General features: G+C 70.4%; 88 protein-coding genes and 1 pseudogene (1 of these 89 running past the window's edge). 42 read left to right on the top strand and 47 right to left on the bottom strand.

Annotated features, from left to right (window positions below):
- The 14 genes in view from ACE3SG_RS16720 to ACE3SG_RS16655 are tightly spaced (at most 14 nt apart) and all read right to left on the bottom strand, a layout consistent with a single transcriptional unit that may run on beyond the window.
- Positions 1-237, bottom strand: partial view of an NAD(P)-binding domain-containing protein gene (locus ACE3SG_RS16720; RefSeq protein WP_374566844.1) — the 5' end (the start) only. Its footprint begins 1074 nt before the window's first position; 237 of the gene's 1311 nt are visible here — the first part of the coding sequence; the start codon lies at positions 235-237; its stop codon lies beyond the left edge, outside the window.
- A 12-nt stretch (positions 238-249) separates the two neighbouring features.
- On the bottom strand, positions 250-1440 hold the full coding sequence (ccmI, locus tag ACE3SG_RS16715; RefSeq protein ID WP_374566842.1) for a c-type cytochrome biogenesis protein CcmI: 1191 nt from the start codon (positions 1438-1440) through the stop codon (positions 250-252).
- Positions 1437-1916, bottom strand: coding sequence for a cytochrome c-type biogenesis protein (locus ACE3SG_RS16710; protein ID WP_374566840.1), 480 nt, complete (start codon positions 1914-1916; stop codon positions 1437-1439). Before ACE3SG_RS16710 ends, ccmI begins: the two co-directional genes overlap by 4 nt.
- A gap of 14 nt (positions 1917-1930) precedes the next feature.
- Positions 1931-2455, bottom strand: a complete 525-nt coding sequence (locus ACE3SG_RS16705) for a DsbE family thiol:disulfide interchange protein (protein ID WP_374566838.1) — start codon at positions 2453-2455, stop codon at positions 1931-1933.
- Positions 2452-4410 carry a heme lyase CcmF/NrfE family subunit gene (locus tag ACE3SG_RS16700; RefSeq protein ID WP_374566836.1) on the bottom strand — a complete coding sequence of 653 codons (1959 nt, stop codon included), beginning with the start codon at positions 4408-4410 and terminating at the stop codon, positions 2452-2454. The genes ACE3SG_RS16705 and ACE3SG_RS16700 overlap by 4 nt, the downstream gene beginning before the upstream one ends.
- Positions 4407-4865 carry a cytochrome c maturation protein CcmE gene (gene ccmE / locus ACE3SG_RS16695; protein WP_374566833.1) on the bottom strand — a complete coding sequence of 153 codons (459 nt, stop codon included), beginning with the start codon at positions 4863-4865 and terminating at the stop codon, positions 4407-4409. Before ccmE ends, ACE3SG_RS16700 begins: the two co-directional genes overlap by 4 nt.
- Positions 4862-5041 (bottom strand): heme exporter protein CcmD, encoded by a 180-nt coding sequence (gene ccmD / locus ACE3SG_RS16690; protein ID WP_374566831.1) that lies wholly within the window; start codon positions 5039-5041, stop codon positions 4862-4864. Before ccmD ends, ccmE begins: the two co-directional genes overlap by 4 nt.
- 2 nt (positions 5042-5043) lie before the next feature.
- Positions 5044-5817: a heme ABC transporter permease CcmC gene (ccmC, locus tag ACE3SG_RS16685; RefSeq protein WP_374566829.1), complete on the bottom strand. Its 774-nt coding sequence runs from the start codon at positions 5815-5817 to the stop codon at positions 5044-5046.
- A gap of 7 nt (positions 5818-5824) precedes the next feature.
- Positions 5825-6589: a heme exporter protein CcmB gene (ccmB, locus tag ACE3SG_RS16680; protein WP_374566827.1), complete on the bottom strand. Its 765-nt coding sequence runs from the start codon at positions 6587-6589 to the stop codon at positions 5825-5827.
- On the bottom strand, positions 6586-7296 hold the full coding sequence (gene ccmA / locus ACE3SG_RS16675) for a cytochrome c biogenesis heme-transporting ATPase CcmA (RefSeq protein ID WP_374566826.1): 711 nt from the start codon (positions 7294-7296) through the stop codon (positions 6586-6588). The genes ccmB and ccmA overlap by 4 nt, the downstream gene beginning before the upstream one ends.
- Positions 7286-9493, bottom strand: coding sequence for a tol-pal system YbgF family protein (locus tag ACE3SG_RS16670; protein ID WP_374566824.1), 2208 nt, complete (start codon positions 9491-9493; stop codon positions 7286-7288). The genes ccmA and ACE3SG_RS16670 overlap by 11 nt, the downstream gene beginning before the upstream one ends.
- An 8-nt stretch (positions 9494-9501) precedes the next feature.
- Positions 9502-12915: a hypothetical protein gene (locus ACE3SG_RS16665; RefSeq protein WP_374566822.1), complete on the bottom strand. Its 3414-nt coding sequence runs from the start codon at positions 12913-12915 to the stop codon at positions 9502-9504.
- A complete protein-coding gene (locus tag ACE3SG_RS16660; RefSeq protein WP_374566820.1) occupies positions 12912-14786 on the bottom strand; it encodes a cytochrome c3 family protein in 1875 nt (624 codons plus the stop codon). Before ACE3SG_RS16660 ends, ACE3SG_RS16665 begins: the two co-directional genes overlap by 4 nt.
- Positions 14787-14792: 6 nt before the next feature.
- Positions 14793-15686, bottom strand: coding sequence for a hypothetical protein (locus ACE3SG_RS16655; RefSeq protein ID WP_374566818.1), 894 nt, complete (start codon positions 15684-15686; stop codon positions 14793-14795).
- 167 nt (positions 15687-15853) lie between these two features.
- On the opposite strand from ACE3SG_RS16655, the gene nudB reads away from it, so the two are divergent.
- The 8 genes and pseudogenes from nudB (at position 15854) to ACE3SG_RS16615 (ending at position 24688) form a co-directional block, all read left to right on the top strand.
- Positions 15854-16354 carry a dihydroneopterin triphosphate diphosphatase gene (gene nudB / locus ACE3SG_RS16650; protein ID WP_374566817.1) on the top strand — a complete coding sequence of 167 codons (501 nt, stop codon included), beginning with the start codon at positions 15854-15856 and terminating at the stop codon, positions 16352-16354.
- Positions 16351-17163 carry an endonuclease/exonuclease/phosphatase family protein gene (locus ACE3SG_RS16645; RefSeq protein WP_374566815.1) on the top strand — a complete coding sequence of 271 codons (813 nt, stop codon included), beginning with the start codon at positions 16351-16353 and terminating at the stop codon, positions 17161-17163. Before nudB ends, ACE3SG_RS16645 begins: the two co-directional genes overlap by 4 nt.
- A gap of 81 nt (positions 17164-17244) precedes the next feature.
- Positions 17245-18528 (top strand): cardiolipin synthase ClsB, encoded by a 1284-nt coding sequence (gene clsB / locus ACE3SG_RS16640; RefSeq protein WP_374566813.1) that lies wholly within the window; start codon positions 17245-17247, stop codon positions 18526-18528.
- 77 nt (positions 18529-18605) lie between these two features.
- Positions 18606-19064 carry an MOSC domain-containing protein gene (locus ACE3SG_RS16635; RefSeq protein ID WP_374566811.1) on the top strand — a complete coding sequence of 153 codons (459 nt, stop codon included), beginning with the start codon at positions 18606-18608 and terminating at the stop codon, positions 19062-19064.
- Positions 19065-19071: 7 nt separating this feature from the next.
- Positions 19072-19578 (top strand): annotated as a pseudogene (locus tag ACE3SG_RS16630) (class IV adenylate cyclase); the annotation flags it as partial.
- 15 nt (positions 19579-19593) lie between these two features.
- Positions 19594-20133, top strand: coding sequence for a GNAT family N-acetyltransferase (locus tag ACE3SG_RS16625; RefSeq protein ID WP_374567033.1), 540 nt, complete (start codon positions 19594-19596; stop codon positions 20131-20133).
- A 115-nt stretch (positions 20134-20248) separates the two neighbouring features.
- Positions 20249-20962 carry an MgtC/SapB family protein gene (locus tag ACE3SG_RS16620; RefSeq protein WP_374566809.1) on the top strand — a complete coding sequence of 238 codons (714 nt, stop codon included), beginning with the start codon at positions 20249-20251 and terminating at the stop codon, positions 20960-20962.
- Between the two features lie 120 nt (positions 20963-21082).
- The gene (locus tag ACE3SG_RS16615; protein ID WP_374566807.1) at positions 21083-24688 is read left to right on the top strand and encodes an SUMF1/EgtB/PvdO family nonheme iron enzyme; all 3606 of its coding nucleotides are present in this window, start codon (positions 21083-21085) and stop codon (positions 24686-24688) included.
- A 1-nt stretch (position 24689) separates the two neighbouring features.
- Here ACE3SG_RS16615 and ACE3SG_RS16610 read toward each other — a convergent pair whose 3' ends face one another.
- From ACE3SG_RS16610 to hutI, 4 genes are all read right to left on the bottom strand, one after another.
- Positions 24690-25079 (bottom strand): DUF805 domain-containing protein, encoded by a 390-nt coding sequence (locus ACE3SG_RS16610; RefSeq protein WP_374566805.1) that lies wholly within the window; start codon positions 25077-25079, stop codon positions 24690-24692.
- Positions 25080-25140: 61 nt separating this feature from the next.
- Positions 25141-26529, bottom strand: a complete 1389-nt coding sequence (locus ACE3SG_RS16605) for a formimidoylglutamate deiminase (RefSeq protein ID WP_374566803.1) — start codon at positions 26527-26529, stop codon at positions 25141-25143.
- Positions 26530-26584: 55 nt separating this feature from the next.
- Positions 26585-27397: an N-formylglutamate deformylase gene (gene hutG / locus ACE3SG_RS16600; RefSeq protein WP_374566801.1), complete on the bottom strand. Its 813-nt coding sequence runs from the start codon at positions 27395-27397 to the stop codon at positions 26585-26587.
- 14 nt (positions 27398-27411) lie between these two features.
- Complete coding sequence (hutI, locus tag ACE3SG_RS16595) at positions 27412-28710, bottom strand: imidazolonepropionase (RefSeq protein ID WP_374566799.1); 1299 nt, start codon at positions 28708-28710, stop codon at positions 27412-27414.
- A 267-nt stretch (positions 28711-28977) separates the two neighbouring features.
- On the opposite strand from hutI, the gene ACE3SG_RS16590 reads away from it, so the two are divergent.
- Positions 28978-29979: a hypothetical protein gene (locus ACE3SG_RS16590; protein ID WP_374566798.1), complete on the top strand. Its 1002-nt coding sequence runs from the start codon at positions 28978-28980 to the stop codon at positions 29977-29979.
- Positions 29980-29996: 17 nt separating this feature from the next.
- Here the strand turns inward: ACE3SG_RS16590 and ACE3SG_RS16585 are convergent, their stop codons facing one another.
- Both ACE3SG_RS16585 and hutC read right to left on the bottom strand, forming a co-directional pair.
- Positions 29997-30590 (bottom strand): HutD family protein, encoded by a 594-nt coding sequence (locus tag ACE3SG_RS16585; RefSeq protein ID WP_374566796.1) that lies wholly within the window; start codon positions 30588-30590, stop codon positions 29997-29999.
- Complete coding sequence (hutC, locus tag ACE3SG_RS16580; protein ID WP_374566794.1) at positions 30587-31312, bottom strand: histidine utilization repressor; 726 nt, start codon at positions 31310-31312, stop codon at positions 30587-30589. The genes ACE3SG_RS16585 and hutC overlap by 4 nt, the downstream gene beginning before the upstream one ends.
- Positions 31313-31409: 97 nt before the next feature.
- Here hutC and hutU point away from each other — a divergent pair, with 97 nt between their 5' ends.
- Complete coding sequence (gene hutU / locus ACE3SG_RS16575; RefSeq protein WP_374566792.1) at positions 31410-33113, top strand: urocanate hydratase; 1704 nt, start codon at positions 31410-31412, stop codon at positions 33111-33113.
- 47 nt (positions 33114-33160) lie between these two features.
- On the opposite strand, the gene ACE3SG_RS16570 is transcribed toward hutU, so the two are convergent.
- Entirely contained in the window at positions 33161-34333 is a 1173-nt protein-coding gene (locus tag ACE3SG_RS16570; protein WP_374566790.1) for a DUF4185 domain-containing protein, read from the bottom strand.
- A gap of 35 nt (positions 34334-34368) precedes the next feature.
- Between ACE3SG_RS16570 and hutH the strand changes: the two genes are divergently transcribed.
- Positions 34369-35919 carry a histidine ammonia-lyase gene (gene hutH, locus ACE3SG_RS16565; protein WP_374566788.1) on the top strand — a complete coding sequence of 517 codons (1551 nt, stop codon included), beginning with the start codon at positions 34369-34371 and terminating at the stop codon, positions 35917-35919.
- A 147-nt stretch (positions 35920-36066) separates the two neighbouring features.
- Positions 36067-36996: an alpha/beta hydrolase gene (locus ACE3SG_RS16560; protein WP_374566786.1), complete on the top strand. Its 930-nt coding sequence runs from the start codon at positions 36067-36069 to the stop codon at positions 36994-36996.
- 155 nt (positions 36997-37151) lie between these two features.
- On the opposite strand, the gene ACE3SG_RS16555 is transcribed toward ACE3SG_RS16560, so the two are convergent.
- From ACE3SG_RS16555 to ACE3SG_RS16545, 3 genes are read right to left on the bottom strand one after another with little or no spacing between them, the layout of a single operon-like run.
- Positions 37152-37493: a hypothetical protein gene (locus tag ACE3SG_RS16555; protein WP_374566785.1), complete on the bottom strand. Its 342-nt coding sequence runs from the start codon at positions 37491-37493 to the stop codon at positions 37152-37154.
- An 18-nt stretch (positions 37494-37511) separates the two neighbouring features.
- Complete coding sequence (locus ACE3SG_RS16550) at positions 37512-40232, bottom strand: protein kinase (RefSeq protein WP_374566783.1); 2721 nt, start codon at positions 40230-40232, stop codon at positions 37512-37514.
- A 10-nt stretch (positions 40233-40242) separates the two neighbouring features.
- Complete coding sequence (locus ACE3SG_RS16545) at positions 40243-40797, bottom strand: ECF-type sigma factor (protein ID WP_374566781.1); 555 nt, start codon at positions 40795-40797, stop codon at positions 40243-40245.
- Positions 40798-40939: 142 nt separating this feature from the next.
- On the opposite strand from ACE3SG_RS16545, the gene ACE3SG_RS16540 reads away from it, so the two are divergent.
- A complete protein-coding gene (locus ACE3SG_RS16540; RefSeq protein WP_374566779.1) occupies positions 40940-41536 on the top strand; it encodes a hypothetical protein in 597 nt (198 codons plus the stop codon).
- Between the two features lie 118 nt (positions 41537-41654).
- Here the strand turns inward: ACE3SG_RS16540 and ACE3SG_RS16535 are convergent, their stop codons facing one another.
- Positions 41655-42950: a winged helix-turn-helix domain-containing protein gene (locus ACE3SG_RS16535; protein WP_374566778.1), complete on the bottom strand. Its 1296-nt coding sequence runs from the start codon at positions 42948-42950 to the stop codon at positions 41655-41657.
- A 90-nt stretch (positions 42951-43040) separates the two neighbouring features.
- On the opposite strand from ACE3SG_RS16535, the gene ACE3SG_RS16530 reads away from it, so the two are divergent.
- The 3 genes from ACE3SG_RS16530 to ACE3SG_RS16520 all read left to right on the top strand — a co-directional run bounded on the left by ACE3SG_RS16530 (position 43041) and on the right by ACE3SG_RS16520 (position 48893).
- On the top strand, positions 43041-43655 hold the full coding sequence (locus ACE3SG_RS16530) for a hypothetical protein (protein WP_374566776.1): 615 nt from the start codon (positions 43041-43043) through the stop codon (positions 43653-43655).
- 133 nt (positions 43656-43788) lie between these two features.
- A complete protein-coding gene (locus tag ACE3SG_RS16525; protein WP_374566774.1) occupies positions 43789-47499 on the top strand; it encodes a DUF2339 domain-containing protein in 3711 nt (1236 codons plus the stop codon).
- Positions 47496-48893, top strand: coding sequence for a DUF3999 family protein (locus ACE3SG_RS16520; protein WP_374566772.1), 1398 nt, complete (start codon positions 47496-47498; stop codon positions 48891-48893). Before ACE3SG_RS16525 ends, ACE3SG_RS16520 begins: the two co-directional genes overlap by 4 nt.
- A 19-nt stretch (positions 48894-48912) precedes the next feature.
- Here ACE3SG_RS16520 and ACE3SG_RS16515 read toward each other — a convergent pair whose 3' ends face one another.
- Together ACE3SG_RS16515 and ACE3SG_RS16510 are read right to left on the bottom strand one after the other, a co-directional pair.
- Complete coding sequence (locus ACE3SG_RS16515; protein WP_374566770.1) at positions 48913-49950, bottom strand: asparaginase; 1038 nt, start codon at positions 49948-49950, stop codon at positions 48913-48915.
- A 31-nt stretch (positions 49951-49981) separates the two neighbouring features.
- Positions 49982-50383, bottom strand: a complete 402-nt coding sequence (locus ACE3SG_RS16510; protein ID WP_374566768.1) for a hypothetical protein — start codon at positions 50381-50383, stop codon at positions 49982-49984.
- A gap of 60 nt (positions 50384-50443) precedes the next feature.
- Here ACE3SG_RS16510 and ACE3SG_RS16505 point away from each other — a divergent pair, with 60 nt between their 5' ends.
- Positions 50444-51334: an EamA family transporter gene (locus tag ACE3SG_RS16505; protein WP_374566766.1), complete on the top strand. Its 891-nt coding sequence runs from the start codon at positions 50444-50446 to the stop codon at positions 51332-51334.
- Positions 51335-51338: 4 nt separating this feature from the next.
- Here the strand turns inward: ACE3SG_RS16505 and ACE3SG_RS16500 are convergent, their stop codons facing one another.
- A complete protein-coding gene (locus tag ACE3SG_RS16500) occupies positions 51339-51686 on the bottom strand; it encodes a DUF1304 domain-containing protein (protein ID WP_374566764.1) in 348 nt (115 codons plus the stop codon).
- A gap of 147 nt (positions 51687-51833) precedes the next feature.
- Between ACE3SG_RS16500 and ACE3SG_RS16495 the strand changes: the two genes are divergently transcribed.
- Both ACE3SG_RS16495 and ACE3SG_RS16490 read left to right on the top strand, forming a co-directional pair.
- Positions 51834-53051, top strand: a complete 1218-nt coding sequence (locus tag ACE3SG_RS16495; RefSeq protein WP_374566762.1) for a 6-phosphofructokinase — start codon at positions 51834-51836, stop codon at positions 53049-53051.
- A 61-nt stretch (positions 53052-53112) separates the two neighbouring features.
- A complete protein-coding gene (locus tag ACE3SG_RS16490; protein WP_374566760.1) occupies positions 53113-54006 on the top strand; it encodes an SPFH domain-containing protein in 894 nt (297 codons plus the stop codon).
- Positions 54007-54021: 15 nt separating this feature from the next.
- Here ACE3SG_RS16490 and ACE3SG_RS16485 read toward each other — a convergent pair whose 3' ends face one another.
- Both ACE3SG_RS16485 and ACE3SG_RS16480 read right to left on the bottom strand, forming a co-directional pair.
- On the bottom strand, positions 54022-54267 hold the full coding sequence (locus ACE3SG_RS16485) for a hypothetical protein (protein WP_374566758.1): 246 nt from the start codon (positions 54265-54267) through the stop codon (positions 54022-54024).
- A gap of 76 nt (positions 54268-54343) precedes the next feature.
- Positions 54344-54556: a cold-shock protein gene (locus tag ACE3SG_RS16480; protein ID WP_374567031.1), complete on the bottom strand. Its 213-nt coding sequence runs from the start codon at positions 54554-54556 to the stop codon at positions 54344-54346.
- 239 nt (positions 54557-54795) lie between these two features.
- On the opposite strand from ACE3SG_RS16480, the gene ACE3SG_RS16475 reads away from it, so the two are divergent.
- Positions 54796-55413, top strand: a complete 618-nt coding sequence (locus tag ACE3SG_RS16475) for a hypothetical protein (RefSeq protein ID WP_374566756.1) — start codon at positions 54796-54798, stop codon at positions 55411-55413.
- Positions 55414-55435: 22 nt separating this feature from the next.
- On the opposite strand, the gene ACE3SG_RS16470 is transcribed toward ACE3SG_RS16475, so the two are convergent.
- The gene (locus tag ACE3SG_RS16470) at positions 55436-55876 is read right to left on the bottom strand and encodes a nuclear transport factor 2 family protein (protein ID WP_374566755.1); all 441 of its coding nucleotides are present in this window, start codon (positions 55874-55876) and stop codon (positions 55436-55438) included.
- Between the two features lie 22 nt (positions 55877-55898).
- On the bottom strand, positions 55899-57920 hold the full coding sequence (locus tag ACE3SG_RS16465; RefSeq protein ID WP_374566753.1) for an FAD-dependent oxidoreductase: 2022 nt from the start codon (positions 57918-57920) through the stop codon (positions 55899-55901).
- A 117-nt stretch (positions 57921-58037) separates the two neighbouring features.
- On the opposite strand from ACE3SG_RS16465, the gene ACE3SG_RS16460 reads away from it, so the two are divergent.
- Positions 58038-58583: a PadR family transcriptional regulator gene (locus ACE3SG_RS16460; RefSeq protein WP_374566751.1), complete on the top strand. Its 546-nt coding sequence runs from the start codon at positions 58038-58040 to the stop codon at positions 58581-58583.
- A gap of 18 nt (positions 58584-58601) precedes the next feature.
- Here the strand turns inward: ACE3SG_RS16460 and ACE3SG_RS16455 are convergent, their stop codons facing one another.
- Complete coding sequence (locus ACE3SG_RS16455) at positions 58602-59639, bottom strand: hypothetical protein (RefSeq protein WP_374566749.1); 1038 nt, start codon at positions 59637-59639, stop codon at positions 58602-58604.
- 141 nt (positions 59640-59780) lie between these two features.
- On the opposite strand from ACE3SG_RS16455, the gene ACE3SG_RS16450 reads away from it, so the two are divergent.
- A complete protein-coding gene (locus ACE3SG_RS16450; RefSeq protein ID WP_374566747.1) occupies positions 59781-61031 on the top strand; it encodes an amidohydrolase family protein in 1251 nt (416 codons plus the stop codon).
- Between the two features lie 4 nt (positions 61032-61035).
- Here ACE3SG_RS16450 and ACE3SG_RS16445 read toward each other — a convergent pair whose 3' ends face one another.
- The gene (locus ACE3SG_RS16445) at positions 61036-62055 is read right to left on the bottom strand and encodes a right-handed parallel beta-helix repeat-containing protein (protein WP_374566745.1); all 1020 of its coding nucleotides are present in this window, start codon (positions 62053-62055) and stop codon (positions 61036-61038) included.
- A 596-nt stretch (positions 62056-62651) separates the two neighbouring features.
- On the opposite strand from ACE3SG_RS16445, the gene ACE3SG_RS16440 reads away from it, so the two are divergent.
- Together ACE3SG_RS16440 and ACE3SG_RS16435 are read left to right on the top strand one after the other, a co-directional pair.
- Entirely contained in the window at positions 62652-63290 is a 639-nt protein-coding gene (locus tag ACE3SG_RS16440; protein ID WP_374566744.1) for a glutathione S-transferase, read from the top strand.
- A 135-nt stretch (positions 63291-63425) separates the two neighbouring features.
- Positions 63426-64223: a DUF5694 domain-containing protein gene (locus ACE3SG_RS16435; RefSeq protein WP_374566742.1), complete on the top strand. Its 798-nt coding sequence runs from the start codon at positions 63426-63428 to the stop codon at positions 64221-64223.
- Here the strand turns inward: ACE3SG_RS16435 and gcvA are convergent, their stop codons facing one another.
- Positions 64224-65159 (bottom strand): transcriptional regulator GcvA, encoded by a 936-nt coding sequence (gcvA, locus tag ACE3SG_RS16430; protein WP_374566740.1) that lies wholly within the window; start codon positions 65157-65159, stop codon positions 64224-64226.
- Positions 65160-65302: 143 nt separating this feature from the next.
- Here gcvA and ACE3SG_RS16425 point away from each other — a divergent pair, with 143 nt between their 5' ends.
- The 3 genes from ACE3SG_RS16425 to ACE3SG_RS16415 all read left to right on the top strand — a co-directional run bounded on the left by ACE3SG_RS16425 (position 65303) and on the right by ACE3SG_RS16415 (position 67900).
- On the top strand, positions 65303-65566 hold the full coding sequence (locus ACE3SG_RS16425; protein WP_374566738.1) for a DUF2917 domain-containing protein: 264 nt from the start codon (positions 65303-65305) through the stop codon (positions 65564-65566).
- Positions 65566-66168 carry an N-acetyltransferase family protein gene (locus ACE3SG_RS16420; protein WP_374566736.1) on the top strand — a complete coding sequence of 201 codons (603 nt, stop codon included), beginning with the start codon at positions 65566-65568 and terminating at the stop codon, positions 66166-66168. Before ACE3SG_RS16425 ends, ACE3SG_RS16420 begins: the two co-directional genes overlap by 1 nt.
- Before the next feature lie 70 nt (positions 66169-66238).
- Complete coding sequence (locus ACE3SG_RS16415) at positions 66239-67900, top strand: S10 family peptidase (protein ID WP_374566734.1); 1662 nt, start codon at positions 66239-66241, stop codon at positions 67898-67900.
- A gap of 101 nt (positions 67901-68001) precedes the next feature.
- Here the strand turns inward: ACE3SG_RS16415 and ACE3SG_RS16410 are convergent, their stop codons facing one another.
- Complete coding sequence (locus ACE3SG_RS16410) at positions 68002-68448, bottom strand: rhodanese-like domain-containing protein (protein WP_374566732.1); 447 nt, start codon at positions 68446-68448, stop codon at positions 68002-68004.
- Between the two features lie 96 nt (positions 68449-68544).
- Here ACE3SG_RS16410 and ftrA point away from each other — a divergent pair, with 96 nt between their 5' ends.
- Positions 68545-69504, top strand: a complete 960-nt coding sequence (gene ftrA / locus ACE3SG_RS16405) for a transcriptional regulator FtrA (RefSeq protein WP_374566730.1) — start codon at positions 68545-68547, stop codon at positions 69502-69504.
- A gap of 12 nt (positions 69505-69516) precedes the next feature.
- On the opposite strand, the gene ACE3SG_RS16400 is transcribed toward ftrA, so the two are convergent.
- Both ACE3SG_RS16400 and ACE3SG_RS16395 read right to left on the bottom strand, forming a co-directional pair.
- Entirely contained in the window at positions 69517-71925 is a 2409-nt protein-coding gene (locus tag ACE3SG_RS16400) for a YgiQ family radical SAM protein (protein ID WP_374566728.1), read from the bottom strand.
- Positions 71926-72113: 188 nt separating this feature from the next.
- Complete coding sequence (locus ACE3SG_RS16395) at positions 72114-73409, bottom strand: M20/M25/M40 family metallo-hydrolase (RefSeq protein WP_374566726.1); 1296 nt, start codon at positions 73407-73409, stop codon at positions 72114-72116.
- Positions 73410-73708: 299 nt separating this feature from the next.
- On the opposite strand from ACE3SG_RS16395, the gene ACE3SG_RS16390 reads away from it, so the two are divergent.
- A complete protein-coding gene (locus tag ACE3SG_RS16390) occupies positions 73709-75595 on the top strand; it encodes a PAS domain S-box protein (RefSeq protein ID WP_374566724.1) in 1887 nt (628 codons plus the stop codon).
- 25 nt (positions 75596-75620) lie between these two features.
- Here the strand turns inward: ACE3SG_RS16390 and ACE3SG_RS16385 are convergent, their stop codons facing one another.
- Positions 75621-75968, bottom strand: a complete 348-nt coding sequence (locus ACE3SG_RS16385; protein WP_374566722.1) for a darcynin family protein — start codon at positions 75966-75968, stop codon at positions 75621-75623.
- Between the two features lie 109 nt (positions 75969-76077).
- Between ACE3SG_RS16385 and ACE3SG_RS16380 the strand changes: the two genes are divergently transcribed.
- Positions 76078-76698: a TetR/AcrR family transcriptional regulator gene (locus ACE3SG_RS16380; RefSeq protein WP_374566720.1), complete on the top strand. Its 621-nt coding sequence runs from the start codon at positions 76078-76080 to the stop codon at positions 76696-76698.
- 21 nt (positions 76699-76719) lie between these two features.
- Here the strand turns inward: ACE3SG_RS16380 and ACE3SG_RS16375 are convergent, their stop codons facing one another.
- Complete coding sequence (locus ACE3SG_RS16375) at positions 76720-77811, bottom strand: DUF748 domain-containing protein (protein WP_374566718.1); 1092 nt, start codon at positions 77809-77811, stop codon at positions 76720-76722.
- Between the two features lie 71 nt (positions 77812-77882).
- Here ACE3SG_RS16375 and ACE3SG_RS16370 point away from each other — a divergent pair, with 71 nt between their 5' ends.
- From ACE3SG_RS16370 to ACE3SG_RS16355, 4 genes are read left to right on the top strand one after another with little or no spacing between them, the layout of a single operon-like run.
- Positions 77883-78740, top strand: coding sequence for a DUF429 domain-containing protein (locus ACE3SG_RS16370; protein WP_374566716.1), 858 nt, complete (start codon positions 77883-77885; stop codon positions 78738-78740).
- Positions 78733-81348, top strand: a complete 2616-nt coding sequence (locus tag ACE3SG_RS16365) for a ligase-associated DNA damage response DEXH box helicase (protein ID WP_374566714.1) — start codon at positions 78733-78735, stop codon at positions 81346-81348. The genes ACE3SG_RS16370 and ACE3SG_RS16365 overlap by 8 nt, the downstream gene beginning before the upstream one ends.
- Positions 81349-81367: 19 nt before the next feature.
- Positions 81368-81769 carry a YkvA family protein gene (locus tag ACE3SG_RS16360; RefSeq protein WP_374566712.1) on the top strand — a complete coding sequence of 134 codons (402 nt, stop codon included), beginning with the start codon at positions 81368-81370 and terminating at the stop codon, positions 81767-81769.
- On the top strand, positions 81766-82266 hold the full coding sequence (locus ACE3SG_RS16355) for a thermonuclease family protein (RefSeq protein WP_374566710.1): 501 nt from the start codon (positions 81766-81768) through the stop codon (positions 82264-82266). Before ACE3SG_RS16360 ends, ACE3SG_RS16355 begins: the two co-directional genes overlap by 4 nt.
- Here ACE3SG_RS16355 and ACE3SG_RS16350 read toward each other — a convergent pair.
- The 7 genes from ACE3SG_RS16350 to ACE3SG_RS16320 form a co-directional block, all read right to left on the bottom strand.
- Positions 82253-83749: an ABC transporter substrate-binding protein gene (locus ACE3SG_RS16350; protein ID WP_374567029.1), complete on the bottom strand. Its 1497-nt coding sequence runs from the start codon at positions 83747-83749 to the stop codon at positions 82253-82255. The genes ACE3SG_RS16355 and ACE3SG_RS16350 overlap by 14 nt on opposite strands.
- A gap of 92 nt (positions 83750-83841) precedes the next feature.
- A complete protein-coding gene (locus ACE3SG_RS16345; RefSeq protein ID WP_374566708.1) occupies positions 83842-84768 on the bottom strand; it encodes an alpha/beta hydrolase fold domain-containing protein in 927 nt (308 codons plus the stop codon).
- 206 nt (positions 84769-84974) lie between these two features.
- Entirely contained in the window at positions 84975-85889 is a 915-nt protein-coding gene (gene rocF, locus ACE3SG_RS16340) for an arginase (RefSeq protein ID WP_374566707.1), read from the bottom strand.
- A gap of 82 nt (positions 85890-85971) precedes the next feature.
- A complete protein-coding gene (locus ACE3SG_RS16335; protein ID WP_374566705.1) occupies positions 85972-86874 on the bottom strand; it encodes an LOG family protein in 903 nt (300 codons plus the stop codon).
- A 124-nt stretch (positions 86875-86998) separates the two neighbouring features.
- Positions 86999-87760 carry a ThiF family adenylyltransferase gene (locus tag ACE3SG_RS16330; RefSeq protein WP_374566703.1) on the bottom strand — a complete coding sequence of 254 codons (762 nt, stop codon included), beginning with the start codon at positions 87758-87760 and terminating at the stop codon, positions 86999-87001.
- Positions 87761-87867: 107 nt separating this feature from the next.
- Complete coding sequence (locus ACE3SG_RS16325) at positions 87868-89304, bottom strand: S41 family peptidase (RefSeq protein WP_374566701.1); 1437 nt, start codon at positions 89302-89304, stop codon at positions 87868-87870.
- Between the two features lie 192 nt (positions 89305-89496).
- A complete protein-coding gene (locus ACE3SG_RS16320; protein WP_374566699.1) occupies positions 89497-90576 on the bottom strand; it encodes an ABC transporter ATP-binding protein in 1080 nt (359 codons plus the stop codon).
- Between the two features lie 104 nt (positions 90577-90680).
- Here ACE3SG_RS16320 and ACE3SG_RS16315 point away from each other — a divergent pair, with 104 nt between their 5' ends.
- The 8 genes from ACE3SG_RS16315 (at position 90681) to ACE3SG_RS16280 (ending at position 114553) form a co-directional block, all read left to right on the top strand.
- Complete coding sequence (locus ACE3SG_RS16315) at positions 90681-92324, top strand: ABC transporter permease (protein ID WP_374566697.1); 1644 nt, start codon at positions 90681-90683, stop codon at positions 92322-92324.
- A 291-nt stretch (positions 92325-92615) separates the two neighbouring features.
- Positions 92616-92765, top strand: a complete 150-nt coding sequence (locus ACE3SG_RS16310) for a hypothetical protein (protein ID WP_374566695.1) — start codon at positions 92616-92618, stop codon at positions 92763-92765.
- 17 nt (positions 92766-92782) lie between these two features.
- Entirely contained in the window at positions 92783-93394 is a 612-nt protein-coding gene (locus ACE3SG_RS16305) for a hypothetical protein (protein ID WP_374566694.1), read from the top strand.
- A gap of 184 nt (positions 93395-93578) precedes the next feature.
- Positions 93579-103466, top strand: a complete 9888-nt coding sequence (locus tag ACE3SG_RS16300) for a DUF6603 domain-containing protein (RefSeq protein WP_374566692.1) — start codon at positions 93579-93581, stop codon at positions 103464-103466.
- On the top strand, positions 103466-105523 hold the full coding sequence (locus ACE3SG_RS16295; RefSeq protein WP_374566690.1) for a hypothetical protein: 2058 nt from the start codon (positions 103466-103468) through the stop codon (positions 105521-105523). The genes ACE3SG_RS16300 and ACE3SG_RS16295 overlap by 1 nt, the downstream gene beginning before the upstream one ends.
- A 366-nt stretch (positions 105524-105889) precedes the next feature.
- The gene (locus ACE3SG_RS16290) at positions 105890-106933 is read left to right on the top strand and encodes a hypothetical protein (RefSeq protein ID WP_374566689.1); all 1044 of its coding nucleotides are present in this window, start codon (positions 105890-105892) and stop codon (positions 106931-106933) included.
- Complete coding sequence (locus ACE3SG_RS16285; protein WP_374566687.1) at positions 106930-111018, top strand: hypothetical protein; 4089 nt, start codon at positions 106930-106932, stop codon at positions 111016-111018. The genes ACE3SG_RS16290 and ACE3SG_RS16285 overlap by 4 nt, the downstream gene beginning before the upstream one ends.
- A gap of 1 nt (position 111019) precedes the next feature.
- The gene (locus tag ACE3SG_RS16280; protein WP_374566685.1) at positions 111020-114553 is read left to right on the top strand and encodes a hypothetical protein; all 3534 of its coding nucleotides are present in this window, start codon (positions 111020-111022) and stop codon (positions 114551-114553) included.
- Positions 114554-114644: the final 91 nt, after the last annotated feature.

Below are 114644 nucleotides of genomic sequence, written 5' to 3'. Positions count from 1 at the left end.
CTTGCCGTTGACCATGCCCAGCGCCTGCTCGGGGCAGGCCTTGACGCAGGAGCCCGAGCCGATGCAGCGGGCCGGGTCGACGACCGGGTGCAGCGTCGGCGGCTCGTTCAGGCCCGCGGCCACCGTCTCGGCCAACTGCTGCGAGTGCTGGCGCTCGCGCCGGGCGCGCCACCACAGGTGCCAGGCCACCGCCACCAGCGGCAGCAGCAGGTAGGGCCAGGCGACCGACCAGTTCATGCCGCGGCCCCCTTAGCGAACCACCTCGCCGATGACCAGCTTCAGGCCACTGGCGCCGGGGGCGACAGGCGCCGACAGGCCTTCGAGGTCACCGGGCTGTGGCATCGCCTGGCCCGATTTCGAGACCCGGGCGCCGACCACCACGCGCGAGGCCTGGCTCAGCCGCGCCTGCGGGCTCATCGCCAGGCTGTCGTCGAGCGTGAAGGCCAGTGGCAGGTCACGCACGCGCTTCTTCAAGATCGCCAGCGGCATGCGTGAACCTTCGGCGGGGCGGGCGAAGACGAACACCGTGTCGTCCGGGCCGGCTTGGGCGGCGAGCGCCGGCGCCAGCTCGACGCGGCCGCTGATCGCCGGCCCCGAGGCCACCGCCGATGCAGCGGCCTCGGCGGGCAGCGGCGGCAAGCCGGCCAGTTGGCGCGCTTCGGCCAGGTTTTCGCGTGCCTGCTTGACGAGGTCGCTGTCCGGCGGGCCGGCCTTGCGGGCCAGGTCCCAGTGGCGGATCGCGGTCGGATAGTCTTTCTTGTCGAAGGCGATCGTGCCGGCCAGCAGCAGGGCCTTCAGGTTGTTGCCGTCGGCGGCCAGCGCCTGCTCGACCAGGCGCGCCGATTCACCGTCGAAGCTGCCGTTGTGTGTTGTCGCCAGCGCGTCGGCCAGGTCGGCCAGCGCCTGGGCGTTTTTCGGCTGCAAGGTCAGCACGCGGCGATAGGCCGCGATCGCCGGCTCGAACTGGCCGAGCACCGCGTACGAGCGGCCCAGCATCAGCCAGCCGTCGGCGTTGTCGGGCTCGTTCTTCAACCGTGCAGCCAGGCCGTCGACCATGCCCTGGATCTGCGCGGTGGTCATCGAATGGGCGGCACCGGACGCGGCCGACTCGGGCGCATCGGGGGCGGCTGCGCCGGTGGCCGGCACCGCGGCCGGGGCGGTGGCCCAGCCGTCGCGGTTGCCGAGCCACGCATAGCCGACCGCACCGAACACCACGACGAAGGCCACCAGGCCCCAGACCAGGCGCCGCGGCACCGGTGGTGTCGCCGCGGCGGCCGCAACGCTGGGCGCGCCGGCGGGGGCGGCCATCACCGCGGCCAGCAGGCGCTTTTCGAGCGCCTCGCGGGCACTGGCGGCCGCGGCGTCGGGCAGCGCGCCGCTGGCCCGCAGCGCCTCGAGTTGCTGCAGCTGGGCTTTCAGGTCGTCGATCGAATCGGTCATGGGGCTGGGGGGGCGGTGTCCGGGGGGATGTCAGAGGCGGTGTCGGGTTCTTCAAAGGCGTCGGCGGGCAGCCGGCTGCGGCGGCGCAGCGCCACCACCAGCGCACCCAGGCCAGCGGCCAGCAACAGGCCGGGGCCGAACCACAGCAGCGCGGTGCGGGCGGTCATCGGTGGCCGGTACAGCACGAAGTCGCCGTAGCGGTCGGTCATGAAGGCGCGGATCTGGTCTTCGCTGCGGCCGGCGCGCAGCTGGTCGCGGATCTGCTGGCGCAGGTCGCCCGCGAGTTCGGCGTGCGAGTCGGCGATGGTCTGGTTCTGGCACACCACGCAGCGCAGCTCACCGGCGATGGCCATCATGCGGGCCTCCAGCGCCGGGTCGTCGGCGGCAGGGCGGGCTTCGTCGGCATGGGCCAGCGCGGTGGCCGCGGCCAGCAGCGCCACGGCGAGCCAGCGCAGGGCAGGGGAGAAGGGGTGCATCACGTCGCGGCCTCTCATGCCGCCAGGCGCTTGAGCAGCGGCTCGACCCGCTCGCGCAGCACCTCGGGCGTCAGCGGGCCGATGTGCTTGTAGCGCACCACGCCCTGGCGGTCGATGATGAAGGTTTCCGGCACGCCGTAGACGCCGTAGTCCAGGCCGATGCGGCCATCGGGGTCGAACAGCGAGTCGGTGTACGGGTTGCCGAAGCGCTGCAGCCACGCGGCGCCGGCTTCGCGCTCGTCCTTGTAGTTCAGGCCGATCAGTGTCAGCTGCCGGCCGCGCGCAAAGTCCACCAGCACCGGGTGTTCTTCGCGGCAGGCGCCGCACCACGAGGCCCAGACGTTGAGGATCCAGACCTTGCCGAGCAGGTCGTCGCGCGCCAGCCGGCGCGCCGGCTCGGCCACCGTCGGGGCGACGAAGGCCGGCGCGGGCTTGTCGATCAGCGGCGACGGCACCTCGCGCGGGTCGAGCGTGAGCCCCACGGCCAGAAAGATGACCAGTGCCAGGAACAGCACCAGCGGGATCAAGGCTTTCTTCATGCGCGGGCCCCTGTGGCCGAGGCTGCCAGACTGCTGGATTGCGTGGCCGGTGCGCGGCGCCGGTAGCGCCGGTCGCTCGCGGCCAAGGCGCCGCCGGCGGCCATGATCAGGCAGCCGAGCCAGATCCAGATCACCATCGGCTTGTGCTGCACACGCAGCGTCCATGCGCCGTCGGCCAGCGGCTCGCCGAGCGACACGTAGAGATCACGCGCCAGGTTGCTGTCGATCGCCGCCTCGGTCATCGGGTTCTGCTGCACGCGGTACACGCGCTTCTCGGGCGTCAACACGGTGACCGGTGCGCCGTTGCGCGTCACCTCGACCCGCGCCTGCATCGCCGCGTAGTTCGGCCCCATCACTTGCCGGGCGCCCATGAAGCGGAACACATAACCACCCACCTGGGTGCTGTCGCCGTCGCGCATGCGCACGTCGCTTTCGGTCTCGTGCGTGCGCACGGTGGTCACGCCCAGGATGAACGCCGCCACGCCCAAGTGCGCGAGCCACATGCCGGCTTGGGCTCGGGTGACCTGGCGCCAGGTGCGGCGCCAGCCCAGCATGTCGATCACCACGCCGGCCACCACCCAGGTGGCCAGTGCGTAGCCGGCCACCGACCAGGGCGACGCGTGGCCCGCCAGCGCCGCCACCAGCACCGGCACCAGCACGGTCACCACCCCGGCCACCCGCATGCGGCGGGCCAGCGAAGGCAGCTCGTCGCCCTTCCAGCGCGCCAGCGGGCCCACGCCCACCAGCACCACCAAGGGCGCCATCAACCAGCGGAACACGGTGTCGAAGTAGGGCGGGCCGACCGAGATCTTGCCCAGGCCCAGGGCATCGAGGAACAGCGGGTACATCGTGCCCAGCAGCACCGCGCCGGTGGCGCTGAGCAGCAGCACGTTGTTGAGCAGCAGCGCTGTTTCGCGCGACACCAGGCCGAAGCGCTGGCCCAGGCCCACCGCGCCGGCGCGCCAGGCATACAGCGCGAGCGAGCTGCCGACCACGACCACCAGGAAGACCAGGATGAACAGGCCGCGCCGCGGGTCGCTGGCGAACGCATGCACCGACGACAGCACGCCCGAGCGGACGAGGAACGTGCCGAGCAGCGACAGCGAGAACGCGAGGATCGCCAGCAGCACCGTCCAGGCCTTGAAGCTGCCGCGCTTTTCGCTCACCGCCAGCGAGTGGATGAGCGCAGTGCCGACCAGCCAAGGCATGAACGACGCGTTTTCGACCGGGTCCCAGAACCACCAGCCGCCCCAGCCCAGCTCGTAGTAGGCCCAGGCGCTGCCCAGGGCGATGCCGATGGTCAGGCAGATCCACGCGGCGATCGTCCACGGCCGCGACCAGCGGGCCCAGGCGGCGTCCAGCTGGCCGCCCAGCAGCGCGGCGATCGCGAATGCGAAGGCGACCGAGAAACCCACGTAGCCCATGTAGAGCATCGGCGGGTGGAAGACCATGCCGGGGTCTTGCAGCAGCGGGTTCAGGTCACGCCCGTCGAGCACCGGTGGCAGCAGCCGCTCGAACGGGTTCGAGGTGGTCAGCATGAACAGCAGGAAGCCGGCCGACACCAGCGACATCACCGCCAGCACGCGGGTCACGAAGACCGCCGGCAGCGAACGGCTGAACACCGCCACCGCCTGCATCCAGCCCACCAGCATCGTCACCCACAGCAGCAGCGAGCCTTCATGGCCCCCCCAGACACCGGCGATGCGGTAGGGCAGCGGCAAGCGGCTGTTCGAGTTGGCGGCCACGTACAGCACCGAAAAATCGTGCCGCACGAAGCTGGCCACCAGCGCCGCCAGTGCCGCCGCCACCAGCAGGCCCTGGGCCAGCGTCAACGGGCGCGACAGCGCCATCCAGTCGGCCCGGCCCTTGGCCGCGGCGGCCAGGCCGATCGTGCCCTGCGCCAGCGCCACCGCCAGCGCCAGGATCAGCATCAAGTGGCCGAGTTCGGGGATCATCGTTTCGCCTCCACCAGCGTGGGCGCCGCCTGGGGACTGCCTTGCGCGCGCTTCAGCGCCTCGGCGGCCTCGGGCGGCATGTAGTTCTCGTCGTGCTTGGCCAGCACCTCGCGGGCGACGAACACGCCGTCGGCCCCCAGGCTGCCTTGCGCGACCACGCCCTTGCCCTCTTTGAACAGGTCGGGCAGCGAGCCGGTATAGGCCACGGTGACTTCCTTCTGCGTGTCGGTGACGACGAAGCGCACCTGCACGCCGTCGCGTGCGACGCTGCCGGCGCGCACCAGGCCACCCAGCCTGAACGGCCGCTGCACCGGCGCTTCTCCTGTCGCCACCTGGGTCGGCGTGAAGAAGAACACCAGGTTGCTGCGAAAGGCGTTCAGCACCAGCGCGGTGGCCGCGGCCAGCGACAGCAGCACGGCGCCGACGATGGCCAGGCGCTTGCGGCGCGGCGTCATCGGCCATCCCCCTGCGCGGCCATCTGCGCCTGCACCTGCGCCTGCGTGCGGGCCCGGCGCAGCCGCGCCCGCACCAGCCACGCCTCGGCGACCAGCAACACCAGGGCCGGCGCGTAGGCACCCCAGACGAACAGGCCGTGGCCTTCGAGATGCAGCAGTTGAGAAAGCGTGTCCATCGTCATTCCGATCGGTTGTCGTCGGTCAGCCAGGAGGCATCGGCCTCCTGCTCGTAGCTCAGCGCCCGGGCGCGGGTCAGCGTGGCGGCAATCGCGTGGGCCCAGAAGGCCACGGTCATCAGTGCCAGCGCGATCAGCATCGTCTTGGCCATCGACGGCGCGGCGGTCATCGTGATAGAGGCGCCCTGGTGCAGGGTGTTCCACCAGCGCACGGAAAAATAGATGATCGGCACGTTCAGCGCACCCACCAGCGCCAGCAGCGCGCCGGCCTGCGCCGCGCGCCGGTCGTCGTCGATTGACTCGACCAGTGCGATGTAGCCGAGGTAGAGCAGCAGCAGGATCAGCTCGGAGGTCAGCCGCGCGTCCCACACCCACCAGGTGCCCCAGGTCGGCTGGCCCCACAGCGCGCCGGTCCACAGCGCCAGCGCGGTGTACAGCGCGCCCGACGGCGCCAGCGCCCGCGCCAGCCGCGACGCCATGCGCACCTTCAGCACCCAGCCGATCACGGCCCAGAAGGCGATCGCCAGGTAACACACCATCGACAGCCACGCGGCCGGCACATGGATGAACAGGATGCGGTAGGCCTCGCCCTGCACCGCGTCGGTCGGCGCGACGAAGAAGCCCACGTAGAGCCCCGCCAGGCCGGTCAGCAAGGCGATCGCCCAGCACAGCGGCGCCAACCGGGCCGCCAGGTGCTCGAAGCGCGCCGGCGAGGCGTACATGGTCCAGCGCCGCGGCGGGGCGCTGCGGGCGGGGGCGGTGGTGCTCACGGTCATCGACAGCTCATTCCATGGCAATGCGCAGCGCCGCGGCCGTCAGCGGCGGCAAGGTCAACGCGGTCAGGATCAGCAGCGCACCTTGCAACGACAAGGCCGCATCGGCCGGCTCGCCGTTCAGCGCGGCCAGCACGGCACCGCTGCCGAACACCAAGGTCGGCATCGTCAGCGGCAGCACGAGCAGGAACACCAGCGCACTGCCGTGGCGCAGGCCCAGCGCCAACGCAGCGCCCAGCCCGCCCAGCAGCGCCATCACCGGCGTGCCCAGCAACAGGCTGAGCATCAGCACGCCGACCGCCGGCCACGGCAGCCCGAAGGCCAGGCCGGCCAGCGGCGACAGCAGCACCAGCGGGGCACCCCCGAGCAGCCACTGCGCCAGCACGCGCTCGGCCACCAGCCGGGTCAACGGGCGCTGGCCGATCAGCATCTGTTCGAGCGAGCCGTCGGCATGGTCGGCCGAGAACATGCCGTGCAGCGACAACAGCATCGACAGCAGCGCACAGACCCACACGACACCCGGCGCCACGCGCCGCAGCAGCGACGGTTCGGCGCCGATCCCGAGCGGGAACAGGCTCAGCGCCGCCAAAAAAAACGCCAGCGGCAACAACCAGCCGATGCGTTGGCGCGCGGCCAGGCGCAGGTCGCGCGCCAGCAGGCCCAGGCGTGCGTCGGTGCCGGCGTGGGCCGGCACGGCGCGTGGGCCGGCGCCGGGCAGCGCGCCATCCACCACGCCATTGGCCGGCAGCTTGGTCGCGACCGTGGGTGGCGTCATGGCGAGGCCACGGCCGCGGCGTGCAGCGGCCCCGAGGGGGCGAGTTCGAATTGGGTCAGCACGGCCGAGTGCAGCGGCGCGTGGCTGGTCATCAGCACCGCGCCGCCGCGGGCGGCATGGGCGTCGAGCCAGGCTTCGAAGCGCGACACGCCGTCGGCGTCCAGCGCGTCCAGCGGCTCGTCGAGCAGCCAGGTGCGCGGTTCGTCGTCGAGCATCAGGCGCGCTAGCGTGGCCTTGCGGCGCTGGCCTTGCGACAAGGTGCCGACGAAGCTGTCGAGCCGGCCGACCAGGCCCACCTGCTCCAGCGCCTGGGCGATGCGCTCGCGCGTGATGGCGGGCAGGCCGGCGCCGTCGCTCAGGCCGGCCAGAAAGCCCAGTGCTTCGCCGACCCGCAATTCGCTCTTCAACGCATTGGCGTGGCCGACGAAGCGCAGGCGGCCGCGCTGGTCGGCGGTCAGCGCGTGCACCGGCGTGCCGTCGAACCGCACCTCGCCTTCGGCCGGGCGCACCAGCCCCGCCAGGATGCGCAGCAGGCTGGTCTTGCCGCAGCCGTTGGGGCCCCGCAGCCAGATCGCCTGGCCCGGCGCCAGGCGCAGGTCCAGCCCATTGAACAGGCGGCGGTGGCCACGCCGGCAGGCCAGGCCCTGGGCCTGCAGCACACCGGTGGTCGCCATCGTCGCCACGGGGGCGGCGGCTTCAGAAATCAAGTCGGTACCCCAACGAGTAGTACAGCCGGGTTGAATTCTCGTTCTGTTGGGCACTGCGGGTGCGACTTGACTCCACATTCAGGTCCGATTCGAGCACCCACTTCTCGCCGCCGCGCCAGGTCACGCGCAGGCCGGGCGACCAGCGCGACGTGTTCACGCCGTTCGGCCCGTCCTGCTGGTAGAAGCGCAGCGCGGGCTCGAGCTGCCAGCGCTCGGCCAGCACCATCAGGTGGTTGTACGAGGCCAGCCAGCCGTTGTAGGCCGGGCCCTTGATCGCGGTCAGGTTGAAGACGTGCGTGTCGCGCTCGGAGTACAGGTTGGTGCCGATGGCCTGCAGCCCGGCCGACCAGATGTCTCCGGTGGCCGGGATGCCGTCGGGCAGGATGCCCGGCACCGGGGCGATCGCGCCGACGTTGGTCAGCCGCAGGTCGGCGCCCACCTGCCAGTGCGGGTTCAGCGGCGTGGTCACGCCGAGCAGGCCTTGCGTGGCGTAGGCGGTGGTGTCGACCACCTGCTGGCGCAGCACGGCCAGCGTCTTGCCCTGCGCCAGCAGGTCGGCCAGGGTGCGCAGCGGCACGGTCACGTTGGGGTCGGGGAAGAACAGCGCGTTGCCCAGCATCAGCATCGGCGTCGCCCGGCGGTCGTACAGCACGTTGACGACGGTGTTGCCCTCGCTGGTCCAGGTGCCCTGTACCGAGGCGATGTTCATGCCCTTGAGCGTGGTGTCGTATTCGAACTGCGAGAACACCGAGGCGTTGGGCTGGAAGTAGCGCAGGTCGGCCCCGACCGCGCGGCGGTCGATCTCGCCGTCGATGTTCTGCTGGATCGCGTAGGCGCTGGCGCCGAAGCCGGGGGCCAGCGCCTCGGCATCGAGCGACAGGCCGTAGAAGTCGCGCTTGGTGTCGAGCAGCTTCTCGGTCGGCAGGCCCCCCACCAGGTTGAGCTTCCACTTCGGCATGAAGCTCCAGCCCAGCAGGGCCCCGTCGAAGCGGCCCAGCACGCCGCCGCCCAGGCCCGACTGCCGGCCGAGCCGGGCCGACAGGCCTGGCCCCGTTTCCTTCCAGTCCAGGTACAGCGACGAGAGCTTGTTCTCGTCGGCCTGGCCCGGCATGCCGTTGGCGGTGAAGCTGTCGCGAAAGACGAAGCGCAGGTCGCGGTTCTCGTCCTTCATGCGCCAGTTGACGTCCAGGTTGGACAGCAGCTGCTTCTGGTCGACCGCGGCCAGCGTCTCGTCCGAGATCACGACCGGCAGCTGGCCGTCCAGCGGCGTGTCCTTCAGCTGAGTCTGGGTCTTCGAGTTGCCGCCGTAGTAGTACTGCGACCAGGCGCCGACCAGCGTGGTGGTGTCCTTCTTGCGCGCGGGCGCGGTGTCGGCACCGGGCGCGGTGGCCATGCCGGGCGCCGTGTCGGTCGGCAGGTTGGCCAGCGTCACGCGGGCCTGGTCGGCGTCGGGGCCCTCGGGGTAGAGCTGCAGGAACAGCGCCAGCTCGCGCCGCGCCCCGGCCGTGTCGCCTTCGGCCAGGCGGGCCTGGGCTACCAGGGCCTGGGCCTCACGGGTGTGGCTGTTGGGCGGCAGGTTCAGCGCCTCGTTCAGGGTCTCGATCGCGAGGGTGTTCTGGCCCTTGGTGATCGCCGCCTTGGCTTGTGCCAGCAGCTCGGCGCCACGCGCTTCGACCTGCGCATCGAGCGAGGCCGGGGCGGCCACCGCGATCGGGGTCACCGCGGCGGGGGCGGGCGGTGCGGCCGGCTTGGCGCCGCCACCAAAGGCCTGCGCGCCCAGCCCTTCGAGCACCACCTCGATGTGGCGCCGGTCGCTGCCGCCACGCACGCGGAACTTCGCCGGCGGGTCGAACCGCACGACCAGGCGGCGCTCGGTCTCGCCGGTTCCGCCGTCTTCGCTGATCGAGACCCGCGGGATGCCGTCGCCGCCGATCGTGCGGCGCTCGCCGTCGATGAAGCGCGGCTGGTCGCGGCTGGGCACCACGTCGTAGACGATCTGCACCAGGTCGTTCGACGCCGAAGCCACCGCGCGGCGAAACTGCACCGGCACGTTGAAGCGCACCATCACCACCGCGTCGTTGCCGTCGCGGCGCAACTCCACGTCTTCGATCACCTGGGCCTGCGCGTTGAACGCGGCCACCGCCATCGCCACCGGTGCCAGCCGCGCGGCCCAGCCACTGCAGGTCGTCGTTCTCATGATCCCTCTCAATCCCATTCGACGTAGGTCTTGCCTTTGGTGCCCAGCGGGCGGTGGCAGCCGGACTCCGAGCAGTCCAGCGGCGTGCGGCCATGGGCCTCATGGGTGAGCGACTTGCGCTCCATGTTGCCCAGGTAGTTGGTGCCGCTGGCGTGGCAGCTCTTGCACCAGCCGGCGCCGCCGCCGAGGCTGCCGTTGTGGTTCATGCGCATCGAGCCCCAACTGGTGGTGGTCGTGTGGCAGGCCTTGCAGTCCAGCGTGGCGCCGTTCAGCAGCTGCGCTTCGGGGATGTGCGCGGTGGGCTTGGCCTGCAGGCCCTGGCTGGTGTAGGTCGGGATGTGGCAGCTCTTGCATGGCTGCGCGGTCAGCAGTGAGTGGTTGGTGGTCACCGCGGCGGCGAACGACACCTGCGACTTGTGGCAGCCGTCGCACTTGACCGTGGCGACCTGGATCGGGATGTGCCCGGGCTGCTTGCCCGGCGCGAGCGAGCCGTTGTGGCAGGTGTCGCAGGTGCCCGAGCCGACCTGGTTGTTCGGCGCGTGCTGGTACTGCACCTGTGTCCAGCTGCTGGTCGATTTGTGGCAACTCTCGCAGGTCGTCACACCGACGTGGATCGCGTCCGCCGGCTTGCCGCGCGCGGCCAGGTAGCTGCCGGTGTGGCAGGTGGCGCATTGCGTGCTGGTCGAGAAGTAGGCGTGGAAGCGGCCCGGGTTCCACGAGGCATAACCGCTCTTGTGGCAGGCATCGCAGTTGGCGCTGGCCGAGACGGTGACCAGCGCATACGGGATGTGGTTGCCGGGCTTGCCGTCGGCCGGCGGGTAGGTGCCGGTGTGGCAGCTGGCGCACTGCGCGGTGACGACGACCTGGGTGTGGTTCCACTTGGTCGGCTTCCACGCGTTCACGCCGTGGCAGCTGTAGCAGTTGGTCGTGCCCACCGGGATGTGGTTGGACGGCTTGCCCGGCGCGCTGACGCCGTTGTGGCAGCTGGCGCAGTTGGTGTTCTGGTTGTAGCCGCTGTGGTCGACGTTGGCGTTGGTCCAGCTGGTGGTGTTGTGGCACTGCTCGCAGGCCGTCACCCCGGCGTGGATGGGCGTGGCCGGCTTGCCGCGCGCCGCCAGGTAGCTGCCGGTGTGGCAGGTGGCGCACTGCGTGCTGACGGTGAAGTAGGCGTGGTAGCGGCCGGGGTTCCACGACGCGTAGCCGCTCTTGTGGCAGGCATCGCAATTGGCCGAGCCCGACACCGGGATCAGCGCATACGGGATGTGGTTGCCCGGCTTGCCGTCGGCCGGCGGGTAGGTGCCGGTGTGGCAGCTGGCGCACTGCGCGGTGACGACGACCTGGGTGTGGTTCCACTTGGTCGGCTTCCACGCGTTCACGCCATGGCAGGCGTAGCAGTTGGTCAGCCCGACGGGGATGTGCGTGGCCGGCTTGCCGGGGGCGTTGCTGCCGTTGTGGCAGCTGGCGCAGTTGGTGCTCTGGTTGAAGGTCGAGTGGTCGACCTGGGCGCCGGTCCAGCTGTTGGTGTTGTGGCAGTTCTCGCAGGTGGTGGCGGTGGCGTGGGTGGCGTCGGCCGGCTTGCCGCGCGCGGCCAGGTAGCTGCCGGTGTGGCACGAGGCGCACTGGGTGCTGACGGCGAAGCTGGCGTGGAAGCGGCCGGGCACCCAGCTGTTGAAACCGGCCTTGTGGCAGGCGTCGCAATTGGCCGATGCGGCGACCGGGATCTGGCTGTACGGGATGTGGTTGCTCGGCTTGCCGTCGGCCGGCGGGAAGGCACCGGTGTGGCAGCTGGCGCACTGCGCGGTGACGACGACCTGGGTGTGGTTCCACTTGGTCGGCTTCCACGCGTTCACGCCATGGCAGGCGTAGCAGTTGGTCAGCCCGACGGGGATGTGCGTGGCCGGCTTGCCGGGGGCGTTGCTGCCGTTGTGGCAGCTGGCGCAGTTGGTGCTCTGGTTGAAGGTCGAGTGGTCGACCTGGGCGCCGGTCCAGCTGTTGGTGTTGTGGCAGTTCTCGCAGGTGGTGGCGGTGGCGTGGGTGGCGTCGGCCGGCTTGCCGCGCGCGGCCAGGTAGCTGCCGGTGTGGCACGAGGCGCACTGGGTGCTGACGGCGAAGCTGGCGTGGAAGCGGCCGGGCACCCAGCTGTTGAAACCGGCCTTGTGGCAGGCGTCGCAATTGGCCGATGCGGCGACCGGGATCTGGCTGTACGGGATGTGGTTGCTCGGCTTGCCGTCGGCCGGCGGGAAAGCGCCGGTGTGGCAGCTGGCGCACTGTGCGGTGACGATGACCTGGGTGTGGTTCCACTTGGTCGGCTTCCACGCGGTCACGCCGTGGCAGGCATAGCAGTTGGTCGCACCGACCGGCACGTGCGTGGCCGGCTTGCCCGGCGCGCTGCTGCCGTTGTGGCAGCTGGCGCAGTTGGTGCTTTGGTTGAAGCGGCTGTGGTCGACCTCGGCGCCGGCCCAGCCCGACGTGGTGTGGCAGCTTTCGCAGGCGGTGGCGCCAGCGTGGATCGCATCGCCCGGCTTGCCGCGCGCGGCCAGGAAGTTGCCGTTGTGGCAGCTGGCGCAGTTGGTGCTGACCGAGAAGTTGGCGTGGAACAGCCCCGGGTTCCAGGTGCTGAAACCGGCCTTGTGGCAGGCGTCGCAGTTGGCGCTGGCGGCCACCGGCACCTGGGCGTAGGGGATGTGGTTGCCCGGCTTGCCCTCGGCCGGCGGGAAGCTGCCGTTGTGGCAGCTGGCGCACTGCGCGGAGACGGCCAGCTGGGTGTGGTTCCAGCTGCTGGGCTTCCAGCGCGTGGTGGTGTGGCAACTGATGCAGTTGGCCGCGCCGACAGGGATGTGCGCCGCCGGCTTGCCGCTGGCGCTGCTGCCGTTGTGGCAGCTGGCGCAGTTGGTGGCCACCGTGAAGCCCGAGTGATCGGGCTTGGCGCCCAGCCAGGTGCTGGTGCTGTGGCAGCTGTCGCACGACGCGGTCGTCGGCAGGTGGTCGCGCGGCTTGCCGCTGGCGAGGTTGCCGTTGTGGCAGCTGACGCAGCTGCCCGGTGCGATGCCGGCATGGCTGAACTTCGCCCCGGCAAAGCGGCGCGTGTCGTGGCAGCTGTCGCAGGCGGCGCTGGTGGGCACGTGTTGGGTCGGCATCACCGTGTTGTTGGCGGCCAGGCGCGCTCCGGCGGTGTGGCAACTGGCGCAGTCCTTGGGGGTGCCCTTGAAGACACCCTTGACGTGGCAGGACTCGCAGCGCTCGTTGGCGTGCGCGCCGGTCAGCGGGTAACCGGTGCTGACGTGGTCGAACTGGCGCGTGCCGGCGCTGGGGGTGTTCGTGCCCTGGGCCTGCACCGGCAGGGCCAGCCACAGGCCGAGCCACAGCGCGAGCAAGACACACCAGGCGGTCGAGCCGAGCAGCATGAAGCGGCGCGTCGTCATGGGCGTTCCTCCGGGCGGGGCGAGGGCGATGCCGTGGCGGCGCCGGGCCGGCGTGCACGCAGCGTCTTCCAGTCGGTCACGAGATGGCAGGTGTCGCAGCGCGGGCCGAACGCGCCGTCGTGCGCGTCGTCGCCGCGGTGGCAGGCCACGCACTCGCGCCCGGTCGGCGCGACGGCCTGGCCGGCCGGTGCGGGGGTGCGGTGGCAGTCGGCACAGCGGGCGCGGGCGTGGGCGCCCTCGAGCCGCCACTTGGCCTGGCGCTCGTGGTCGTAGCGCACCAGCGGCCAGGCGCGGGCGTTGTGGCAGCTGTCGCAACGCGCGCCCAGGCCACCCTTGTGCACGTCGTCCTTGCGGTGGCAGGCCTGGCAGTCGCTGGGTGCGTCGCGAAAGCGCAGCGTCTGCGGGCCCGCCTGGGTCGGCCCGGCGTGGCAGCTCTTGCACTCGACCTTCAGGTGCGCACCAACGAGCACGAAGCGCGCCCGCCCGTGGTCGAAGCGGGTCTCGCGCCAACGGTTTTCGTTGTGGCAGCTGTCACAGCGGGCGTCGAGCTGGCCTTCGTGCTTGTCGTCCTTGCGGTGGCAGGCCAGGCAGTCGGTCGGCGTGTGGCGGTAGTGCGTCAGGTCGGCATGGCAGCTCTGGCAAGTGGCCTGCAGGTGGCCGCCGCGCAGTGGGTAACGGGTCACGCCGTGGTCGAAGCGCGGGATCTTCCAGCTGCGCTCGCCGTGGCAGCTGGCGCAGGCTTCGCCCAGCGTGCTGCGGTGCTTGTCGTCGTTCCGGTGGCAGCCGATGCAGGTGCCGGGCACCTCGCGGTAGGCGCTGCTCTTGTGGCAGGCCTTGCACTCGGCGTCGGCATGCTTGCCCAGCAGCGGGAACCGGCTGCGGTCGTGGTCGAAGCGGCCGACGTTCTTCCAGCCCGTTTCTTGGTGGCAGGCGCCGCATTCGCTGCCGAGGTTGCCTTTGTGCGTGTCGTCCTTGCGGTGGCAGGCCTGGCAATCCGTGCCGAGCTTGTCGCGGTACAGCGCACCGGTGTGGCAGCTGTCGCACTTGGCGGCGCGGTGCTTGCCGCGCAGCGCGTACTTGGTATCCGCGTCATGGTTGAACGATGACGGGCGCCAGGCCTTGGCGTCGTGGCAGCTGTCGCAGCGCTCGCCGTAGCGGCCCTTGTGGCCTTTGCGGAAGTCGTCGTCGCGGTGGCAACCGATGCAGGCCTCGGGCGCGTCGGTGTAGGGCTGGCCGGCGCGGTGGCAGGCGCTGCACTTGGCGTCCACGTGCTTGCCGGCGAGCGCGAAGCGGGTCGTCGAGTGGTCGAAGCGGGTGTCGGCCCAGCGGGTGTCGTTGTGGCAGTCCGCGCATTTCGCGCCGAGGCTGCCCTTGTGCACGTCGTCTTTCTTGTGACAGGCCACGCAGTCCTGCGGCGCCTCGCGCCAGCGCTTGCCGGCGACGTGGCACTTGGCGCAGTCGGCCACCTTGGCGTGCGCGGCACGCAGCGGCCAGTCGGTGGCGCGGTGGTCGAAGCTGCGTTGGTCGAACGAGGCGATCTGCACGTCACGCCCCTTGTGGTCGGTGTGGCAGCTGCGGCAGGCCTGGGGCGGCTGCCGCCCGTGCCAGCCGGCCTTGGCCTTCAGGTCGGCCGCCACGTCCTTGTGGCATTCGAGGCAGCGGCCGTCCTGCGCGGCGCGGTCGAAACGCACATGGCAGCTGGCGCACTGGTCTTCGACCTTGGCGTGGCCACGGATCACCGGCCCCGGCGACAGCGCCGACTCCAGCCCCTGCGCCGCTGCGGGCCAGGGCGCCCACCACAGGGCCGCGAGCAGTGCGAGCGCGCGCCAGCCGATGCAAAGGCGGAGCAGGGCGGCGCGCATCCATGCCATTGCCGGTCAGTAGGCGTGGACCGCGACGACGTGGGCCACCGCACACGCCACCATCACGTAGACGAACGGCAGGTGCAGCACATGCCACAGCGAGAACAGGCGCTCCCAGGCCCTGAGCTGCACGACGCCCAGGGTCTGCGTGACATGCAGCCTGGCCTGCGCTCGCCAGTGGGCGCGAATCTGCCGCCGGCGCGGCTCGGCCAGCGTGGCCGGCGCGGCGGCCAGCGCCTGGTCGATCAGCACCCGCACCTCGCGCCGCGCCACCTGCGCCGCTCTGGCACTGCGCCACAGCAGCGCCGGCGCATGGCGGGCCCGGGTCGACAGCGCGGCCTGCTCGAAGGCGAACAGCCGCTCGCGCACGCGCGGCGCCAGCGACAGCGTGGTGGCCAGCTTCTCGTGCGTGGCGTCGAGGCGGCTGCGCAGCTCGGCCAGGTCGGCGTGGCGGCCGTCGAGCCCGCGGTGCACGTGGACATAAAGGTATCGGCCGACCACCCCGCTGCCCGCGACCACCAACATCGAAACCAGCGCGACCGCGGCGTTCAGCGAGCCGATGCGGAAGTTGCAGTGCACCAGGATCAGCCAGGGCCCGGCCACGCCCATCAGCATGTGGAAGATGAACCAATGCCGGGTGGCGCCAAGGCCCCGAAGCGCCGGCAAGCGCTTGCGCAGCGGGTAGAGAAACAGCGCCAGCATCGCCACGCCACCGGCCACGCCGATCCAGTAGCCCAGCGGCGAGCCGGCATCCAGCCGCAGCGCCCGCGCCACGACCCAGGCCGAGCCGACCGCCAGCAGCGTCCAGGCCAGCGACTGCAGCGACGCCCAGGCGCGGCGCAGCGCACCCTGCGCGTCTCGGGGGGCGCGCGGGGTGCCGGCGGCACGGGTCAACGTCGGCACGGACATGGGCAGGTGTCGAGGGGTTTGATACAAAATGTGCAAAACGCACATTACTAACCGTTAGTCTATAGAGTTCGCCTTGTTGATTTCTTAAGGCGGGCCGCTGCAGAGGTGTCCAGCTGTGACACCGGCCCCACCACCGACGGGCCGGACGGCTGCACTACCATCGACCCATGAGCCTTGCGCCCACGCCCGCAGACCCCCGTCCATTCAAGGTGCCCGAGTCGGTGCTGGTGGTGATCCACACGCCGGATCGGCAGGTGCTGCTGATCGAGCGCGCCGATGCGCCCGGCTTCTGGCAAAGCGTGACCGGCTCGAAAGACACGCCCGACGAAGCGCTGGCCGAGACCTGCATTCGCGAGGTCGAAGAAGAGACCGGCATCGTCATCGGCAATGCCGCTGTGCCCATCGGCGCGCTGGTCGACTGGAACCTCGCCAACCACTACGAGATCTATCCCCGCTGGCGGCACCGCTATGCGCCGGGCGTGACGCACAACACCGAGCATGTCTTCGGGCTGACGGTGCCGGCCGGCACACCGGTGCGCCTGGCGCCGCGTGAGCACACGGCGCACTGCTGGCTGCCCTGGCGCGAGGCGGCCGATCGCTGCTTCTCGCCATCCAACGCCGAGGCTGTTCTGTTGCTGCCGCGTTTCGTGGGGGTGCCGCAGACATGAACAGCCGAGTCACCCGCCCCGGCGGCCTGGGCCCGAGCACCGTCTACAGCACCCAGGTGCTGCGCGTGGCCACCTACAACATCCACAAGGGCGTGCGCGGCGTGGGGCCACGCAAGCGGCTGGAGATCCACAACCTGGGCCTGGGCATCGAGGCGCTCGATGCCGACCTGGTGTTCCTGCAGGAGGTGCGCCTGTTCCATGCCCGCGAGGCGCGCCACTTCGACCAGACCCACCTCGGCTGGCCCGACGGCGGTCAGGCCGAGTTCCTGGCGCCGCAGGGCTACGAGTCGGCCTACCGCACCAACGCGGTCACGCGCCACGGCGAACACGGCAACGCCTTGTTGTCGCGCTGGCCGATCGGCGACATCGGCCACCACGATGTGTCGGACCACCGCTTCGAGCAGCGCGGCCTGTTGCATGTGCCGGTGACCTGGCAGGGCCTGAAGTTCCACGCGGTGGTGGCCCATTTCGGCTTGATCCACTCCAGCCGGGTGCGCCAGGTGCAGCGCCTGGCCGAGTTCATCGCGGCCGAGGTGCCGGACGGCGAGCCGGTGCTGGTGGCCGGCGACTTCAACGACTGGGGCGAGCGGCTGGACAGCCTGATGGCCGATGCCGGCCTGCAGCGCGCCGTCGCGCCCCCCGGCCAGCCGGGCGCCCGCGTGACCTTCCCGTCGCGGGTGCCGGTGTTCGCGCTCGACCGGGTCTACATGCGCGGCTTTCGCTGCCTGTCGACGATGGTGCCGCGCGGTGCGGCCTGGGCCCGCATGTCGGACCACCTGCCGCTGGTGGTGGAGCTGGAGTCGGCGTGAGCGCGCGCCCCCACGCTCGCCCTGCGGGCAGCCTCCCGCAGGGGGCTACGGTACCCTCGGGGCGGCCCGGCGCGAACTGAGATGTCGTCGCCCACCGACCCGCCACAGCACCCCGCGGCCTGGTACGCGCTGCCTCAGCCTCAGTTCCTGGGCGGTAACGACGCGCGCCTGCTGCGCGGCGGCGACGAGTACTTTCCGATGCTGATCGCGGCTATCGACGCGGCCCTGCACGAGGTCTGGCTGGCCACCTACATCTTCCACGACGACAGCGCGGCCGAAGACGTGGCGCGGGCGCTGGCGCGGGCCGCGCACCGCGGCGTGCGGGTGCGCCTGGTGGTCGACGGCTTCGGCACCCACCGCGCCTTGCCGCAGCTGCAGCGCTGGCTCGCGGGCAGCGGCGCCTCGCTGGCCGTCTTTCGCCCGCTGGAGCGTTGGTGGAACTGGCTGCAGCCCGGCCAGCTGCGGCGCCTGCATACCAAGCTGTGCGTGGTCGACGGCACCCACGGTTTCGTCGGCGGCATCAACATCATCGACGACCGCAACGACCTGAGCCACGGCTTCGGCGACGCGCCGCGGCTGGACTTTGCGGTGGCGCTGCGCGGCCCGGTGGTCGCGCCGATCGAGCAGACCGTGCGCGCCATGTGGACCCGTGCCGTCTTCGGCCACGACTGGCGCGCCGAGGTGCTGTCGGTGGCGCGCAGCGCCGAGCCGCTGACGCAGGCGCGCCGCCTGCTCAGCCGCCTGCGCATCCTGCCGGCGCGGGCCCCCACCAGCGTCGACGACCCGCATCCGGTGCGCGCGGCTTTCCTGGTGCGCGACAACCTGCGCCAGCGCCGCTCGATCGAGCGGGCCTATATCGAGGCGATCCGCAACGCCGTGCGGCGGGTCGACCTGGTCTGCCCCTACTTCTACCCCGGGCGCTCGTTTCGCCGCGTGCTGATCAAGGCCGCGCGCCGCGGGGTGTGTGTTCGCCTGCTGCTGCAAGGCAAGGTCGACTACCGCTTCGCCGGCCTGGCCGCGCGGGTGCTGTACGACGAGCTGCTGGCCGAAGGCGTGCAGATCCACGAGTACCAGCCCGCCTTCCTGCATGCCAAGGCGGCGGTGGTCGACGAAGGCTGGGCCACGCTGGGCAGCTCGAACATCGACCCGCTGTCGCTGCTGCTGAACCTGGAGGCCAACGTCGCGATCCTCGACGAGGGCTTTGCCGGCGAGCTGGCGCAGGCTTTCGAGTCCGCGCTGAAGCAGTCGCGCCAGATCACCGTGGCGCCGTTCCAGAAGGGCGCGCTGGCCGTGCTGGGCCGCGGCTTCGTGGCCTGGGTGGCGCGTTGGTATCTGCGCATGGCGGGCCTGAGCGGGCGCTACTGACCGCGGCGTCGGCCTCGGCGTTCGCGGGGCCGCGTGGGCAGTACAGTCGGCGCCTCGCGAAAAGGCCAGTGCCCACCATGACCATCGAACAGATCTTCATCGCCGCCGCGTCGGGCGGCCCGCAGCAAGCCTGCGAGCGCGTCACCGTGGTGGCTGGCGCGGGCATCGAGGGTGACCGCTACTACGCGCGCCACGACGAGCCGGGGCAGAACATCACCTTGGTCGAAGCCGAGGCGATCGAGGCGTTTCTCGGCGAGCAGCAGCGCCCGCTCGACCTGTCGGTGACCCACCGCAACCTGGTCACCCGCGGCGTGCGGTTGAACGATCTGGTGGGGCGCGAGTTCACGGTCGGCCCGGTGCGCCTGCGCGGGGTGGAGCTGTGCGAACCCTGCATGGGGCTGGGCCAGGCCCTGGCCGGCCCGTCGCTGACGCCGGCCGAGGTGGTCAAGTGCCTGGTGCACCGCGCCGGCCTGCGCGCCGACGTGCTGTGCAACGGCGTGATCGCGCGCGGCGACACGCTGCAGGCCATCGACTGACCCGCCCATGCCCCGCAACATCGAGATCAAGGCCCGCATCGCCAGCGTGGCGCAGCTGCTGCCGCGCGCCGAGGCCCTGGCCGGCCAGGCGCCGGTCGAGATCTGGCAGGACGACACCTTCTTCACCTGCGCCCACGGCCGCCTGAAGCTGCGCGCGTTCTCGGCCGACCGCGGCGAGCTGATCTTCTACCAGCGCACCGACCAGCAGGGCCCGAAGGAATCGTTCTACGTGCTCTCGCCCACCAACTCGCCCGACACGCTGCGCGACGCGCTGACACTGGCCTGGGGCCAGGCCGGCCGCGTGCGCAAACGCCGCCAGCTGCTGCTGGTGGGCCGCACGCGGGTGCACCTCGACCAGGTCGACGGCCTGGGCGATTTTCTCGAACTCGAAGTGGTGCTGCGCGACGACGAGCCCGCCGAGGCCGGCGAGCGCGAAGCCCACGCGCTGATGGCGCAGCTCGGCGTCGAGCCATCGCAGCTCGTCTCGACCGCTTACGTCGACCTGCTGGCCGCGTTGCCGGGGCCGCGCATGCCGACCGACCGCAGCCTGCATGACGACAGCGTCTGGTTGATCGACACGCCACGCCAGCGCATCCGCCGCATCGAGCCCGGCGACGGCGCGGCGATGCTGGCCGTCTATGGTGACGCCGACGCGATGCGCTGGGTCGGTGACGGCCGGCCGCTCGATGCGGCGCAGTGCGAAGAATGGATCGGCGTCACGCTGCGCAACTATGCGACGCGCGGCTATGGCATGGTCGCGCTGGTGGAGCGGACCACCGGCGAGGTCATCGGTTTCTGCGGCCTGGTGCACCCCGGCGGTCAACCTGACGCCGAGATCAAGTACGCGCTGCGGCGCGACCATTGGGGCCGCGGCCTGGCCACCGAGGCGGCGACGGCGCTGCTGGCCTGGGGCGCCTCGGCCCTCGGCCTGCGGCAGGTGATGGCGACCGCGGCGCCCGAGAACGTCGCCTCGCACCGGGTGCTGCTGAAGGCCGGCATGCGGCGCGGCGCGCTGCGCCACAACGCCGACGGTTCGCGCACCCAGTTGTTCAGCTGGCCGGCGGCCTGACGCTCGACGGGCCCACCAGCGCCGTGGCGGGCGCGGCGTGTCGTGACATGGCGCTTGCCGTGGCTTCGTGAAGGGGGTAGAACCAGCCTGACACCCACGCGAAGAAGGACGCCGCATGACCTGGCCCGATCTGTCATTGGGCGGTGATTTCCTGAGGATCGCGCTGCACCTGGTCGGCGCCCTGGCGGCGGGCGGCATGATCGGGCTGGAGCGCAGCATCCATGGCCGGCAAGCCGGCTTTCGCACCCATGCGCTGGTGGCTTTGGCGTCGAGCGTGCTGATGGTGGTGCCGATGTACCAGGGCCTGTGGCTGCCCGGGTTCGCGCAAGACAGCTTCCGCACCGACCCCACGCGCATGGCGCAAGGCATCATGACCGGCATCGGCTTTCTCGGCGCCGGCGTGATCTTCAAGGACGGGCTGTCGGTGCGCGGCCTGACCACCGCGGCGTCGATCTGGGTCACCTCGGCGATCGGCATCTTGATCGGCATCGGTTTCTACGGGCCGGCGCTGCTGGCCACCGCGCTGACGCTGGTCGCGCTGTCGCTGTTCCGCTGGATCGAGGATCGCCTGCCGACGCACCACTATGCGCATCACTCGGTGCGGTTCCAGCGCCACCAGGCGATGGCAGAGCCCGAGCTGCGTGCGTTTCTCAAGGAGCACGGCTTCACGATCGCGCAGATGAGCTACCGCGCGTTCGACGACGAGCCCGACTTCGAATACCGCATGGTGTTGCGCACGACCGATCAGCGGAACATTCCGCGGCTGGCGGTCGTGCTGCGTGACCGGCCTGACGTGCGCGCCTTCCGCATCTCGCCGACAGGCGATTGACCACGCTTTCTCGGTCGACCAGGCCCGGGTTCCAGGGGCGGTGTGCCTTCCGGCCATTGCAGCGCCGGACGACTGATCCCAGAATCCGCGCCACGCCCATCTCAGGGCGCGGGAGTGTCGATGCAGGCTGCGCCCCCGGTACCTGTCGCCAACGCCGGTGAGCCGCGCGACTGGCTGGGCTACCAACGCTATGCCGACGCGCTGTGGGCGCGCGTCGTGCACAACTTCGCCCTCGACAGCGACGCACGCAGCGCCGCCGTGGCGGCGAAGAAGGCCGATGGCCGCGACCTGCCGACCGGCGACCCGCTGGTCGTCGGTGTCTACGGCGAATGGGGCGTGGGCAAGAGCCGGCTGCTGGAGCTGATGTACCAGCTGGCCGCGCGCCAGAACGCCGAAGACTGCGCCCAGCGGGTGCGTGACCCGCAAGCCTACGACGCCAGCCCGGCGCTGCGCCTGACGGTGCCGGTGTGGTTTCACCCCTGGAAGTACGAGCATGAGCCGCACCTGGCGGTGCCGCTGCTGATGCACCTGGCCGAGGCGGTGCAGCGCACGCTGGGCAGCGCGGCTTCGATCGACGAGCAGGCCCGGCAGCTGTTGAAAGAGCGTGGTGAAGACCTGGCCGCTGGCGCCGAACGCTTGAAGCAGGCGGCAGAGATCTTCCAGGCCGCGGCGACCGTGGCGCACAAGGTGGCGGGCAATGGGCTGGTCAAGACGACGGCGAGCCTCGCGGCCGGTTACTTCGGTTTCGGCGCGGCGGCCGAGCGTTCGCTGAGCTGGGTCGAGCAGACGGCGGCGAGGTTTCTGCCCGAGGCGGGCGATGGCGCGGCGAAGGACGAGAAGCCGGCCATCAAGGAAAGCAAGGGCTGGTTTGGCAGAACCAAGACCGTCGAAGTGGTGACCCACGCCACGCCCGAGGCCAGCGCCGATGGCCGCTACTACTACAACGTACACCGTTATCTGAGTGAGCTGACGCACATCGGCCGCGACACCGCCAAGCGCCTGGGGCACGACACGCTGCGCCACGACATCCACCTGAACTTCGTCGTCTTCGTCGACGACCTCGACCGTTGCCTGCCGGAAAAGGCGGTCGAGGTGCTTGAGGTGATCAAGACGGTGCTCAACGTCGAGAGCTTCGCCTTCGTGATCGCGCTCGACGACGAGGTGATCGAGCGCGGCATCAGCTACCGCTACCGCGAATACCGTTTCCAGAATGCCAAGCCCGAGATGCCGATCACCGGCTTCGAGTACCTGGAGAAGATCGTCCACCTGCCGTTCCGCCTGCCGCAGCTGACGCGGGCGCAGGCCGTGGAGTTTCTGCGCCGGCAGGAAGAGCGCCTGCTCGCACCGACCGCCAGCGACCCGGCCGCCGCCGCGGTCACGCCGGTGCGCCTGTGGTTCGTGCCCGATCCCGCGACCGGCGAGCTGCAGGCCTCGCCGCTGGTGCACCTGCTGCTCGACAGCTTCGACGCCTTCGTGCCGCGCAAGCTCGGCCGCACGCTGGAGCTGATGCACCAGTTCCAGCAGCTGTTCACGGCCCGCGGCACGCCGATCCAGCCGGCACCGGCTGGCTTCAACGCCACCAGCAACGCCGCCGATGCGCGCATGGTGCTGTGCTGCGTGCTGCTGCAACTCTTCGCGCCCGAGATCTTTCGCCTGCTGCGGCGCCGGCCCGAGTTGTTCGGCCACTGGATGAAAGCCTACCTGGAGCAGGAGCAGTCGCTCAATCCAGTGTTCATCTGGCAGAAAACGTCGAGCGAGCAACTGATGACGCTGGAGGTTTCGGACGCCGACCTGTACCGCTGGGTGGCACTGGGTTCAGGAGCCGGTACATCCAAACTTCCCCCGCGGCCGACTGACTACAGCAAAGCAAATGCTGAGCAAATGTCACTGCCATTCGGGCTGCAGCGCGAAGAATGGGGCAACTATGTCAGCCGGCTGACGTCGAGCGATCGCTATTCGGTGGAACAGGTACGGCTGCCGCTGGCGACCGCACTGATCGGGTTTCGAGAGATGCAGCGCCACGCGTTCGCGCCCTTGCGCCTGGGTGGTGCAATGGCCTACGCGACTCGCTGGGCAGCAAGCGATGTACCGCGGCTACAGGAATACCTGAACCTGTTCAGCGACCAATTGATGGCCGCGTCGGTGCCTGCACCCAGTCCTGTAGCGACGTCGACCATGATCCCTGAAACGGCCCCCCCAGCTCCTGCCGCCTCAGTGCCCGTTTCCGCGGCGCAAGTGTCCGCGGCCGCCGCGACGGCGCGGCCGGTGCGGCAGGTGTACCTCGGCCAACTGCTGGAACTGCTGAGCAGCGACGACGCCTCAACCCGTGCAGCGTTGGTTGATCGTCTCAACTTGCAGATCGGTGAGGTCGTCGACACTGGTTTGATCTACGGCCTTGCGGAGGCGCTTCGAGATCGTGGCGAGAGAGCAATAGACCCACGTCGAGCGTTGGAGGGATTGGCACTGCTTGCACCATTCCTGCCGGTTGAGGCCGTAGCCGAAGTTCATGACAAGATCGGTTGGAGGTCTCTCGCCAATGCCGCATGGAGGAGTCACGTCCGGCCCGGCGTCGCCGAAGCCGAGGCTCTTCTGGCGTTTGCTCGACCGGTTGCGACTCTTGGGCAACATGGCCTTTTGGCAGCCCTCGGATTGACCGAACAGACAAGTGGACTGGCGGGCGCACTCGAGCAACTGGTTCGTGTGACAGATGACGGTGAGACTCCGCTGCCATTGTGTTCAGAAGCAGCGGATCTTCTGGGGCGCCTTGGCTGGCCGCGCCGCTTCGAGTTCGATGAGAGGCGATGGGGCCTGCCGACGCATCGCGCGCAAGTACGCGGCCCGGGGCCGAGACCCAGCAAGCCTGAAGAGGAACCTGTACTCGGCTTCGTTCGCGTAATGGCTGGTGAATTCACCATGGGCGGCAGTGAGGAAGTTCCGAAGTACGCCGTTCGCCTCGCCCATGATTGCTTCATGGCAAGAACACTGGTGACCGTGCAGCAGTATGCAGCCTTTGTCGCTGGGGATGGATACGCCGACGAAACGCTTTGGGAACCCCAGGGGCTCGCGTGGCGTCGTGGTGAACTTGACGCTGTCCTTGCAGGAAGCGCCGCAACACGTTCAAGCTTGCACCGTCAGCAGCCGTGGCGCTGGGCTGAGCAACAGCAACTTCCTACACGTCCGATGTGTGGTGTCAATTGGTTCGAAGCGCGAGCGTATGCAGCTTGGCTTCAACGTCGATTGGCGACAGAGCTCAAAGAAGCTGGGCTTGATGGTCTGGGCGTTCGCTTACCAACCGCAACGGAGTGGGTACGTGCTGCGCGGGCGGCGTCTATTGATACTTCGGACGATCGAACTTTTCCGTGGGGAAATGGGCCTGGGTTTGATCCACCGCTAGCGAATCTTGGGACGGTGCGCCTTGGGCGACCGACCGCTGTTGGGCTCTTCCCTCCAAATCCGATAGGGATATACGATCTGGCGGGAAATCTATGGGAATGGATCGACAAGGTGTTCGACGGCCCAACCGGTGGGGACTCGCCGGCAGCAACAATCAGCGGGGGGCAACTCATCGAGAATAATCTTGCGGCGCAACGTGAACAGCGAGGGGCCTCGTTTGCCGACCCCGAAAGCTTTGCTCGATGCGACCATAGTCGTGGTGAAACGCCATTTCTCCAAGCAGACACGGTTGGGCTGCGCGTCGTCCTAGGACGGCCTCTTGATCCGCACTAGCCTAACGCCGAGGCTGCGCACCAAACCGGTTTTCGCCGGGCGTGCCTGGCAAGAACCCGTTGTCGATCAGTGCCCACAGCTGGCCGATCAGCGGCACCAGCGTCACCAGCACCCACCAGCCCGAGCGGTCGCGGTCGTGCCAGCGCTTGGCCGAGACGGCGATCGCGGGCCAGGCGATCAGCAGGTTGGCCAGGGTTTCGGCGCGGTCGGGGTGAAAGCCGGCGATTTCGAGCAGGGCCATCAGCACCATGCCGACCACCAGCAGCGCCAGCACGCCGTGCAGCCAGAAGCTGCGGCGGTTGATGCGGCCTTGCAGCCCGACGTAGAGCTGCCAGGACGTCATGTCGTCGGCCAGCAGCGGGGAGGTGTGGTGGGTCGGCAGCGCGAACATCCGGCCAGTATTCCACGCGCGCCCGGCGCGGGGTTGCCTCAGCGCAAGGCGGCGCCGCGCCTCAGGGCGTGTCGACCCAGAGCTGTTGCATCGCCGCCTCGAAACGGCCTTGGCGCTCGCTGTTGCCGCGGTGATGGTGGTTCTGCACCACCCAGTCGCCGGCCACCATCACGTCGCGCCACGGCCGGCCGGGGCTGGAGAAGACCAGCGCGTCGAGCAGCCGGCTGGGCGGGATGCCGGCCAGGCTGGCGTCGCCCAGGTCGACCACCAGCAGGTCGGCCCGCGCCCCGGGGTGGATGCCCCACAGCGCCTCGCCGCAGGCACTGGCGCCGCCGGTGAGCGCGCTTTGCCACAGGCGCTCGGCGGTGGCCGGCTGGCCGGCCTCGGGCGCCGCGGCCACGTTGCGGCACTTCAGGCTCAGGCGCTGGCCGTAGTCGAGCCAGCGCAGCTCTTCGCGCCAGGCGCGGGTCACGTGGCTGTCGGAGCCGATGGCCAGCGGCACGCCGGCCTTCAGCCAGGCGGGGATGTCGGTCAGGCCGTCGCCCAGGTTGGCTTCGGTGCTGGGGCAGATCACCGCGGTGCTGCCGCAGTGGGCCACCGCCGCGATCTCGGCCCGGTTGACGTGCGTGGCGTGCACCAGCTGCCAGCGGGCATCGAGCAGGCCTTGCTCGGCCAGCCACTCGACCGGGCGCAGGCCGGTGGCGGCCAGGCAGTCGCGCACCTCGGCCGGTTGTTCGGCCACGTGGATGTGGACGGCGCCGCTGAAGCCCTCGGTGAGTTTGTGCAGGCGGTGGATCGACTCGGGCGCTGCGGCGCGCAGCGAGTGGATCGCGACGCCCGCGTTCAGCCGCGCATGGGCTTGCGCCTGCACCGCCTGCGCGGCGGCCCAGACCGCGTCGGCGCCCAGGTGAAAGCGGGCCTGGTCGGGCCGCAGCGTGGGCTGCGTGAAGCCGGCGCGTTCGTACAGCACCGGCAGCACCGTCAGGCCGATGCCCACGTCGGCCGCCGCGTCGATCAGCGCCTGGATCATCGTGTGGCGCTCGGGGTAGGGCTGGCCGTCGGGCTGGTGCTGCACGTAGTGGAACTCGCAGACCTGGGTGTAGCCGCCGCGCAGCAGCTCGCTGTACAGCTGCGCTGCGATCGCGCGCAGCATCGCCGGGTCGACCGCGCCGGCCACGCGGTACATCCGGTCGCGCCAGCTCCAGAAATCGTCACCCTCGGATTCGCGCCGCTCGGCCAGGCCGGCGAAGGCGCGCTGGAAGGCGTGGCTGTGCGCATTGACCAGGCCCGGCAGCACCGGGCCGGCCAGCCTGGCCACGCCGTCGGGCGCGGGGGTGTCGGGCTGCACACGTTGCCAGCGGCCCTGGCTGTCGATGTCCAGCAGCACCGCGTCGCGCCAGCCGCCGGGCAGCCAGGCGCGTGGGGCCCAGAAGGTGGTGTCGGTGGTCATTGAGCATCCTCCGCGTTGCACGCTTCGGTATTCGCCTTGGGAACGGCCCGGCGGCTCATACCTTGGGCGCCCAGTCGAGGGTGGTCTGCAGCAGCGCGCGCAGCACCGGTTGCAGGCGCGCGGTGCGGGCCGCGTCGACCCGGTAGGGCGGCGATTCGGGCATGTAGGTCGACCAGCACATCTCCAGCTGCACCGCGTGCACGCCCTGGCCGGGCTGGCCGTAGTGGCGGGTGATGTGGCCGCCCTTGAAGCGGCCGTCGACGACCTGGGTGAAGGCGGTCTGCGCCTGCAGCACCTCGCCCAGCCTGGCGCGCAGCGACGGCGCGCAGCTCTTGCCTTCGGCGGTGCCCAGGTTCAAGTCGGGCAGCTTGCCTTCGAACAGCCACGGCAGCTCGCTCTTGATGCTGTGGCCGTCGAACAGCACCGCGTGGCCGTGCTCGGCCTTCAGCCGCGCCAGCTCGGCCTGCAAGGCGTCGTGGTAGGGCTGCCAGTAGGTGGCGCGCCGTTCGTCGACCTGCGCCGGCGTGGGCGCGCAGCCTTCGCGGTACAGCGGCTCGCCGGTGAAAAAGCGCGTCGGGCACAGCTCGGTGTTGTTCGCGCCGGCGTACATCGGTGTGTTCTCGGGCGGCCGGTTCAGGTCGATCACGAAGCGTGAATACACCGGCACGATCAGGCTGGCGCCCAGCTCGCGTGCAAAGGCGTAGACCTCGTCCAGGTGCCAGTCGGTGTCTTCGACCTGCAGCGCGCGCTCGGTGTACAGCGGCTGCAGATGCGGCGGGATCTGGCGGCCCACGTGCGGCAGGCTGACCAGCAGCGGCCGGGTGCCGCGGCTGAGGGTGAAGCTCGGGGTGTTCGAGAGGGTGTTCATCAGGTTCGCCTTCTTCAGGCCGTGATCAGCTGCCCGCCGGCCACGACGCCGCGGCCCGCGCGCTCGCCGAAACGGTAGGCCAGTTCGTTCGGGTGGTCCACCGCCCAGAGCGCGAAATCGGCCCGGTGGCCGGCCCGCAGCTGGCCGTGGCTGTGGCCCAGGCCCAGCGCGGTGGCGGCGTGGCGCGTGGCACCGAGCATCGCCTCTTCCGGCGTCAGGCGAAACAGCGTGCAGGCCATGTTCAGCATCAGTGGCAGCGACAGCGTGGGTGACGAGCCGGGGTTGTGGTCGGTCGCGATCGCGATCGGCACGCCGGCGGCGCGCAGCGCGGCGATCGGCGGCAGCTTGGTTTCGCGCAAGAAGTAGTAGGCGCCGGGCAGCAGCATCGCCACCGTGCCGGCGGCGGCCATCGCCGCGATGCCTTCGTCGCTCAGGTATTCGAGGTGATCGGCGCTGAGCGCCGCGTAGCGCGCCGCGAGCGCGGCGCCGCCCGAGTCGCTCAACTGCTCGGCGTGCAGCTTGACCGGCAGGCCCAGCACGCGCGCAGCGTGGAAGACTCTTTCGATCTGCGCGGGCGTGAAAGCGATGCGCTCACAAAAACCGTCGACCGCGTCGACCAGGCCCTCGGCGTGCCACTGCGGCAGCCATTGGCAGATGGCGTCGATGTAGTCGTCGGCACGGCCTTCGAACTCGGGCGGCAGCGCATGCGCGGCGAGCGAGGTGGTGCGCACGGTGATCGGCAGCGTTTGGCCGATGCGCCGCGCTGCGCGCAGGCAGCGCGCCTCGTGCGCCAGGCTCAGGCCGTAGCCCGACTTGATCTCGACCGTGGTCACGCCGTCGGCCATCAGCGTGCGGGCGCGGGCCAGCGCGGCGTTGAACAGCGCCTCGTCGCTGGCTTCGCGCGTGGCCGCCACGGTGGAGCGGATGCCGCCGCCGGCGCGGGCGATCTCTTCGTAGGTGGCGCCTTGCAGCCGCAGATCGAATTCGCGCGCCCGGTGGCCGCCGTAGACGAGGTGGGTGTGGGCATCGATCAGCCCCGGCGTGACCAGCAGGCCGTGCAGGTCGATCGGATCGAGAGCCGCGCGTTCCGGCGCTGTCAACAGGTGTTGCAGGGCCGCATCGGACTCGGTCGACGGGCCGACCCAGGCGATTTGGTCGCCGTGCGTCAGCAGGTCGCCCTGCGGCAGCCAGCCCCAGGCCGGGGTGCCAGCTTGGCTAGACAGGGTAGCCAGGTGTGCGCCGCGCCACCAGCGCCACACGCTGTTGTCGTGAGACGCCTGTGATGCCTTGGTACCGAAGTTGTCAATTGTCATCCTCTGTCACCGAAGCTAACGAGAAATTAGGGGGCAGTGTGAAAAGTCATCACCCACGCCACGGCTTGGGCCTAGCATGCGCTGCGGCGTCGGCCAGCAGTCTCGGCGCCGGTTTGTTGAGGCACTCGCCTGCCATGGTAGGCCGCACAAGGTGCCCACGATCAGCCCGGCCCGGCCGGCCTTGCCAGGCGTGCGGGCTCGCCTCGTTTCGCCTGGCGCGCCCATGCCCCGCGGGCCGGTAGGCGCCATGACCTGGGAGAACACAGCATGTTGGACCTTCAAGCGGCCCTGCCGCCCGTTGCCAAGCCCCGCGTGCCGCGCCGCGGCGCCTCGCCGGCGAACACGGCGCCGCTGTATCGCATCGAGGCGTTGCCCGACATCGGCGACTACGTGCCGGTCTCGGCCGAAGAGATCAACCAGCAGGGCTGGGTGGTCGGGGTGGCGTATATCCATGCCGACGAATGGGCGACCTACCTGCACGCCAACGGCCAGACGCGCCTGCTGCCGGGCGGCCGCTTTGCCTATGGCCACGGCCTGAACGACCGCGGCGACGTGGTCGGCACCTTCGACGACCAGGCCTGCTGGTGGCCGCAGGCCGGCGGGCGGCAGATGCTGGCCGGCATGCGGCGCGCCGCGTCGATCAACAACCACGGCCAGATCGCCGGCAGCGCCTGCTTCGACGGCGACCACGAGCGGGCCGCGCTGTTTTGCGACGGCGAGCTCGTCGACCTGGGCACGCTCGGTGGCGCCACCAGCGTGGCCACCGGCGTCAACGACATGGGCCAGGTGTGCGGTTATTCGGCGCTGGCCTCGGGCGAGGTGCACGCCTTCGTCTGGCAACCGGTGCTGGGCCTGCTCGACCTGGGCACGTTGGGTGGCAGCGACAGCCGCGCCGCCGCGATCAACGCGCGAGGCCAGGTGCTCGGGCGCAGCGACGATGGGGAAGGCGACTCGATGGCTTTCCTGCGCACTGGCGGCGAAATGCTGGCGCTGCCCGCCGTCGGCGAGGCTGATCTGGCGGCGTTCTCGCTCAACCGCGAGGCCGAGGTGGTGGGCAAGCTGACCGGCGCCAACGGCCGCTGGGTGGCGTCGCTCACGCGCGGCGGCAAGACCCGCAAGCTGGCCAACCTGCTGGACGACAGCGGCGATGGCTGGCAGTCGCTCAGCGTGGCGCTGGCGATCAACGACGCCGGCTTGATCGCCGGCGTTGGGCAGCGGCAGCGCGACAAGGTGGAGCGCGCGTTCGTCGCGACACCGCTGCCGCGCTGAGCAGGGCGCGGTCGACTTCATGCCGTGGCCTGCAGGCTGAGCCACCACGCCCGGGGCGTCGAGCTGCTGCCGTCTGCCGGCGCCAGGCGCCATTCGCCGGGCTCAGCGTTGTCGCACCAGGCCAGGCTGTGCGCCGGGATGTGGCATGGCGTTTCGCCACGGGCGGTCAGCGTCAATGGCGACCGGGTGTACAGGCCGCACCAGCGGGCGGGGGTGGGCAGCGGGTCGCCCAGCGTGGCGGGCCACATGCGGGCTAGGCCCGCCGTCTGGCGCGCCATCAGGTTCAGGTCGCGCGTCGAGCCGCCGAGCAGGCGGCAGCCGGGTGCGTCGGCGCCATCGAAGGCCAGCGGCGGCGAATCGGGCGTGAGCTGCGTGTCACCGCCGGCAAAGCCGAGCACCACGCCGGCGCCTTCCAGCACCGTGAAGCAGCGCTGAACGCCGGGAAACGGCGAGAACGGCCCGTCGCGGTCGATGTCGGCCACGCTGACGCGCACCAGCCAGTCGCCGCCCGAGCCTGCCGGCCAGGCCAGCAGCTCGCGCGTGACACCACCGCCGTTGCGCCAGGGCTGCGGCGTGGTCTTGGCCAGCTCGATCACGTGGATCGTCGTCATGGCGTGAACTGCCCTTCCAGCCCGTAGCGGCTGCCGGGGTGTACCAGGCGGGCCAGCGTGATCGCGCTGTCGGTGGTGAAGGTGCGGCGAACGATGATCAGGCAGGGGTCGGTCGGCGCGATGCCCAGCAGCCGGGCCTCGTCTTTCGTCGGCCGGCCGGCTTCGATCGAGTACTGCGCGCGCCACAAGGCGGTGGCGTCGAACAGGTAGTGGGTGGGGGTGGTGCGGGTGAAGTCCTGCGCCAGGTAGCCAGGCGCACAGGCCGGGTTCACGTAGCGGTCTTCGCACTGCAGCGGCACGCCGTTTTCGAGGTGCACGATCAGCGTGTGGAAGACCGGCGCCCCCGGCGGAAGCCCCAGCTGGCCGGCCAGGCCGTCGACCGCCGGCACCTGCTCTTGCTTGACCACGCGGGCCTCGTGGTGGTGGCCACGCTCGGCGATCTCTTCGTGCAGGTCGCGCAGCGTGAGTGTCGACGAGACCTTGTGCAACTGCGCCGCGAAGGTGCCCACGCCCTGCACCCGCTCGATCAGCCCTTCGGCCTGCAACTCGCGCAGCGCGCGGTTGACCGTCATGCGGCTAACGCCGAACTGCGCGACCAGCTCGGCCTCTGACGGCATCAGCACGCCGGGCGGCCAGTCGCCGGCGGCCAGCCGGCCCTTGAGGTAGTGCTTGACTTGGGCGTACGGGGCCATGCCGCCCGCGGCCTGATTGGTAGAAACCATGGGCTGAGATCCTACTTGCCTAAACTTGTCTAGACAAGTAGGATTCGCCCCCATTCGGTGCTCGCACCGCATTGCCCGCATGTCCAGGAGCCCTGCCATGACCGACCTGTCCCAGCCCACCCGCCGTGCCACGGCTCACCCCGTCAAGGCGCCCACCGGCACCACGCTGCACTGCCGCAACTGGCTGATCGAAGCCGCCTACCGCATGATCCAGAACAACCTGGATCCGGCGGTGGCCGAGAACCCCGATGCCCTGGTGGTCTATGGCGGCATCGGCAAGGCCGCGCGCGACTGGGACAGCTTCGAGACCATCCTCGAGTCGCTGCGCAAGCTGGGTGAAGAAGAAACGCTGCTGATCCAGAGCGGCAAGCCGGTCGGGGTGTTCCGCACCCATGCCGACGCGCCGCGCGTGCTGCTGGCCAACTCCAATCTCGTGCCGAAGTGGGCCACGTGGGAACACTTCCACGAGCTGGACCGCAAGGGCCTGATGATGTACGGCCAGATGACCGCGGGCTCGTGGATCTACATCGGCAGCCAGGGCATCGTGCAAGGCACCTACGAGACCTTTGTCGAGGCCGGCCGCCAGCACTTCGGCGGTTCGCTGAAGGGCAAGTGGATCCTCACGGCCGGCCTGGGCGGCATGGGCGGCGCGCAGCCGCTGGCGGCCACGTTTGCCGGCGCCTGCTCGCTGAACATCGAGTGCCAGCAATCGCGCATCGACTTTCGCCTGCGTTCGCGCTACCTCGACGAGCAGGCCAAGGACCTGGACGACGCGCTGGCCCGCATCCAGCGCTACACCGCCGAAGGCAAGGCGATCTCGATCGGCCTGCTCGGCAACGCGGCCGAGGTGCTGCCCGAGCTGGTCAAGCGCGCCCAGGCAGGTGGCATCAAGCCCGATCTGGTGACCGACCAGACCTCGGCCCATGACCTGGTCAACGGCTACCTGCCGGTGGGCTGGGGGGTGGAGCAGTGGAAGGCGGCGCAGGCCGATGCCTCGCAGCACGGCGCGCTGCGCGATGCGGCGGCCCGCGGCTGCGCGGTGCATGTGCAGGCGATGCTGGCGTTCCAGGCGATGGGCATCCCGACCGTCGACTACGGCAACAACATCCGCCAGGTCGCCTTCGACCAGGGTGTGAAAAACGCGTTCGACTTCCCCGGCTTCGTGCCGGCCTACATCCGCCCGCTGTTCTGCCAGGGCAAGGGCCCGTTCCGCTGGGTGGCCTTGTCGGGCGACCCCGAAGACATCCGCAAGACCGACGCGAAGATGAAGGAGCTGTTCCCCGAGGACAAGCACCTGCACCGCTGGCTCGACATGGCCGGCGAGCGCATCGCGTTCCAGGGCCTGCCGGCACGCATCTGCTGGATCGGCCTGGGCGAGCGCCACCGCGCCGGCCTGGCGTTCAACGAGATGGTCAAGTCGGGCGAGCTGAAGGCGCCGATCGTGATCGGCCGCGACCACCTCGACTCGGGCTCGGTGGCTTCACCGAACCGCGAGACCGAGAGCATGAAAGACGGCTCGGACGCCGTGTCCGACTGGCCGCTGCTGAACGCGCTGCTGAACACCGCCGGCGGCGCGACCTGGGTCTCGCTGCACCACGGCGGCGGCGTCGGCATGGGCTACTCGCAGCACTCGGGCGTGGTGATCGTGTGCGACGGCACCGACGCTGCCGCCAAGCGCATCGAGCGTGTGCTGTGGAACGACCCGGGCACCGGTGTGATGCGCCACGCCGACGCGGGCTACGAAGACGCGATCGCCTGTGCCAAGGCACAGGGCCTGAACCTGCCGATGATCGCCAAGTGATCGCAACCGGCGCCGCGAGCCCTGTGCTGCGGCGCCGGGCGCTGCATCTATTGCGGCAACGGCAACTTGATGAAGCGCGGGCGGTAGATGTCCTTGCCGCCGGCGCGGAAGTTCTCCCAGAAGTCGAACGTGTTCACGTGGTAGCTGATCAGCAACTCGCCGGGAGCCGACAGGTGCGGATGCGCCTTGGCGCCGTACACGAAGGTGTCGGGCGTCAGGTTGTCCTCTGGGCACAGCCAGACCGGGATCGGCTTGCCGAACGGGCCGACCGGCGAGGCGCCGTAGCGCACGACCACCGTGCCGCTGAGCGTGTCCAGCTGGTGCACGACGAGGAAGCGGCCATCGGCCAGCGGCGTGACGCTGATCTCGGCCCCCATGCGGTTGGCCACCGGCGCGGCGGCGTTGATGTCGCTGACCCAGGCCGTGCCGTTCCAGAAGTGGTAGCTGCCCGGCTTGGTCATCTGATCGGGCTTCACGCGGGCGACCAGCAGCTTCTTGTTGTAGTCGTCCGAGCGCACGCCGTAGACATAGATGAACCCATCCGGCTTCGGCGCGCCGGCCTGCACGGTCAGCGGCATCGTCGCGATGCCGAACGCGATCTCGCCGAGCGAGCCGTTGCGCGGCGCGAACAGAGGCAGGTTCAGCCGGTTGTAGCCGCCCAGGAACGGTGCGTCGTCGCTGGCCGAGGCGGTCAGCAGATCGACCCCCACCTGCTTGAAATTGAAGTCGCCGCCGTCGCCGGTGGCCATGCGCGCGGCGAACATCCGCACCTTGCCCTTCCACACCAGCGCGTCGCCGGGCCAGTACCACTGGCCGGCCTGCGTGGGCACCACCATCGAGACGGCCTTGCCGGCGCCGTCGCGGCGCACGTTGAACTGCAGCGCACCGGGCAGGGGTGTCGCGCCGGTCAGCATCGCGCTGGTGTTGTTGACCATCACCGTGCCGCCGATGCGGCTGCCGTCGGCATTGACCCCGCCGACGAAGCTGTCCGAGAACAGGATCAGCGTCTTCGTCGCGCCGCCGCTGCCGAAACGCTCGTCACCGTTCATCGGCACCGTGTAGACGCCGTCGGCACCGCTCCAACCATCGTTCGCGCCGTAGGGCGCGTCGAACAGGGCCGTCCATTCCGGCGCGGCCACTGCGCTGTAGGGCGTCACGTCGGCCGCCCATCCGAGGCTCGTGGCGCCGACCAGCGCCAGGGTCGATAAAAACGTTTTCATCATCCAGCCATCTTAGAACCGAGGACCGCACCACCATGTCCATGCTCACCCTGACGCCCGGCCAACTGACGCTGGAGCAACTGCAAGCCATCCACGCCGGCGGCGTGACCATCGCGCTGGCCGAATCGTCGAAGGCCGACATCGCCGCCAGCGCCGCCATCGTGCAGGCCGCGGCGGCCGGCGACGCGCCGGTCTACGGCGTCAACACCGGCTTCGGCAAGCTGGCCAACCAGCGCATCAGCGCGGCCGATCTGGCGCTGCTGCAACTGAACCTGATCCGCTCGCACTCGGTGGGCGTCGGCGAACCGCTGTCGCCTTCGGTGCTGCGCCTGATGCTGGCGCTGAAGGCGGCGAGCCTGGCGCGCGGCGCCTCGGGCGTGCGCCAGGTGGTGGTCGACACCTTGATCGCCGTGTTCAACGCCGGCCTGACGCCGTATGTGCCGAGCCAGGGCTCGGTCGGCGCCTCGGGCGACCTGGCGCCGCTGTCGCACATGACGCTGGCATTGCTGGGCGAGGGCGAGATGCTGGTCGGCGGCAAGCGCGTTCCGGCCGGCCCGGTGCTGGCCGAAGCCGGCATCAAGCCGCTGACGCTCGAAGCCAAGGAAGGCCTGGCGCTGATCAACGGCACGCAGACCAGCGCGTCGCTCGCGCTGCATGGCTTCTTGAGCTTCGAGCCGGTGCTCGAATCGGCGCTGGTGGTGGGCGCGCTGACGGTCGATGCCGCCCGCGGCAGCGACGGCCCGTTCGACCCGCGCATCCACGCGCTGCGCGGCCAGCCCGGCCAGATCGACGTGGCGCAGTACTACCGCGCGCTGCTCAAGGGCAGCGCGATCCGCGCGTCGCACGAAGAAGGCGACGACCGCGTGCAAGACCCGTACTGCCTGCGCTGCCAGCCGCAGGTGGTGGGCGCCTGCCTCGACCAGCTGCGCCACGCCTCGCTGGTGCTGGTGCGTGAGGCGAACGCGGTGACCGACAACCCGCTCGTCTTCGCCAACGACGGGGCCATGATCTCCGGCGGCAACTTCCACGCCGAGCCGGTGGCGCTGGCCGCCGATGCGATGGCCGTGGCCATCGCCGAAGTGGGCGCCATCGCCGAGCGCCGCATCGCGATGCTGATCGACACCGGCGTCTCGCGCCTGCCGCCTTTCCTGACCAGCAACGCCGGCCTGAACAGCGGCTTCATGATCGCCCACGTGACGGCCGCCGCGCTGGCCAGCGAGAACAAGAGCCTGGCCCACCCGGCCAGCGTCGACAGCCTGCCGACCTCGGCCAACCAGGAAGACCACGTCTCGATGGCCACCTTCGCGGCGCGCCGGCTGCAGCCGATGATCCAGAACGTCGCGCACATCATCGGCATCGAGCTGCTGGCCGCGGCGCAGGGGGTCGAGTTCCTGCGCCCGCTGAAGAGCTCGTCGGCGCTCGAACAAGCCCACGCGCTGCTGCGTGCGAAGTGCCCGTCGATCGAGGTCGACCGCTACCTGGCGCCGGACATCGAAGCCGCGACAGCGCTGGTCACCGGCGGGGCGTTGTCGGCCGTGTTCCGCGCGTTGCCGGGTGACCTGCCCAAGCTCTGGGTGCCGGTGTGATCGTGCAATAAACCCTCTCGACGGGGCTGCGGGTTTCCCCGCTCGGTCGGCGCAATGCGAAGGCCGAAACTCTCGGCCGCAACGGGCCTGCCACGTCAAGTGGCCGGCCCGTTGTTTCGTTTTGACGCATCAACAGGAGACCACGTTATGCAACTGACCCAGCATCTTCGTTTGTGTTCCTCCTTCCGTTTGTTCTTCGGGGTGGCTGCCGCGCTTGCCGCGGCTGCCGGGCCGGCCGCGCAGGCCCACGCCGCGGCACCCGTCGCTGCCAGCGGAAAGATCGTCCAATCATCGATCGTGTTGTCGGGCCGCAGCTATCAGTCCTACTGGTATTTGCCGACGGCCGAGCCGATCGGTTTCATCGTCGTCCAGCACGGCTTCAGCCGCCAGTGCGCCAACTTGCGCGACACCACCACCCGCTTCATGGACCAGGGCTTCATGGCCTTGTGCATCAACGCCGACATGAGTGGCGGCAATCCCGCGCTGGCAGAGGCGCTTGGCAACGCCATCGTCGCGGGCTTGGTGGCCCCGGACGGCCGGCCCGTTCCTCAGCCGATCGTCGTGTCGGGTCACTCCGCGGGCGGGCATTTCGCCTCGCGTCTGGGCTGGACGCTCGCCCAGTCCGCACCGAGCCGGTTGAAAGGCAGCGTGATGTTCGATCCGGTGGCGGCGGATGGCTCCTTCACCACGAATCTGCAGGCCATCTCCTCGGGGGGAAAGCGCGCCGTGCTGGCGGTCACCGCCAATTCCGGGCCCTGCAACTCGTCCAACAACGCGTATCCGGCACTGCGCCAAGTTCAAGCCGATGCGCGGGCCAATGGGAGAGACGATTTCGTCGGCGTTCAACTGACCAGCGGATCGACACACGTCGATTCGGAAGGCAAGAACACCAATCTCCTGGGCTGGATCGCCTGCTTTCAGGGCCAGCCCCAGGTGGCCAACAGCACGCGGCTGAGGGACCTGACCAGCAACTGGGCCACCGACCTGGTCACGGGAAAGCGCACGGCCACCTACTACCCCGGGGGTAGCTACCTGAATGGCCTCGTCAGCACGTCGGTCGCCAAAGTGATCGAGTAGGCGACCCCCGTGAGATGCCGTCCGGGCCTCCACGGGCACGAGATGCTCGGGACGGTCTGGCTACCGTCGCCGCGCGCCGGCTGCGGTCGATGATCCAGAGCCGGGCGGGTTGCCGAAGCTCTGGGTGCCGGCGTGGTGTGGGAGCCCTGACTCGCTCAGGGCTCAACCTTCGGGTCGTTCTTGATGATGGGGTCGATCGACACCGGCTGGCCCCCTCTCTGGACGTGCAGGCTGTAGTTGATCTTCTCTTTGATGCCGCATCTGTTCGTCACCTCTACCGTCGAGTCATCGATTCGCACGAACTTGGTCAGCTGATCGGTGGGCTCTTTCGTGGTCAAGAATCCGGTCTCATCGAATATGACGTGAACCCCCGGGGCAGGCTTGAGCGTCCAGCGCATCTTGGACTTCTGATGGACGACAACGGGGTCCTGGTCCACCTTGTCACCGGATTCGGTGGCGTCGACGGTCAATTCGATCAGCGGTAGATCTTCGTTCACAAGGGTCTCCTGAAGTAGTCAAAAAGCGCCGCCCACGGCCCCCCGGTCGTGCTCGAGCGCTCGGATCAGTTCGGTGAATTCGGGGGGCCTGAATTCGGTTTGTTGAAGGCGCCGCGCCGCCGAGCGCGCTGCCTCGCGGTGGCCCAGTCGCCATTCGGCCACCGCCGCGCTCAATCGCAGCGGCGGCGGGGCTTGGTCGGCGCCGGGTCGCAACCAATCCACGAGCGCGGTCCAGGTGTGCCGCGCCTCGTCCATGCGCTGGCTGCGCATCTGCAGGTTCGCCAGCGCCAGTGTCAGAGTCGCTCGCACTTCGGCCAGCTCGCCTGTGGTCTGGTGGCTGCCGCCGGCAGCGCGCCCCGCTTCGTCAAGCCAGGCCTGTGCCAGCGTCGCAACCCTTCGCGCGTCAGCCGTCTTTGCAAGTCGCGCCTGGAGGGCGAGCGCAGAGCCCTTCAGCCGCCAATGGGAGGTGGATTCCGCCGCCTTGGTGCCGAGCGGCGGACGGGCGAGGCCCGCCGAGGCTTCGGTGAGCAAGGCCGCGGCGCGCCCTGCCGATCCCCCATCCAGCATCGACTCCGCCAGCGCCAGCTGCGCGGTGCAGACCAGGTCGCGCCACTGCATGTTGTCCGGATCGAGCGCGGCCAACGCCTGGGCGTCCTGCAATGCCACGGTCCGTGCCTGTGCGGCGCTTGCCAGATTGCCCAGCATGCGATGGAGGTATCCGATCCAGGTGTTGGCTGCGGCGCGCTGCTCCTGAACCGTCCTGTCACGCGCCGCGTCGGGCACACGCGCCAGCACGGCCAGCTTGTCCTGCTGGGCCTGCAGGGCTGCCTTGTAGGCACCCAGTTGCTGGTGGGCCACCGCCTGCCAGCCAATGGTCTGCGCCATCTCCAGGCGCAGGTCGGGGTGGGTTGCGTCCAGCGCTTCGAAGGCCGCGCGGGCGGTGGCCAGTTCGCGCAGGGCGTCGTCGATGCGCCCCGCCTCCAGGCTCATCACGCCCACCGATTCGCTGGCGAAGGCCAGCTCGGTGCGCCACTCGGGCTTTTGCGGGTCGAGCGCGACGAGGCGGCGGGCGAGGGCCAGGTACTGACCCATCCAGCGTTCGGCCTCGGCGCCGTGCCCGAGCTGGCGCTCGATGTTGCCGACCCAGAACACGCTTTGTGAATGGTCGAACACACGCTGCGCATCGTTCGGGTTCTGCTCCAGCAACTGCGCGGTCGTGCGGGCCGCTTCCTCGAACGCGGTGCGTGCGTCTTCGGGGTGGCCGCGCATGTCACGCACCTCGCCGATCAGGTGCAGCGCGCGGGCCCGGCGGCCCAGGCTGTCGGCGTCCTGCAGCGCGGCCTGCTCTGGCGTGTCGTAGTAGGCCAGCACCTCGTTGCCGACGCCGTCGAGCGCGTCCAGCCGGCCCACCGGCTGCAGCCGTTTGCGCAGGTCCCCGAGCATGAATTCGACCAGGCTCTCGGCGCGCAGGCGCTGCTGCTGGGTCTTGCGCGCCTGCCAGGTGGCCGACACCGCGGCGAAGGCCAGCGCCCCGGCCACCAGCCCGGTCGCCAGCACGCCCAGGCGGTGGCGAAGCGTGAACTTCCACGCGACATAGGGCCAGGTCTCGGGCCGCGCCTTCACCGGCTCGTCGTTGAGCCAGCGTTGCAGGTCGGCGGCGAACTCGGCCGCGTTGGCGTAGCGCTCGGCCGGGTTCTTGCGCAGCGCCTTGGCCACGATGGTGTCGAGGTCGCCCCGCAGTTCGCGCGCACGGCGGCGGGCCTGGGCCGGCGAGGCGCTGGTGGCCCGGGCGCGCACGGCGTCGGACAGGCGGCGCGGCGCGGCCTCGGCCACCGCGCGCATGGCTTCGAGCGGGGACGAGGTGGCGGTGCCGGCCACGGTGGGGTGGCCGCCGCCCAGCAAGCCGAACAACAGCACGCCCAGCGCGTAGACATCGGTGGCCGTGCTCACGCCGTGGCCCAGCACCTGCTCGGGCGCGGCATACGCGGGCGTGAAGACCTGGGTGGCGGCCTGCGTGAGATCGGCGTGAACGATGCCGCTGCTGCCCAGCTCCTCTGGCCCCAGGAGCTTGGCGATGCCGAAGTCGAGCAGCTTGACCTCGCCCGCCTGGGTGACCAGGATGTTGCCGGGCTTGATGTCGCGGTGCAGGATCAGCCGGGTGTGCGCGTGGGCCACCGCGGCCAGCACGTCGGCGAACAGCTTCAGGCGGTCGCGCAGGCCCAGGTCGTGGGCGTCGCACCAGCGGTCGATCGGCTCGCCGTCGACATACTCGAGCAACAGGTAGGGCTGGTTCCGCCCGTCGACGCCGGCGTCGATCAGGCGCGCGATGTTCGGGTGCGACAGCCGCGCGAGGATGCGCCCTTCGCGCGCGAAGCGGTCGATGCCCACCGGCGTCATCAACGCCAGGTTGACGAACTTGATCGCCACCTGGGCATCGAAGCGGCCATCGGCCCGGCGGGCCAGCCACACCGCGCCCATTCCGCCCTGGCCCAGCAGGCGCTCGAGCCGCCAGGCGCCGATCGTCTGGCCTTCGAAACCGGCGGTGGGCAAGGGCGTGGCGGGGCGCTCCATGAACCCGGCGTCGACCTCGTCCAGCCCTTCAAGCAGCTTCGCCATGCCGGCGACGACGGTGGGCTGGTTGTCGCGCAGCTGCGCCAGCCGCTCGGCACGCGCGCTGGTCGAGAGGTCGAGCAGCTCGTCCAGCAACGGGCTCATCTGGTGCCAGTCGGGTTGATTCATGGCGCCGCTCTCAGCTTTTCAAGGCCGCCAGCAGGATCAGCCGGGCCTTGCGCCAGTCGCGTTGCACGGTGCGTTCGGTCACGTCCAGCGCCTCGGCGATCTCGGCCTCGGTCAGGCCGCCGAAATAGCGCATCTCGACCACGCTGACCAGCCGCTGGTCGACCTGCGCCAGCTCCTGCAGCGCTTCGTGGATGCGCAGCACCTCGTCGGCGTCGCAGGCGATGTCGTGGCCGGCCTCGGTGGACAGGGTAAGCCGCACTTGCCCGGCGCCGCGCTTTTGCGCCATGCGGCTGCGGGCCACGTTGATGGCCGTGGCGCGCATCACGCGCGAGGCGAAGCCGAGGAAGTACTTGCGGTCGGGAAAGTCCAGCCCGTCGTGCGCCTGCAGCTTGAGCCATGCCTCGTGCACCAGGCCATTGGTGTCGAGCAGGGTCAGGTTGCCCAGGCGGCGAAGGTGGCTGCGCGCGAGCCGCCGCAGATCCCCGTAGACCAGCGGCGCCAGGCGATCGAACGCTTGATTTTCGCCGCCGGCAGCGGCACGCAGCAGTGACGTGATCTCCGTCAACCGGTGCCTCCCAAACTTGTTGAGCTCACTGTAGCAGCGGGTCATCGCCGCTGCGCCCTAAATGTCGGGTTAGACGGGTGCTTTGCGATCTGGTCATGGATCGAGCTCGCAATTGGCGCGCTCTCCCAACCGGAACCGTCAGATGACCATCCTTGAATGCTGCGAACCGCCCGCCACCAACATGGCCGTGGCGCGCCTGTGCCTGGGTGCAACGACCCTGCTGCCCACCGTCGAGGCCCCGGAGCTGCTGATCTGCCAGACGCCGGACCGGCGCTGGCTGGTGTCCGACCGGCAAGGCATCCGGCCCCTCGAAGAAGGGCACGAGGTGCTGTTGCAGGGGCGCCGATGGCGGCTGCGCCATGCCATTGCGCCGGCACTGACGCTGCGTTTCGGCGTCAGCCAGGACGAAGAGCATGTGCGGCTGGAGATTCTGGGTGGCGAGCGCCGCCAGGATCTCGGCGAGCGCATCCACCATGGCAGCCTGCTGCTGCTGGCGCGTCAGCGGCGCGCCGACCTGCAGGCCGGCCACGCGCCGGCCGAGTGCGGCTGGCGCGATGTCACCAGCCTCGAACGGATGCTGGGCATCGATGCGCTGTCGCTGAACATTCATTTGTTCCGTGCTCGCCGCCAGATCGCCGCGGCGCTGGCCACCTGGGGCGTGTCACTCGACCCGGTCGAGCGCCGGCGGGGGCAGGTGCGCTTTGGCGACGTGCCGGTCGAGATCGAGCGTGCGGGCTAGATCTGTCGTGGGACTGCCTTGGCCTCGAAGGCTACGCCGAGCTGCGAATGAGTTCGATGGTCGAAAGTCATGCGCCCGGTGGTCCCGGGCGCGTCGCCGAGCGGCCTGACCGTGCGGGTCATGGCGTTGGGGTGGCGCCTGGGCCGAACACGCCGTTCATCAGCGCACGCCCGACCGGATGGTTGGGCAGCCAGCCTGCGTGCGCCGGGTCGCGCAGCACCATGGCCAGCATGCCGCAGCGTTCGTCGTAGGCGCGCTGCAGCAAGGCAGCAGCGCGGTCGACCTCACCGATCGCAGCCAGCGGCGCGGCGTAGAGGGTGGCTTCGCCGGTCGTCGTGCGTGAGCAGATCAGCGTGGCGTCGATGACGTCCAGCGCGGCCTCGCGGCGGCCGATCTGGGCCAGCACGAACGACAGCACCGTCCAGACGAAGGGCGGCGTGTCCGGCCCTTCGCTCAAGCGCCAGGCCGGCCCCTCGATGTCGGGCGACGGCGCCACCATCGCGCGGATCGCCAGCTCGAAAGCCACCAGCAGCAGCTGCCCCGGGTGCTCGGTGACGGCCGCGCGGGCTTCGGCCAGGGCCTCGGCGCCGCGGCCGGCCTGCACCAGCGCGCGCGACAGCGTCATGCGCAGCAGCGGCGTGTGCGGCGACAGGCGCAGGGCGGTGCGCAGCTGGTCTACCGCCGGCGCGGCCTGGCCGGTGAACAGCAGGTGGCGGGCGTGGACCAGCAGCGTGTCGGGGTCGCTCGCGCCCTGGCGCAGGGCGTCGGCGTGGGCTTGTGCGGCTTCGTCGAAACGCCAGGCCATGTCGAGCAGCGTGCCGCGCGCGCCGGCCAGGCCGGGGGTCGACGGGTCGGTTCGTTTGGCCTCGTCGAGCACGCGCAGGCCTTCGTCGATCGACGGGCCGGTCGGCAGCTGGCCCCAGCCGACCGCGCCGGCCAGCGCTTCGGCCAGCGCCACGCTGGCCGGCGTGTAGCCCGGCTCGCGCTCGATCAGCGCGCGCAGCAGCTCGATCGCGCGGCCGACCGCGGCCGGCGTGCGCTGCGCGGCCAACTGGCGCGCGTGCAGGTAGGCGTCGACCGTGGCGGGCCGGGCATGCGTTGCGCCGGCCAGCCGCGTGGGCGCCGCGGGCGGCGCTTCGCCGTCCAGCCGGTAGCCGGTGCCGTAGACCGACTCGATCGACAGGCCGTGGCTGGCCAGCGTGCGGCGCAGCCGGCTGATGCTGCGCGCCAGGCTCTCGTCCGACATCGCCTGGCCGGCCCAGGCGGCCACGGCGAAGTCTTCCTTGCTGACCACCGCCGGGCGGCGCTGCAGCAGCAGCGCCAGCACGGCGCGTTCTTTCGGGGCCAGGTCGAGCGGGCGGCCATCGGCGACCGGGAAACCGGCGTCGTCCAGCGTCAGCACGGCAGGGGGCATGGGGCGGCAGGCAACGGGTTGGTCAGGATTCGGTCAAGCTTGCCACAGCCGGCCGACCTAGCATCGTGGCCTTCCCCACAGGAGCAACCCATGAATCTTCGCACCCCTCTGCTGGCCGCCGTGCTGGTCAGCGCTGGCTGGCTGGCCGCCGGCACCGCCCACGCCGCCGACACCAGCGGCTGGACCAAGACCGTGCCGATCGTCGACACCCCGGGCCCTGGCGGCATCTTCGGCACCAACGGCTTCGATGTGTTCGCCGAGCAGTCGGTGGCGGCGCGCTTGACCGTGCCGGCCGACGGCGACATGCGCCTGGCCCGCATCGGCCTCTGGTTGATGAACAACAGCGAGACCGTGCAGAAGAAGGTGCGCGTGTCGCTGCAGACCGATGCGGTGGACGAGGGCGGCACCGACACGATGCCCAGCGGCGTCGAGCTGGAGCATTGGTTCGCGCCGGTGCAGACCTTGGGCTGGAACCCGGTCGAGCAGTTCTTCGTCACCCGCAAGGGCCCGCACCTGAAGGCCGGCCGCTCGTACTGGGTGGTGGCTTCGGCGACGTCGCCGATGTTCGTGGACCCGGTGTGGACCTTTGCCAAGACCGGCAACATGGTCACGACGACCACGTCCAACGGCGCCTGGCAGGCCGCCGGCAACGGCGGGGCGCTGACGCTGCGGGTGGACGCGCACCCTGTCAAGGCCGCCGACTGAGTTTTTGCCAAGTGGCCCGCGGCGATACCGATCGCCGCGTGGCGCAAGACCCCGAGGGCAAACCTGCCTGGGGGCCGACGATGCGGCCCGGATAATCCCGCCACCCCGACAGAGGGAGACCGAGGGTGGTGCAATGAAATGGATTCTGGGCCTGGTCGGCGCCGTGCTCGGCATGCTGACGGGCAGCTTCTCGGCCGCCCTGGCCGGCGCGCTGCTGGGTGTGGGGGTGGCTGTGCTGATTCAACGCAACGCACAGCCTGCACAAAAAGAGCCCGCCGAGATCCGGGCCTACGTGCCGCTGGACGTGCGCGTGGCGACGCTGGAGCAGCAGGTCAAGGCGCTGCAAGCCGAACTTGCGCAGCTGAAGTCGCCACTGGCCGATGCGGCGCCGGGCGAGGCCGTGGCGCCCGCGGCGCCCCAGCCCGCGGCGGCACCGGCGATCGTTTCGATGCCGGTGGTGGTGCCGCGGCCACCCGCGCCGGCGCCCGCCGCGCTGGCCCGCGGTGCCGACGCGGTTGCGCGCAGCCCGCTGCCGGTTGCGGCACCGGCGCCGGTGCCCGAATCGACACCGCCCGCACCGCAGCCGGTGCCCGACACCGTGGCCGCGGAGCAATCGGTGGCCGAACCGGTGGTGCCTTCGCCGCCGGCCCCGCCGCCCCCTCCACCCGCGCCCGCGGTGCCGCTGAAAGACCGCCTGCCGCCGTTCCTGCGCGACTGGATCTTCGGTGGCAACACGATCGTCAAGGTCGGCGTGCTGGTGCTGTTTCTCGGCCTGGCCTTCTTGCTGCGCTACGCGGCCGAGCGGGTGACGGTGCCGGTGGAGCTGCGCTACGCCGGCGTCGCGCTGCTGGGCATCGGCCTGCTGGCGCTGGGCTGGCGGCTGCGTGAGCGGCGCGATGCCTCGGGTGGCACCGGCTACGGGCTGATCCTGCAAGGGGCCGGCATCGGCGTGCTCTACCTCACCACGCTGGCCTCGCTGAAGCTCAATGCGCTGATTGCGCCCGAGCCGGCGTTCGCCTTCCTGTTCGCGGTGTCGGTGCTGAGCGCTGTGCTGGCGGTGGTGCAGAACGCGCCGTGGCTGGCCTACGTGGCGGTGGCCGAGGGCTTCGCGGCGCCGGTGCTGGTGTCCAGCGGCGGCGGCCACCACCATGTGCTGTTCAGCTACATGGCGCTGCTCGACATCGGCGTGTTCCTGATCGCCTGGTTCAGGGCCTGGCGCCCGCTCAACCTGGTGGCGTTCGTCGGCACCTTCACCCTCGCCGGTGCCTGGGCGAATGGCCACTACACCGAGGCGCTGTACGCCGGTGTGCAGGGCTACCTGCTGCTGTTCTTCGTGTTGTTCACGGCGATCGGCGTGCTGTTCGCGCGCCGTGCGCTGGCGCTGGGCACGCCGCCCGATGCGGCCGACCCGCTGGCCCAACGCGCCGCGCAAACACTGGCCCAGGTCGGGCGCGTCGACAGCGCCCTGGTCTTCGGCGTGCCGCTGGTGGCCTTCGGCCTGCAGTACCTGCTGGTGCAGGACTGGGAATTCGGCCCCGCCTGGGCGGCGCTGGGCTACGCGATGTTCTACCTGCTGCTGGGCGGCGTGACGATGCGCCGCGGTGGCCCGCGCTACGCGCTGCTCGGCGAAGCCTATGTGATCGTCAGCGTGATCTTCGGCACCCTGGCGATCCCGCTCGCGCTCGAAGGCGAGTGGACCGGCGCCACCTGGGCGATCGAAGCCGCCGGCATGTTCTGGCTCGGCACCCGCCAGCACCGCACCTATGCGCGGGCCTTCGCGCTGCTGGTGCTGGCCGGCGCGGCGGTGCGCACCTTCAGCGCGTTAGGCATCGACGAGTCGGTGGGCACGCCGCTGCTGACCGGCTCCATCCTCGGCGTGGCGCTGCTCGCTATCGGGGCGTTGGCGATGCACGCCGTGGGCCTGCGCTCGCAACAGGGCGACGTGGCGGCGGCGCCATGGGAGACCATCGGCCAGGCCGGCCAGCTGGCGATCGGCCTGGCCGCGCTGACGGCCATCGCCTGGATGCTGCTGGCGCCGGCCTGGGCCTGCGTTGCCACCTCGGGCCTGGCGCTGGGCGCGGCGCTGCTGCCTGCGCGCTGGCGCAGCCCGGCGCTGCCGTGGTCGGTGGCGTCGTTGCAGGCGTTGGCACTGAGCGGTTTCATCGCGACGCTGCAGGTGCTGCATGGCGAGGCGATGCTGGGCAGCGGCTGGTCTGGCCTGGTGGCCGCGGTGTTGATCGCCGCCAGCCTGATGGCCTGCGCGGTGCTGGCGCTGCCGGCGGGCCTGCGCCAGCGCCTGGCGGCGCCCGACGAAGCGGCCGAGCCGCCCGTCTGGCCGCTGGGGGCCACGCTGGGCCTGCTGGCCGGCGTGGCGGCGCTCGGCGGCAGCCTGCTGTTCGTGTTGCCTGCCGACCAGGCGGCGCGGCTGTGGCCGGCGCTGGGGTTGGCGGCGCTGTGGGCCGGCCTGCGCATGCGCCATGGGCCGATGGTGGTGGCCGGTTGGGTTTGGCAGGTGGTGGCCGGCGTGGCATGCGTGGCCTATGGCGTGCCGCTGTGGTCACCCGAGACGATCGGCCTGACGCTGTGGACGCCGCTGGTGCTGACGCTGGCCGCGTTGATCTCGGGCGACATGGTCCGCCACGTTGCGCAGCGCGAAACCACCGCCATGTGGCTGCGCCTGCCAGCACTGCAATGGGGCCTGGTGGTCTGGGCGCTGCTGTGGTGGGCGCAGGTGCTGCCGCCCGAAATCTGGCGCGGCCTGCAGCGAAACCTGGCCGATTGGCCGGGCTGGTGGACGACGGCGCTCGGCGCCTGGGTGCTGCTCAGCTCGGTGCTGTTGACGGTGGTGGCGCGCTGGCGCGATTGGCGCGTGCTGGGCCAGAGCACCTGGGCCACGGTGCCCGCGTGGGCCTGGCTGGCGTGGCTCGCCGTGGCGGTGGGGGGCGATGCGCCGCATGCCCATGGTGGCTGGCTGCTGTGGCCGGCGGCGCTGGTCTGGCACGGGTGGCTGCTGCGCACCCAGCCGCGCTGGGCGCCAACCAAGGCGCTGGTGCCGATGCACCTGCTGGGCTTCTGGCTCTTCGTGGCGCTGGCGGCGCGCGAGGGCCAGGGCTTGCTGGCGCTGGTCGGCGAGCCCGGCTCGGCCTGGTCGGCGCTGGGCTGGGTGTTGGTGCCGGCGGCGGTGCTGGCGCTGGTCACGCGGCCGGCGTTGCAGCAGCGCTGGCCCTTGCGCAGCCTGCGCGACGTCTACCTGCTGTTCGCCTGCGCGCCGGTGGCGGCCTACCTGCTGTTGTGGGTCTGGCTCAGCAACACGCTGGCCGGCGACGCGGCGCCGCTGCCCTATGTGCCGCTGCTGAACCCGCTGGAGCTCGGCCACGGGCTGGTGCTGCTGGCACTGTTGCTGTGGTTCCGCGCGTTGCCGGACACGGCCCAGCGCTGGCTGCCGCGGCCCTTGCTGCTGGCCAGCCTGGGCGCGACGGCCTTCGTGCTCTACACCGGCATGCTGTTGCGCGCCTGCCACCACCTGGCCGGCGTGCCGTGGGACGCGAGCGAGCTGTTCGCCTCCACGCTGGCGCAGGCCACGCTGTCGGTCGCCTGGGCCATCCTCGGTGTCGGCCTGATGGTGCTGGGCCACAAGAAGGTGCGACGGGTGGTTTGGGTGGTTGGCGCCGGCCTGCTGGCGGTGGTCGTGGCCAAGCTGTTCTTCATCGAGCTGGCCGACCATGGCGGGCTGTACCGCATCGTGTCGTTCATCGTCGTCGGCCTGTTGCTGCTGCTGGTGGGCTACTTCGCACCGGTGCCGCCGCGGCGCGGCGACGAAGCGGGCGACGAGGTGGCGGCATGAAGCGCATGACAGTCGTCTTGATGGCGCTGGCCTCCACGGCTTCCGCCGTCGGCGCCGGCGAGCTGCCGCTGCAGCTGAAGGGTGACGGGGCCTACCACCTGCTGCGCATCCCGCTCGATGTGCGGGCGCAGGCCACGGCCGACGACCTGGGCGACCTGCGGGTGTTGAACGCGGCCGGCGAGGCGGTGCCTTACGCCTGGGTCGATGCCGAGCCCGGCGTCTCGGCCACGCCCAGCCGGCAGTCGGTGCCACTGTTCAAGGCGCCCGCGCCGCCCCCGGCCGCGGCCTCGACCGCCGAACCCGCGCAGCAAGGGGGCTGGATCGTCGACCTGCGCGCGGTCAAGGGCCTGCCGCAAGAGCTGCAGCTCGAGGTCGCCCCGGGCACCAACGGCATCTTCCCGTTCGTGCTCGAAGCCAGCGCCGACCTGCAGCGCTGGCACACGGTGCTGCCCCAGGCGCAACTGGTTGCCTTGCAGCACCAGGGGCTGCGGCTGGAGCACAGCAGCTTCGAGCTGGCCCGCACCGATGGCGCCGGGCGCGGCGGCTACCTGCGCCTGCGGCCGCTGCCGGGCAGCCCGCCGGCGCCGCTGACCGGCGCGCATGTCGCAAGCCTGGCGCACCGCGCCGAGCTGCCCGACTGGCAGTGGAGCGACACGCTCGCGCCCTCGGCATGCCAGCCCGAGTACTGCGACTACGTGCTGCCGCGCCACCTGCCGCTGCAACGTGTCGAGTTCACCCTGGCCGAGCCGAACACGCTGGCGCGGGTGCAACTGCTGGCCGAGCCCGACGACGAGCCCGACCCGGTGAACCCGCGCGTGCGCCACCACCACCCGGTGCGTGAACACCTGAGGGCGCTGCGGCACAAGAACCCGCCGGTCCCGCCGCGGCAGGGCGACACCTTCTGGCCGCTGAGCAGCGGCACGGTGTATGCGCTGAACCTGCAAGGCAGCGAGTTGCGCTCGACCGTGCTCAGCCTGCCCGGCGGCCTGTACCGCAAACTGCGCGTGCAGCCGACCGGCGGCATGGCCCAGCTGGGCAGCCAGCCGCCCAGCCTGCGCGTGGCCGGCCGCGCGGCGAGCCTGGTCTTCCTGGCGCGCGGCGCCGGCCCCTACCGCCTGGCGTGGGACCAGACCTCGCCGCCGGTGGTGTTGCCGCTCGCGCAGCTGATGCCGGGCCGACAGCCCGACGATCCGCTGCCGGACGCCACGGCGATCGTCGCACCGCCGGCCGTGCCGGTGCTGGCACCGGTGGTGTCGAGCGCGACCAGTGCCGCCGCGCCCGCGTCGGTGCCCAGCCGCAAGCTGTGGCTCTGGGCCGCCTTGGCCGCCGCCTTGGGCATGATGGGCTTCATGGCGTGGTCGCTGTTGCGGCCCGCCACCCGACAAGAAGGTTAGGCGCGAGCGGGCGGCGGTTCTACACCAGCGCCTTCAACCCTTCCGCCGGTGCAATGCGACCCACCTCGATGCCGTTCCAGTTCTTCAGCGGCACGCGTACCAGGTCACCCAACACGGCGGCGTCGGCGTCGTCACGCTGGGCCAGTGCTTCGATCACGCTGGCCATCACCACCTCGGCGGCGCGGGCGGTGTTGCCGTCGTCGAGCTTGATCGCGACGCCCAGGCCGCGGGTCGGCAGCGCGGCGCAGTAGACGCCCTCGGCGCCGACCTTGCAGAACACGCGTTCACCGAAGTGCTGCATCACCTTGGTGTCGAAGCGGCCACTGCCGGCGACCATGAACGGCGCCCGCGCGACCGCCTGGCGCAGGCGCCTGGCGGCGGTGGCGTGGTCGGCCGACAGGCCCTGGCCGGTGGCCAGCCGGGCGAAGCCACGCGCCAGCTGGCGCAGCGGGATGCCGAAGGTCGGGATCGAGCAGCCGTCGGTGCCGGTGGGGGCGTGGGCCAGGTCGCAGCCGGTGGCCGATTGCAGCGCGGCGCTGATCTCGCGCATCACCGGGTGTTCAGGCTGGACATAGCCGCGCACGAACTCGGCCGGCTCGCGGCCGGCCTGCAGCGCCATCAGGCAACCGACGCAGACGAAGCCCGCATGTTTGCCCGAGCAGTTGTTGTGCAACGCGCTCGGGCCGTGGCGCTGGCGGGCCAGCGCGCGGCTGCTGGCCTCGTGGTAGGGCCAGTGGGTGCCGCATTCGAGTGCGCCCACGTCGAGCCCGGCCCGGGCCAGCACCGCGGCGGCGGTGGCCGCGTGTGCCGGCTCGCCGTTGTGCGAGGCGCAGGCCAGCGCCAGTGCGTCGTCGTCGAGCCCGAAGCGCTCGGCCGCACCACTGGCCACCAACGGCAATGCCTGCAGCGCCTTGACCGCCGAGCGCGGGAAGATCGGGCGGTCGATGTCACCGAGCGCGGTGTGCACCGCGCCGTCGGCGTCGACGATCGCCAGCGCACCGCGGTGGAACGACTCGACCGTGCTGCCGCGCAGCACCTGCACCAGCACCGGGTTCATGCGGCACCCCGGGGCTGGCGGCGGCGAGCGCTCAAACGCCGGTGCGCGCCTTGGGCGCGGCCTTCAGCGCGTGTTTCGGCGCGTGCTTCGCTGCGTGCGCGTGCTTGACGGCCTTGTGTGCCTTCGTGTGCGCCGCCTTGGCCTTCTTCAGGTGCTTGGCCTGCTTGGTGCTCGCATGCCCCGCCTTGGCCGTGGTCTTGGCATGGGCCTTCTTGACGTGGGCCTGGGTCGGGCTGGCTGCCGAGGGCGCAGCCGGCGCGGCCAACGCGGGCGCAGCCGGCAACGCCGGGGCAGGGGCGGCCGGCAGCGCCGGCGCCGAGGGCAGGGCCGGCGGCACCGGGGCCGCGGCGACGGTGAAGCTCAGCCCCAGCAGCGAGGCGGCGAACAGTGCCGACAGCGGGGCGCGGCGGCGGGTGGGGGCGGGTCGGGTCATGCGGCGGCTCTCCATGGAGTTTGCCGGCCATTTTGCGCCCGCCGGGCACAATCGCCGCACATGTCATGGTTTGCTCTGGCCTTGGTGCTGGTGGCCGCGTTGTTGCACGCGGCATGGAACGTGGCCGCCAAGAAGGCCGGCGGCAATCACCACTTCGTCTTGATGGGCGCGCTGCTCATCGTCGTGATCTGGGCCCCGCTGGGGCTGTGGGTCGCCTGGGACGCGGTGCCGCGCTGGGGCCTGCGCGAATGGCTGCTGATCGTCGCCAGCGGCATCACCCACCTGGTCTATTTCAACGTGCTGCTCAAGGGCTACCGCGAGTCCGACCTGACGGTGGTCTACCCGGTGGCGCGCGGCACCGGCCCGCTGCTGAGTTCGGTCGGCGCGATGCTGTTGCTGTCGGAATGGCCCAGCGCTGTCGGGCTGGCAGGGCTGGCCGGCATCGTCGGCGGCATCTGGTTGATCGCGGGTGGGCCCGCGCTGTGGCACAAGGCGCACGAGGCACACGACCCGGCGCAGCGCGCGCGGGTGCGTGCGGGCCTGGGCTGGGGGGCGCTCACCGGCGTGCTGATCGCCGGCTACACCCTGATCGATGGTTATGCGGTCAAGGTGATGCTGATCTCGCCGATCCTGGTCGACTACTTCGGCAACCTCGCGCGCATCCCGTTCATGCTGCCGTCGTACTGGAAGGACCGTGCGGGCTTTCGTGCCGCGTGGCGCTCGCAATGGCCCTACGCGCTGGTGATGGCGACCATCAGCCCGCTGGCCTATGTGCTGGTGCTGTATGCGGCGCAGCGGGCGCCGCTGTCGCATGTGGCGCCGGCGCGCGAGGTGTCGATGCTGTTCGCCGCGCTGATCGGCGGCCGCCTGCTCGGCGAGGCCGACCGCGGCTGGCGCCTGGCGGGCGCCGCCTTGATGGCCGCCGGCGTCATCGCTCTAGCGATGGGTTGACATCTCAGACGCCCAGGTAGATGGCGCCCAGCGCCAGCAGCGCCGGCATGGCCTGGATGAAGAAGATCTTGCGCGACACGCTGGCGGCGCCGTAGACGCCGGCGACCACCACGCAGGCCAGGAAGAAGACCTGCACCTGCATGCCGCCGCCGCACAGGCCCCAGATCAGGCCGGCTGACAGAAAGCCGTTGTACAGGCCCTGGTTGGCGGCCAGCACCTTGCTGGCGGTGGCGAACTCCTGGGTGTTCTGGAAAGTCTTCAGCCCGAACGGCTTGTCCCAGAGAAACATCTCCAGCACCAGGAAATAGGCGTGGAGCAGGGCGACCAGCGCCACCAGCACGGCTGCAATCATTCAGGGTTCTCCTCTATCCAGGCAAGCCAAAAGGGCGGGCTGCATCATGCCGCACAAGGCCGTTGAAGGGTGTCCCGCCTGGGACGTCTTTCTGAGACGGTGCACTCGCATGCACAATCACCCGCAACCGGTTGAAGGAGGCAGTGCATGTCGGACAGCAGCAAGGTTCTCGTCGCCCAAGGTGGCGGCCCCACCGCGGTGATCAACCAGTCGCTCGTCGGCGTGGTGCTCGAGGCCCGGCGCTTTGCCGGCATCTCGCGCGTCTACGGCGCCCGCCACGGTGTGCGCGGCATCGTCAACGAAGACCTCGACGACCTGACCCAGGAAACGGTCGCCAACCTCGAGCTGGTGGCCGCCACGCCGGCGGCCGCACTGGGCTCCACGCGCGACAAGCCCGACCTCAAGTACTGCCAGGAGATCTTCAAGGTCTTGAAGGCGCACGAGATCGGCCACTTCTTCTACATCGGCGGCAACGACTCGTCGGACACCGTGCGCATCGTCAGCGAGCAGGCCCAGGCCGCGGGCTACCCGCTTCGCTGCATGCACATCCCGAAGACGATCGACAACGACCTGGTCGGCAACGACCACACGCCGGGCTACCCGTCGGCCGCGCGTTTCGTGGCCCAGGCGTTTGCCGGTGCCAACCTCGACAACGCGGCGCTGCCGGGTGTCTATGTCGGCGTGGTGATGGGGCGGCATGCGGGCTTCCTGACGGCGGCGGCCGCGATGGCCAAGAAGTATCCCGACGACGGCCCGCACCTGGTCTACCTGCCCGAACGGGTGTTCGAGCTGCCGAAGTTCCTGGCCGACGTGAAGGCCGTGCACGACCGCTACGGCCGCTGCGTGATCGCGGTGTCCGAAGGCATCCACGACGCGAGCGGCAAGTCGATCGCCGAGCAACTGGTGAAGAACGTCGAGCGCGACGCGCACGGCAACGTGCAGCTGTCGGGCACCGGTGCGCTGGCCGACCTGCTGTGCGACGAGATCAAGAACCAGCTGAAGATCAAGCGCGTGCGGGGCGACACCTTCGGCTACCTGCAGCGATCGTTCCTCGGCTGCGTGTCGGATGTCGACCAGCGCGAGGCGCGCGAGGTTGGCGAGAAGGCGGTGCAGTTCGCGCTGTGGGGCGACCGCGATGGCTCGGTCGCGATCAAGCGCAGCGGCCAGTACGCGGTGTCGTACGAGCTGATGGCCTTGTCCGACGTGGCCGGCAAGACCCGCACGATGGAAGACGCCTTCATCGCCGACAGCGGCACCGACGTGACCGACGCCTTCCGCCTCTACCTGTGCCCGCTGCTGGGCGGTGGCCTGCCAGACGCGCACCGGCTGCGCCGCCACCCGGTGGCCAAGCGGCTGGGTGGCTGACAGCACATCGACCGACAAGAAATCATCAACAACGGCGGGCACCGCCGGACCGGAGGGAAAAATGGAATTCACCAATGCAGACCGGCGCGTGCGCTGGTTGGGCCGGGTGCTGATGGCGATCGGCGCCGTGGTCGCGCTCGTGGTCATCTGGCCGTTCTATGCGGTGCCCACCGGCAGCCGCGGCGTGGTGACGCAGTTCGGCCGCATCGTCGGCATCGAAGACGAGGGCCTGGCGGTGCTGCCGCCCTGGCGCAAGCTGCACAACTTCAGCATCCGTGCCGAGAAGGCCGACATCGAGAACGCCGAAGGCAGCACCAGCGACACGCAGCCGGTGAAGGTGAGCATGACGGTGCGCTACAGCATCGCCACCGACCGCGTGGCCGAGGTGTTCGAGAAATACTCGCACGACGGTGACCTGGCCTCGTACGTGCAAACGGCGACGCAGGAAATCTTCAAGGCGGTCACCGCCAAGTACACCGCGCCGGACCTGATCTCGCAGCGCGCCAAGGTCTCGTCGGACATCAACGCTGCGCTGCGCGAAAAGCTGTCGATCTACGGCGCGCAGGTGATCAACATCGACATGCGCAACTTCTCGTTCTCCGACTCGTACATGCACGCGATCAACGACAAGGTGACGCAAGAGCAGTTGCGCCTGGCGGCCGAGAACAAGCTGCACACCGTCGAGGCCGAGCAGAAGCAGAAGGTGGCGATCGCCGAGGCCGAGGCTAATGCGCGCAAGGCCGAAGCCGACGGCGAGGCCTATGCCAACCTGACGATCGCCAAGGCCCAGGCCGAAGCGCTGCGGGTGCAGAACGCCGCGCTGGCGCAGAACAAGGACGTGCTCGAGCTGCGCCGCATCGAGGTCGAGAAGGTCAAGGCCGACAAATGGAACGGCCAGCTGCCGAGCGCGATCTACGCCGGTGCGCCGATCCCGTTCCTCAACGTGTCCAAGTAGCGCGTGGCCGTGGGTTCACGCGGCGATGACACTCGACATGCGTGAGACATCGCGCTCGAACGCGGTCACCGTGAAGTCGGAGATGGGGGTGTGCAGCAGCACGGTGCGGGCCACTTCGGCATGCACCTCATACGCACGCATCAGCTCGTCTCGCGACTGGGCGGGCAACTGGCGCACCAGCGCGGTGAGCAGCGCGTCGATGGCCACCAGGCTGCCCTTCAGGTCGCAGATCATCTCGGTGGCTTCCTGCAGGTTCTTCATGGCGGGCTCCAATGAAAAAACCGCGGACGAGGCCGCGGTTTTGCTGGCTGGCTCGCGTGCGAGCCAGGCGTGTCAATCAGACGACTGCACGAATGTTCGAAGCCTGCAGGCCCTTCTGGCCCTGGGTCACTTCGAATTCGACGCGCTGGCTTTCGGCCAGGGTCTTGAACCCGCTGCCCTTGATTTCGCTGAAGTGGGCAAACAGATCCTTGCCGCCGCTGTCGGGCGCAATGAACCCAAAACCCTTGCCTTCGTTGAACCACTTCACGGTGCCAGTTTCCATTGTCATATCGATTCCTTTCAAGTGATGCGCAGCACATGCCAGCGCATGCAGAGACGCCAAGAAATACACCTGAGGGATTTCGACAGACCGGCCAGAGCGACCGACAAGAAGAAGAGACCTACGAGAGTCGGTCCTGAGCATGCCTACCCGTCGAATGTACTTGGTTATGGGTCGGCGTGCCGGACATCTCGAAAACAAACTTGGGCGAGCCCAGCCCACACGATCACCCCCAACTCACCACCACCATGCACCTGAACACTCGATCACGCCGTGACCCGCGTTGGCACCTGCTGGCCGCCCTGGCCCCGCTGGCCCTGGCGGCCTGCGCCAATGCGCCCGCGCAATCGTCGGCCCGCACCCCGCCGGCGTCGGCCGAGGCCGGTGCGCCCGAGCGCAAGCCGGGCGAGTTCGAGAGCTCGGTCGGCAACGCGGTGACCTCGCCCTTGTCCGACCTGAACCTCGTGCATGCGTCGATCCCGACTGCGTTGAAGAGCGCGCAGAAGTCGCCGTATGCCGTGCCGGTCGACGGCAGCTGCGACACGCTGGCGGCCGAGGTGCGCGCGCTCGACGAGGTGCTGGGCAGCGACCTGGACACGCCCGCGACGCCGGGCAACCCGAGCCTGGTGGAGCGCGGCAGCAAGGAGGTCGGCAATGCCGCCGCTGGCGCGCTGAAGAGCGCCGCCGAAGGCCTGGTGCCGTTTCGCGGTTGGGTGCGCAAGCTGAGCGGTGCCGAGCGCTACTCGAAAGAGGTCGCCGCGGCGATCGCTGCCGGCACCGTGCGCCGCGCCTACCTCAAGGGCCTGGGCGAGGCGCGCCATTGCGCCGCGCCCGCCGCGCCGGCACACGCCGAGCCGGGCACCTGAGCGGCGTGTGCAGGCCGGGTGATCAGGCCTTGTGCTTGAAGCCCGGCAGCACCTGGCCGAGCCGGGCGCCCATCTCGGCGCCGAGCGCCTGCAGCGCGTTCAGCGGGCGGATCATCACCTCGAACTCGACGATGCGGCCTTGCTCGTCGAAGCGGATCATGTCGATGCCCTTGAGCTGCTTGCCGTCGACGACCGCGCTGAACTCCAGCACCACGTTGAGCCCGTCGCCGCTGGCGAACTGGCGGTGGTAGGTGAAGTCCTGAAAGATCGTGATCACCGTGCGCAGCGCGAGCAGCAGTGCCGGTGCCGGGCTGTAGGGGTTGAAAGCCATCGGCGAGCGGAAGACCGCCTCGGGGTGGACGATCGCCTCCAGTGCGTCGAGGTCCTTGTGCGCGACCAGCGTGTGCCACTTGTCGAGTGACTGGGCCACGGCGGGGTGAAGGTGGGCGGGGGCTGGCATCATCGGTTGCTCCTGACCTAACAACTCAAAGGGCCGCAGCGAGCTTCGTGCCCTGCGCGATCGCGCGCTTGGCATCGAGCTCGGCCGCTTCGTGCGCACCGCCGATCAGGTGCACCTTGTGCCCGGCGGCCTGCAGCTGGTCGTGCAGCTCGCGCAGCGGCTCTTGCCCGGCGCAGATCACCACGTTGTCCACCGGCAGCGTTTGCTCGGTGCCATCGATGGTGACATGCAGGCCGGCGTCATCGATGCGCTGGTAGCTGACCGACGAGGTCATGCCGACGCCGCGCGCCTTCAGGGCCGTGCGGTGGATCCAGCCGGTGGTCTTGCCCAACTGGTCGCCAACCTTGGATTTCTTGCGCTGCAGCAGGTGCACCTTGCGCGGCGGCTGCTCGAGCTGCGGCTTGCGCAGGCCGCCGGCGGTGGCATAGCGGGTGTCCACGCCCCACTCGGCAAAGAACTTCGCCGGGTTCTGGCTGGCGCTGTCGCCGCTGTGCGTCAGGTACTCGGCCACGTCGAAGCCAATGCCGCCGGCGCCGACGATCGCCACGTTCTTGCCCACGGGGCGGCCGTCGCGCAGCACGTCGAGGTAGCTCACGGCCTTGGGGTGTTCCACGCCGTCGATCGGCGGGCGGCGCGGCACGATGCCGGTGGCGATGACGATCTCGTCGAAGCCTTCTTGCGCCAAGGCCTCGGCGGTGGCGCGGGTGTTGAGCCGCAGCTCGATGCCGTTCAGCTCGATCTGGCGTTTGAAGTAGCGCAGCGTTTCGTAGAACTCTTCCTTGCCCGGGATGCGCTTGGCGATGTTGAACTGGCCACCGATCTCGGCGCCGGCCTCGATCAGCGTCACCGCGTGGCCTCGCTCGGCGGCGGTCACTGCGCAGCTCAGGCCTGCCGGCCCGGCGCCGACCACGGCCACGCGCTTGCGCGCTTCGGCCGGCTTGATGACGAGCTCGGTCTCATGGCAGGCGCGCGGGTTGACCAGGCACGAGGTGATCTTGCCGGCGAAGGTGTGGTCCAGGCAGGCCTGGTTGCAGCCGATGCAGGTGTTGATCTCGTCGGCGCGGCCCTCGCGTGCCTTGCGCACGAACTGCGAGTCGGCCAGGAACGGGCGCGCCATCGAGACCATGTCGCAGGCGCCGTCGGCCAGCAGCTGTTCGGCGATCTCGGGCGTGTTGATGCGGTTGGTGGCCACCAGCGGGATGCCGACCTGGCCCATCAGCTTCTGCGTGACCCAGCCGAACGCGCCGCGCGGCACCTTGGTGGCGATGGTCGGGATGCGCGCTTCGTGCCAGCCGATGCCGGTGTTGATGATCGTGGCACCGGCGCGCTCGATGCCTTGCGCGAGCTGGATCACCTCGTCGAGCGTCGAGCCGCCTTCGACCAGGTCGAGCATCGACAGCCGGTAGATCAGGATGAAGTTGGGGCCGACGCGCTCGCGCACGCGGCGCACGATCTCGAGCGGAAAGCGCATGCGGTTCTCGTACGAGCCCCCCCATTCGTCGTCGCGGTGGTTGGTGCGCGCGGCGATGAACTCGTTGATCAGGTAGCCCTCGGAGCCCATGATCTCGACGCCGTCGTAGCCGGCGTGCTGGGCCAGGGCCGCGCAGTTGACGAAGTCGTCGATCGTCTGTTCGACCTCGTCGCCGCTCAGTGCGTGCGGCACGAAGGGGTTGATCGGCGCCTGCAGCGCGCTTGGCGCCACCAGCTTCGGGTCGTACGAGTAGCGCCCGAAGTGCAGGATCTGCATCGCGATCTTGCCGCCCTCGGCATGCACCGCCTGGGTGATCGGCAGGTGGCGCTTGGCCTCGTCTTCGTTGGTCAGCATCGCGCCGCCATGCATCGGGCGGCCCCGCTCGTTCGGCGCGATGCCGCCGGTGACGATCAGCCCGACCTCGCCGCGCGCCCGCTCGGCGTAGAAGGCGGCCATGCGCTGGAAGCCGTTGGGCGCCTCTTCGAGCCCGACGTGCATCGAGCCCATCAGCACGCGGTTCTTCAGCGTGGTGAAGCCGAGGTCGAGCGGGCGAAGGAGGTGGGGATAGTGGTTCATGAGGACGTTCCCGATGTCAGTGCAACCAGTTGCATAAACGTTGTCCCGACTATGCAACCAGTTGCAGAAACGGCATGATCGGGAAAACCCTGAACGATGGCGCTGTAACCTCGACCCATGTCTCTTCCGCACGCATTGCTCACCGCACTGGCCGAGCGCACCGGCTCTGGCTCTGAGCTGGCGGCGCGCTTCGACAAGTCGATCGGCTACTTCTGGCAGGCGACGCACCAGCAGATCTACCGCGAGCTCGCGCGGCTCGAAGAGGCGGGCTTCATCGAATCGCTGCCCGAGGAATCGACCCGTGGCCGCAAGCGCGCCTACCGCATCCTGCCGGCCGGCAAGCGCGAGTTGAAGCGTTGGATCGTGCAACAGCACGAGCCGGCGGGGATGCGCGACGAGCTGATGGTGCGCATCCGCGCCGAAGCCGCCGTCGGGCCGACCGGGCTGGACAAGCTGATCCGCCAGCGCCGGGCCTCGCATGAAGAGAAGCTGGCGCACTACCGCGACATCGAATCGCGTGACTTTCCCGCGGGCGTGCCGCAGGGCCGCGAGACGGCGCTGCAACACCACGTGCTCAAGGCCGGCATCCGCTTCGAGCTCAACTGGATCGAGTTCCTGAGCGAGGTTCTGGAAGTTCTGGAGCGCCCGTTGGTCAAAGGCTGATGTCGGTGCCGCGCGCTTTCACTGAATGAAGTGGTTGAAACGCAGGCCGATGCCGATCGAGTCTTGCTGTTGGGTGTAGTTCGACAGGGTGTTCAGCGGGCCGTGGTGCACCTGCACGTACAGCGGAACGGCCTCCTGCCACAGCGACACCTGCAGGCCCAGGTCCCAGGAGTCGGTCTTCAGCCCGCGGTCGCCCAGCGTCCAGCGGGTCTCCAGCGACACTGCGTCGTTCAAGGCATAGCGCAGCAGCATGCTGGCGCGCTGGTAGTCGGCCAGGCGGGGCTTGGTGCGGGCCAGCGGGCCCCAGGTGACGTTGGTGTCCTGGTGCAGGTAGTGGCGCAACTGCAGCCGGCCTGCGAAGCCGGTCCCGTCGTCCGACTGCCAGTCGGCAGCCAGTGACACGAAGTCCACCCCGCGGCTGATCTGGTCGAAGTAGGCCCGGTCGCGGGCCTGGTAGGCACGCTGCACGGCCTCGATCTCGCGCGGTGAGCTGATCTCGGTGGTCTGCCCGTTCGACAGGTGCTCGAGCCCGACGAAGGCATTGCTCGGCGCCATCACACCCAGGCCGAAGCGGCGGCGCCAGGGCATGCGCCACTGCAGCCCGGGGTTGCTCAGGCGGTTGATGACCGGGCTCGACGGACGGGTGCCCATGTAGAAGTCGAAGGCGCCGGTGTAGAAGAGGAACAGCTCGTTGGTGTCGTCGCACTCGCTGCGGTTCTTGCGGCTTTCAGTTTGGCTCGGCGGCTCGGGGCGGGGCCGGCACAGCAGCGAGTATTTGAACGAGTAGTGGCCGCGCCAAGCCGATTCATCACGCTCGGCCCAGCCGCGGTTGTCCATCTGCTGGTAGAGCATGTAGTTGTCTTCGTAGGGCTGGAAGTAGCGCACGCCGAACACCCGCGAACCGAGGTCGTCGCCGGAGGCGGCCGACGCCGCTGAGGCCGCTGGTGCCGGCGCGGTAGCCGGCACCGGGGGCTGTGCAGATTGAGCGGGTGCCGGCGGCGACGCCAGCGTGAAGACGGCCGCGGCGATGCCGCGAAAAGGCGTGAGGCTGGGCATGCTGGGGTCCCCCGAATCAGGCCGGCGATACAGTCGGCCCGGTGGACTGTGGCCCGGCTGCCCGCCCGCCGCATCCGCAAGTCGGAGGAGAGGCCTGCACCCCATTGCCGACGCTTCGCAACGACCTGGAGATCACGCCCGATGAACTCGCTGTTGTTCAAGAACGCCCGCGTCTTCGACGGCACGAATGCCGATTGCGCCGACGGGATGTGGCTGCGCGTCGCCGACGGGCTGATCAAGGAGCTGTCGGCCACGCCGCTCGTCGCACCGGACGACACGCCCGTCGTCGACTGCGCCGGCGGCACGCTGATGCCGGGCCTGATCGACTGCCATGTGCACGCCTTCGCCAGCGACGTGGCGGTGGCGAAGATCGATGCAATGGGCGATGCCTACCGCACGGCGCACGCGGTGCGCATGCTGGGCCACGCGCTGGACTGCGGCTTCACGACCGTGCGCGACATCGGCGGCGGCAACCACTCGCTGTGGCGTGCACTGGCCGACGGGCTGGTGCGCGGGCCGCGTTACCTGTACTCGGGCAAGATTCTATCGATGACCGGCGGCCACGGCGACATGCGGCCGATCGAGGAACGGCCGCGCTACGAATCGGTCTGCGGCTGCGCCGGCTCGCCACTGGCCAATACCTTCGCCGTGATCGCCGACGGTGTCGACGCCTGCATCAAGGCCGTGCGCGAGGAACTTCGCCAGGGCGCGCACTGCATCAAGATCATGGGCTCGGGTGGCGTCGCGTCGCCGACCGACCCGATCTGGATGAACCAGTACCGCGAGGACGAGATCCGCGCGATCGTCAACGAGTGCACCGAACGCCGCAGTTATGCCTCGGCCCATTGCCACCCGGCCAGCGCGGTGCGCCGGTGTGTCGACTTCGGCGTGCGCAGCATCGAGCACGGCACGCTGATCGACGACGACACCGCGCGTTTCGTGGCCGAGCGCGGCGCCTACATCGTGCCCACGATGGCCATCATCTTCGCGCTGGTCGAGCAGGGCCGCTCATTGGGCTTTCCGCCGCAGAGCCAGGCCAAGGTCGAGCAGGTGTTCGGCCAAGCCATCGCCGGGCTCGACGCGATGCGCCGCGCCGGCGTGAAGGTCTGCTACGGCACCGACCTGCTCGGCCGCACCTACACCGACCAATGCCGCGAGTTCACGCTGCGCAGCGAGGTCTTCTCGCCGGTCGAGATCTTGCGCCAGGCCACGTCGACCGCGGCCGAGATGCTGATGATGCAAGGCCAGATCGGCTGCATCGCGCCCGGCGCGCAGGCCGACCTGCTGCTGGTCGATGGGGATCCGCTGAAGGACATCGGCCTGCTGGCGGCGAACGGCCGCCACCTGCGGGCCATCGTGCGCGGTGGCGAGCTGGTGAAGCACGCCGCCTGAACCCTCAGCGCAACGGCAGCGACAGCACCTTCGGGCACACCGGCTGCGGGTTCGAGCAGCTGACCTGCGACACGTTGGCCACGCCCGAGCCGGCGTGGGTGACGCTGTTGTCGGTGCAGACCTTGTTGCCGGTGCCCGAGGTGGTGATGTAGAAGCCGTAGCCGCTTGACTGCAGGTCGACGGTGTTGGCCTGGAAGATGTTGTCCTTGCCGTAGCCGGTGTAGGCGACGTGGGTCTGGAAGCCGTCTTTCAGCACGCTCGTCTTGCCGGGGTTGCTGACCTTGTTGCCGTAGATGTGGTACCCGTTGCCCTTGGCGTCGATGAAGCTGTCGCCGTAGTTCTCGCCTGAGATGCCGGTCGCGTCGTAGGTGTTGCCGACGACGATGCCGCCGGTCGTGCCCTCTTTCAGGTCGATGCCTTCGGCCGTCACGCCGGGGCCGATGTGGTTGTTGGCGATGCAGTTGCGGTCGCTGGTGTCGGGCTTGCCGTCGGTGTAGACGGGCCAGTTGGACACCGCCGAGCCGGCGTAGACGCCTTCGCCGTAGCCGGGGGTGTCCAGGCCGGTGTTGCTGACGGTGCTGTTGCGCAGCACGTTGTCGCTGCTGAAGGTGCGAAAGTGGATGCCTTCGCCATCGACGTTCTTCACCGTCAGCTTGTCGAGCAGGTTGTTGTGTGCGTTGTCGAGCACGATGCCCTTGGACGCGCCGTTGACCGTGAAGCCGGTGAGCTTCCAGTAGTTGGCCTTCAGGCTGAAGCCGTAGCCGCTGTTGGTCAACACCGCATCGGCCGGGCCCCGCAGCGTGATCGGGTTGCCCTTGGCGCCGCTGCGCGTGGCCACGAAGCTGCCGCGGTAGGTGCCCGCCGCCAGCACGATCACGTCGCCGGGCGCGACCTTGCCCAGGGCCGATTGCAGGCCGGCGGCATCGTTGACCGAATATTTGGTCGCGTGCGCTGGCGCAGCGGCCAGCGCCACCATCGAGGCCACCACCAGGCCAGGCCAGCTCGGAACCATCGAAAGCGTCATGCTGAGTTCATCCGCAGTTGGGGTTGAAAGGGCGTCGCGGCATCTAGTGTCCTGTCCCGCAAATAGCTGTCATTGCGACGGGCCGCAATGGGGATGATCGGGAGGCGACGAGCCGGGCAGATACCTCGTGGTATCTGCCCGGCTTGGCGACGCTGCGAGCGCCCCATTTCGGCCCGCCCTTCGGGTTCGACCAGATGGCGCGCTCGCGCGCCCGGCCATCAGGGCAGATACGCTGGGTATCTGCCCAGCCGTCCGGCCGCACGATCATCCCCATCTGGTCGAATCTCAATGGCAGGTATTTGTGGGGCAGGACACTAACCACGACGAGAGCCGCGATCTTCAGCGGCGCTTGCGGCGCCGGGCAATCCGCCAAACTACCCGGATCCCCCCGCAGTTCTACCTGTCTTGGCAAGCACTTGTTTCCGAGGCCGGCCACGCTCGATCTGCTGGCTTGACCTGCTGGCATCAGGGTGGGCGCTGGACACGCAGGCATGAAGCGCACGAAGATCGGTGACACCCGCGGTGTTCCACGAACCTGCGCAGACGGACAACGCCCTTTTCTTCGCCCACTTCTTCGGCCACTTCAAGGAGACGCCATGCAACTGATCGGCATGCTGGATTCACCGTACGTGCGGCGGGTCGCGATATCGCTGCAATTGCTCGGGCTGCGCTTCGAGCACCACAACCTGTCGGTGTTCCGGACCTTCAAGCACTTCGCCGAGATCAACCCGGTGGTCAAGGCGCCGACGCTGGTCTGCGACGACGGCGAGATCCTGATGGACTCGTCGCTGATCCTCGACTACGCCGAGACACTGGCCGCCCCCGAGCTGCGGCTGATGCCGGCCACGCTGCCCGATCGCCAGCATGCGCTGCACCGCATCGGGCTGGCGCTGGCCGCCTGCGAGAAAGCGGTGCAGATCGTCTACGAGCGTGAGCTGCGGCCGGCCGACAAGCGCCACCAGCCGTGGCTGGACCGGGTCACCGGCCAGCTGCATGCGGCCTGCCAGAAGCTCGACGACGCCGTGGGCCGCCACCCGTTCGCGCCGCCGCCGGCCCGGCTGGACCAGGCGGGCATCAGCACCGCGGTGGCCTGGCACTTCATTCAAAGCATGCTGCCCGACGTGGTGCAGGCCGAAGCCTTCCCGGCCTTGTCGGCCTGGACGGACCGGGCCGAGCAGACGGCGGCGTTCCGCGCGGCGCCGCATGGCGAGGGGCTCGTTCAGAAGAGCGCCTGACCGGCTCACCGCTCCAGATCGCCCGCTCATCCTCCAACGCTGCCGCTTCGTCGCCGCGTCGAGGCGCCATCGGCCGCGGCTGTCTACAGTGCGCCGCAGCCGGTCGCGCTGGTGCGGCGGCAGCGAGGAGGATCCATGCGAAGAATCTTGTTGGCGTTGGTGCTTTGCTGGGGCGCCGCAGGGGCCGGTGCCGCCGAGCCCGTTCAGGTGATGGTGCTGGGCACCTACCACTTCGGCAACCCGGGGCTGGATCTGAACAACGTCAAGGTCGACGACGTGCTGCAGCCTGCCCGGCAGGCGCAGGTGCGCGAGGTGGTCGATGCGCTGGCCGCTTTCAAGCCCACCCGCGTGGCGGTCGAGGCGCAGGCCGACGCGCTGCCGCAGCATGCGCTGCCGAGCTACCGCGCCTACCTGGCCGGCCAGGGCCAGGACAAGCGCAACGAGATCGACCAGATCGGTTTTCGGCTCGCCCGGCAGCTGGGGCATGCCGAGGTCTACGGCGTCGATGTGGACGGGGACTTCCCGTTCGAGCCGGTGCAGGCCTTTGCCAAGACGAGCGGCAACGCCGCTGAGTTTCAACGCTCGATGGACGCGATGGCCTTGCGCACGCGCGAGTTCGAAGCGGCACAGCAACACGCCACGGTGGGGCAGTTGCTGCGGCGCCTCAACGAACCCGACAGCATTCGCGACGACCACGGTTGGTACATGACCGCGTTGCGCCAGGGCCGGGGGGCTGACCAGCCAGGCGTGGCGCTGGTCGGCAGCTGGTACGCGCGCAACCTGGGCATCTGTGCGCGCCTGGCGCAACTGGCCCGCCCCGGTGACCGGTTGCTGGTGCTGTACGGCGCCGGCCACAGCTACTTGCTGCGCCACTGCGTGGACGCGACGCCGGGCTGGCAGCTGGTCGAGGCGAACGCCTACCTGCCGCGCTGATCAGCCGACGGCGAAGTGAGGCCGCACCCGCGCGGCCTCGGCCAGCAGCCACTGCTCCAGCGCGCGCACCGCGGGCCGGCTGCGCGCGGCGGGGTCGATGATCAGCTGGTAGGCCCGGGGCGAGGCGAGCTGGCCCTCGAACGGGGTGACGAGCTGGCCGTTGGCCAGCAGCGCATCGACCAGCGGCCGGCGGCCCATCGCCACGCCCTGGCCGGCCACCGCGGCGGTGATCGCCTCGGCGTAGCTGGTGAAGCTCAGCTGCGCGGCCGGCTGCAGATCGGCCAAGCCCCAGCTGGTGAACCAGCTTTCCCATTCCACCGGCATGCCGCCGGCGTCGTCGCCCAGCGTCATGTGCAGCAGCGTGTGATGGGCCAGGTCGGCCGGCTCACGCAAGGGGGCGGCCAGCTCGGCCAGCAGCCGCGGGCTGCACACCGGCAGCATCGATTCTTCGAACAGGCTCAGGCCGCCGGCCGAGCCCACCTTGGCGTAGCGGATGGCCAGGTCGAAACCCTCGGCCGCGAGGTTGCGGTTCTCGAGCGTTGCATCGAGCCGCACGTCGATGCCCGGGTGGGCGCGGGTGAAGGCGGTCAGCCGGGGGATCAGCCACAGCGCCGCGAAGCCCGGCGTGGTGGTCAGCGACAACACCTCGCGCCGGTTCGGCGCCCGAATCTCGCGCACCGCGCCGCGCAGCGTGCCCAGTGCGGCGCTGCAGGCGGCGAGCAGGCGCTGGCCGTCGGGCGTCAGCACCAGGGCCCGGTGCCGGCGGGTGAACAAGGCCACGCCCAGCTCGTCTTCCAGCGCGCGCATCTGCCGGCTCATCGCCGACTGCGTGACGAAGCGCTCGGCCGCCGCGCGGGTGAAGCTCAGGTGCCGGGCGGCCGCCTCGAACGAGGCCAGCAGATCCAGCGGGGGCAGTCGGTCAGGTGGTTTTTGCATGCGCTGGTGGAATGCATGGCATGCACAACTATCGTTTGTCAGCGCATGCCACGTCAGGGGATTATTCGCCCCACGGTGGCGCCAAAGCAAGCGCCGCATGCATGCGAACCACGCATCACCCCCGTTCCCACCAGGAGCACACCATGTTGATCGACACCGCCCGCACCCGGATGCTGCTCGAACGCGGCCAAAGCACCCGCCTGACCAGCGCCACCGCCGCCCACCTGGCCAGCGCCGGTGGCACGCTGTGGGTCACCATCGACAACGATCCGCGCGACATCGTGCTCGAAGCCGGCGACGGTTTCGACGTGACCGGCGAAGCACCGCTGGTGGTCGAGGCGCTGGGCGGCCCGGCGGTGCTCGAGCTGCGCCCGGTCGACGACCTGGTTGCCGAGGCGCTGTTGTGATGGACGCCGCCTTCCATTGGCTGGCTGCGCTGCAGCCCGAGGCGCGCCCGGCCGCCGCCCCGCCGCGCGAAGAGCGCCTGGCGCTGCCCGGCGGGCGCAGCGTGCGGCTGCGCCCGATCGCCCCGCACGACGCCGATGCCGAGCAGGCCTTTGTCGGCGGGCTGTCGCTGGCCTCGCGCCACAAGCGCTTCCATGTCGGCCTGCGGCAACTGAGCCCGTCGCTGCTGCGTCAGATGACCGAGGTCGACCACCGCGACCACGTGGCCCTGGTGGCCGAGGTGTTGGCCGATGGTGACCGCGCCGTGCTGCCGCCGTTGCCGCTGGTGGCCGATGCGCGCTATGTGCGCAGCGCCGAGCAGCCCGACGAGGCCGAGTTCGCGATCGCGGTGGCTGACGACTGGCAGAGCCTGGGCCTGGGCCGCACACTGATGGACCGCCTGGCGCGCCACGCGCGGCACCAGGGCATCCGTGCGCTGGTGGGTGATGTGCTGCCCGAGAACCGCCGCATGCTGGTGCTGATGCGCGGCCTGGGCGCCCACACGCGGCCGCACCCGGACGGCCCGCAGCTCGTGCAGGCGGTCTACGACCTGACCACGGGCTGAGCCGGGGCATGCCGCGGATCGGCGGCCTGGGCGATGATGCCGGCCTCGCAGCTCGGCCCCATCGCCCACCATGCACCTGTTCCGCCTCACCACCTGCCTGGCGCTCAGCCTGGCCTTCGCCGCCTGGGCGCCCACCGCCGAGGCGGCCAACAAGCCGGTCGACGCGCCGCAGCGTGCCGCCTCGGCACCCGACGACGAGACCAAAGCGCCCATCGCCGCCGACGAGCGCCTGCAGCCGCGCCAGCGCGAGACCACCGGCTCGGTGCAGGTGGGTGGCCAGCGCATCGACTACCGCGCGGTGGCCGGGCTGATGGTCATCGACGACAGCAAGGACGAGCCGAGCGCGACGATGTCGTACGTGGCGTACTTCAAGCGTGCTTCGGGCGCCACCGGCGCGTCGGCCACGCCGCGGCCGGTGACCTTTCTCTACAACGGGGGGCCCGGCTCGGCCACGCTGTGGCTGCACCTGGGCGCCTTCGGCCCGCAGCGTGTGTTGACGGCCAACGGCCAGCGTGGCCCGTCGGCACCCTACAAGTGGGTCGACAACGAGTTCTCGCTGCTCGACGTCAGCGACCTGGTCTTCATCGATGCACCGGGCACGGCGCTCGGCCGCATCGTGGCGGTCGACAAAGACAAGGAGAAGGAACGCGAGAAGCTGAAGGAGAAGGAAAAAGAATTCTTCGGCGTCGACCAGGATGCCCGCGCCTTCGCCCAGTTCATCCACAAGTTCCTGACCCAGCACCAGCTGTGGAACGCGCCGAAGTACCTGTTCGGCGAGAGCTACGGCACCACCCGCAGCGCGGTGCTGGCGGCGCGGCTGCAGCGCGAAGAGAACATCGACCTGAACGGCGTGATCCTGCTGTCGCAGATCCTGAACTTCAACTTCTCGGTCGACGAGGCGCAGTTCAACCCCGGCATCGACCTGCCGTATGCGCTGGCGCTGCCCACCTACGCCGCCACCGCCTGGTACCACCGGCGCCTGCCGGCGTTCCCGAAAGACAGCGCCGCGTTGGAGCCGCTGCTGGCCGAGGTGCGCCGGTTCGCGCTGGGTGACTACCTGCAAGCGCTGCAGGCCGGCAGCCAGCTCGACGCCGACAAGCGCCGCCAGGTGATCGACACGCTGGCGCGCTACACCGGCCTGAAGCCGGCCTACCTGGACAAGGCCGATCTGCGCATCAACGGCGGCATGTTCACGCAGAACCTGCTCGAAGACCAGGGCCAGGTGGTGGGCCGCTTCGACACGCGCTACACCGGCCCGGCGCTGGACCGGCTGAGCAAGGAGGCCGACTACGACGCCCAATCGGCGGCGATCGGCCCGGCCTATGTGGCCGCCTACAACCACTACCTGCGCACCACGCTGAAGTTCGGCCAGGACATGGTCTACAAGCCCGGCATCGACATCTGGCGCCACTGGGACTGGCACCACCAGCCGCCGGGCGTGGAGATGCCGCTGTCGCAGACGGTCAACGTGATGCCCGACCTGGCCGCCGCGATGAAGGTCAACCCGCGGCTGAAGGTGCAGATGCACGCCGGCTACTTCGACCTCGCGACGACCTTCTTCGCCGCCGAGTTCGAACTCGACCAACTGCCGCTGCCGGCCGCGCTGCGCAGCAACATCGAGATCCAGCACTACCCGGCCGGCCACATGATGTACGACGACCCGGCGTCGTTGCGCACGTTGCACGACGAGGTGGCGAAGTTCATTCGAGCCACCGACAACCTGCCGCGATGACGGTGAAGCGGGCGGCATAACTTCCGAATTCAGCCAACGCCCGCGTCAGCTGCAACCACTCGGTCGCGTGGGCCGCGCGGCGCGGCCAACCGCAGCGGGGTTCAACTGGCGATGGCGGCCTGCGCCGAGTGCGCCGTGTGCACCGAACCGGCATCGCTGCCCGTGGCCAGCGCAAAGCCCTCGTCCAGCCAGCCGGTGATGCCACCGATCATCAGCTTGACCGGCCGGCCGAGCTTGGCGAGCCGAATGGCGCCGCGGTGGCCGCCGTTGCAGTGCGGGCCGGCGCAGTAGGTGATGAATATCGTGTCGGCCGGGTAGCTGGCCAGCCTGCTCTCGACGATCTTGCCGTGCGGCAGGTTGATCGCGCCGGGCACATGGCCGCGGGCGTACAGCTCGGGGCTGCGCACATCCAGCAGCACGAAATCGGCGCCACGCGATAGCGCGTCGTGCACGTCCCAGCAGTCGGTCTCGAAGCGCAGCGCAGATTCGAAGTGGGCCAGCGCGTCGGGTGATGCGGCAGGGGTGGTGGCGGTCACGGCGGTGGTCATGGGGCTCTCCATTTCGGTGGGTGGATGAAGCCATTGTCGAAACGATGCGGCCCTGGCAACAGTGGCCGCAGCGACGCCGACCGGTAAGATCACGCCATGAAGGACCACCTGGTCGCCGCGCTGGCCTACGACGGCCTGTGCACATTCGAGTTCGGTTGTGTGGTCGAGATGTTCTCGCTCGCGCGGCCGGAGCTCGGTGTCGACTGGTACCGCTTCGCCGTCTGCGCGGCCGAGCGTGGGCCGGTGCGCGCGGCTGGCGGCATCCAGGTGGTGGCGCCGCATGGGCTGGCGATGCTGTCCAAGGCCGATACGATCGTCGTGCCCGGCTGGCGGGATGCCGACGAGGCGCCACCCGAGGCGCTGCTGCGCGCGCTGCGCCGCGCCCATGCCCGCGGCGCGCGGCTGGCCAGCATCTGCTCGGGCGTGTTCGTGCTGGCCGCCACAGGCCTGCTGGACGGCAAGGCTGCCACCACGCATTGGCGTTATGCCGACAAGCTGCGCGAGCGCCACCCGGCGATCGACGTGCGCACCAACGCGCTCTACGTCGACGAGGGCGACATCCTCACCTCGGCCGGCTCGGCCGCGGGGCTGGACATGCTGCTGCACCTGGTGCGGCGCGACCACGGCGCGAAGATCGCCAACCAGGTCGCGCAACGCCTGGTGATCGCGCCGCACCGGGTGGGCGACCAGGCGCAGTTCGTGCCGCGGCCGATGCCGGTGGACGAGGCCGCGCGCCTGTCGCGCCTGATGGACTGGGTGCGCGCGCACCCTGCGCAGCCGCACACGCCCGCCTCGATGGCCAAGCGCGCGGCGATGAGCGTGCGCACGCTGCAGCGGCAGTTCCAGGAGACGGCGGGCTTGACGCCGCTGGAGTGGGTCACGCGCGAGCGCGTGGCCGCCGCGCGCGAGCTGCTCGAGAGTTCACGCCGCCCGATGGCCGACATCGCCGAGCGCACTGGCTTCGGTTCCGAAGAATCCTTCCGCCGGCATTTCCGCCTGGTCACCGGCGTGAGCCCGGTGACCTATCGGCGGCAGTTTGCGGTGCGGGCAGCCTGACGCCGCTCGCGCTCAGCGCACGCGCGTCTTGCGCGCCGCAGCGGCGGGCCGGGCGGGCGTGCCCGGCCTGGCGGGCCGCCCACCGTTGTCCCGCGGCGGCAGCCCGGTGTGCTGGGTCAGGATCCGCCCTTTGACCGGCTGCGTGGTCTTCAGCGCCACGCCCTTCTTGGCGCACGGCGTGGGGGTCGAGTTGCTGCGCCGCGCGGTCTGGTAGCTGCCGTCGGTGGCGGGTTGCCAGGTCGGGATCAGGTGGTGCTTGCCGTTGCCGATCAGGTCGGCGCGGCCCATGTCTTTCAGCGCTTCGCGCAGCAGCGGCCAGTTGTTTGGGTCGTGGTAGCGCAGGAAGGCCTTGTGCAGGCGGCGGCGGCGCTCGCCGCGCACCACGTCGACCATCTCGCCGCCGCGCTTGGGGTCGCGGTGCACGCCCTTCAGCGGGTTGCGGCCGCTGTGGTACATCGCGGTCGCGGTGGCCATCGGGCTGGGGTAGAAGGTCTGCACCTGGTCGGCGCGAAAGCCGTTGCGCTTCAACCAGAGCGCCAGGTTCATCATGTCTTCATCGCTGGTGCCCGGGTGGGCGGCGATGAAGTAGGGGATCAGGAACTGCTCTTTCCCGGCCTCGGCGCTGTACTTGTCGAACATCGCCTTGAACTTGTCGTAGCTGCCGATGCCGGGCTTCATCATCTTGCTCAGCGGCCCGCCCTCGGTGTGCTCGGGCGCGATCTTCAGGTAGCCGCCCACGTGGTGCTGCACCAGCTCTTTCACGTACTCGGGCGACTGCACCGCCAGGTCGTAGCGCAGGCCCGAGCCGATCAGGATCTTCTTGACGCCCTTCAGCGCGCGGGCACGCCGGTACATCTTGATCAGCGGGCCGTGGTCGGTGTTCAGGTTCGGGCAGATGCCGGGGTACACGCAGCTCGGCTTGCGGCAGGCGGCTTCGATCGCCGGGCTCTTGCAGCCAATGCGGTACATGTTGGCCGTGGGGCCGCCGAGGTCGGAGACGACGCCGGTGAAGCCCTTGACCTTGTCGCGCATCTCCTCGATCTCGCGGATCACCGAGTCTTCGCTGCGGCTCTGGATGATGCGGCCCTCGTGCTCGGTGATCGAGCAGAAGGTGCAGCCGCCGAAGCAGCCGCGCATGATGTTCACGCTGAAGCGGATCATCTCCCACGCGGGGATCTTGGTCGCGCCGTCGTGGCCGCCTTTCTCGTCCGCATAGGCCGGGTGCGGCGAGCGGGCGTAGGGCAGGTCGAACACGTGGTCCATCTCGGCCGTGGTCAGCGGGATCGGTGGCGGGTTGATCCAGACCTCGCGTGCGGTCTTGCCTTCGCCGTGGCGCTGCACCAGCGCGCGGGCGTTGCCGGGGTTGGTCTCCAGGTGCAGCACACGGTTGGCGTGGGCGTAGAGCACCGGGTCGCTCTTGACCTGCTCGTAGCTGGGCAGGCGGACCACCGTCTTCTCGCGCGGCGGCAGCGCCACGCGGCCGGTGGTGTTGCGCACGAAGGTGATCGGCTTGACGGCCGGTTCGGCGGTCTGGGCGGCCGGTGCGTCACCGCCTTGTTCTTTCGAGCAGGTCGTGCCTTGTGCCTCGGCCTGCTCGCTGGTCGTCTGGTACGGGTTGATGTGGGCGTCGATGCGCCCAGGCAGGTCGACCTCGGTCGAGTCGACCTCGAACCAGCCGGCGGCCGTGGGGTCGTCGTGGCGGCGGATGAAGGCGGTGCCGCGGATGTCGGTGATCTGGGCGATCGGCTCGCGCGCGGCCAGGCGGTGGGCGATCTCGACGATGGCGCGCTCGGCATTGCCGTAGACCAGCAGGTCGGCCTTGGAGTCGATCAGCACCGAGCGGCGGACCTTGTCCTGCCAGTAGTCGTAGTGGGCGATGCGGCGCAGCGAGCCTTCGATGCCGCCGAGCACGATCGGCACGTCGTTGAAGGCCTCTTTGCAGCGCTGGGCGTAGACGAGCGAGGCGCGGTCGGGGCGCTTGCCGCCGACGTTGCCGGGCGTGTAGGCGTCGTCGCTGCGGATCTTCCGGTCGGCGGTGTACCGGTTGATCATCGAGTCCATGTTGCCGGCGGTCACGCCGAAGAACAGGTTCGGCTTGCCCAGCACCTTGAACGGGTCGGCCGACTGCCAGTCGGGCTGGGCGATGATGCCCACGCGAAAACCTTGCGCCTCGAGCGTGCGGCCGATCACCGCCATGCCGAAGCTGGGGTGGTCGACATAGGCGTCGCCGGTGACGATGATGATGTCGCACGAATCCCAGCCGAGCTTGTCCATCTCGGCGCGGCTCATCGGCAGGAACGGCGCGGTGCCGAAGCGCTTGGCCCAGTAGGGGCGGTAGGCCGTCAGCGGCTTGGCGGCGGGCGCCGTCTTCGGCTTGGCAACGGGCGCGGTGGGGCGCGCAGGGGCGGTGGTGGTCGTCACGGGTGGGGGCGGTGAGCGCCGCTGGAAAGCATGCGCCAGCGGACCAGGCGCCGGGCGGCGCCAACCCGCTATTGTCCCAGTGATGCCGCCCCGGCGCCACCGTGCGGGAAATGCCGGCGCGCCAGGGGCGGGAAAAAGCCCTCCGAACCGGCCGGATCACCCCGCCGCCGGGTGGGGCTGACTGCGGCTTACTGCGCCGCCGGGCCGTGGTCGCTGCCCAGCTCGACCGCATAGGCCAGCGCCAGGCGGGCGAATTTCAGCGCATGCGCGGCCGAATTGCCCAGTTGGGTCAGCTTGTCCTTCGTGGTGTGGATGTGCGGGTTGTCCTCACCGAACGCGGCCTCGAACGGGAACGACGCGGCGTAGCCGTTGGCCGTCCACGACGCATGGTCCGAGCAGGCGTAGCCGCAGATGTCGCGCACCACCGTCAGCTCGGGCAGGTAGCCGGCGGCGAGCGCGGCGACGAAGTCGTCTTGCGTGGTGTTGGTGTAGTCGCTGATCAGCGTGATGTCGCTGCTGGAGCCTTGGTAGTCCGTCATGTCGAGCTGCAGCGCGCCGACCACGTTGCGGCCCTGGGCCGCGTAGGCCCTGGCGATGTCTTTCGAGCCGAGCAGGCCCGCCTCTTCGCCGGCGTAGCCGATGAAATGCAGCGTGCGCTCGGGCCGGTAGCCGCTTTGCAGCAGCACGCGCATCGTTTCTTGCAGCGTCGCGATGCCCGATGCGTCGTCGTCGGCGCCGGGCGCCCGGCCACCGGGGCGAACCACGGCCTGCGGCGAGATCGAGTCGAGGTGGCCGCCGATCACGACGATCTCGTTCGGCGCCACCGTGCCGCGGATCTCGAGGATCACCGACTTCTGGACGAAGCCCTTGTGCGCGACCTGGCTGACTGTCACGTCACTGCGGCCGGCGGCCAGCGCACGCCAGGTGTCCGCCAGCTCGTTCGAGGCGCGGGCCCCCACGTCGTGCCGGTAGTAGCGGTTGGCGTAAGACTGCAGGTGGCTGATCGTCGCGAGGATCTCGCTCTCTTTCAGCTGTGGCAGCAGCGGGTTGACCGTGGCCTGGTCGTTCAGCCGGTAGTCGGGCACCGTGGCCCGCGCCGCCGCGGGCTCACCGCGCAGATGGCGCTCCGCCGCGGCCACGCTGTCGCGTGCCTCTTCGCGTGAGGCGTGGACCATGAAGCCGCCGCAGCGGTGCAGCGCAGCGTGTGCCGCCAGCGACAGGCGCGACAGGTCGTTGTCGTCGGCGCGCAGGATCACCAGCGCCTCTTGGCCCGGCCGGGCCTGCTGGCCGGCGGTTGCGGGCAGCGGGTGGCGCTCGGCATCGGCGTGGGCGATGTGCTGGGACTGCAGCAACTGGTAGGCCGCCTCGTCCATCGACACCCACACCGGCGCGGCCTGGGCGGCGGCGGCGGTGGCCAACAGGGCGGCGGCGGCCGCGCGCGACAGCAGGGGCCAAGACGAAGAGCGGGGCAGGGCGGGGTGCATGGGGGTCTCCTTGACGTTGTTCTGGACGCGGCGAACCGTAGCAGCGCCCGCTGCCGGGCCGGCCGATGCCGCACTCAACAATCCTCAAGTGGGTGGGCCTCGAGCGGCTGGGTGGCGCAGGTGGGTGGCGCGGGCGGGCGGTGGTCAGGCACGGCGATTGCCATCTCGTTGGCTGCGCGTGGTTGCTCTCGGTCAGACCTTGCATCTGCGGCGACACTCGACCTCATTGATCGCAAGGCCACCGTTTGAGACCCGCCAGCCCTTCTGCTTCGGCCGCCCATTCACCGTCTGCCGCACCGGTGCCGCAGGCGTCCGACGAGGGTTTTCGCCTGCTGGTCGACAGCGTCACCGACTACGCGATCTTCATGCTCGACCCCGATGGCCGGGTGATCAGCTGGAATGCCGGTGCCCAGCGCATCAAGGGCTACCTCCCGTCCGAGATCATCGGCCAGTCGTTCGAGCGCTTCTACCCGGCCGACAGGGTCGAATCCGGCTGGCCGCGCGAAGAGCTGCGGCGCGCCGCCCTGCAGGGCCGCATCGAAGACGAAGGCTGGCGCCTGCGCAAGGACGGCACGCGCTTCTGGGCCAGCGTGGTCATCACGGCCTTGCACGACAGCAGTGGCCAGCTGAAGGGCTTCGCCAAGGTCACCCGCGACCTGACCGAGCGCCGCCTGCAAGACGAGGTGCTGCGGCGCAGCGAAGAGCAGTTCCGGCTGTTGGTCGAAGGCGTCAAGGACTACGCGCTGTTCATGCTCGACCCGGACGGCCACGTGCTGACCTGGAACAGCGGCGCCGCGGCCATCACCGGCTACACGGCGAGCGAGGTGCTTGCGCGCCACTTCTCGATGTTCTTCACCGACGAAGACGCGGCGGCCGGCAAGCCCGCGGCCGAGCTGGCGCAGGCGCTGGCCACCGGCCGGGCCGAGATCGAGGGCCAGCGCGTGCGCAAGGACGGCAGCGCCTACTGGGCCAACGTCATCATCACGCCGGTCTGGGGCACCGAGGGTGTTCACCGCGGCTTTGCCAAGGTCACGCGTGACCTGTCGCAGCAGCGCCGGCTGCTCGAGCTCGAGCAGGCCAGCCGCAGCATGAACGAGTTCATCGCGATGCTGGCGCACGAATTGCGCAACCCGCTGGCGCCGATCCGCAACGCCGTCAGCGTGATCAAGATGCAGCCGGGGCTGCCCGAGCTGGTGCAGAAGATGGGCGAGATGGTCGATCGGCAGGCGCTGCACCTGACGCGCCTGGTCGACGACCTGCTCGATGTCGGCCGCATCGCCACCGGCAAGCTGTCGCTGCGCAAGGAAGACCTCGACCTGCGCGAGATCGTGCTGGCCAGCGTCGATGCGGTGCGACCGCTGATGGCCGCCAAGCGCCACCAGCTGCAGGTCGACGCGCCGAGGCACATCCAGGTGCACGGCGATGCGACGCGGCTCGCGCAGCTGCTGCAGAACCTGCTGATCAACGCGGCGCGCTACACACCGCCCGGCGGCCAGGTGTCGATCAGCACGGCGGTCGACGGCGCGCGCTGCATCACCCGCGTGCGCGACAACGGCCAGGGCGTGGCGCCCGAGGCGCTGCAGCGCATCTTCGGCCTGTTCGAGCAAGAGCCTGGCGTGGCGCGCGACCCGTCGGAAAGCAGCCTGGGCATCGGCCTGACGCTGGCCCGCACGATGGCCGAGCTGCACGGCGGCAGCCTGGTCGCGCACAGCGAGGGGCGCGGCTGCGGCGCCATGTTCGAGCTGGTGTTGCCGTGCCAGCCGTCCGCGTCGGCCGCGGCCGGCGGCTTGGCAGCACCGGCGCCGCGGGTGAACTACCTGCGGGTGCTGGTGGTCGACGACAACCGCGACTCGGCCGATTCGATGGTGACGCTGCTCGAACAGCTCGGCCACGAAGCCTATGGCGCCTACAACGCCGAGCACGCGCTGCAGCTGGCGCAGAAGATCAGCCCGACGCTGGTGCTGCTGGACCTGAGCATCCCAGGCCAGGACGGGTTCGAGATCATCCGCCTGCTGCGGCAGACGATGGACCAGCCGATGTGCATCGTGGCGGTCACCGGCTACGGCCAGCGCAGCGACCGCGAGCGCACCCGCGAGGCCGGGTTCGACGAGCACCTGACCAAGCCGGTCGAGCTGGACCAGCTGCTGCAGGTGGTCAAGCGCGCCTGCGACCTGATCCCGCGCTGACGCGCCCCGGCGGCGCGGTGCGCCTTCAGGCCCAGGCCGGCAACGCGCTGCTGCCCGGCTCGCGGCCACCGTCGGCCATGCTGGGGATCACGTCCAGCACGTCGAAATACGGTTGGGCCAGCAGGTCGTCGCACCGCAGCGCGTCGACCGCGTTGCGGTATTCGGGCATGTCGCTCGTCTCCCAGACCAGCACGTCCGAGCAGCGGCCGTGAAAGGCGCTGGCGTCGAAGAAGCGCAGCCGCACTTCGGGGAAACGGTTGAAGACCTTGAGCAACGCGCCATCGTAGATCGCGGTGCGCTGGTCGGCGCTCAGGGCCAGCCACGCGGCGGTAGCCTTGAGCAGCATGAAGACGGTGTAGGGGCGTGAGGTCATCGGCTCGGGCAGGAATCGGGGGTGGGTTTGACGCGCCGCAGCGCTTGCCCCAGACTATGCGAGCTTCTGCTCACATTTCCAACTCGCATTTCCGTAGTCCACCGAAACCATGGTCACGCCCACGATCAGCCCCCGCAAATCACCCCGCCAGGCGCGTTCGCAGGCCACCGTCACGGCGATTCTGGACGCCGCGGCTCGCGTTTTGGTCGAGCGCGGGTATGCGGCCACCAACACCAACCTGGTGGCCGAGCGGGCTGGTGTCAGCGTTGGCTCGCTGTACCAGTACTACCCGAACAAGGACGCCCTGATCGCCGCGCTGCACGAGCGCCATGCGCGCGAGATGAACCAGGTCGTCGAGCAGGCGCTGGCCGACAGCGAGGGCCTGGGCTTCGAAGCGGCGTTGAGCCTGCTGATCGAAGGCGTCGTCGAGGCGCACCGGGTCGAGGCCGGCCTGCACCGCGTGCTCGAAACGCAGCTCTCCGGACTGGACGTGCTGGACGACCACGTCGAGACCGAGGCCAAGATCAGCGCGCAGATCCGCGCGCTGCTGGCGCGCTACCCGGGCGAGGTGCGCGTGCCGGACCCTCGCCTGGCGGTCTACCTGCTGATGCATGCGCTGCACGGGCTGGTGCACGCGGTGGTCTTCGAGCGGCCGCCCGGCGTGTCGATCAAGCAGGCCACGCGCGAGATGGTGCGCATGACCCGGGTCTACCTGACCACGCCGGGCTGAGGCGCAGGGCAGGCGCCCGCCTCAGCGCCCGAACAGCCCCTTGACCATGTCGCCCACGCCCTCGACGACACCGGACAGGCTGACCCCCAGTGATTCGGCCAGCCCGCTGGCGAAGCGTTTGGCCAGGCTGTCGTTGATCGAGAACGACGGGTCGTCCAGCCGGCCCTCAAGGGTGAACTTCATCTCGATGCGGCCCTTGCGCTCCAGCCCCGCCAGCACGGCCTGGCGCGACATGCCGGCAAAACGGTCCATCACGCCGGGGCCGTTGGCCAGTTGCAGGCCCGTCAGCACCACCTGCCCCGGCGCGTGCAGCCGCTGTTGATGCACCCGCGCATCGACCGACAAGTCCAGCAGGCCATGCTTGATGCCACCGTCCACCGCCTTCAGCAGGTAGGGCTGCAGCGCCAGCAGGTCGGCGCCGTCGAGCCGGATCTTCAGGTCGGCTTCGCGCGTGGCCGGTGTCAGCTCGCCGTCGATCTGCAGCTTGCCGTCCTGTGTCGGGCCCTTGAACAGGGCCTGCAGCGTGATCGCCATCGGCTCGTCGAAGGTCGGCGCGGCCAGGTGGTCGAGCTGGGCGTTCAGGTCGGCCAGTTGCACGCGGTGCGGCGCGCGTTGGCCCGGCAGGCTGGCGTCGTACAGGTCGACCTGCACCTGGTTCAACACCAGGTGGTCGATCAGCACGCGCGTCGGCGAGGCGGCGCTGGCCGCCGAGGCTGCCGGCGCGGGCGGTGTCTTGCGTGTCTCGCCCAACACCGACGGCAGCACGCCCAGCCGCCCATCGCGACCGCGCAGCAGCACGATGCGGGCCCCGTCGATCTCGACCCGCTGCACCCGCCACGCGCGGCCGAACGCACTGGCCAGGTCGGGCCGCACGCGCACGCGGGCGGCGTGCAACTCTTCGTCGGCCGGCCAGCCCGGCCCGGCGCCCACATGCAGGTCGCGCACGGTCAGGCCCGACCAGCCGAGCTCGATGGCGCCGACGCTGGCGCGCGGGCCCAGCGATTGCAGCAACACACCCTGCAGGCGTTGCAGGGCCACGTGGTAGGCCCCGGCGACGGCCGCGATCAGCAGCAGCGCCACCAGGGCGAGAAGGTACTTTCGGCGAGCAGGCATGGGCGTGATTGTCGGCCGCGATGACCGCACCCGCACCCGCCCGCGAGGGGCCGGCGAGAATCCAACGCAACATGCCGACCTCTTCTCGCGTCGATGACGCACCCACCTCGCCGCGGCTGCTCGGCGTCGATTTTTCGAGCGCGCCGCGAGCCGCCAAGCCCATCGTCGCGGCCTGGGGCCGGCGGGCCGGCGCGGTGCTGCGGCTGGAGGCGATCGAGGCCGTGACCAGCCTCGATCAGTTCGAGCGGCTGTTGCGCACGCCGGGGCCCTGGGTCGGCGGCTTCGATCTGCCGTTCGGCCTGCCGCGCGAGCTGGTCGAGCACCTGGGCTGGCCGACCGACTGGCGGGCCTTGATGCAGCACTACGGGGCCCTGAGCCGCGAACAGATCCGCGACACTTTTGCCGCCTTTTGTGCCGCACGACCGGCCGGAGCCAAGTTTGCCCACCGCGCCTGCGACGGCCCGGCCGGTTCGTCGCCGAGCATGAAGTGGGTCAACCCGCCGGTGGCTTTCATGCTGCATGCCGGCGTGCCCCGGCTGATCGAGGCTGGGGTGCACCTGCCCGGCCTGCACGAAGGCGACGCCGACCGCGTGGCGCTGGAGGCCTACCCCGGCCTGCTGGCGCGTGAGCTCGTCGGCGCACGCTCGTACAAGAGCGACGACAAGGCCAAGCAGACGCCCGAGCGGCTGATCGCCCGCAAGGACATGATCGACGCGCTGGAGCAAGGCCGCACGCGCCTGGGTTTGCGGCTGAGGCTGAGCCATGCGCAGCGTGATGCGCTGGTGGCCGATGCGAGCGGCGACAAGCTCGACGCGGTGCTGTGCCTGCTGCAGGCCGGTTGGGCCAGCGCGCAGCCGGGCTGGGGCTTGCCAGCCTCGCTGGATGCGCTGGAAGGCTGGATCGTCAGCGCCTTGCCGAACGATGGCTGAGCAGCGCACCGCCGAGGCCTGGTTCGCCGGCCGCGGCTGGCAAGCGTTCGCGTTCCAGCGCGAGGTCTGGGCGGCGATGGGCCGCGGCGAGAGTGGCCTGCTGCACGCCACCACCGGCGCCGGCAAGACCTACGCGGTGGCCTTCGGCGCGATCGCGCGCATCGCCGAATCCAGGGCCTCGGCGGCGCCGCCCTTGTCGGTGCTGTGGATCACGCCGATGCGCGCCCTGGCGGCCGACACGCTGCGCGCGCTGCAGGCCCCGCTGGCAGACCTGCGGCCGCGCGCGACGCTCGGCCTGCGCAGCGGCGACACGCCGTCTGCCGAGCGGGCCCGGCAAGACAGGCGCTGGCCCACGGTGCTGGTCACCACGCCCGAGTCGCTGAGCCTGATGTTGACGCGCGCCAACGCCGAGGCCGAGCTGGGCCAGGTGCACACGGTGATCGTCGACGAGTGGCACGAGCTGATCGGCGGCAAGCGTGGGGTGCAGGTGCAGCTCGCGCTGGCGCGGCTGGCGCGCTGGAACCCGGGCCTGGTGGTGTGGGGCCTGTCGGCCACGCTGGGCAACCTGTGCGAGGCGATGGGTACGCTGCTGGGCCACGACGGCGGCCGCTTGGTGCAAGGCCGCATCGACAAGACGCTGCTCATCGACACCTTGCTGCCCGACGAACCCGGCCGCTTCACCTGGGGCGGCCACCTGGGCGCGCAGATGCAGCCGGCGGTGGTGCGCGAGATCGAGAACAGCCCCGGCACCACGCTGATCTTCACCAACGTGCGCTCGCAGGCCGAGATCTGGTACCAGCTGTTGCTCGAAGCGCGGCCCGATTGGGCCGGCTCGATCGCGTTGCACCACGGCTCGCTCGACAAGGCGGTGCGCGAGTGGGTCGAGGCCGGGCTGAAGGCCGGCACGCTGAAGGCGGTGGTCGCGACCTCGTCGCTCGACTTGGGGGTCGATTTCCTGCCGGTCGAGCGGGTGCTGCAGATCGGCTCGGCCAAGGGCATTGCACGGCTGTTGCAGCGCGCCGGTCGATCGGGCCATGCCCCGGGGCGACCGAGCCGTGTGACGGTGGTGCCGACCCACACGCTGGAGCTGGTCGAAGCCGCGGCGGCGCGCGAAGCGGCGCTGGCTGGCCGGGTGGAACGGCGGGATTCGCCCGACAAGCCACTGGACGTGCTGGTGCAGCATCTGGTCACGGTGGCGCTTGGCGGCGGCTTCACGGCCGACGAGATGTTCGACGAGGTGCGCCGGGCGCGCGCCTACCGCGACCTGACGCGCGACGAGTTCGACTGGGCCTTGGCCTTCGTCGAACGTGGTGGCGAGAGCCTGCACGCCTACCCCGAGTACCACCGCGTGCAGTGGGTGGCCGAAGAGGGCGCCGGCGCCGGCGACGGGCCGCTCCTAGGCGGCGCCGAGCCCCCACGGGGGGCGGACGCAGCGCGGCCGGGGGCGGGCCGCTACCGGGTCCCGGACCGCGGCATTGCCCAGCGCCACAGGCTGCAGATCGGCACCATCGTCGGCGACAGCGCGATGAAGGTCGCCTGGGTGTCGGGCGGCACGCTGGGCACGATCGAAGAGAGCTTCATCGCGCGGCTGTCGGCTGGCGACTGCTTCGTCTTTGCGGGCCGGGTGCTCGAATACGTGCGCACCAAAGAGATGACGGCCTTCGTGCGCACGGCCACCAAGCCCAAGGGCCGCGTGGTGGTGTGGAACGGCGCGCGCATGGCGTTCTCGACCGAGATGTCCGACGCGGTCCGCACGGTGGTCGAGCGCGCCGGTTCGGGCCCCGGCGGCAGCCTGGTCCTGGACAGCCCCGAGCTGCGCGCCGCCGGGCCGATGCTGGATGCTCAGCGCAGGCTGTCGCGCCTGCCCCAGCCGGGCACGTTGCTGGTCGAGCGCTACCGCTCGCGCGAAGGCCACCACCTGTTCGTCTACCCGTTCGCCGGCCGGCATGTGCACCTCGGCCTGGCGGGCCTGCTGGCCTGGCGCCTGGCGCGTGACGAGCCCAACACCTATTCGCTGGCCTTCAACGACCTCGGCTTCGAGCTGCTCGGCGCCAAGCCGATCAGCACCGAGGCGCTGGAGGCCGACCAGGCCTTCACGACCGAGCATCTGCTCGACGACGTGCTCGCCAGCCTGAACGCACGCGAGCTGGCGCAGCGCCGCTTTCGCGAGATCGCCCGTGTCGCCGGCCTGGTGTTCACCGGCTACCCGGGCGCGAACAAGGGCGCGCGCCAGCTGCAGGCCTCGTCGTCGCTGTTCTACGAGGTGTTTCGCAAGTACGACGCCGGCAACCGCCTGCTCGGCCAGGCCGAGCAAGAGGCGCTGTCGCAGGAGCTGGAGCTGAGTCGTCTGCGCGAGGTGCTGCGGGACCTGTCGGCGCGGCGCGTGCTCTGGTCCGAGCTGCAGGTGCCGAGCCCGTTTGCGCTGCCCTTGATGGTCGAGCGCTTTCGCGAGCGCCTGAGCAACGAGAAGATGAAAGACCGGCTGGCGCGCCTGCTGGCTGAATCCGAACAGCGGCTCGAGGCGCCGCCGCCCGCGCCGCCCCGGCCCCGCGGTGCCCGCGCGGCGCCGAAGGGGCCTGCCTACAATCCGCCGCCATCGTCGTCATGAACGGCCACCGATCCATTCCATGAGCCTGTTCGGCAAAGCCTGGCGCCTCGCGCCGACCACCCGCCTGGCGACCTACCTGATCGCGCTGTGGAAGCTGGCCCGCCACCGCGAGACACCGCGCGGCGCGAAGGTGGTCGCGTGGGGCGTGCTGGCCTACGCGCTGAGCCCGATCGACCTGATCCCGGACTTCATCCCCATCCTTGGCCAGCTCGACGACATCGTGCTGATCCCGCTCGGCGTGGCGCTGGTCGTCAAGCTGGTGCCGGCGCCGTTGTGGGCCGGCTGCATGCGCGAGGCCGAGATCCACGCCGAGCGGCTGCCGAAGCTGTGGTGGGGCGCCTTGCTGATCGCGCTGGTGTGGCTGGCGCTGCTCGGGCTGCTGGTGTGGGCGCTGTACCGCGCCTTCTTCACCGGGCCATGAGGTGGCTCGTCGCCGCTGGGCTGCTTACCGCCTTTGTCAGCGCACCGTGGGCCGCGACGACCGGCCAGGCCACGCGCATCAGCGACGGCGACACGCTGTGGGTGCGGTTCGCCGACGGCGGCAAGCCGATCAAGCTGCGCCTGCAAGGCATGGACGCGCCCGAGATCTGCCAGGCCGGCGGCGTCGCCGCGCGTGATGCGCTGGCGAAGCTGGTCGACCGGCAAGAGCTGCAGATCGAAACCTTCGGCCGCGACAGCTGGGGCCGCACCCTGGCCCGCATCTCGGTGGCCCACCACGACATCGGCGCCCGCCTGGTGCAAGACGGCCACGCCTGGAGCGACCACTTTCGCAACGACCCGGGGCCTTACGCCGACGAAGAGATGAACGCCCGCCGTGCCCGGCGCGGCTTGCATGCGCAGCTGGGTGCGATCCGGCCGCGAGACTTTCGCCAGCACCATGGGCCGTGCGAGCCTGCCCCTTCGGCTACTTCACACTGACCCAGCGCAGCTCCACCGTGTCGTTGGCCCACTGCACCAGGCTGACCTTCTTGGCCATCGCCCAGGTCAGCGTGCGGCGGTAGAGCGGGATGAACGGCAGGTCGTCGCCGATCAGGCGCAGTGCGACGCCGATTTGGGCGCGGCGGCGGGTCAGGTCGGGTTCGGTGCGGATGTTGTCGATCAGCGTGTCGAGCTTGGGGTTGCTGTAGCGGCCGGCGTTGAAGGTGCCGGTGCCTGTGCCGGCGCCTTTGCTGTGGAACAGCGCGTTCAGCGTCGACCAGGCATCAGGCTGCGGCGTGAAGCCGAACTCGATGAAGCTGGCGCTGGCCTGGCTCAGCTTGGGGAAGAACTGGTTGGTCGGCGATGAGCGCAGCGTGGCGCGAATGCCGACCTGGGTCAGCATCGCGGTGGCGGCCTGGCAGGCGTTTTCGCGGTAGGCGATGTTCACGCAGTCGAGCGTGACCGAAAAGCCGTTGGGGTAGCCGGCCTCGGCCAGCAGCGCGCGGGCCTTGGCGGGGTCGTAGGGCAGGCGCTTGTCCAGCTCGGGCGGCGAGCCGTCGAGCAGTGGCGACAGAAAAGCGCCCGTCGAATGGCCTTGCCCGCGCAGCACCTTGGCGACGATCAGGTCGACGTTCAGCGCCTGGTAGACGGCGCGCCTGACGCGCAGGTCCTTGAACGGGTTGCGGCCCTTCACGTCGCTGCCTTCGAGCTCGTCGCTGGCCTGGTCGAAGGTCAGGTACTGCTGGCCGATGTCCACCGTCTGCGCGAGCTTCAGGCGGTCGTCGCGCTTCAGGCGTTCGATGTCCTGGAACGGCGGGTCCAGCACCAGGTCGATCTCGCCCGAGGCCAGCGCCGCGAGCCGCGTGGCATCGGAGCGGATCGGCACGAAGCTGACCTCGTCGAGATTGCCGTTGCGCTTGTCGCCGCGGCCCCACCACTGTGGGTTGGCCTTCAGCACCACCTTCACGTCCGGCTCGTACCGGTCGAGCCGGAACGGCCCGGTGCCGTTGGCGTTGCGCACGGCAAAGGTTTCCTGCTTGCCGTTGAAGTCCTGCGGCTTCTCGACGCCGTGTTTCTGCGCCCAGGCCCGACTCATGATGCACCAGTACTGCAGCTTCTCTGGCAGCACCGCGTCGGGCGCCGACAGCAGCAGGTCCACCGTCAGCGGGTCGACCACCTTGGCGCCGGTGACGCCTTGCAGCTGAAAGCCGCGTTGCGACGGCGGCGTCAGCGCGCGCTCGACCGAGAACACCACGTCGTCGGCGGTGAACGGGGTGCCGTCGTGGAACTTGACGTCGGGGCGCAGCTTGAAGCGCCAGGTGGTCGGGTTGGGTTGGCTCCAGCTCAGCGCGAGCGCGGGCTCGAGCTTCATGTTGGCGTCGCGGCCGACCAGCGATTCGTAGATCTGGTAGACGACCCGCGAGTGGTACAGCAGCGCCAGCGCGTGCGGGTCCATCGACTGCGGGTCGAACCCGGTCGCCACGCGCAAGGTGGCGGCCGGCGAGGGCAGGGCCGCCAGGCAGACGGCGGCGCCGGCCAGCCAACGGCCCGCGCGCCGCGCGAGCCGGTGCAGGCTCAGAGGACGGACAGGCTCAGCTGGGCCCAGAGGAAGTCGCGAACGGTCGGCCACCATTTGCTGTCGAGCCCCAAGGGCACGGTGTGCGGCGCGTCCGGGGTCGGGATCGTGGTGCAGCTGTTGCCGGATGCGTCGATGCGCTGCTTGGTCGGCACCACGTTGCCGTCCCAGGTCGCGCCGGTGGTCTGGTCTTGCGGGGTCGTGTGGAACAGCAGCACCGGTGCGTCGTTGCGATCGTAGTGCAGCAGCGGGTCGGAATCGAACATCGGGTCGATCAAGGTGGCGCCGGTCGACACCACGGCCGCCACGTGCGACGAGATGCCCGGGAAGTCGGACGAGGTGCCGGCCAGCACATCGGGGTCGCCTTCGATCGCGCCGACCAGCGCCAGGCCGCCGCCGGCCGATGTGCCAACGATCGCGATGCGCGAGGTGTCGATGTGGTAGGTGGCGGCGTTGACCTTCAGGTAGCGCACGGCGTTCAGCAGGTCGTCCGAGGCCTGCACGATGGCCGCGGTGCGCTGCTCGGCGCTGTCGGTGTTGTCGGGCGTCAGCCGGTAGTTGATCGAAGCGGTGACGAAGCCGGCGCGGGCGTAGCCGGTGGCGTCGTCGGCACGGTCTTCCTTGCCGCCCTGCGTATAGCCGCCGCCGTGGACGAAGATCACCAGCGGCATCGGCGTGGTGGCGGTGGCGTTCGGCGGCACCCACACGTCCATCAGCAGCGTCAGCCGGTCGCTGCCCACCTCCTGCGCCTTGCGGCGGTCCGAGGTGTACTGCGCGCCGTTCCAGTTGGGCCGGGTCGAGTAGGCCAGGTCGTTGAATTCACGCACCTCGGTGGCCTGGTAGACAGCGCCCTTGAACAGCTCGAACGACTCGGCGGCCTTTCCGCCGCCCCCGCAGGACGCCAGAAAACCGAGCATCGACAACATCAGGGCGGAAAAGTAGGAGCGCATGGCGGGCCAAAGTAGAGAGCTGATGACATTCTCACCAGCAGGGGCAACGCCCATTCCTGCTGCACCGTTGTCAGTGGTGAGCAGGTGTTACCTTTGAACGCCAGGGCTGCGGGCTTACCCGCGGGCTGCGATCGGCACCGCCCCAGAACGGGGCGCGCGGCCATCCCGGCCGGCGCCGCGCCTTACTTGCGCATCAGCGTGCTCTTGCCGAACAGGCTCTCGATCAGGTCGACCGCGATCTCGGCGGTCTTGTTGCGCACGTCCAGCGCCGGGTTCAGCTCCATCACGTCCAGGCTGGCGAGGCGGCCGGTGTCGGCAATCATCTCCATGCACAGCTGAGCTTCGCGGTAGGTCGGGCCGCCGGGGATGGTGGTGCCGACACCGGGGGCGATGTCGGGGTCGAGGAAGTCGACATCGAAGCTGACGTGCAGGTGGGTGTTGACGTCCATCGTCGCCAGCGCCAGCTCCATCGTGTGGCGCATGCCCATCTCGTCGATGTAGCGCATGTCGTAGACCTCGAGGCCCACCTCATGCACCAGGCGCTTCTCGCCCGGGTCGACCGAGCGGATGCCGATCTGGCGGATCCACTTCGGGTTGATCGCCGGCACCTGGCCACCGATCTCGATCAGCTCTTGGGGGCCGTGGCCGCACAGGCAGGCCACCGGCATGCCGTGGATGTTGCCGCTGGGCGTGAGCTGGTTGGTGTTGAAGTCGGCGTGCGCGTCCAGCCAGAGGATGCGCAGCTTCTTGCCGGCCTCGCGGCAGTGGCGGGCCACCGCGCTGATCGAGCCCAGGCCCAGGCAGTGGTCGCCGCCCAGCAGGATGGGCAGGCGCCCATCGGCCAGCTCGGCATGCACCGCGTCGTGCACCAGGCGGTTCCAGGTGACCACCTCGGGCAGGTGGCGGTAGCCGTCGGTCGGCGGTTGCCAGGGGTTGGACGGGCCGATCAGGTTGCCGCGATCCAGCACCTCGAGGCCGTGGCCTTCGAGGATGGGGCCGATGTTGGCCACGCGCATGGCTTCGGGGCCCATGCTGGCGCCGCGCGCGCCAGCGCCGATGTCGGTCGGCGCGCCGATGAGGGAGACTTTTTTCAGCATGGGGGCGTATTGTCCGGTGTTCCTGGCGGAGATGTATGCGTCCGATGGACCTGTCGGCCGGATTTTCGGCGGCCAAGAGCGGTTAGATGCCGCCCGCGTAGTCACCGTTCCCGTCTTCGCCGGCGTCGAGCCCGTAGTCTTGCGCCAGCACGTCCCAGGCTTCGTCGGCGGTTTCGACAAAGCGGAACAGCTTTTCGTCGCCCGGGCTGATCATGCCGGTCTCGATCAGGTACTCGAAGTCGATCAGCCGCGTCCAGAACTCGCGCCCGAACATCAGGATGGGCCGGCGCCGGCACTTGCCGGTCTGCATCAGCGTCATCGCCTCGAACAGCTCGTCGAGCGTGCCGAAGCCGCCCGGGAAGCACACCAGCGCGACCGAGCGCATCAGGAAGTGCATCTTGCGCAGCGCGAAGTAGTGGAACTGGAAGCACAGCTCCGGCGTGATGTACGGGTTCGGCGCCTGCTCGTGCGGCAGCACGATGTTCAGGCCGATGCTTTTGCCACCGATCTCGTGCGCGCCGCGGTTGCCGGCTTCCATGATGCCCGGCCCGCCGCCGGTGCAGACGTAGATCGGCCGCGCCAGCCGGCGTGAGCGCTCGGTGACGATGGTCGCGAAGCGACGTGCTTCTTCGTAGAAGCGGCTCATCGACACCTGCATCTCGGCGCGGCGTACCGCGGCCGCGTCGCCGACGGCCTGGGCATCGGCCAGCCGGTGCTCGGCCACGTCGCGCGGCGCGATGCGCGCGCTGCCGAAGATCACCACGGTGCTGCGGATGCCTTGTTCCTGCTGCACCAGCTCGGGCTTCAGCAGCTCCAGTTGCATGCGCACTGGGCGCAGTTCGGGCCGAACCAGGAAGTCGGTGTCGGTGAACGCCAGCCGGTAGGCGCTTTCGGGGCCGTCGTAGCGCGCCGGCGTGGTCAGCGCCTGCGCTTCTTCTTCGGCGCTCGGAAAGTTGCGGGCGGTCAGGTCGATGGGCTTGTCCATCAAGCGGTGGGAAAAGCAGAAGGGGGAGGGAGCTTACTCCCGCTGCACCGCGCCGGGGCACCGGCGTGCACCAGGCCCAGGCGCTGGCGCGCCGTTGTGCGCAGCCCGGGCCTCGGTGCCGTCGTCAGGCCGTGTGATGGGCCTGCTGGCAGACGGGGCAGTCGGCCTGGCGCGCCAGCCGGATCTCGTCCCACCGCATCGTGCGGGCGTCGAGCATCAGCAGCCGGCCGGCGAGTGATTCGCCGACACCGGCGAGCAGCTTCAGCGCCTCGGCCGCCTGCATCGTGCCGATGATGCCGACCAGTGGCGCGAAGACGCCCATCAGTGCGCAGCGGGCTTCTTCGGTGGTCGCGTCGGGCGGGAACAGGCAGGCGTAGCACGGGGCGCCGGGCTGGCGCGTGTCGTAGACCGAGATCTGGCCATCGAAGCCGATCGCCGCGCCCGCCACCAGCGGCTTGGCCTGCGCGACGCAGGCCGCGTTGACCGCCTGGCGCGTGGCGAAGTTGTCGCTGCAGTCGAGCACCACGTCGGCCTCGGCCACCAGTGTGTCCAGCAGCGCGGCGTCGGCCCGCTGGCACACGGTGCGCACGTCGAGCGTCGGGTTGATCGCCAGCATCGCGGTGCGGGCCGACTCGGCCTTGGGCGTGCCCACGCGCGCCATGTTGTGGGCGATCTGGCGCTGCAGGTTGGTCAGGTCGACCTGGTCATGGTCGACCAGCGTGATGCGGCCGACGCCGGCGGTGCCCAGGTACAGCGCCACCGGCGAGCCCAGGCCCCCGGCACCGATGACCAGCGCGTGGCCGGCCTGCAGCCGGGCCTGGCCCTCGATGCCGATCTCGTCGAGCAGGATGTGGCGCGAATAGCGCAGCAGGTCGTCGTCCGTCATGGCTCAAGGATACGCAGGGCGGCCGGCCCGCGGGCGTGGGCGGCCGAAAAGAACAAACGCCGCGGGCCCTGGCGGGCCGGCGGCGTTGGGGTTGGGACGAGCGAGGGTCAGTGCTCGGCGTCGGTGTCCAGCGGGCGCTCGGTCATGGTCTTGCTGACCATCACCGGGCGGTTCTTCAAGCGGTTCAGCGCCTGCGACAGCTGGAAGTCTTCGCCGCTGCCGAACTCGGGCAAGGGCTTGATCGTGCCGTCCTTGATCTTCTCGGCCTGCTCTTCGAGCTTCTTGCGCGCTTCTTCGCGCGCCTTCTCGCGGGCTTCGTTCTTCTCTTCGCCGTTGACCAGGTGCTTGTCGAGGTCGGCCTCGCGCATGCGCAGCGCCGCGAAGACATTGCCTTCGGCGGTTTCGTCGAGCCACACGTCGGGCACGATGCCCTTGGCCTGGATCGAGCGGCCGCTCGGCGTGTAGTAGCGCGCGGTGGTGATCTTCAGCGCGGTGTCGGCCGACAGCGGGCGAATCGTCTGCACCGAGCCCTTGCCGAAGGTCTGCGCGCCCATCACGACGGCGCGGTGATGGTCTTGCAGCGCACCGGCGACGATCTCGCTGGCCGAGGCCGAGCCCTCGTTGACCAGCACCACCATCGGCACGGTCTTGATCGCGGCGGGCAGCTTCTTCAGCGGGTCGACGCCGCCGCGGCGCATGTAGTTGTCGGGCGACGCATGGTAGGTGAACTTCGAGTCGGCGATCTGGCCGTTGGTGCTGACGACCACCGCGTCGTTCGGCAAGAAGGCGGCCGACAGGGCCACCGCGCCTTCGAGCAGGCCGCCCGGGTCGTTGCGCAGGTCGAGCACCAGGCCCTTGATGTTCGGGTCTTGCTTGTACAGCTCTTCGAGCTTGCGGCTGAAGTCTTCGATCGTGCGTTCCTGGAACTGGGTCACGCGCAGCCAGGCGTAGCCCGGCTCGATCAGCTTGGCGCGCACGCTTTGCACGCGGATCTCTTCACGCGTGATCGTGACCGGGAAGCTGCGGTTCTCGAGCTTGCGGAACACCGTCAGCATGACCTTGGTGTTGGGGTCGCCGCGCATGCGCTTGACGGCCTGTTCCATGCCCAGGCCCTTGACCGGCGTGTCGTCGATCTTGGTGATCAGGTCGCCCGACTTGATGCCGGCCCGGAAGGCGGGTGAGCCTTCGATCGGGGAGACGACCTTGACGACGCCGTCTTCCATGCCGATCTCGATGCCGACGCCGACAAACTTGCCGGTGGTCGATTCGCGGAATTCCTTGAAGCTCTTCTTGTCGAAGAACTGCGAGTGCGGGTCGAGCCCCGAGACCATGCCGGACAACGCATCGTTGATCAGCTTTTTCTCGTCGACCGGCTCGACATAGTCGCTTTTCAGGATGTCGAAGGCGCGCGCCAACTGCTGCATCTCTTCCAGCGGGATCGGCGAATAGGTATTTCGCGCGATGGCTGTGAGTTGCATCGTCGTCAATGCACCCGCCACGGCTCCGAGGGTCAGAAGACCCGCTACTTTCAGTTTTGCACCCATCTTGTCTCGCTTTGAAACGCTCGCGAACGCATGCCAGCCCAGTATAGGTCTACGAGGTTTCGGTGAGTTCCCCGAAATCTGAAAAGTTGCTTGAACGACGTGGCAAATGTCGTCAGCGGGCACTCACAAGTCGACACGTTTCGAGGCGCGGGAAAACCCGCTCGCCCGAGGCCCGGAAAAGGGGTGAAAAAGCTAGGTTTCCCGGGGGAACGTGACCACGTGGTCGACCTGCGGCCGGATGCCGATCCACTCGCCCAACTGATGGTCGTGGTGCGACGGCACGTGCGCCAGCACCTGTTCGCCGCTGGCCAGGCGCAGCGTGTAAAGAAATTCTGAGCCGCGAAAAGCCTTGCGTTCGATCCGCGCCTTCACCGGCGCGTCGTCGTCGTGGACGATGTCGTCGGCCCGCAGCAGCACGTCGCATTCGCCGCGCGGGTAGGCGTCGGGCAACGGGCATTCGTCGGCGTCGTTCAGGTCGCCCAGGGGCGTGCGCACGCGCGGGCCCTCGGGCAGCGCCACGATCTGGCCGGGCGTGAAGACACCGTGGCCGATGAAACCGGCGACAAAGCGGGTGGCGGGCCGGTGGTACAGCGCGTAGGCGTCGTCCCACTGCTCCAGCCGGCCGCGCTGCATCACGCCGATCAGGTCGCCGATCGCAAACGCCTCCAGCTGGTCGTGGGTGACGAACAGCGCGGTCGCGTCGATCTGCTTCAGGATCGCGCGCACGTCTTGCGCCAGGCGCTCGCGCAGGTCCACGTCCAGGCTCGAGAAGGGTTCGTCCAGCAGCAGCAGCCGCGGCCGGCGGGCCAGGGCCCGGGCCAGCGCAATGCGCTGCTGCTGGCCGCCGGACAACTGGTGCGGCGCCCGCTTGGCCGCATGGCCCAGGCCGACCAGGTCCAGCATCTCGGTCACGCGGGCCTCGCGCTCGCCGCGCGGCAGGTGCGCCAGGCCGAAGCCGATGTTGTCGGCCACGCTCAGGTGGGGGAACAGCGCGTAGTCCTGGAAGACCATGCCGATGCCGCGGTCCTCGGGGGCGACATGCAGCCCGCTGTCGTGGTCGCTGAGCAGTTGGCCGTCCAGCCGCACCGCGCCGCCGGCCAGGCGCTCGAGCCCGGCCACCGCGCGCAGCAGCGAGGTCTTGCCGCAGCCGGACGGGCCGATCAGCACGCCGATCTGTCCGCGGCTCAGCGACAGCGACGCTGCCTCGACCGCGGCCTTGCCATGGCCGTTGCGGCCATAGGCCACGCTGACCCGATCCAACTGCAAAAACATGACGCTTATCATACTGGCGCAATGAAAATGAGCATCGTTCGTATTTGCTCCACGTCAATTCGCCCGGCGCTGTGCTTGGCCCGCGCGGCCTTGAAAGGCGTGGCATGAGGGGGATGCTGGTCGGGCTGGCGCTGCTGTTGGCGCTGCCGGTGCTGGGGGTGCTGGGCGCCTGGGTGGCGATCGACGCCCACTCGCTGGCAGTGCTGCAGCAGCAGTTCGAGACGGTGCTGCCGAGCTATGCGCAGCAATCGCTGGTGCTGGTGCTGGCAGTGGCGCTGGGCGTGGCGGTGGTCGGCGGCGCCACCGCCGCCGCGGTGACCTTGTTCGACTTTCGTGGCCGGCGCTTTTTCGAATGGGCGCTGCTGCTGCCGCTGGCGATGCCGGCCTATGTGCTGGCCTACGCCTACACCGATGCGCTGCAGTACAGCGGCCCGCTGCAGGTCGGGCTGCGGGCGCTCACCGGTGCCAAGGGCGCGCTGTGGCCCGACGTGCGCAGCCTGGGTGGCGCGGTGGGGCTGTTCGTGGCCTGCCTGTACCCGTATGTCTACCTGCTGGCCCGCACCGCGCTGGCCGAGCAGGCCGCCCCGATGATGGAAGCGGCCCGCCTGCTGGGCGCGCCGCTGCGCCGCCGGGTGCTGGAGGTGGCCTTGCCGATGGCCCGCCCGGCCTTGGCCGCTGGCGTCGCGCTGGCGCTGATGGAGACGCTGGCCGACTACGGCGTGGGCGCCTACTTCGGCCTGACGACCTTCACGACCGGCATCTACAAGGCCTGGCTGGTGCTGGACGACCACATCGCCGCCGCCCAGCTGGCCAGCGTGCTGTTGGTGGTGGTGGCGCTGCTGCTGTGGGCCGAGCAGCGGGCGCAGGCGCGCATCCGCTTTGCCGCCAGCCGGCCCTCGGCGAACAGCGGCAGCGTCGCCTCGCGGCCACAGGCACTGCGCGGCGTGCACCAGGCGATGGCCTGGCTGGTTTGCGGGCTGCCGGTGCTGATGGGCTTCGTGCTGCCGGTGGCCTGGCTGGTGCGGCTGCTGTGGCAAGAGTCTGGTGGCGGCGACGACGGTGCGCCCGCGTCGCCGGTGCTGGCAGCGGGCTACCTGGCGCGCTTCGTCGGCTGGGCGGGGGCCAGCTTCCGCCTGGCCACTGCGGCGGCGTTGGCGGCGGTGCTGTTCGCGCTGCTGCTGGCCTTTGCGCTGCGCCGCTCGCACGGCCGCCGTGCCCGCTGGCTGCGTGCGGCGGCGCAGGTCGTGTCGCTGGGTTACGCGGTGCCGGGCGCCGTGGTGGCGGTGGGCATCTTGCTGTGGACCGGCATGGTGCAGGCCTGGCAGCCGCAGTGGGGCGCCGCGGCGTTGGTCACCGGCACGGTCTTCGGGTTGCTCTACGCGTACATGGTGCGCTTCTCGGCGGTCGCGCTGCAGTCGGTGCAGGCCGGCTACGCCCGGGTGCCGGCGTCGATCGACGAGTCGGCGCGGCTGCTCGGTGCCGGCCGGCGCCGCACCTTCGTCGAGCTGCACCTGCCGCTGCTGGGCCGCACGACCGTGGCCGCGGCCTTGCTGGTCTTCGTCGACACGATGAAGGAGCTGCCCGCGACGCTGGTGCTGCGCCCCTTCGGCAGCGACACGCTGGCGGTGGTGGCCTACCAGTTCGCGCGCGACGAGCGCCTGGCCGAGGCCGCGCTGCCTTCGCTGGCGATCGTCGCCGTCGGCCTGATCCCGGTGCTGATGTTGTCGCGCGCGCTGCGCTCGCGATGAAGCGCCCATCGATGGCGGCTTGACAAGCCCTTGTTCGTCCCTAGCCTGAGGGATGGGGCGCGCCCCTTGCCAGGCGTACGGTCGCGCCTTGGATCGGATGGCCCCGGCGCAACAGCCGGCGGCCCGTCAGCATCAGACCGAGACCCCCTCGCCACGGCCCACCGGCCGGCGCCGCGAGGGCGGTAACCCGGCGTTGGTCGCGTTCGGAAAGCAAAGAGCAGTACCCAGTGCCGCACCTGCGGGGGCGCGGCATCGGGGGTGGTTTGCCCGCGCCTTGCCTGGAGCCGGTTGATGGACTTCATCGAGCGTTTGTTCGGCTGGTCGCCCGACGATGGGTCCGGGTTGTTCGAGCTGATGCTGTTCGCGATCCCGATCGCCGGCATCGTCTACCTCGCGTGGCGGCGCCGTAGCAGCGGCCGACGCGACCGGCACGACGACTGACCCCCACGGGCACCACCATGGCCGACAGCGTCGCCCCGGAGTTCGAGCGTTTCATCGCCGCCGAGCGGCGCGCCAAGCGGCTGGCCCCGCCGCCGCAGCGGCTGCAAGAGGGCCAGGTCTTCGACACGGTGTTCGTCGAGCAAGGCCAGGCGGTCGAGCTGCTGCGCGTTGCTGCGCGGCGCGGCGCCGGCCTGTACCGCCCGACCCAGCGCACCGAGGTCGTCTGGGTCGATGGTGACCGCGAGCTGGCGGTCGGCATCAACGGCGTCGACATCAAGATGACCGACGGCCTGGTCGGCATCTTCATCCCGGTGCGCTGCGACCAGACCGGCTCGGCGCTGGTCCAGGTCGCGTTCGCGGTCGGCTCGGCCAACAAGCCCGGCGGGGTGTTCGCCGCCGCCCACCGCCGGCCCTACGGCCCCGAGCTGATTGTCACCGTCTGGGGCGACGCGCTGGTGGCCTTCGCCTGGCAATGCCTGCTCGGCCTGGTCAGCCAGGTGGCCGGCGCGACCGGCAAGGACGCGCGCGGCAACGTGCTGGTGCCGGTCGAGTTCATGGCCGATGCCAAGGGGCTGCAGGTCGTACCGATGGCCCGCCACCGCTTCGCCGGATCGAGCGGCCTGACATGACTAAGGCAACGCTGAACAAGTCCCTCGCAGGCAGCGCATCCCTGCTTTGGGCGGTCTGCTGCGTTGCAAATCCGCGCCATAGCACGAGCTATGGCTGTGGTTTGCGCCTTGCAGCCCATCCCAAACCAGGGCGCGCAGCCTCGCGGGGACTTATTCAGCGTCGCCCCAACACGGAGTGCCAGCCATGAGCGGGATGTCCAAAGAGGAGTTGGGCGTTCTGGGCAACCTGGCCGTGGCGCTGGGGGTCTTCGACGCTGACGGCCAACCCAACGGCGACTGGTTCGGCCACCCCGAAGAGTCGCTGAAGAACATGCTGGCCAAAGAGGGCCAGCGCGAGGCGCTGATCGCCTTCGTCGACGAGGCCCTGGGCGGTGCCGACCGCACCACCGACCCGCGCGGCGTGATCTGGCTGCCGATCGTGCAGCTCGACGACCCCGACCTGCTGGTCGCGGTGACGGTCGACGAATCACCCGCCGCCGGCCTGCACATCGGCCTGGGCATCGCGGTGCGCACCAGCGGGCCGGACTCGTCGACCTCGTTGTCGATCCCGCTGTTCCTGGCCCACCGGGATGGCGGGCCGAACGTCAGCAACCCGTTGCTGCTGGGCAGCGCGGGCGGGCGCATCCGCATCGCCACCGACATCACGGTCGACAGCGGCGCACCGGTGCCGGGCCAGGCGCGCCTGGGCGCGATCGGCCTCGATGTCGACCTGCCGACGCTCGGCACCGACCCCAAGGGCCCCGTCTTCGGCCTCGCGCTCACCGGCTTCCAGCTGCCCGGGGCGCAGCAGCCGCGCGACCTGCGCGTGGCCGCCGATGGCCTGGACGAACTCGACGACGCGCTGCTCGACCTGATCCTGTCGCTGGTCAAGGCCCAGGCCGACGCCGCCGCCGGCAACTCGCTGATCGCCGCCGTCGGCGGGCTGCTGGGCCTGCGCAGCGGCGACGCGGTGCCCGACTTCCCGATCACGCAACTGCCCACGCAGGGCGTGCAGGCGCTGGCCGACTGGGTGCACGGCATCCTGACGACGCCGGCGCAGCTGAACGACTGGGTCGGCCACCTGGCCACCTTGCTCGGCGGCACGGCCGCTGGCGCGAGCGTCGATTTCGACCTCGGCGGCGCGGCCGAGCTGACGCTGGGCCTGCAGGTCGGCAGCGGCCCGTCGGGCCACACCACGCTGACGCCGACGCTGGCCGTCTCGCTCGGCAACGACGACGCGCGCGTCGAGGCGCAGGCCGCGCTGTTCCGCATCGACCTGGAGACCGGCGCGGCGCAGGCGCTGCCCTCCATCGGCGCCTGGGCGGCAGTGGGCCGCGGCACGGTCGGTCACCGCGTGATCGACGTGACCAACCCGACCGTGGTGCGGGCCGACACGCTGCGCCTGGGCTTCGGCATCGACGCCCAGCGGCGGCTGAACTTCGTGCTCGCCGCCGATGCGGTGACGCTCGGCGCGCACAGCTACCCGACGCTCGACCTGACCTCGCCCGACGCGGTGATGGATGCGGTCGGCAACACCGTGGGCGACGTGCTCGACCAGCTGCTCGCCGGCTGCGGCGACGCGCTCGACGTCGTGCGGCTGCTGCTCGGGCTGGACGCGCCGAACGGCGTGCCGGCGGTCTCGGTCAGCGCGCTGATGAGCGACCCGCTGGCCGCCGCCGCGGGCTACTGGCAGGCCCTGCTGGCCGCACCGCCGGCCGCGATGACCGAGGTGCTCGAAGCGCTGCGCGACGCGCTGGCCGATGCGAGCGAAGCGGTCGCCATCATCCACGGTACCGGCACCGCGCTGGACCCGTGGCGCGTGCCGCTGATCGGCCCGCTCGAACTCGAATTCGCCGCCACCGGCAGCACACTCGCCGTCAACGCCGCCATCGCGACCAGCGTCGATTCGCTCGGCCAGCGCTGCACGGTGGTCGACATGCGTCTGGCCGCCACGCTGGCCCGCATCGACCTGGCCGCGAAGACGGCGGTGCTGATGCCCGGTGTCGAAGGCCGCATCAGCGCCCGCGAGCGCGGCGTCGACCCGCCGCGGGTGACGCTCGCGCTGGGTGATGCGATCGCGCTCACCGCCAGCGGCGTCGGCCTGGGCCTGGCCTGGGCGCCGGGCAGCGGCCTGTCGGCATCGCTGGACGCACCGAACCTCACGCTGCGCCAAGGCAACCTGAGCCTGCCGGTGGCCTTGCCGGTCATCGCGGCCGATGGCAGCGTCACCCTGCCGCCCGAGGCGTGGAGCGGCGTCGAGTCGCTCGTCGGTTACCTCGGTGAACTCGCCGGCGGTTTCTTCGGCCAGTTCGTCGCCGCGCTCGGCTGGACGGCCGAGGTGCCGACCCCCGGCGACGACCGCGGCGCCCGCCTGCCGCTGGCCGACCTGATCGACGACCCCGCTGCGGCGCTGGCCCTGTGGCTGCCGCAGCTGGCGATGAGCGAGCTCGGCCCCGAAGCCTTGTCGCTGCTGGCCGACCTGTTCCGAGGGGCGGGCGCGAACCGCGGCTTGATCCAGGGCACCGGCCACCCGGACGACCCCTACCGCCTGGCGCTGGCCGATGGCCTGCCCGAGGTTGCGGTCTGGTTCCCGCCGCAAGGGCTGGAGCCGCGGCTGGTGGCCGCGCCGCCGGCACTGCAACGCTGGCGGCCGGGCGAGCCCGGCCTGTCTGCCGACGTGCTGGCGCTGGCGTTGTCGGCTGAAAGCGAAGTGGCCGACGACGTCAACGCGCTGGTCGATGGGCGTGACCTGGCCGGTGGCCTGGCCGCGCTGGCCGAGCGCTGGGTCGGCGGTGACGGCCGCGTGTTGCCGCCGGCGGTCACGCCGGCCGATGCGCTGATCGACCGCGCCGGCCTCGCGGTGGGCCAACTGCCGGCCCGGCTCGATCTGCAAGACCTGACCGGCCGCGTGCCCGGCACGGTGGTCTACGTGGCCCTGCAAGGCGACGCCGCGGCCGATGTGTGGGCCACCGGCCTGCCCGCCGACCATCTGGTCGACCTGAGCACCGCGGGCCTGGACGCGAGCATGTTCACCGCGCCCACGCCGGCCACCGGCGCGTGGCTGTTGCGGTTGGGCACCCGCGCGGCGTGCAAGCTCGCCGGCAGCGCCACCGACGGCACGCCCGAGCAGGCCGCGCGCCTGGCTCGCGTGCTCGATGTGTTGGCCAGCGTCAGCAACGACATCGTGCTGGTCGCGCTCGCCGGCGCCGGCCACGCGGCCCGTCTGGCGGCGCAAGCGCAGGCGGCGGTCACCGACCTGATCACGCTCGGCACCCCGCTCGGCCCTATCTCGCTGACTGCACTGACCACCCAGCCGACCGCCGACGCGCTGCGCCTGCTGCACCGCCTGCTGCCGGCCCCGGTGGACACCAGCGACCCCGACACGCTGGCCGACGACGAAGACCTCGCGCTCGGCCGTGCGCTGGTCGGCGCGATGATGGAGCTCAGCGCGCTGGCCGACCCCGGCGCCGACCTGCGCCCGCCGATGGTGCCGCCGGCCGCGGCGCGCGCCGGCCTGGCCATCACCGCGGTCTTCGGCACCGTCACCGCCGACCAGGTGGCGCGGGCCACCACCGCGATCGTGGCCGCCGGCCTGGCCGAGCGGGCCCGCGAACGCGCGACCATGCCGCTGCCCGAGCCCAGCGGCGTGCAGGCCGGCCTGCTGCTGCCGATCGCCCCCACCGCCAACGGCAGCCTGAAGATCCGCGGCGAAGCGCGGCTGACGCTGTTCGCCTACGACCTCGACGACGGCATCGACACCACGCCCACGCTGCGCACGCGGCTGAAGCTGAGCGACCGCAGCGGCTGGCTCGCGTCCACCCCCGAGCTCGAACTGCGCATGCTCAGCGCCGAGCTGCTGCTCAAGCTCGACGGCGCCGACCATGGCCAGACCCGCCTCACGCTGCACGACGCACGCTTCTTCGACCAGTCGTGGGAACGCCTGCTGATCGGCAACACCGACGACGCGCTGCCGCTGCTGCCCGAGGCGCGCAGCATCCTCGCTGCCGCCGCGCAGCGCCTGACGGCCGACGCCGCCGGCACCGCGTCGCTCGCGCTGCGTTCGCTGTGGGCCGCGCTCGGCCTGGTGGCGCCCGACGGCAGCCTGATCGGCGATGCGGTCGACACCTTCGTCCACGACGCAGGCGGCCTGCTGCGGCAACGCCTGGCGCAGCAGCAGGCGGCGTTGTCATCGGCGATCAGCGCGCTGCTCGGCCCGCTGGGCGCCAGCGTCAACCTCGCGGCGCAAAGCGTGCACCTTCAAGGCGGCGGCGACGGACTCGGCCGCTTCGGCTGGCAGGCCGATGTGCTGGCCACCACGGCGGGCCTGACCGGCCAGCTGCGCTTCGGCCCGTCCACGCCGCTGCCGACCACCGGCAACCTGCAGCTGCTGGTCGACCTCGACCCGTTTACCGTCACCTTGCTGTGGCAACAGGCCAGCGGCGGGGCCGACACGATCCCGCTGTGGCCCGCGCCAGACGCCATGGCGCTGGCCCGCGCGATCGCCAAGGCGGCGCCCAGCCTCGGCGGCCACGCCGCGCTCGAGCTGATGCGCCGTGCCGACGACAGCGCCCGCCCGATCATCGACGCGCTGCTCGACGCACTCGGCCTGCTGCGCGGCCTGGCCGGCGACACCGACCGTGCGCTGCGCCCGCTCGCCGGCCTGCTGGCCGACCCCGCCGGCTGGCTGCGCAGCGCCGACTCGCTGGCCGCCAACCCGGGCAAGATCCAGGGCCTGTTCGACGCGATGCGGCCGCTGCTCGGCATCGCCGGCGCGCCCGGCACGCCGATCGCGCTGGCCACCGGCGTGTCGCTCAGCGTCGTCGCGGCCGGCCCCGGCGCGCGGCTGACGCTGGATGTCGACCCCAGCGGCTGGGCTGCGCCGAACGGCATCACCGGCCGTCTCGCCGCCGGCCTGGGCGCAACGCTGACGGTCGGCCCCTCGGGCCCGCCGGTGGTGGGCGTGGCCGCGCATGTCGGGCTGACCGGCGCGCCGGCCGGCAAGCAGGCCGTCCACGCGCTGCTGTCGAACAGCGGGCTGCAGGTCTTCGTGCGCCCGGCCAGCGGGCCGGACATTTCGCTCGTGCCGTTCTCCGGCCTGGGCGCGCTCGCCGCGGCGGCCGAAGCGGCCTTGCCCTTCCTGCTCGACCAATTGGCCGCGCTGCCATCGCCCACCGGCCCGCTGGTGGCCAAGGTGGGCGACGCGCTGAACCTGCGCAACAACACGCCGGCCTTCGACGGCGCCAAGCTGCAGCAGTTCGCCGCCAACCCGGTCGGCGCGTTGGAAGGCGCGGCCTTGTCGATCGCGCAGACCGGGCTGGACACGATCGCGCCGCTGCTCGACACGCTGCTGCCCGCGGGCATCACCGTGACCGGCAGCGACGACGAGCTGCACGTGACGATCAGCGAATTCACGCTGTCGTGGACGGCGTCCGACGGCACCGTCACACTCGCTGGCCACGACGTGCCGGTGCCGGGGCTCGACGCGCTGAGCTTCACGCTGGCGCTGAACGCCGCCGGGCTGAAGGAGCTCAGCGCCACCGCCGGCCCGATGGTGATCGATGCCGGCGGCGTGATCCTGCGGCCGTTCATCACGGTGGCCGCGGGCAGCAACCCGGCCGGCGGGCGCCGCGTGGCGCTCGGCATGGCGCTCGACGACACGCATCGCTTCGCGCTGCGCTGGCTGCTGGACACCCACGCGGTGGCGCTGGTGTCGAGCGACGGGCTGGTGGGCAGCGGCAGCGACGACCCCGACCCACTGAAGGTCGCGCTGCGCATCGTCGAGGTGGTGGCCGACCTGGTCGCCGCGGTCGCGATGGCGCAGCAGCCGGTGCAAGACCTGCTCGACAGCCCCGTCGGCGACATCGACGTGCGCAACCTGCTGCGCGGCGTGGTGCTGGCCGACGTGGCCGACCCGCAGGCGCTGATCGCCGGCCTGTTCGACCCCGCCACACTGCTGGCGCGCATCCACAAGCTGTTCTCGAACCTCGCCGGCGCCGGCATCGAGATCAAGATCGACGCCTTCACCGTTGCCTTCCTGAAGATCGACAACGTGATCGGCGTGCAGGTCGGCGTCGATGGCCGCTTCCCGCTCGTCACCGGCGACGTGATGCTCTGGCTCGAGAACGACGACTCGTGGATCACGCCGAACCCGCCGGGTGATGGCGGCCTGTTCGTCGGCTTCCTGCCGGGCACGCTGCCGCTGGCGTTCAAGCCCAGCCTGGTCGTCAACGGCCTGGGTCTGCGCGTGGGCAAGAACTCGGGCCCGCTGCTCGACATCGGCCTGTCGCTCGATTCGATCGCGCTGCATGCCTATGCCGCCATCGACGGCGGCGGCGCCAAGAGCGGTGGCGTGCAGCTGCAGTTCAGCAACCTCGCGGTCTCGGCCGGCGGCGCCAAGGGCGACAACGGCATCGCGCAAGGCGTGATGAAGGACACCGGCCCGACGCCGCCCAAGCCCGCGTTCTCGCCGGCCCTGGCGATCCAGGTGCACAACGGCGGCGCGGTCGCCGTCACGCTGCGCGCTGGCGACCCGCCGGGCCCGTGGTGGATCGCGATCCAGAAGGGCTTCGGCCCGCTGTACCTTGAGCAGATCGGCTTCGGCGCGACCGAGGTCAGCGGCAAGCTCGAGCGCATCTCGCTGCTGATGGACGGCTCGGTCTCGATGTTCGGCCTGACCTGCACGGTCGACGACCTGCAGATCACCTACCTGCTGACCGACGGCGACTTCTTCAACGCCGACAACTGGCGCGTCGACCTGGCCGGCCTGGCCGTCTCGGCCGACATGGCCGGCGTGCAGATCGCCGGTGGCCTGCTGAAGCAGACCACGCCGGCCGGCATCGAATACCTGGGCATGCTGCTCGGCCGCTTCGGCGTCTACGGGCTGACCATCTACGGCGGCTACGGCGAGGGCAACGACAACGGCCAGAAGTTCACCGCCTTCTTCGCGGTCGGCGCGATCATCGGCCCGATCGGCGGGCCGCCGGCCTTCTTCCTCACCGGCATCGGCGGCGGGCTGGGCATCAACCGCAAGCTGGTCGTGCCGACCGAGCTGTCGAACTTCGGCGACTACCCACTGATCCAGGCGCTGGACATCGCCGCCAGCCCGCAAGACCCGATGACCCAGCTGCGGGCGCTGGGCGCGTACTTCCCGATGCAGAAGGGCACCTTCTGGTTCGCCGCCGGCGTGTCGTTCAACAGCTTCGCACTGGTTGACGGCATCGCGGTGCTCGGCATCCAGATCGGCGACGGGCTGGACATCAACCTGCTCGGCCTGGCGCGCATGGCGCTGCCGCGGCCGCAGGTCGCGCTGGTCTCGATCGAGCTGGCGCTGCTGGTGCGCTTTTCCAGCAGCGAAGGCGTGCTGTGGGTTCAGGGCCAGCTGACCGACAACTCGTGGCTGCTGTACCCCGATGTCAAGCTCACCGGCGGCTTCGCCTACGTGATCTGGTTCAAGGGCGAGCATGCCGGCGAGTTCGTGCTGACGCTGGGCGGCTACCACCCCGACTTCCACCGCGACGGCTACCCGGTCGTGCCACGCCTGGGCCTGCGCTGGAGCATCGGCGACTACATCGTCATCAAGTCCGGCAGCTACTTCGCACTCACCTCCGAGGCCTTGATGGCCGGTGGCGATTTCGAGGCCTCGGCGCATTTCGGCCCGGCCTGGGCCGAGGTCAAGTTCGGCGCCAACGGCATCGTCTACTTCGACCCCTTCCACTACCAGGTCGACGCCTACGCCCGCATCGCCGCGGGCATCACGATCGACACCTGGATCTTCGGCGAGATCACGATCTCGATCAGCCTGGGCGCCCGCATCGATGTCAGCGGGCCCGACTTCCACGGCAAGGTCACTTTCGAGATCGGCCCGGTCGAGCTGACGGTCGAGTTCGGCGGCTCCGACAAGTCGTCCGAAAACGGCATCGCCGCGCAGGCCTTCATCACCAAGTACCTCGATGCGGGCGACGCCACGGCGGCCGATGCGCATGCGCTGATGACCTCGTTCGGTGCGCAGCCCTCGGCCAAGGGGCAGGACGCGACGCCCGACGGCTCGGTCGACAAGCCCTTCGTCGTGGTGGCCGAGTTCGGCCTGACCTTCACCAGCACCGTGCCCGCGGTGCGCGTGAACCGCGTCAACGCCGGTGCCGGCGCGGTCACCAACCACGCGCCCAGCACCGCGCTGGCGGTGGCGCCGATGAAGGTCGCGACGATCGAGCCCGAGATCAAGCTGACCTGGCAGCGCAACGGCGCGACCGAGACCTTCCCGTTCGTTGTCACCGCGCGGCCGCATGGCCGGTTCCCGGCCGGTGTCTGGGGCAAGCCGCAAGACCCGCACAACCGCAAGGTGCCCAAGGGCGACATGATCGAGGCCCTGTGCGAGCTCGACTTCGTCTCGACCGCGACGCCGTCGGCGCCCGGCCCCGAGATCGCCTACTACCAGGTCGAGACCGGCCCGCGCCAGCCGCTGCCGTTCACCCGCCGGGCGATCGACGCAGCCAAGGTCAAGGCCCAGGCCAAGGCCGTGACCGACCTGGTGACGCCGCCCGACACCGTCAGCGCCGCGTTCCACCACGCCGGCATCTTCATGGCCGACACGGCCACGCCGACGCTGCTGGCTTCGCTGCGCGGCGAGCGCCAGGCACCACCGCTGCTGGGCACGCTGACCGAAGGGCTGGACGACAGCGCGCTGACCACCATCCCCGGCATCGGGCAGCGCCCGCCGGGCAAGGTCTACGACCACTTCATCGACCCGCCGCTGGCGGTGGGCCTGCTGTCCGGTGTCAGCACCGGCTTGCGGGTCGCGCCGCCGGCCCGCACCACGGTGCGCGACTCGGCCCGCGCCTGGCGCGTGGCACCGCCGACCATCGCCTCGGTCGAGGCGCAGGCCAGCCACTCGATCGCCGCGCGGCTGACGATCGCCGACACGCCGGCGATGACCACCGGCCGCACCCGCACCGTGCTCGGTGTGGGGGCGCTGCCACCCACCGCGGTGGCGCACGCCGCGCCGGCGATCGTGGCGCGGCCGGGGGCCGGCGGCAGCGAGCCGCTGGGCGACTTCTCGGCCGGCCTGCTGGGCCAGCAGGGCCTGGGCCGCACACGCAGCAAGGCGGCGCGGGCCGAGGGCAGCGCCGGGGCGGTGCTGACGCCGGGCCAGGTGGTGGTGCTGAAGCTGCCGAATGCGAAGGCCGATGCGGCGCTCGACGGCGTCAAGCGGCCGCAGCTGGCGGTGCTGGGGGCGGCGGCGCGCGTCGTGGTGCTCAGCCACGGCGGCAACCTGATGGCCGATCGCCTGGTCGGCGGTGACAAGCCGAACCCGGCCAGCCTCGAGATCGCGCAGGGTGCCGAGCGCATCGTCGCGGTGGCCCAGGGCGCCGGCATGGGCCAGGGCGACCTCAACGCCGCACCGGCCGGCCTGGCCGGCTGGCACGCCGGGCTGCAGATGCCGTATGTCGGCTGGTCGGCGGCGATCGGCCCGGGCTGCGTGATGCAAAGCCAGGGCCCGTCGCTGAAGCTGCACCGCGAGCGGCGCGACGGCGGCTGGGTCAATGGGGCCGAGCTGGCGCGTGGCGTCAGCACGGTGACCACCACCTTCAGCGAAGCGCCGAACGTGGTCGTCGTGGTGTTGGACGACCCGGCAGCTTTCGGCAACGAGGTCGGTGGGCGGCAGCTGCTGCTGGGGCTCGACGGGGCCGAGCGCCTGCGCGACGCGGCGGGCCGCGAGCGCGCGCCGCAGCTGCTGGCGATGGAAAACCGCAGCGTGCTGGCCTACGAGATCGTGCCGCAGGGCGACCGCCCGGTGGTGGTGACGATCGCCAGCGACGAGGGCTGGTCGCTGGTCGGCGTGATGGGCTCGGCGCAGCTCGATGCCAAGGGCGCGATCGCGCTGATCTCGGCCCGCGGGCTCGATGCGGTGCTGCAACCCTTCGCCCAAGGCACGGCCGGTGGGCCGGCCAGCCAGCTGCAGTGGCAAGGGCCGACCCGCACCGACGGCCAGCGCAAGCTGGCGCAGGCCAAGGCGATGGGCCGTCACCCGGTGGCGGCGGGCGCCGCCGCGCCTTCCCGGGCACCGCGCAAGAAGAGTGAAGGAGGGTCCCGCTGATGCCCAAGACCGGCTATTTCGTGCTGCACAGCAACGTCGTGCCGCGGGTCACCGCGGGCAAGTACGACCTGGTCAGCGAGCAGACCGGCGTGCCGTTCCCCGTGGCGCCGGAGCACACCCACATCACCGTCAGCTCGCCGCGTTATGTGATGCCGACCGAGCAGATACTGTCGAGCTTTCCGCCAGCCAATGCCGACGGGGCGTTCGGCGACCGGCTGCCGCAGATCGTGCTGAAGCGGCGCACGCTGCCGTGGGAGCGCAACCCCGAGGGCAACTCAGAGCCGTCGCCGCAGGGCACGCCGTGGCTGGCGCTGGTGGTGGTGGCCGAGGGCGAGGCCGAGCTGTCGACCGCGACGCCGGTGGCCAACTGCGTGACGCCCGACACCAAGCTGCTCGACCCGAGCGACAAGGACACCGAGCAGGCGGTGTACCTCGCGGTGACGCAGACGGTGGTCAACAAGATCTTCCCGAAGAAAGAAGACCTGCCGTTCCTGACCCACGTGCGCGAGGTCGACGTCAACGACACCGAGCTGGCCAACGGCGACGACGACGGCTGGCTCGCAGTGGTGCTGGCCAACCGCCTGCCGGTGTTCGACGACGCGAACAACAAGCCGGTGCGCTACATGGCCTGCCTGCTCAACATCGAAGGCCAGCTCGAGAACCTGGCCAAGCCGCCGCCGCCGGGTGACGACTTCCATTTCGAGCTGGCGCAGGACTGGACGGTGCTCGCGACGATGGACCCGCGCATCGGCATCGACCCGCGTGCGATGGGCGGCATCGACATCGGCAACGTGGTGCTGCCGCAGGCCGAAGCGCAGATGCACGCCGCCGGCCGCAACCGGCCCAAGGCGGCCAAGCAGGTCGCGCAGCTGCCGATCGCTTCGAGCCTACCGACGGCAGGGGCGACGCTGAACGGCGCCGCCGCGATGCAGCAGACGGCCTACGCCAACCAGTGGGCCCAGATCACCGAGCAGGTGGCCGTGGCCGCGCGCGACCCCGACGCCAAACGCCTGGTGCGCGACACGATGGCCTCGGGCTTCCGGCTGCCGATCTCGGCCTTCGCGCTCGAAAAGGTCTATCGCTTCCCGGTGCTGGCGCACTGGTCGTTCACGACCAGCGAAGGCGCCACCTTCGAGAAGCTGATGCAGCAGCTCGACGTGGGCCTGCTCGGCACCTTGCCCGAGCCCGACCCGAAGAAGCCGCCACCGGCCAAGGCACCGCCCGAGGTGGTCGAGACCGGCCACATCGGGCTGGACCACCGCACCCGCCGCGGCGACGCGTCGCGCGCCTGGTACCGCGGGCCGATGGTGCCGTTCCCGATGAAGCGCGACCCGGTTACGCAGGCCGGCAAACCACTTCTGGCCCATGCGTCCGACCAGCTGCGCCGCGTCGTGCCCGATGGCCGCGAAGACCTGGCGCTGGCGGCGGCCTTCGAGATCGGCCGCCTGCTCGCGTTGTCGCAGCTGTCGGTGGTGTCGGCGCTGCTGCGCTTTCGCAACGAGCAGTTCGGCGCCGGCCGCGTGCACCAGCTGTTGTCGCAGCTGATGCCCTACAAGCTGCCCGACCTGATCGACCAGCGCATCGACCTCGGCCGCTTCGTGGCGCTGGAGTTCTTGAACGATCTGGGCGTCAACCCCGAAACGATGCTGGGCCCGCGGCGCCCGATCGCCGACCCGGGCCGCGAGCTGAAGGTCGACGGCGACCTCGACGCGGTGATCGCGGCCGGCCTGGGCATCGATCTGGCGGCGGTGATGAAGATGGCCGACCAGGTCGGCGTGCTCGGCGCCATCGCCCGCACACCGGCCACCGTGGCCACGCCGACGCAAGGGCTGACGCCAGAGCTGGTGGCCGACCTGCAGATGAACCTCGACGCGGCCTTGACCGGTGTGCTGAACGTGGCGGCGCCGCAGAAGTTCCAGCAGCAGCAACCGAAGGCGGTGATGAAGGGCGGCGGGATGAAGGGGGCCAAGGCGCCGAGCGCCAAGGCCGCCGCACCGGCCCGAGATGCGCTCGACGACCTGCTGGCCCGCCATGCCAACACCGACGAGGGGCACTGAGATGACGCTGCGGAACTGGCGAAGGCTTCTGATGTTGGCGCGTCGCGGCGGGTGCTACCCGGCGGAGGCTCATGGTTCCGCGGTCGGCGCTGGGCGCCGACTGCGCTGCGATGCTCGGGCCGCGGTCGCGCGCAGAACTCGCTTCGTTCGCCTTGCTCACTGCGCTCAGACAGCTGCGCGAGTCAGTTCACGATGCGCGCTGCGCGCGCCGACCGCGGCCCTGCGCTTCTCGCCGCTGCACAAATCGCCCCCACCGGGTAGCACCCACCGCGAGGTCGACGTTGAGCGCGTTCTCGATCGAAAGACACCGACGCTCGCCCACCCCGGTGCAGCACCGACCGCGCCGCGCGCGGTGGAGAGATCGCCATGCTGAAGTACCTCGATGCCGTCACGGTGATGAACGCCTCGGTGGCTGCCGCGCAGCAGTACGTGCAGCTGGTGACCGACCGCGACCCCGACGATGGCGAGCATGTGGTGCCGGGTGAACTGCGCCGCTTCATGTCGCGGCTGCGGCTGTTGCACGGCGTGCCGTTCAGCTACCTGGTGCCCGATGCGTCGCTGCTGCCGATCGAGTCGATCCGCTTCTTCTACATCGACCGCAACTGGACCGACGCGCTGGTGGAGGGCGCCTTGAGTGTGGGCACCATCACCACCGCCGACCGCACGCAGCTCGAAGCGGTGTACCCCACGCTGCGGGCCGAGATCGACGAGGCCGAGCGCACGATCCGCCAGCCGCGCGGTGAAGCGTTGCTGAAGGCCGGCAGCGGCACGATCACCGGCTTCCTGCTGCGCTCGCGCGCCGTCTCGGGCTGGCCCAACCTGCATGTGCGGGCCTATTCGCGCGACGTGGTGAAGGACGACGCGCTGACCACCGAGGCCGAGTCGAACCCCGAGCGGATGAAGGTGCTGCGCATGGAGCGGCTGGCGCCGGCCGTGCTGCTGGTGCTGTTCGACGGCGTGCCGGCGGTCGTGCACATCGAGGAGCCGCGCCAGGGCATCCAGTTCGGCGTGCGCATCGACCCCAAGGGCCCCGGCAACCAGCGCAAGGTGCGCATCCGCGACAAGAACACCGGCAACCTGGTCGACGTCAACGGCAACCCCGAGCCGCCCGAAGCCACCTTCACCAACGACAACTCGGTGCTGGTGCCCTTCCGCAAGAACGCGCCGGGCGTGCTGGACGTGGTCGAGCTGCAAAAGCGCCTGGCGGCCAAGGCCCCGCCGCAGGCCGCGAGCCTGGCGCCCAACGAGTTCGCGTTGCAGATGCTGCGCTTCCCGTTCCGCCAGGTCTTCGGTGACCCCTCGGACACCGAGGGCAAGCAGTTCTACAACCTCGATGCGTTCCAGGCCTCGATCGCCCTGCCTGATTGGCAGGCCACCGTGGCCGCCTACGTGCAGAAGGCGCAGACATGAGCAAACCCCGCGCCAGCAAGGCCCAGGTCGACCAGCCCCGCAGCCTCGTGCGTCAGCCGGGTGGGTTGGCGATGCGGCTGCCCGACATCGACGTGCGCAGCGTGCTGCGCGACAAGCGTTTTCTCGCCGCCGATCGCGCCTCGCTCGACCTGGGCGAGCTCGCCACCTGGGACGACTACCTGCTGCGCGAGCGGCGGTTGATGGTGCCGATCGACGTGCAAGCGCTGTACGTGCCGCCCGGCGGCAAGGAAGCGTTCGTGCGCGTGCCGATGCTGCTGGCCGGCGAAAACGGCAAGGTCGCCGAGAAACCGGAGGACGGCTTTCCGCCGCCGTTCACCGCGGGCCAGCCACGCCCGGCCGGCGTGCACCTGCACTGGGCCATGCCCGACGCATTGCTGCGTGGCCAACTGGCGCAGCGCACCGATGGCAGCGCCAACCGCCTGACCCTGCCACTGCTGCCCGACCGCTGGGTCGTGCTGCGGCTGATGCTGCCGCTGGGCGCCACCGAGGTCGTGCTGACCGGCTGGGTGCTGGAGGCCGACCGCGCGGTGGCGGTGCCGCTGGGCAGCTGGACCGAAGGCGGCAGTGCGTCGCAAAGCGCGGTGCCGGCCGGTGCCGAGCTGACGCGCGAGCAGCTGACCGGCACCGTCGGCGGCTCGGTCAGCTGGGCGGCCTGCTACGACGCGGTGCTGAACCGCTTCGCCTTCCACGACCCGCTGGCCGACGTGGCGGCGCTGGCGCCCAAGGGGGTCGACGAGAACTGCGCCGCCTACCTGGTGGCCGGCTGGTGGAGCGACCCCGCGCTCGACCCGCTGGACAGCGCACGCAGCAACACCAGCCTGCACGAGCTGCTGGACCGGCTGCGCTGGCGCCTGCTCTACGAATGGGGCGACGAGCAATGGGCGCTGCAGGAGCAGAAGGCCCAGTTCGACCTGCGCAAGGCGCTGGGCCTGACGACCGCCGAGCGCTGGTCGAGCCCGCGGCCGTTCCAGGCGCCGGACATCGGCCTGCGCAAGGCGGCGCAGCAGGTGTCGGCCTTCACGCCGATCGCGTCGACCTTCATCGAGCAGCCGGTGCTGCAGGCCAACTCGGTCTTTGCGTCCGAGGCCGCGCACCGCTACATCGCGCCCTCTTGGCAGCTGCGCTCGTCGCTGCTGCATGGCGCCGTCTATGGCGTGCCGGTCAAGGGTGAGGTGCTGGCCGACCGCCGGCCGTCGGCCGCTTCGGTGTCGGTGGCGATGGGCCACCACGACGACGACCTGCTGGCCGCCTTTGCCGCGCCGGCCCAGGCCAACGAAGACCAGCGCCGCGCGACCGAGCGGCTGCTGGCGGCGTTCACCGCGCAGAAGGTCAACCGCCTGAACTCGGCCGACGGCCTGGCCGAGCTGGAAGACCGCGAGCACTCGGCCGCGTTCGCCTCGCTGCCCTCGGGCTCGGCCGGCACCGACCGCTACCTGCAGCGTGTGCAGACCGGCGGCGTCGGCGGCCTGAGCTTCGGCCGCGACCGCATGGTCAGTCAAACCGGGCAGTTCGCTGCCCAGACCAAGGCCCTGCAGGCCAAGGGCGCGAAGGCCGCCAAGGCCAGCGGCGGGGCGCAGACCCTGGCCAGCCAGACGCTGTTCGCCAGCCAGGGCAAGCCCACGCTGGTGCAGGCCACCGCGCTGCAGGTGAGCGACGCCGCGCGCTCGCGCGTGGGCGAGGTGCTGGCGCCGACCGAGTCGCGTGTGGTCAACCGGCCGGCGCCGCGCTGGACCTTCCCGACCGAGCCGATGGTCGCGGTGCGCGGTGCGTCGCGCAGCCTGCGCCACGGCGGCGACGGCCGCGGCTCGGCCGATGGCAAGCTGACCTGCCGCTGGCCGACGCATGTGATCGACGAGATCGCCGGCGTGATTGCCAAGGACCGCTTCGTCCGCTCGATCGGCAACGGCTCGGTGCCGCCCGAGGTGCTGACGCTGGCGCGCGAGCTGGTGTTGCACGACCCCTACCACGACGACTGGGTGGCCAACGCGGTGTCGCCCAATGCCGAGGTGCGCACCTCGGTGCTGCAGCGGCTGAAGGCCGAATCGGTGATGCGCTTCGGCGCCGACGGCACCTACGACGGCACCACCGTGGCCTTTCACCCGACGCTGGCCAAGACCAAGTCGGCGCGCATGAAGCAGGCCAAGGCGATGGCCAACACCATTGAGCCCGGCGTGCGGCAGCAGCAGGCGATGCTGGCCGACGAGATGGCGCGTTTCTCGCTCTACAAAGGCGCCGACCCCGACCTGGTGGGCGTGACGACCTGGGCCCAGCCCTGGGTGCCGATGTGGCTCGAATGGGAGGTCAAGGTCGAGGGCCTGGACCCACAGACGCTGGACGCCTGGCGCCTGGGCGCGGTCGACCTCGACGCCAACACGCCCGACATCACCGGCGACAGCGTCGCGCTGACCGGCCGCGCGCAGCTGACCACCGGCGCCGCCAACACGCTGCACGACGCGATCACCGACTGGCTCAACGCCGAAGACGCGCTGGACGACGTGGGCGCCGGCCTGGTCGACGAGAAGACCGAGGCGACCCTGCGCGTGCTCGACGAGGCCGTGCGCAACCTCGACGTGGTGACCGCCGCGCTCGACGGCCTGCGCACCCAGCTGCTTGGCTTTGCGGCGACCGACGGCCTGCGCCGGCCCAGCAACGGCGGCGGTGTCGGCCACCCGGCGCCCGAGACAGCGCCGCGCAGCGTGCTGGCCGGCTGCGTCAGCTTGAGCCGCGCCCGACTCCTCGACGCCTTCGGCCGCACGCTCGATGTGCCGCTGAAGCAGGTGCTGACGCCCACCCGCTCGACCCGGCCCGAGCGGCCCGGTGCGCTGGAGCTGGCGCCCCGCCTGCTGCGGCCCGCGCGCTGGCTGCTGCGGCTGGTCGACTCGGCCACCGCGGTGGGCAGCGAGGGCAGCGAAGCGCGGGTCGACCAGATCGAGGCCGCGCTGCAGGTCAACCCGGTGGCCGGCTTCGTGATGCCCGACCACCTGGACGAGAGCCTCGAGGTCTTCGGTGTCGACGGCTCGCCGATCGGCGAGCTGCTGCACGAGCCGGTCAGCGGCGGCGTGATGTGGGAGATCGCCGCCGGCCGCCCGGGCCCGGCCGACGCCGGCCCGCTGTATGGGCTGGAGCCGAAGCAGCTGGCGCTCGGCCGCTTCGCCGCCGGTGTGGTGGCGGCCGATGCCACCGCGCGCGCCGGTGCGCCGGCCAATGTCGAAGACGAGAACCGCGAATCGGCGCTGTCGGCGCTGCTGCGGGCGATCGACACCACGCTGTGGAGTGTGGACACCTTTGCCGCGTTAGGCAGCGAGCATGTCGCCGGCCTGGTCGGTCGGCCGATTGCGGTGGTGCGCGCGCAGCTGCGGCTGGAGCTGAAGCCCGCCGACGACGTGGACCTCAGCAACCCCGACCGCGCGGCCGAGTGGGCGGCGGCCGAGCAGGCGGCGCAGGCCTATGCGTTCCCGGTGCGCATCGGCGAGATCACGCGCAGCGACGACGGCCTGCTCGGCTTCTTCGTCGACGACGACTACTCGCGCTTTCGCCTGGTCGACAAGACGATCGCCGGCGCCGCCACCGACGCCGGCCGCAGCCGCGGGCAGTTGGGGCTGTATGCCAAGTCGGGCGGCCTGCCGGCGGCGCGGCCGATCACGCACGACTACATCGCCGGCAAGGACGACGACGACACGCTGAACCTGCACCTGAACCAGACCGTCACCTTGACGCTGCTGATGCACCCGGCCGGCAAGGCCACGCTCAGCTCGGGCCTGCTGCCGCGCAAGTCGCTCGGGCTGGCGCGCGACTGGGTCGGGCCAGGGCTGGCGAAGATCGCGCCGTCGCTGCGCACGGGGCCGGTGCTGGTCGAGACCGATCTGGCCAAAGACGGCCAGGTGCGGCTGCCGAAGGTGTCGGTCTTCGGCAAGGACCAGAACTTTCTCTGGCGCGACACGCCCGCCACCTGGCGCACCGACGCGATCCTGGCCGCCACGCAGACCGCGCTGCTGCCCGACACGCCGGCCGAGTTCCGGGAGGGTTGGATCCGGGTGGCGCCGGAGCAATTGGAAGGGGAATGACATGAGCCGTTATGCCTGGCCCGCATCCCCACGCGAAGAAGAGCGCGACGACCCGGCGGCGCGCGCCCGTTTCGTGCGCCGCGCGCGGCGCGAGTTCGACCCCGACGGCGCGCGCGAGGCCGGCCGCAAGGCGCTGCAGTCGCACGCGCCGGCGGCGCGCAGTGGCCGCCACGTGATGAAGGCGCCGGTGGTGGGCGCCGAGTTCGTCTGGCAGCCGCTCGGGCCGGTCTCGGTGACGGGTGGCCAGGCGGTGGGCGCCACGCGCGTGGCCGGCCGCGTCAACATGCTGGCGGTGCACAAAGATGGCGAGCGGCTGTACGCCGCGTCTGGCAACGGCGGTGTCTGGTACAGCGGCAACGGCGGCAAGCTGTGGCAGTCGCTCGGTGGCTTCGCCAGCACGCCCACCGGCGGCGTCAAGCGGCCGGCGCAGCGCAACGCCTGCGGTGCGATCGAGGTCGCGTTCGGCGGCGCCGAAGGGGCCGACACTGTCTACCTCGGCACCGGCGAAACCACGCACCCGTTCCAAGGCGATCCCGGCTCGTCCGAGGGGGGCATTGGCGTGCTGGTGGCGCAGAACCAGCCGACGCTGGCCAGCGACGACCCGTGGGTGCGCGAGGCCATCAACCTGGTCAACGAAGGTGTGTGCCGCATCGCGCTGCAGCCCTCGGGCAGCGGCGTGGTCGCGGCCACCACCGCGGGCCTGTTCGAGCGGCCGGCCGGTGGCGGCAAAGACTGTGTCTGGCAGAAGGTGCAGCAGGCGCCGTTCGACACCCTGAAAGACAAGTGCGCCGACGTGCTGTGGACCAAGGGCGACGGCAGCCGCCCCGAGCGGCTGTGGGTCTGGGTGCAGGGCGGTGCCTCGGCCGGGCTGTGGGTGCGTGATGGGGCGACGGCACCGTTCCCGGCGTTCCAGCAGATCCTGGCGGTGCCGGCGATCGGGCCGTTCCGCGCGGTGCTGTCGCGCTGCGACCCGCTGACCGCGCCGAACCAGTTCTACCTGCTGCACGACACTGGCGCTGCGGCGCCGCCGGCCCTGTTTCGCATCTCGTGCGCGACCAACGCCAAGCCCACCGCCACCGCGGTGACCGCGGGCGTGCCGGCCATCATGGGCGCGGGCTTCGGCTTTTACTGCATCGCGATCGCCACCCACCCGACGCTGCCCGACCGGGTGGTGCTGGGCGGCAGCACCTTTGCCGCGGTGTCGCCCGACGGGGTGCCGCTGAAAGACACCGCCGGCACCGACGACGGCGCGGTCATCATGGGCGACGTGGCGCAGAACGGCCCGACGTGGACCTTCGGCTTCCCGGCCGCGTCGACGATGATCGGCGCCGGGGTGCACGCCGACCTGCACGACATCGTCTTCTCCAACAACGGCAACCGGCTCTGGGCCGCCAGCGACGGCGGCGTCTACCGCTCGGACCACCCGACCCAGCAGGTCGGCTTCTACGCCGCCAACAACGGGCTGGCGGTGATCGAATCGAACTACATCGCCTGCCACCCGACCTGCGAAGGCTTCGTCGTCACCGGCCTGCAGGACAACGGTGTGATCGCGCGCCATTCGGGCCACCTGTGGCGGCACGAGGGCGATGGCGACGGCGGCGGCGTGATGATCGACCCGACGCTGATGCGCCGCTACATCCGCCAGTTCTTCAACGGCAACTGGAGTTCGTCCGACAGCTTGTTCGGCCTGCCGTTGATCGCAGCCGAGCGCGACGGTGCGGCCTTCTATTCGGAAGGCGCGGCCATCGCCAAACAACGCGGCGTGCCGCCCAACGCGCCGCCGAACATCCGCCAGGTCATCATCGGCACGCACCGGCTTTGGTACAACGAAGACTTCGGCACTAAGTGGTACACGCTGCCTTCCGGCACGCTCGCGCCGCACGGCAACCAGGGGCTCGACAGCTTCGGCATGCCGATCACCGTGTGCCGCTGGCAAAGCCCCGACGTGGCCTGGGTGCTGGGTGCCCGCAAGCTGATGCGTTATGCCCGCACCGCCAACTCCGACGCCGGCGGCCCGCCCGGCACCTGGGGTTGGCAGGAGGTGAGGCCGACCGACGTGGTGCCGACCGGCAAGGAAAAGAAGCGCCCGCCGGTGCCGCCGTCGATGAACGACGCGCCGTTCTGGACCGATGTGGCCGTCAACCTGGAGACCGGCAACCCGCCGGTGCAGCGCGGCACGCTGGGGGCGGTGTACCTGGGCACGGTCGGCAAGTTCGACAGCGCCGATGTCGACACGCTGTACTGGTTCGACGGCACCGACAAATGGCACGCGACCAAGCTGCGCACCGACCCGAAGGGCGTGCCGGCGCCGGTGACGGCCATCGTCTGCCACCCCGACTTCCCGCTCGAGGTGTGGGTGGGCACGACGGTGGGCGTGTGGCATGGCGTGCGCACCGACCACGGCGCCAACCCGCCGACCTGGGACTGGAACGGCCGCGTCAACGGCCTGCCCGAAGCGGCGGTCGAAGACCTGGAAATCTTCAAAGATGGCACGCTCGTGCTGCTGCGCGCCGGCATCGCCTCGCGTGGGGTTTGGGAGCTGCGGCTCGACGTGACCACGCTGCAGCCGCTGACCTACCTGCGCGCCCATGACGACGACCTGCGCTACCGCGACCGCGCGGTCGAGAAGCAGCGCGACCTGCTCGCCGACCGCTCGTGGCACGGCAGCCCCGACGTGAGGCCGCGCCGGCCCGCGGTGCTGCGCAACGCACCGGCCACGCTGCCCTGGTCGCGCACCACGCCCAACATCGACCCCGAGCTGCTGCGCCGCTTTCAAAGCGCGCTGCGCGCCCGCACCAACGACCCGCGGGTGCTGCCGACCGGCAAGTGGGACGGCTACTTCAACGAGGCGCTGCGCAACCTCGGCGCGCCGCTGCTGCCCGCACCCGCGCCGGCCAACACCGTCAGCATCAACAAGGCCTTCTGGAACCTCAGCATGGTGGCGCCGCACGCCACCGCCGAGCCCTGGGGCGCCGGCGTGCCGACCGAGGCCGACCTGATCGACTATGCGCTGCCGCTGGCCGAGGGCAGCGCCAGCCAGGCCAGCTGTACGCTGACCCGCGTCGCCCACAAGGTCGACATCGTTGTGCACCACCGCGGCGCCAGCACGCAAGACGGTGCCAACGTGCGGGTGACGCTGCTGAAGTGGGTCGACCCGAAGACCAAGAACGCCGCCAAGTGGAACGACACCACCACCTGGTTCAACGACCCGGTGCCCTGGACGGCGGCCGTCAACGAGGTGCTGAACTCAGCCGACGGCAAGACCAGCCAGGCGATGACGGCCGGCTGGTCGTTCGTGCTCGGCAGCGGCAACGTCAACCACCGGCTGACCCTGACAGGCCAGACGCTGGACGCCATGCACCCCGGCATCGCCAGCTTCGACCTCGACCTCAGCACCGCCCGCAACGACAGCCTGATGCTGCTGGTGGCCGTGATCCGTGTCGGCAGTGACATCACGCTCAGCGCCACCAAGCTGAAAGACCTGGCCCTGACGAAGCCCAGCATGGCGGTGCGCTCAGTGCATGTGTTGGGGTGACGGGGCCGCCGGCCAGCGGCCCCGTCAAGATGCAACTGGCGCCCCCGGCAGGAATCGAACCTGCATCTGAGACTTAGGAGGTCCCCGTTCT

The organism is Ideonella sp. (assembly GCF_041914305.1).
Taxonomy (GTDB): Bacteria; Pseudomonadota; Gammaproteobacteria; order Burkholderiales; family Burkholderiaceae_C; genus Ideonella.
This window is presented reverse-complemented; position numbering and strand designations above follow the sequence as displayed.

Excerpts from the sequence above, each read along its gene's own strand:
- ccmI (WP_374566842.1), bottom strand. The coding sequence starts at position 1,440 with ATGACCGATTCGATCGACGACCTGAAAGCCCAGCTGCAGCAACTCGAG.
- ACE3SG_RS16710 (WP_374566840.1), bottom strand. The coding sequence starts at position 1,916 with ATGCACCCCTTCTCCCCTGCCCTGCGCTGGCTCGCCGTGGCGCTGCTG.
- ACE3SG_RS16705 (WP_374566838.1), bottom strand. The coding sequence starts at position 2,455 with ATGAAGAAAGCCTTGATCCCGCTGGTGCTGTTCCTGGCACTGGTCATC.
- ACE3SG_RS16700 (WP_374566836.1), bottom strand. The coding sequence starts at position 4,410 with ATGATCCCCGAACTCGGCCACTTGATGCTGATCCTGGCGCTGGCGGTG.
- ccmE (WP_374566833.1), bottom strand. The coding sequence starts at position 4,865 with ATGACGCCGCGCCGCAAGCGCCTGGCCATCGTCGGCGCCGTGCTGCTG.
- ccmD (WP_374566831.1), bottom strand. The coding sequence starts at position 5,041 with ATGGACACGCTTTCTCAACTGCTGCATCTCGAAGGCCACGGCCTGTTC.
- ccmC (WP_374566829.1), bottom strand. The coding sequence starts at position 5,817 with ATGACCGTGAGCACCACCGCCCCCGCCCGCAGCGCCCCGCCGCGGCGC.
- ccmB (WP_374566827.1), bottom strand. The coding sequence starts at position 6,589 with ATGACGCCACCCACGGTCGCGACCAAGCTGCCGGCCAATGGCGTGGTG.
- ACE3SG_RS16670 (WP_374566824.1), bottom strand. The coding sequence starts at position 9,493 with ATGAGAACGACGACCTGCAGTGGCTGGGCCGCGCGGCTGGCACCGGTG.
- ACE3SG_RS16665 (WP_374566822.1), bottom strand. The coding sequence starts at position 12,915 with ATGACGACGCGCCGCTTCATGCTGCTCGGCTCGACCGCCTGGTGTGTC.
- ACE3SG_RS16660 (WP_374566820.1), bottom strand. The coding sequence starts at position 14,786 with ATGGCATGGATGCGCGCCGCCCTGCTCCGCCTTTGCATCGGCTGGCGC.
- ACE3SG_RS16655 (WP_374566818.1), bottom strand. The coding sequence starts at position 15,686 with ATGTCCGTGCCGACGTTGACCCGTGCCGCCGGCACCCCGCGCGCCCCC.
- nudB (WP_374566817.1), top strand. The coding sequence starts at position 15,854 with ATGAGCCTTGCGCCCACGCCCGCAGACCCCCGTCCATTCAAGGTGCCC.
- ACE3SG_RS16645 (WP_374566815.1), top strand. The coding sequence starts at position 16,351 with ATGAACAGCCGAGTCACCCGCCCCGGCGGCCTGGGCCCGAGCACCGTC.
- clsB (WP_374566813.1), top strand. The coding sequence starts at position 17,245 with ATGTCGTCGCCCACCGACCCGCCACAGCACCCCGCGGCCTGGTACGCG.
- ACE3SG_RS16635 (WP_374566811.1), top strand. The coding sequence starts at position 18,606 with ATGACCATCGAACAGATCTTCATCGCCGCCGCGTCGGGCGGCCCGCAG.
- ACE3SG_RS16625 (WP_374567033.1), top strand. The coding sequence starts at position 19,594 with ATGCCGACCGACCGCAGCCTGCATGACGACAGCGTCTGGTTGATCGAC.
- ACE3SG_RS16620 (WP_374566809.1), top strand. The coding sequence starts at position 20,249 with ATGACCTGGCCCGATCTGTCATTGGGCGGTGATTTCCTGAGGATCGCG.
- ACE3SG_RS16615 (WP_374566807.1), top strand. The coding sequence starts at position 21,083 with ATGCAGGCTGCGCCCCCGGTACCTGTCGCCAACGCCGGTGAGCCGCGC.
- ACE3SG_RS16610 (WP_374566805.1), bottom strand. The coding sequence starts at position 25,079 with ATGTTCGCGCTGCCGACCCACCACACCTCCCCGCTGCTGGCCGACGAC.
- ACE3SG_RS16605 (WP_374566803.1), bottom strand. The coding sequence starts at position 26,529 with ATGACCACCGACACCACCTTCTGGGCCCCACGCGCCTGGCTGCCCGGC.
- hutG (WP_374566801.1), bottom strand. The coding sequence starts at position 27,397 with ATGAACACCCTCTCGAACACCCCGAGCTTCACCCTCAGCCGCGGCACC.
- hutI (WP_374566799.1), bottom strand. The coding sequence starts at position 28,710 with ATGACAATTGACAACTTCGGTACCAAGGCATCACAGGCGTCTCACGAC.
- ACE3SG_RS16590 (WP_374566798.1), top strand. The coding sequence starts at position 28,978 with ATGTTGGACCTTCAAGCGGCCCTGCCGCCCGTTGCCAAGCCCCGCGTG.
- ACE3SG_RS16585 (WP_374566796.1), bottom strand. The coding sequence starts at position 30,590 with ATGACGACGATCCACGTGATCGAGCTGGCCAAGACCACGCCGCAGCCC.
- hutC (WP_374566794.1), bottom strand. The coding sequence starts at position 31,312 with ATGGTTTCTACCAATCAGGCCGCGGGCGGCATGGCCCCGTACGCCCAA.
- hutU (WP_374566792.1), top strand. The coding sequence starts at position 31,410 with ATGACCGACCTGTCCCAGCCCACCCGCCGTGCCACGGCTCACCCCGTC.
- ACE3SG_RS16570 (WP_374566790.1), bottom strand. The coding sequence starts at position 34,333 with ATGAAAACGTTTTTATCGACCCTGGCGCTGGTCGGCGCCACGAGCCTC.
- hutH (WP_374566788.1), top strand. The coding sequence starts at position 34,369 with ATGTCCATGCTCACCCTGACGCCCGGCCAACTGACGCTGGAGCAACTG.
- ACE3SG_RS16560 (WP_374566786.1), top strand. The coding sequence starts at position 36,067 with ATGCAACTGACCCAGCATCTTCGTTTGTGTTCCTCCTTCCGTTTGTTC.
- ACE3SG_RS16550 (WP_374566783.1), bottom strand. The coding sequence starts at position 40,232 with ATGAATCAACCCGACTGGCACCAGATGAGCCCGTTGCTGGACGAGCTG.
- ACE3SG_RS16540 (WP_374566779.1), top strand. The coding sequence starts at position 40,940 with ATGACCATCCTTGAATGCTGCGAACCGCCCGCCACCAACATGGCCGTG.
- ACE3SG_RS16535 (WP_374566778.1), bottom strand. The coding sequence starts at position 42,950 with ATGCCCCCTGCCGTGCTGACGCTGGACGACGCCGGTTTCCCGGTCGCC.
- ACE3SG_RS16530 (WP_374566776.1), top strand. The coding sequence starts at position 43,041 with ATGAATCTTCGCACCCCTCTGCTGGCCGCCGTGCTGGTCAGCGCTGGC.
- ACE3SG_RS16525 (WP_374566774.1), top strand. The coding sequence starts at position 43,789 with ATGAAATGGATTCTGGGCCTGGTCGGCGCCGTGCTCGGCATGCTGACG.
- ACE3SG_RS16520 (WP_374566772.1), top strand. The coding sequence starts at position 47,496 with ATGAAGCGCATGACAGTCGTCTTGATGGCGCTGGCCTCCACGGCTTCC.
- ACE3SG_RS16515 (WP_374566770.1), bottom strand. The coding sequence starts at position 49,950 with ATGAACCCGGTGCTGGTGCAGGTGCTGCGCGGCAGCACGGTCGAGTCG.
- ACE3SG_RS16510 (WP_374566768.1), bottom strand. The coding sequence starts at position 50,383 with ATGACCCGACCCGCCCCCACCCGCCGCCGCGCCCCGCTGTCGGCACTG.
- ACE3SG_RS16505 (WP_374566766.1), top strand. The coding sequence starts at position 50,444 with ATGTCATGGTTTGCTCTGGCCTTGGTGCTGGTGGCCGCGTTGTTGCAC.
- ACE3SG_RS16500 (WP_374566764.1), bottom strand. The coding sequence starts at position 51,686 with ATGATTGCAGCCGTGCTGGTGGCGCTGGTCGCCCTGCTCCACGCCTAT.
- ACE3SG_RS16495 (WP_374566762.1), top strand. The coding sequence starts at position 51,834 with ATGTCGGACAGCAGCAAGGTTCTCGTCGCCCAAGGTGGCGGCCCCACC.
- ACE3SG_RS16490 (WP_374566760.1), top strand. The coding sequence starts at position 53,113 with ATGGAATTCACCAATGCAGACCGGCGCGTGCGCTGGTTGGGCCGGGTG.
- ACE3SG_RS16485 (WP_374566758.1), bottom strand. The coding sequence starts at position 54,267 with ATGAAGAACCTGCAGGAAGCCACCGAGATGATCTGCGACCTGAAGGGC.
- ACE3SG_RS16480 (WP_374567031.1), bottom strand. The coding sequence starts at position 54,556 with ATGACAATGGAAACTGGCACCGTGAAGTGGTTCAACGAAGGCAAGGGT.
- ACE3SG_RS16475 (WP_374566756.1), top strand. The coding sequence starts at position 54,796 with ATGCACCTGAACACTCGATCACGCCGTGACCCGCGTTGGCACCTGCTG.
- ACE3SG_RS16470 (WP_374566755.1), bottom strand. The coding sequence starts at position 55,876 with ATGATGCCAGCCCCCGCCCACCTTCACCCCGCCGTGGCCCAGTCACTC.
- ACE3SG_RS16465 (WP_374566753.1), bottom strand. The coding sequence starts at position 57,920 with ATGAACCACTATCCCCACCTCCTTCGCCCGCTCGACCTCGGCTTCACC.
- ACE3SG_RS16460 (WP_374566751.1), top strand. The coding sequence starts at position 58,038 with ATGTCTCTTCCGCACGCATTGCTCACCGCACTGGCCGAGCGCACCGGC.
- ACE3SG_RS16455 (WP_374566749.1), bottom strand. The coding sequence starts at position 59,639 with ATGCCCAGCCTCACGCCTTTTCGCGGCATCGCCGCGGCCGTCTTCACG.
- ACE3SG_RS16450 (WP_374566747.1), top strand. The coding sequence starts at position 59,781 with ATGAACTCGCTGTTGTTCAAGAACGCCCGCGTCTTCGACGGCACGAAT.
- ACE3SG_RS16445 (WP_374566745.1), bottom strand. The coding sequence starts at position 62,055 with ATGACGCTTTCGATGGTTCCGAGCTGGCCTGGCCTGGTGGTGGCCTCG.
- ACE3SG_RS16440 (WP_374566744.1), top strand. The coding sequence starts at position 62,652 with ATGCAACTGATCGGCATGCTGGATTCACCGTACGTGCGGCGGGTCGCG.
- ACE3SG_RS16435 (WP_374566742.1), top strand. The coding sequence starts at position 63,426 with ATGCGAAGAATCTTGTTGGCGTTGGTGCTTTGCTGGGGCGCCGCAGGG.
- gcvA (WP_374566740.1), bottom strand. The coding sequence starts at position 65,159 with ATGCAAAAACCACCTGACCGACTGCCCCCGCTGGATCTGCTGGCCTCG.
- ACE3SG_RS16425 (WP_374566738.1), top strand. The coding sequence starts at position 65,303 with ATGTTGATCGACACCGCCCGCACCCGGATGCTGCTCGAACGCGGCCAA.
- ACE3SG_RS16420 (WP_374566736.1), top strand. The coding sequence starts at position 65,566 with ATGGACGCCGCCTTCCATTGGCTGGCTGCGCTGCAGCCCGAGGCGCGC.
- ACE3SG_RS16415 (WP_374566734.1), top strand. The coding sequence starts at position 66,239 with ATGCACCTGTTCCGCCTCACCACCTGCCTGGCGCTCAGCCTGGCCTTC.
- ACE3SG_RS16410 (WP_374566732.1), bottom strand. The coding sequence starts at position 68,448 with ATGACCACCGCCGTGACCGCCACCACCCCTGCCGCATCACCCGACGCG.
- ftrA (WP_374566730.1), top strand. The coding sequence starts at position 68,545 with ATGAAGGACCACCTGGTCGCCGCGCTGGCCTACGACGGCCTGTGCACA.
- ACE3SG_RS16395 (WP_374566726.1), bottom strand. The coding sequence starts at position 73,409 with ATGCACCCCGCCCTGCCCCGCTCTTCGTCTTGGCCCCTGCTGTCGCGC.
- ACE3SG_RS16385 (WP_374566722.1), bottom strand. The coding sequence starts at position 75,968 with ATGACCTCACGCCCCTACACCGTCTTCATGCTGCTCAAGGCTACCGCC.
- ACE3SG_RS16380 (WP_374566720.1), top strand. The coding sequence starts at position 76,078 with ATGGTCACGCCCACGATCAGCCCCCGCAAATCACCCCGCCAGGCGCGT.
- ACE3SG_RS16375 (WP_374566718.1), bottom strand. The coding sequence starts at position 77,811 with ATGCCTGCTCGCCGAAAGTACCTTCTCGCCCTGGTGGCGCTGCTGCTG.
- ACE3SG_RS16370 (WP_374566716.1), top strand. The coding sequence starts at position 77,883 with ATGCCGACCTCTTCTCGCGTCGATGACGCACCCACCTCGCCGCGGCTG.
- ACE3SG_RS16365 (WP_374566714.1), top strand. The coding sequence starts at position 78,733 with ATGGCTGAGCAGCGCACCGCCGAGGCCTGGTTCGCCGGCCGCGGCTGG.
- ACE3SG_RS16360 (WP_374566712.1), top strand. The coding sequence starts at position 81,368 with ATGAGCCTGTTCGGCAAAGCCTGGCGCCTCGCGCCGACCACCCGCCTG.
- ACE3SG_RS16355 (WP_374566710.1), top strand. The coding sequence starts at position 81,766 with ATGAGGTGGCTCGTCGCCGCTGGGCTGCTTACCGCCTTTGTCAGCGCA.
- ACE3SG_RS16345 (WP_374566708.1), bottom strand. The coding sequence starts at position 84,768 with ATGTTGTCGATGCTCGGTTTTCTGGCGTCCTGCGGGGGCGGCGGAAAG.
- rocF (WP_374566707.1), bottom strand. The coding sequence starts at position 85,889 with ATGCTGAAAAAAGTCTCCCTCATCGGCGCGCCGACCGACATCGGCGCT.
- ACE3SG_RS16335 (WP_374566705.1), bottom strand. The coding sequence starts at position 86,874 with ATGGACAAGCCCATCGACCTGACCGCCCGCAACTTTCCGAGCGCCGAA.
- ACE3SG_RS16330 (WP_374566703.1), bottom strand. The coding sequence starts at position 87,760 with ATGACGGACGACGACCTGCTGCGCTATTCGCGCCACATCCTGCTCGAC.
- ACE3SG_RS16325 (WP_374566701.1), bottom strand. The coding sequence starts at position 89,304 with ATGGGTGCAAAACTGAAAGTAGCGGGTCTTCTGACCCTCGGAGCCGTG.
- ACE3SG_RS16320 (WP_374566699.1), bottom strand. The coding sequence starts at position 90,576 with ATGTTTTTGCAGTTGGATCGGGTCAGCGTGGCCTATGGCCGCAACGGC.
- ACE3SG_RS16315 (WP_374566697.1), top strand. The coding sequence starts at position 90,681 with ATGAGGGGGATGCTGGTCGGGCTGGCGCTGCTGTTGGCGCTGCCGGTG.
- ACE3SG_RS16310 (WP_374566695.1), top strand. The coding sequence starts at position 92,616 with ATGGACTTCATCGAGCGTTTGTTCGGCTGGTCGCCCGACGATGGGTCC.
- ACE3SG_RS16305 (WP_374566694.1), top strand. The coding sequence starts at position 92,783 with ATGGCCGACAGCGTCGCCCCGGAGTTCGAGCGTTTCATCGCCGCCGAG.
- ACE3SG_RS16300 (WP_374566692.1), top strand. The coding sequence starts at position 93,579 with ATGAGCGGGATGTCCAAAGAGGAGTTGGGCGTTCTGGGCAACCTGGCC.
- ACE3SG_RS16295 (WP_374566690.1), top strand. The coding sequence starts at position 103,466 with ATGCCCAAGACCGGCTATTTCGTGCTGCACAGCAACGTCGTGCCGCGG.
- ACE3SG_RS16290 (WP_374566689.1), top strand. The coding sequence starts at position 105,890 with ATGCTGAAGTACCTCGATGCCGTCACGGTGATGAACGCCTCGGTGGCT.
- ACE3SG_RS16285 (WP_374566687.1), top strand. The coding sequence starts at position 106,930 with ATGAGCAAACCCCGCGCCAGCAAGGCCCAGGTCGACCAGCCCCGCAGC.
- ACE3SG_RS16280 (WP_374566685.1), top strand. The coding sequence starts at position 111,020 with ATGAGCCGTTATGCCTGGCCCGCATCCCCACGCGAAGAAGAGCGCGAC.